Annotated in this window: 65 protein-coding genes; 44 read left to right on the top strand and 21 right to left on the bottom strand. The window is 70.7% G+C overall.

Annotation, left to right across the window (positions count from 1 at the left end; genetic code table 11):
- Positions 1-8: 8 nt before the first annotated feature.
- Positions 9-716 (bottom strand): PA14 domain-containing protein, encoded by a 708-nt coding sequence (locus G4D86_RS47470; protein ID WP_164002175.1) that lies wholly within the window; start codon positions 714-716, stop codon positions 9-11.
- 748 nt (positions 717-1,464) lie between these two features.
- Here G4D86_RS47470 and G4D86_RS47475 point away from each other — a divergent pair.
- Positions 1,465-2,085 (top strand): DedA family protein, encoded by a 621-nt coding sequence (locus G4D86_RS47475; RefSeq protein WP_164002176.1) that lies wholly within the window; start codon positions 1,465-1,467, stop codon positions 2,083-2,085.
- A 112-nt stretch (positions 2,086-2,197) separates the two neighbouring features.
- Positions 2,198-4,381 carry a hypothetical protein gene (locus G4D86_RS47480; RefSeq protein ID WP_240360886.1) on the top strand — a complete coding sequence of 728 codons (2,184 nt, stop codon included), beginning with the start codon at positions 2,198-2,200 and terminating at the stop codon, positions 4,379-4,381.
- Position 4,382: 1 nt separating this feature from the next.
- Here G4D86_RS47480 and G4D86_RS47485 read toward each other — a convergent pair whose 3' ends face one another.
- Positions 4,383-7,529, bottom strand: coding sequence for an ABC transporter substrate-binding protein (locus tag G4D86_RS47485; protein ID WP_164002178.1), 3,147 nt, complete (start codon positions 7,527-7,529; stop codon positions 4,383-4,385).
- A gap of 63 nt (positions 7,530-7,592) precedes the next feature.
- Here G4D86_RS47485 and G4D86_RS47490 point away from each other — a divergent pair, with 63 nt between their 5' ends.
- Complete coding sequence (locus G4D86_RS47490) at positions 7,593-8,615, top strand: lasso peptide biosynthesis protein (protein ID WP_164002179.1); 1,023 nt, start codon at positions 7,593-7,595, stop codon at positions 8,613-8,615.
- Between the two features lie 6 nt (positions 8,616-8,621).
- Here G4D86_RS47490 and G4D86_RS47495 read toward each other — a convergent pair whose 3' ends face one another.
- Positions 8,622-9,647: an arginine N-succinyltransferase gene (locus tag G4D86_RS47495; protein ID WP_164002180.1), complete on the bottom strand. Its 1,026-nt coding sequence runs from the start codon at positions 9,645-9,647 to the stop codon at positions 8,622-8,624.
- Positions 9,648-9,964: 317 nt separating this feature from the next.
- On the opposite strand from G4D86_RS47495, the gene G4D86_RS47500 reads away from it, so the two are divergent.
- From G4D86_RS47500 to G4D86_RS47540, 8 genes are all read left to right on the top strand, one after another.
- The gene (locus G4D86_RS47500) at positions 9,965-10,987 is read left to right on the top strand and encodes a polysaccharide lyase family 20 protein (protein WP_240360881.1); all 1,023 of its coding nucleotides are present in this window, start codon (positions 9,965-9,967) and stop codon (positions 10,985-10,987) included.
- Positions 10,988-11,141: 154 nt separating this feature from the next.
- Complete coding sequence (gene sitA5 / locus G4D86_RS47505) at positions 11,142-12,494, top strand: SitA5 family polymorphic toxin (protein WP_164002181.1); 1,353 nt, start codon at positions 11,142-11,144, stop codon at positions 12,492-12,494.
- Complete coding sequence (locus tag G4D86_RS47510) at positions 12,491-12,841, top strand: DUF2019 domain-containing protein (protein WP_164002182.1); 351 nt, start codon at positions 12,491-12,493, stop codon at positions 12,839-12,841. Before sitA5 ends, G4D86_RS47510 begins: the two co-directional genes overlap by 4 nt.
- Positions 12,842-13,266: 425 nt before the next feature.
- Positions 13,267-13,617, top strand: a complete 351-nt coding sequence (locus G4D86_RS47520; RefSeq protein WP_164002184.1) for a DUF2019 domain-containing protein — start codon at positions 13,267-13,269, stop codon at positions 13,615-13,617.
- Between the two features lie 51 nt (positions 13,618-13,668).
- The gene (locus G4D86_RS47525; RefSeq protein ID WP_164002185.1) at positions 13,669-15,192 is read left to right on the top strand and encodes a pyridoxal-dependent decarboxylase; all 1,524 of its coding nucleotides are present in this window, start codon (positions 13,669-13,671) and stop codon (positions 15,190-15,192) included.
- Between the two features lie 72 nt (positions 15,193-15,264).
- On the top strand, positions 15,265-16,563 hold the full coding sequence (locus tag G4D86_RS47530) for a TIGR04013 family B12-binding domain/radical SAM domain-containing protein (protein WP_164002186.1): 1,299 nt from the start codon (positions 15,265-15,267) through the stop codon (positions 16,561-16,563).
- Between the two features lie 53 nt (positions 16,564-16,616).
- Positions 16,617-16,955 carry a hypothetical protein gene (locus G4D86_RS47535; protein ID WP_164002187.1) on the top strand — a complete coding sequence of 113 codons (339 nt, stop codon included), beginning with the start codon at positions 16,617-16,619 and terminating at the stop codon, positions 16,953-16,955.
- Between the two features lie 105 nt (positions 16,956-17,060).
- On the top strand, positions 17,061-17,306 hold the full coding sequence (locus G4D86_RS47540) for a hypothetical protein (protein WP_164002188.1): 246 nt from the start codon (positions 17,061-17,063) through the stop codon (positions 17,304-17,306).
- A 13-nt stretch (positions 17,307-17,319) separates the two neighbouring features.
- Here G4D86_RS47540 and G4D86_RS47545 read toward each other — a convergent pair whose 3' ends face one another.
- The 4 genes from G4D86_RS47545 to aceB all read right to left on the bottom strand — a co-directional run bounded on the left by G4D86_RS47545 (position 17,320) and on the right by aceB (position 23,476).
- The gene (locus G4D86_RS47545) at positions 17,320-17,739 is read right to left on the bottom strand and encodes a hypothetical protein (RefSeq protein WP_164002189.1); all 420 of its coding nucleotides are present in this window, start codon (positions 17,737-17,739) and stop codon (positions 17,320-17,322) included.
- 163 nt (positions 17,740-17,902) lie between these two features.
- Positions 17,903-20,350 carry a hypothetical protein gene (locus G4D86_RS47550; RefSeq protein WP_164002190.1) on the bottom strand — a complete coding sequence of 816 codons (2,448 nt, stop codon included), beginning with the start codon at positions 20,348-20,350 and terminating at the stop codon, positions 17,903-17,905.
- A gap of 165 nt (positions 20,351-20,515) precedes the next feature.
- The gene (gene aceA, locus G4D86_RS47555) at positions 20,516-21,802 is read right to left on the bottom strand and encodes an isocitrate lyase (RefSeq protein WP_164002191.1); all 1,287 of its coding nucleotides are present in this window, start codon (positions 21,800-21,802) and stop codon (positions 20,516-20,518) included.
- A gap of 48 nt (positions 21,803-21,850) precedes the next feature.
- Positions 21,851-23,476 (bottom strand): malate synthase A, encoded by a 1,626-nt coding sequence (gene aceB / locus G4D86_RS47560; protein ID WP_164002192.1) that lies wholly within the window; start codon positions 23,474-23,476, stop codon positions 21,851-21,853.
- A gap of 282 nt (positions 23,477-23,758) precedes the next feature.
- Here aceB and G4D86_RS47565 point away from each other — a divergent pair, with 282 nt between their 5' ends.
- The 3 genes from G4D86_RS47565 (at position 23,759) to G4D86_RS47575 (ending at position 25,699) form a co-directional block, all read left to right on the top strand.
- Entirely contained in the window at positions 23,759-24,109 is a 351-nt protein-coding gene (locus G4D86_RS47565) for a PspC domain-containing protein (protein WP_164002193.1), read from the top strand.
- Positions 24,110-24,209: 100 nt separating this feature from the next.
- Positions 24,210-25,355 (top strand): cytochrome P450, encoded by a 1,146-nt coding sequence (locus tag G4D86_RS47570; RefSeq protein ID WP_164002194.1) that lies wholly within the window; start codon positions 24,210-24,212, stop codon positions 25,353-25,355.
- On the top strand, positions 25,352-25,699 hold the full coding sequence (locus G4D86_RS47575) for an antibiotic biosynthesis monooxygenase family protein (RefSeq protein ID WP_164002195.1): 348 nt from the start codon (positions 25,352-25,354) through the stop codon (positions 25,697-25,699). Before G4D86_RS47570 ends, G4D86_RS47575 begins: the two co-directional genes overlap by 4 nt.
- A 3-nt stretch (positions 25,700-25,702) precedes the next feature.
- On the opposite strand, the gene G4D86_RS47580 is transcribed toward G4D86_RS47575, so the two are convergent.
- Positions 25,703-26,191 carry an MOSC domain-containing protein gene (locus G4D86_RS47580; RefSeq protein WP_240360882.1) on the bottom strand — a complete coding sequence of 163 codons (489 nt, stop codon included), beginning with the start codon at positions 26,189-26,191 and terminating at the stop codon, positions 25,703-25,705.
- Positions 26,192-26,283: 92 nt separating this feature from the next.
- Here G4D86_RS47580 and fumC point away from each other — a divergent pair, with 92 nt between their 5' ends.
- From fumC to G4D86_RS47595, 3 genes are all read left to right on the top strand, one after another.
- Positions 26,284-27,684 carry a class II fumarate hydratase gene (gene fumC, locus G4D86_RS47585; protein ID WP_164002196.1) on the top strand — a complete coding sequence of 467 codons (1,401 nt, stop codon included), beginning with the start codon at positions 26,284-26,286 and terminating at the stop codon, positions 27,682-27,684.
- Between the two features lie 210 nt (positions 27,685-27,894).
- Positions 27,895-28,500, top strand: a complete 606-nt coding sequence (clpP, locus tag G4D86_RS47590) for an ATP-dependent Clp endopeptidase proteolytic subunit ClpP (protein ID WP_164002197.1) — start codon at positions 27,895-27,897, stop codon at positions 28,498-28,500.
- Between the two features lie 226 nt (positions 28,501-28,726).
- Entirely contained in the window at positions 28,727-29,155 is a 429-nt protein-coding gene (locus G4D86_RS47595) for a hypothetical protein (RefSeq protein WP_164002198.1), read from the top strand.
- Between the two features lie 2 nt (positions 29,156-29,157).
- Here the strand turns inward: G4D86_RS47595 and G4D86_RS47600 are convergent, their stop codons facing one another.
- Both G4D86_RS47600 and G4D86_RS47605 read right to left on the bottom strand, forming a co-directional pair.
- The gene (locus G4D86_RS47600; protein ID WP_164002199.1) at positions 29,158-29,718 is read right to left on the bottom strand and encodes a pyridoxamine 5'-phosphate oxidase family protein; all 561 of its coding nucleotides are present in this window, start codon (positions 29,716-29,718) and stop codon (positions 29,158-29,160) included.
- Between the two features lie 62 nt (positions 29,719-29,780).
- Positions 29,781-30,839 (bottom strand): SDR family oxidoreductase, encoded by a 1,059-nt coding sequence (locus G4D86_RS47605; protein WP_164002200.1) that lies wholly within the window; start codon positions 30,837-30,839, stop codon positions 29,781-29,783.
- A 163-nt stretch (positions 30,840-31,002) separates the two neighbouring features.
- On the opposite strand from G4D86_RS47605, the gene G4D86_RS47610 reads away from it, so the two are divergent.
- Positions 31,003-31,908, top strand: a complete 906-nt coding sequence (locus G4D86_RS47610) for a LysR family transcriptional regulator (protein ID WP_164002201.1) — start codon at positions 31,003-31,005, stop codon at positions 31,906-31,908.
- A 61-nt stretch (positions 31,909-31,969) separates the two neighbouring features.
- Here the strand turns inward: G4D86_RS47610 and G4D86_RS47615 are convergent, their stop codons facing one another.
- Positions 31,970-33,910 (bottom strand): bifunctional metallophosphatase/5'-nucleotidase, encoded by a 1,941-nt coding sequence (locus G4D86_RS47615; RefSeq protein WP_164002202.1) that lies wholly within the window; start codon positions 33,908-33,910, stop codon positions 31,970-31,972.
- Between the two features lie 905 nt (positions 33,911-34,815).
- Between G4D86_RS47615 and G4D86_RS47620 the strand changes: the two genes are divergently transcribed.
- The gene (locus G4D86_RS47620) at positions 34,816-40,605 is read left to right on the top strand and encodes an RHS repeat-associated core domain-containing protein (protein WP_164002203.1); all 5,790 of its coding nucleotides are present in this window, start codon (positions 34,816-34,818) and stop codon (positions 40,603-40,605) included.
- The gene (locus G4D86_RS47625) at positions 40,587-41,258 is read left to right on the top strand and encodes a tetratricopeptide repeat protein (protein ID WP_164002204.1); all 672 of its coding nucleotides are present in this window, start codon (positions 40,587-40,589) and stop codon (positions 41,256-41,258) included. The genes G4D86_RS47620 and G4D86_RS47625 overlap by 19 nt, the downstream gene beginning before the upstream one ends.
- Before the next feature lie 333 nt (positions 41,259-41,591).
- On the opposite strand, the gene G4D86_RS47630 is transcribed toward G4D86_RS47625, so the two are convergent.
- Positions 41,592-42,044, bottom strand: a complete 453-nt coding sequence (locus G4D86_RS47630; protein ID WP_164002205.1) for a DUF3293 domain-containing protein — start codon at positions 42,042-42,044, stop codon at positions 41,592-41,594.
- A 157-nt stretch (positions 42,045-42,201) separates the two neighbouring features.
- Between G4D86_RS47630 and G4D86_RS47635 the strand changes: the two genes are divergently transcribed.
- The gene (locus tag G4D86_RS47635) at positions 42,202-42,993 is read left to right on the top strand and encodes a hypothetical protein (RefSeq protein ID WP_240360883.1); all 792 of its coding nucleotides are present in this window, start codon (positions 42,202-42,204) and stop codon (positions 42,991-42,993) included.
- Between the two features lie 17 nt (positions 42,994-43,010).
- Here G4D86_RS47635 and G4D86_RS47640 read toward each other — a convergent pair whose 3' ends face one another.
- On the bottom strand, positions 43,011-44,441 hold the full coding sequence (locus G4D86_RS47640; RefSeq protein ID WP_164002206.1) for a M48 family metalloprotease: 1,431 nt from the start codon (positions 44,439-44,441) through the stop codon (positions 43,011-43,013).
- Positions 44,442-44,637: 196 nt separating this feature from the next.
- On the opposite strand from G4D86_RS47640, the gene G4D86_RS47645 reads away from it, so the two are divergent.
- Positions 44,638-45,261: a hypothetical protein gene (locus tag G4D86_RS47645; RefSeq protein ID WP_164002207.1), complete on the top strand. Its 624-nt coding sequence runs from the start codon at positions 44,638-44,640 to the stop codon at positions 45,259-45,261.
- 7 nt (positions 45,262-45,268) lie between these two features.
- Here G4D86_RS47645 and G4D86_RS47650 read toward each other — a convergent pair whose 3' ends face one another.
- Positions 45,269-45,781, bottom strand: a complete 513-nt coding sequence (locus G4D86_RS47650; protein ID WP_164002208.1) for an ester cyclase — start codon at positions 45,779-45,781, stop codon at positions 45,269-45,271.
- A 211-nt stretch (positions 45,782-45,992) separates the two neighbouring features.
- On the opposite strand from G4D86_RS47650, the gene G4D86_RS47655 reads away from it, so the two are divergent.
- Together G4D86_RS47655 and G4D86_RS47660 are read left to right on the top strand one after the other, a co-directional pair.
- Complete coding sequence (locus G4D86_RS47655) at positions 45,993-47,084, top strand: AAA family ATPase (RefSeq protein ID WP_164002209.1); 1,092 nt, start codon at positions 45,993-45,995, stop codon at positions 47,082-47,084.
- A complete protein-coding gene (locus G4D86_RS47660) occupies positions 47,081-47,779 on the top strand; it encodes a DUF4276 family protein (RefSeq protein ID WP_164002210.1) in 699 nt (232 codons plus the stop codon). The genes G4D86_RS47655 and G4D86_RS47660 overlap by 4 nt, the downstream gene beginning before the upstream one ends.
- Positions 47,780-47,795: 16 nt before the next feature.
- Here G4D86_RS47660 and G4D86_RS47665 read toward each other — a convergent pair whose 3' ends face one another.
- Positions 47,796-50,135: an acyl-CoA dehydrogenase family protein gene (locus G4D86_RS47665; RefSeq protein WP_164002211.1), complete on the bottom strand. Its 2,340-nt coding sequence runs from the start codon at positions 50,133-50,135 to the stop codon at positions 47,796-47,798.
- Between the two features lie 142 nt (positions 50,136-50,277).
- Between G4D86_RS47665 and G4D86_RS47670 the strand changes: the two genes are divergently transcribed.
- Complete coding sequence (locus G4D86_RS47670) at positions 50,278-51,561, top strand: phospholipase D-like domain-containing protein (protein ID WP_164002212.1); 1,284 nt, start codon at positions 50,278-50,280, stop codon at positions 51,559-51,561.
- A gap of 6 nt (positions 51,562-51,567) precedes the next feature.
- Here G4D86_RS47670 and G4D86_RS47675 read toward each other — a convergent pair whose 3' ends face one another.
- The 3 genes from G4D86_RS47675 to G4D86_RS47685 all read right to left on the bottom strand — a co-directional run bounded on the left by G4D86_RS47675 (position 51,568) and on the right by G4D86_RS47685 (position 53,185).
- Positions 51,568-52,314: an endonuclease III domain-containing protein gene (locus G4D86_RS47675; RefSeq protein WP_240360884.1), complete on the bottom strand. Its 747-nt coding sequence runs from the start codon at positions 52,312-52,314 to the stop codon at positions 51,568-51,570.
- A gap of 31 nt (positions 52,315-52,345) precedes the next feature.
- Complete coding sequence (locus tag G4D86_RS47680; protein ID WP_164002214.1) at positions 52,346-52,552, bottom strand: hypothetical protein; 207 nt, start codon at positions 52,550-52,552, stop codon at positions 52,346-52,348.
- A 120-nt stretch (positions 52,553-52,672) separates the two neighbouring features.
- Positions 52,673-53,185, bottom strand: a complete 513-nt coding sequence (locus tag G4D86_RS47685; protein WP_164002215.1) for a GNAT family N-acetyltransferase — start codon at positions 53,183-53,185, stop codon at positions 52,673-52,675.
- Between the two features lie 272 nt (positions 53,186-53,457).
- On the opposite strand from G4D86_RS47685, the gene G4D86_RS52410 reads away from it, so the two are divergent.
- The 7 genes from G4D86_RS52410 (at position 53,458) to G4D86_RS47720 (ending at position 65,136) form a co-directional block, all read left to right on the top strand.
- Positions 53,458-59,925 carry a ribonuclease E domain-containing protein gene (locus G4D86_RS52410; RefSeq protein WP_205520382.1) on the top strand — a complete coding sequence of 2,156 codons (6,468 nt, stop codon included), beginning with the start codon at positions 53,458-53,460 and terminating at the stop codon, positions 59,923-59,925.
- Between the two features lie 69 nt (positions 59,926-59,994).
- A complete protein-coding gene (locus G4D86_RS47695; RefSeq protein ID WP_164002216.1) occupies positions 59,995-60,900 on the top strand; it encodes a CHAP domain-containing protein in 906 nt (301 codons plus the stop codon).
- A 68-nt stretch (positions 60,901-60,968) separates the two neighbouring features.
- On the top strand, positions 60,969-61,409 hold the full coding sequence (locus G4D86_RS47700) for a hypothetical protein (RefSeq protein WP_240360885.1): 441 nt from the start codon (positions 60,969-60,971) through the stop codon (positions 61,407-61,409).
- A gap of 198 nt (positions 61,410-61,607) precedes the next feature.
- Positions 61,608-62,123, top strand: a complete 516-nt coding sequence (locus G4D86_RS47705) for an RNA polymerase sigma factor (RefSeq protein WP_164002217.1) — start codon at positions 61,608-61,610, stop codon at positions 62,121-62,123.
- Positions 62,113-62,826: an anti-sigma factor family protein gene (locus G4D86_RS47710; protein WP_164002218.1), complete on the top strand. Its 714-nt coding sequence runs from the start codon at positions 62,113-62,115 to the stop codon at positions 62,824-62,826. Before G4D86_RS47705 ends, G4D86_RS47710 begins: the two co-directional genes overlap by 11 nt.
- Positions 62,823-64,391 carry a caspase family protein gene (locus tag G4D86_RS47715; RefSeq protein ID WP_164002219.1) on the top strand — a complete coding sequence of 523 codons (1,569 nt, stop codon included), beginning with the start codon at positions 62,823-62,825 and terminating at the stop codon, positions 64,389-64,391. Before G4D86_RS47710 ends, G4D86_RS47715 begins: the two co-directional genes overlap by 4 nt.
- 91 nt (positions 64,392-64,482) lie before the next feature.
- Positions 64,483-65,136, top strand: coding sequence for a glycoside hydrolase family 71/99 protein (locus tag G4D86_RS47720; protein WP_164002220.1), 654 nt, complete (start codon positions 64,483-64,485; stop codon positions 65,134-65,136).
- Positions 65,137-65,182: 46 nt separating this feature from the next.
- On the opposite strand, the gene G4D86_RS47725 is transcribed toward G4D86_RS47720, so the two are convergent.
- Positions 65,183-67,666 carry a protein kinase domain-containing protein gene (locus G4D86_RS47725; RefSeq protein ID WP_164002221.1) on the bottom strand — a complete coding sequence of 828 codons (2,484 nt, stop codon included), beginning with the start codon at positions 67,664-67,666 and terminating at the stop codon, positions 65,183-65,185.
- Positions 67,667-67,821: 155 nt separating this feature from the next.
- Here G4D86_RS47725 and G4D86_RS47730 point away from each other — a divergent pair, with 155 nt between their 5' ends.
- The 9 genes from G4D86_RS47730 to G4D86_RS47770 all read left to right on the top strand — a co-directional run bounded on the left by G4D86_RS47730 (position 67,822) and on the right by G4D86_RS47770 (position 84,626).
- Positions 67,822-77,370: a tetratricopeptide repeat protein gene (locus G4D86_RS47730; RefSeq protein ID WP_164002222.1), complete on the top strand. Its 9,549-nt coding sequence runs from the start codon at positions 67,822-67,824 to the stop codon at positions 77,368-77,370.
- 20 nt (positions 77,371-77,390) lie between these two features.
- Positions 77,391-77,996, top strand: coding sequence for a hypothetical protein (locus G4D86_RS47735; RefSeq protein WP_164002223.1), 606 nt, complete (start codon positions 77,391-77,393; stop codon positions 77,994-77,996).
- Positions 77,996-78,688, top strand: coding sequence for a 7-cyano-7-deazaguanine synthase QueC (queC, locus tag G4D86_RS47740; RefSeq protein ID WP_164002224.1), 693 nt, complete (start codon positions 77,996-77,998; stop codon positions 78,686-78,688). Before G4D86_RS47735 ends, queC begins: the two co-directional genes overlap by 1 nt.
- Entirely contained in the window at positions 78,685-79,362 is a 678-nt protein-coding gene (locus G4D86_RS47745) for a M15 family metallopeptidase (protein WP_164002225.1), read from the top strand. Before queC ends, G4D86_RS47745 begins: the two co-directional genes overlap by 4 nt.
- Positions 79,363-79,369: 7 nt before the next feature.
- A complete protein-coding gene (locus G4D86_RS47750) occupies positions 79,370-80,041 on the top strand; it encodes a carboxypeptidase-like regulatory domain-containing protein (RefSeq protein WP_164002226.1) in 672 nt (223 codons plus the stop codon).
- A 17-nt stretch (positions 80,042-80,058) separates the two neighbouring features.
- The gene (locus tag G4D86_RS47755; RefSeq protein ID WP_164002227.1) at positions 80,059-80,439 is read left to right on the top strand and encodes a hypothetical protein; all 381 of its coding nucleotides are present in this window, start codon (positions 80,059-80,061) and stop codon (positions 80,437-80,439) included.
- Positions 80,440-80,582: 143 nt separating this feature from the next.
- On the top strand, positions 80,583-82,094 hold the full coding sequence (locus G4D86_RS47760) for a YfbK domain-containing protein (protein WP_164002228.1): 1,512 nt from the start codon (positions 80,583-80,585) through the stop codon (positions 82,092-82,094).
- A 10-nt stretch (positions 82,095-82,104) separates the two neighbouring features.
- Positions 82,105-83,928 carry a sensor histidine kinase gene (locus G4D86_RS47765; protein WP_164002229.1) on the top strand — a complete coding sequence of 608 codons (1,824 nt, stop codon included), beginning with the start codon at positions 82,105-82,107 and terminating at the stop codon, positions 83,926-83,928.
- Entirely contained in the window at positions 83,925-84,626 is a 702-nt protein-coding gene (locus G4D86_RS47770) for a response regulator transcription factor (RefSeq protein ID WP_164002230.1), read from the top strand. The genes G4D86_RS47765 and G4D86_RS47770 overlap by 4 nt, the downstream gene beginning before the upstream one ends.
- Before the next feature lie 4 nt (positions 84,627-84,630).
- Here G4D86_RS47770 and G4D86_RS47775 read toward each other — a convergent pair whose 3' ends face one another.
- Both G4D86_RS47775 and G4D86_RS47780 read right to left on the bottom strand, forming a co-directional pair.
- Positions 84,631-85,551, bottom strand: coding sequence for a hypothetical protein (locus tag G4D86_RS47775; protein ID WP_164002231.1), 921 nt, complete (start codon positions 85,549-85,551; stop codon positions 84,631-84,633).
- Positions 85,548-87,410, bottom strand: coding sequence for a protein-arginine deiminase family protein (locus G4D86_RS47780; protein ID WP_164002232.1), 1,863 nt, complete (start codon positions 87,408-87,410; stop codon positions 85,548-85,550). The genes G4D86_RS47775 and G4D86_RS47780 overlap by 4 nt, the downstream gene beginning before the upstream one ends.
- A gap of 203 nt (positions 87,411-87,613) precedes the next feature.
- On the opposite strand from G4D86_RS47780, the gene G4D86_RS47785 reads away from it, so the two are divergent.
- The 3 genes from G4D86_RS47785 (at position 87,614) to G4D86_RS47795 (ending at position 91,513) form a co-directional block, all read left to right on the top strand.
- The gene (locus G4D86_RS47785; protein WP_164002233.1) at positions 87,614-88,852 is read left to right on the top strand and encodes a serine/threonine-protein kinase; all 1,239 of its coding nucleotides are present in this window, start codon (positions 87,614-87,616) and stop codon (positions 88,850-88,852) included.
- A gap of 173 nt (positions 88,853-89,025) precedes the next feature.
- Positions 89,026-90,255 carry a type IV pilus twitching motility protein PilT gene (locus G4D86_RS47790; RefSeq protein WP_164002234.1) on the top strand — a complete coding sequence of 410 codons (1,230 nt, stop codon included), beginning with the start codon at positions 89,026-89,028 and terminating at the stop codon, positions 90,253-90,255.
- A 172-nt stretch (positions 90,256-90,427) separates the two neighbouring features.
- Entirely contained in the window at positions 90,428-91,513 is a 1,086-nt protein-coding gene (locus tag G4D86_RS47795; protein ID WP_164002235.1) for an alpha/beta fold hydrolase, read from the top strand.
- Positions 91,514-91,726: the final 213 nt, after the last annotated feature.

Raw genomic sequence — 91,726 nt, forward strand, 5'->3', positions numbered from 1 at the left:
CATCCGCTTCACCATCTGCGCCTTGAATGCATCCGTGTACGGCACCGCGTCCTGCCTGCTCTCGCCCCCAGGGCGTCGTCAGCTCGGCACGTCAGCCGAGGCGACAACTTCCCTGACACAGGGGGCACCCCGGGCGCGGATGGCCCGTCGTCGTGCGTGAGCGCGCTGGCGGGCACCAATTGCCGCTCCTGGCCGGGGTACTCCCAGAAGAACTGGGCGTGTGCCAGCCCTTCGCCTTCGAAGTACTCCATGACGAGGGCGTACGTCTGCCCGCCCACCAACGACACTGTCCCCTGGGAGAGCGGATCATAGTCGTCCTGGTACGTCCAATTGTCGATGATGCTCTGCCCTGCCACCCACAACCGCACACCATCATCCGTCGAGGTGGTGAAGGTGTAGGTGCCCGTCACGGGAGCCGTCAGTATTCCCGTCCAGCGCACACTGAAGTATTCGCCGTCGGAGAGGGCCGTCCCCTCGGGGCGTCCGTACTCCCACTCAAAGTTGACCCGGGAGTCGACGCGGGTGGTGACGAGCGTCCTAAGCCCGTGGTCGTCGAAGTACTCGGCCTTGAGGCCCGGCACCTGCAGCGCCTGACTGCGCGTGGCCACCGCCATCGGCGCCTCACTACCCGGTACCTCGTGCCCGCAGCGCACAGCGAGCAGCCCAACCAACACCGCGCTCGCCGCCGCCCCCAAAGCCTTCCACGTCGTTCTCATGCGTCTCCACTAATCAATCGGCCACGTTGCCAACCCGCTGCACTTGTCAGAACTGAACAAGTCTTCGAGTCGGAGAGAAATTCAACCGCAATTCAATCGCACGCGTACGGCAGACAAAAATCTTCCGGCCAGACTGGCGCCCTGCACACTAAGAGCGCCTAACAAAAGTCCCTTCCGAGAGGCGCCTCCCCTCTGGGAAGCCGCTCCAGTCCTTACTTTTGTTAGGCGCTCTAAACTGCCGGGTACGGACTGTCTCAATCACCTTGGCAGAGAGAGGGCAGCTCAGCGTGGGCGTCACGTCTGTTGATGGGATTGGCCCCGCCCGTCACTGCCTTTTGCGGAAGGGGCCGAGCGTTACCGTGGGGCTGATACGACAGCCTGTGTGCAACGGTCGCGCCATCAGCCGCAGCGCAGGTGCTGTGATGCGGAAATGGGCCTGCCTGTGTCCGAGGAGTCCGCCAATCGAGACGTGAGTCCAGCTTCAAGCACTTCTGAGATTCACCTTGTGCTCCGAATCAGACGCACACCCCGTGTGGGCACCGCGGGTCGGTGCATGCCGGGAAGTCGGCGCCGATGTCTGTACGGAGGATGCGGGGCGCAGGGATGAAGCTGCCTCGCTGGAGGTAACCCTCGGGGTGCCCAGGCTCACGGGCGTCATCTGTTCGCCAGTCGAGGGCACTCGCTTCCGCCCCCGCTCGGGGTGCCATATGAATGTCCGCTGGGCGTTGGAGGGAGGTCTCACCCGCGGATGGTGGAATTCATCGACCAGCTCATCTCCTCGCTGGGGCCCCTGGGGCTGCTGGTGCTGGGCGTGGCGGCGGCGCTGGAATACGTCATCCCCCCGTTCCCCGGGGACACCATCACCCTGCTGGGTGGCGTGTACGCGGTGCGCGGCACGCAGCCGTGGCCGCTCGTCTTCCTGGTGGTGACGGCGGGCAGCGTGCTGGGCGCCGCCATCAACTACTGGGCGGGCCACTGGCTGGCGAAGCGCTTCGACGCCCACCCCGGGAAGAGCTATTTCGGCATCACCCACGCGCGGCTGGAGCAGGTGCAGGCGCGGATGCGGCGCAACGGGCCGTGGCTGCTGCTGGCCAACCGTTTCCTGCCCGGCATTCGCGGGCTCATCTTCGTCGCGGCGGGGGCCGCGCAGATGCCCCGTTTCAACGCGATGCTGCTGGGCGCCCTGTCCGCCATGGCCCACACCGCGCTGGTGCTGGCGCTGGGCGCGGCGGTGGGCGGCAATCTGGAGCGACTGGCGGCGCTCGTCACCCGCTACCAGTACGCGGTGGTGGGGCTGGTGTTGGTGGGTGTGGTGGGCGTGCTGGTGCGCATGTTGGCCCGGAGACGTGCTCCCGCGCCGGAGCCCTGAGTCCGGGGCGCGACGGGACAGCGGGTCGGGATTGCGTGCCCCCGGCGGGCGCGCTTGAGTCGGGCCCATGGTCTTCCGCGCCCGCCCCTGGAGTCCGCTGCTCTTGGCATTCGTGGTGGTCGTCGTCGGCGGCTGCCGATGCGGCGACCCGGGTCTGGGTAACGCGCGCGAGGGCTTCCGGCCGCAAGAGGAGGCCGTGGACTTCGGCCGGGTGCTGGAGGGTGAGCAGGCGCGCCGGCAGGTGTCGCTGCAGGCCACCGGCCGCGCGAGCGTCACGGTGACGGCCTCCGCGGGCGCCCCCTTCTCCGTGGCGACGCCGGAGGTGACGGTGCCGGGCAGCGGCACGGCCACGGTGGAGGTGGTGTTCACCGCGGGCAACGGAGTTGCGGAAGGTTCACTGGTGCTGGAGGGCAGCGGCGACACGGAGACCGTCCGCCTCACCGCGACGGGGGTGCGGCCCAAGCCCTGTCCCGCCGCGCAGTGCCTCCAGTCGCGCTTCGACGTGGAGTCCGGCGAGTGCGTGGAGTCGCCCCAGCCGGACGGAGCCACCTGCATCCCGCAGAGCCGCTGCCAGGAGAACGGCCGCTGCGAGGCCGGCGCGTGCGTGGGCAGCCAGCGCTCGTGCAATGACGACAACCCGTGCACGGTGGACTCGTGCTCGCCCACGCAGGGGTGCGTGACGGAGCAGGTGGCGTGCCCCGTGCCGAGCAACCCCTGCAAGGTGGGCCTGTGCGACCGGGAGGATGGCTGCACGGAGGTGGACGCCGAGGACTTCATCCCGTGCGGCTCGGTGGACTGCAAGAACGCCCAGGTCTGCATCGGCGGCAGTTGCACGAAGGTGCCCACGCCGGACGGCACCGTCTGCGCGCCCGCCACCGCCTGCCGGGACGAGGGCACGTGCCAGGATGGCGAGTGCGAGCTTCCCGACCCGGGCGAGCTCGAGTACGTCTTCCGGCAGCAGCTTGGCGGCGAGCCGGTGGGTGAGCCCGGCGGGCCCGTGCTGCTCGTGCAGGATGGTGCGCTGTTCACCTCGGTGTGCGGTGGGGATGCGGGCTGCCGGCTCGTCTCGTACACGCCGGGAGGGCTGCTGCGCTTCGAGTCTCCCTACCCGGATGGAGGCGCCCGCACGCTGCTGGCCACCTCGGACGCGGGCGTGGTGGTGCTGGGCTCGGAGGGACTCGAAGGCTATGCGCCGCGCGACGACGGCACGCGGCTGTGGGAGGCGTCGTGGGCGTCGATGGGCCCGCCCTCCGCGCCGGATGCGGGGACGTGGCATGGCGCGACGGGCGCGGGGCGCGTGGCACTCACGGCCGAGGGAGACGTGCTCGCGTACGTGGACTGGCGGCCGGAGGCGGATGCGGGTGCGGATGGAGGCGACGGCGGGGTGGTGCCGCTGCCCCCGCCCGAGGCCGCGCGGCTGGTGTGGCTGGCCGGGCGCGAGGACGCGGGCACGCTGCTGCGCGCGTCGCCGGTGGAGGCCTGGCCCGGGGAGGCCCGGCTCGCCCTGGACGTGACGGGCGCGGCCTTCCTCTACTCGGTGGACGGGCGCCTGGCGCGCGCGGACCTCGAGCCGGATGGTGGCACGGCGCTGTGGCTGTCCCCGCTCGTGGATGGCGGTGTGCCGGATGGGGGCGCGTCGCTGGCGGTGGCGGATGGGACGTTGCTCGTAGGCGCTCGGGCCTTCGTGCACTTCGATCCCGAGGACGGAGGCGCGACGGGGATGATGGAGCCCCGCGCCTCACTCCTCGCGGACGGTGGCGCGCCGGTGCCGGTGGACTGGGACGCTGGGACTCGCACGCTGGTGCCGCTGGCGGAGCCGGCGCTGCTGTCCGTTGCGGGCACGCCCGGCTACCTCTTCGCCCGCGCATGCAACCGCACGGATGGCGTCCCCTGCACGCCCGAGGAGGAGCGCGTGGTGCTGCGCGCGGTGGACCCGGCCACGGGGAAGCTGGCGTGGGAGGTGGACGCGCTTCCGGATGAAGCCCTGCCGGGCACGCTGCACGACGCGACGCTCGTCAATGGCGGAGCGGTGGGCGTGCTCGCGGCGGCGGAGCAGGCGGACGGGCCTCGTGTCTGGTACCAGCTCTTCGCGCGCGGGGCGCGGCTGGGCATGTGCCCGCTGCCCGGAAGGCCGCACGTGGCGGGCACGGCCTTCGTCGGTGGGCTCCTCTACGTCGTGGTGGAGCGCGAGGGCGCGTGGCTCCTGGAGTCGTACGCGGTGGACGGGAGCGCGGAGACGCAGGGCTGGCCCCAGCGTCACGGCGGTGCGGACGGGGCGCGGCGCGAGTCCCGGTGACTCAGGAGGCCGCGCCCGGGTCCACCCAGAGGTCCTCGAAGCGCACCTGCGGCGGCGTCTGGTGCAGCCGCAGGCCCTGCACGGTGGGCATGGCCGCCGCGTGGACGCGCTCGTGGTACAGCGGGATGAGCGGGCAGTCCTCGTGGAAGAGCTTCTCCGCGCGCACGTAGAGCTGCTGGCGCAGCCCCGGGTCGATGGACACGCGCGCCTCCGACGTAATCCGGTCCAGCTCCGGGTTGCGGTAGCCCAGCGGGAAGATGGTCTGCGCGTTGGAGTTGAGCAGGAAGTAGAGGAACGTGTCCGGGTCCGGGAAGTCCGCGAGCCACCGGCTGCGGAAGGCGGGCAGCTTCCCCTCGCTTCCCCGGGCCGTGTACTCCTCCTGGGACATCCGCACGTGCCGCAGCTCCAGCAGGCCCGCCTGTACCAGCGGGCGGAAGAGCACCGCGTCCTCGGCGGCGGGGTCCTGGTCGGCGGGGTGGTGCAGGGTGAGCCGTAGCCGGCGCAGGCCCGCGTCGCGCAACAGCTGCTCCGCGAGCGCCACGTCCGGCGCGTGCGGCGCCCCCGCGTCCGCGTCGTCCAGCAGCTCCGGCGGCGTGAGGGTGCGCGCCACGCGGGCGCCCGGGTGGAACTGCTCCACCATGCCCTGGATGTCCATGCCCGCGCGCAGGGCTCGCCGGACGCGGACGTCGTCGAACGGCGCCTCGCGCTGGTTGAGCACCACGAAGGCCGTGGAGGGCGTGGTGCTGGTGACGATCTGGAGGGACTCCAGTCCCGGCACCTCCACGTGCTCGGCGGCCAGGAAGGAGACCAGGTCCAGCTCCCCCTGCCGCAGCCGCGCCACGGCCTCCTGCCGCGAGCCGGCGAGCAGGAACTCCAGCCGGTCCACCAGCGGCCCGCCCGGGCGCCAGTAGGAGGGATTGCGCTCCAGCACGACGCGCTCCTGCTCCAGGGCCGTGAGGCGGAAGGGGCCGGTGCCCACCAGCCGCCCGCTCGAGTCCACCCGCGCCACCGCCGTGGCGGTGAGGGCCATGATGTGCAGGAAGAAGGCCTTGGGCTCGCGCAGGCGGATTTCGAGCGTGCCGTCGTCGAGCGCTTCGATTCCAGACACCTCGCGCGCGAGGCCGGAGCTGTACTCGGGCGCGCCCTCCACGTCCTCCAGCAGGCTGCGGTCCGGCGAGCGCAAGGCCGGGTCCAGCAGCCGCTCCAGGTGGCGCTTCACGTCGCCCGCGGTGAGCAGCGTGCCGTCGTGGAAGGTGACGCCGCGGCGCAGGTAGAAGCGGTAGCGGCGCGCGGACGGGTCCGCGTCCCAGCGCTCGGCGAGGTCCGGCTCCAGCCCGCCGTCCTCCAGCCGCAGGAGGCTGGAGAAGATGCACGAGGTGAGCTCGGAGACCTGGTTCTCCACGGTGAAGAGCGGGTCCACCGCCTGCCGGTTGCGCAGCGACGCCGCCTGGTGCAGTCCCACGCGCAGCGTGCCGCCGGTGCGCGGCGTGGGAAGCTTGAAGCGGAACACCTCCGTCTCCAGGCCCACGGCTTCATGGCCCAGCTGGTCCACCGTGCGCGTCAGCCCGTCGCCAATGCGGATGACGCGGCGTGCGTCCTCGCGCACCTGCGCCACCTCCTCGCGGATGGAGATATCGCCCTTGGTGAGCACCACGTTGGCCGAGCGCAGCTCCTCAATCGCCGCGCTCAGCCGCACCACGGACTCGGACAAGTCGCGTCCGGTGCGCGCCTGGGCCTCGGCCTTCTGCGAGGCGCTCTGGCCCACGCGCGCCATCTCGTGCGTCTGGCGCACCAGCTCGCGGGCATGGCCGGACTGCTCAATCGCCATGCGCGTGACGTCCTCCACGCGCCGGGCGACGCGGCGGCTGGCCTCCACGACGGTGGTGCCCTGGGCCTCCAGCCGCTGTGTCTCGGCCACCGTGGCCTCCACGGCGGCGAAGGTGCGCTGCGTAATCGTGCGAATCTCCACCAGCGCCTCGGCGGCGCGGTCGCCCAGGGCCACGCCGGTGGTGGCCTGCTCGCGGCCCTCCTGCACCAGCGTCACGGCCGTCTGCACCGCGTCGCGCACGCCGGCCACCATCGCGGCGATTTCGCGGGTGGAGCGCGTGGTGCGCTCGGCGAGGTTGCGAATCTCGTTGGCGACGACGCCGAAGGGACGCCCGTGCTCGCCGGCCTGGGCGGCGATGATGGCGGCGTTGAGGGCGAGCAGGTTCGTCTGGTCGGCGATCTCCTGGATGACGTCGACGATGCGGCCAATCTCGGTGGAGCGGTTGCCCAGCGTCCCCATCAGCTCGGCGGCCTTGCGCACCGTCTCTTCCACCCGGTACATGCCCTTGACGCTGTCGCCCACGAGCACCTCGCCGCGCTCGGCGGTGGCCGTCACGGCGATGGCGAGCTGGTTCGTGTCATTGGCGCGGCGGCGCACGGAGTCGATGCCGCCCTCCACCGCGGCCACGAAGTCCTCGGCCTCGCTGGCGAAGCGGCCCAGCTCGTCACCGGAGGAGGCGATGTTGGCGAGCCGCTCGGCCATGGCCTGCATCAGCGCGCTGGTGTTGTGCGCGAAGCTGTTGACCTGCGTGAGCGAGTCCACCACCTGCTCCAGCCGCTCGGTCATCTCCAGGAGGGCGCCGGTGGTGTCGACGGCGAAGACCTCCAGTTGGTGGACGCGCTTGACGGCCACCTGGAGGCTGCCGCCCATGCCGCTGACGGCCTCCAGCGTGCGCTCCACCGCGCCGCCCTGACGGCGGGCGGCCTCCAGCAGCATGCGGGCCTGCTCGCTCACCTCGTTGCTGGTGCGGTGGAGGTTGGCCGTCACCCGCTGCACCTGGGACAGCGCGCGGCGCAGCGACAGGATGAGGCGGCGGGTGTCCTCGTGGCCCTCGTAGCGAGAGCTGACGGTGGTGGTGAGGTCGCCCTCCGCCAGCCGCGCCATGACCTGCCGGCGCACGCGGCGCCGGCGGGCCGCCCAGCGGAACCACGCGAAGTAGCCGCCGGTGAGATAGAGCGCCGGTGTGGCGACGAGGAGCACGGCCCACGTCAGGTTCGGCAGCGGGGTGCCGTGAACGGCCCGCAGCAGTCCCCCCAGGACGAGCGCGGAGATGAGGCCCGCGGCCAGGCCGAACGCGAACAGATACCGTTTGGCGCCCATGAACGGAGGCAACGCTACCCTGCCTTCTCGCGCCGGTCCTCAAAACGCCGCACACTTCGGCCCGTGGCCGCTCTGCTCGCCTTCCTGCTCCTCGCTCTCCCTGTGAAGCCCGCGAACCCTGGCGAGGTGGGCGGGTCTGCTCCACCCCGAGAAGAGGCGCGCTTCGTCTTCGCCTGGAGGGGCGTGCCCGTGGGCACGGTGACGCTGACGCTGGAGCAGGGGCGCTTCACGTACGCGAGCCGGCACCTGCACACGCGCGATGGCCAGCCGGGCGAGCGTCGACGCGAGGTGACGCTGGAGGTGGATGGGGCGGGGCGGGTGAGAGGTGCGGAAGTCTCTCCGCAGGCGCTGTGGCTCTGGCGCGGCCCGCCGGCCGTGGGCTGCGTGGTGGCGAGGGAGGAATTGTCCGGGCGCGAAGGCCCGCACTGCGTCACGCGCGTGGAGGGCTCGCGGGTGGAGGGCACCCTGCTGGGCACGTCCTTCCGCGCGAGCTATTCGGAGCGTGGACGGCTGGAGGTGCTGGACGTGGGCGACGCCCGCTTCACCGTGGCGGCACCCGGCACGAAGCTCCGCTCACCCCCCGAGCTCTTCGCGCAGGGGCTGCCGGTGGAGGGCACGCGCGGAGCTCTGACGCTGGAGCCTGCGCTGGACGTTCCCTCGCGACTGGAGGGCATGACGCCCTGGGATGCCGGGGCCGCAAGGGCGCTGGCCGCACGAGTCCACGCGGCCTTCATCGACAAGGCCCCCGGGGCCGCGGACTGGAACGAGAATGGAGAGGGTGAGGCGGGCGGCTGTCTCGCGCACGCGCTGCGCTTCGCCGCCGGAGCCCGGGAGCGCGGCGTGAAGGTGGCGCTCGTGCACGGGCTGCTGGTGGTGGACGGCGGGCCGGCGAGGCCGCACGCGTGGGTGCGCGTGGCGCTGGCGAAGGGCGCAACGCTGGACCTGGACCCCACCTCGCTGGATGCCGTGAGGCCGGACACGCACCTGCCGCTCGCGCTGGAGGACGCGCGAGGGCCGGCACTGGAAGCGGGGCGACGCTGGCTGGAGTTGCTGCACGGGGCGCACCGGGTGGTGCGCCGGCCGTGATGCGGGCTACTCGAAGGGGATGAGCGACAGCTTCGCCCCGGCCTCCGCGCCGAGGATTTCCTTCGCGCGGGCGGGCAGGTAGGCCACGGTGTTGTCCAGGCGGGCCTGGCAGCGAATGGAGCGGAAGCGGTTGCGGCCCGACTCGCGCTCGAAGGCGACGAGCACGTCGTCGCCCTCCATCTCGAAGTCCTCGTCAGCCAGCTTCACGGTGCGGTACTTGCGCACCAGGGAGATGTCGGCCGTGTTGGCCTCGAAGTGGGGGCCGCCGTCGAACGGGTCGATACGCTCCACGTACTTGAAGCCGATGCGCTCCAGCATGCGCTGCACGCCACGCGTCTGGGGGCCCACTTCTCCGAGCACCTTCTGCACGCGGTCCGGGAAGAGCGACGCGTAGATGTCAGACGAGGGGAACAACTCCTTGATGAACTCCTTGTTCTGCCGGCTGAGGCGGTCCGCCTCCTGGTAGGTGAGGCCGGTGAACTTCTTGCCGCACGCCTCCCACAGCAGGCTGCGCCCGTCCGGCAGCAGCGGCGGGAGCAACTCCGCCAGCACGCGCGGGCGGAAGATGCGCCGGTGCATGGCGACGAAGAGGAAGCGCACGTAGGAGAGCTGCTTGCCGGGCTTGTCCGGCGTGGCGCGGTAGGGCGGGTCCACGACGAGGCCGCCGACTTCGGTGGGGCCCTCGTAGTTGTAGGCGATGGAGAGCACCTTGTGGCGCAGGTGCCGCTCGAGGGACGCGGAGTAGTGCTCGCGCTCGCTCACCTCGTAGTAGATGTGCGGCGCCTCGTACGTCCCGTGCTGGGCGATGATCATCGACGTGCCGATGATGAGGTTGTTGCGCACGTCCTCCAGCACGAAGAGGTACTCGCGGTCGAAGGGGTTCTTCACCTTTCCCGCGAAGCTCTTCACCGACTTGTCGATGATGGCTTCGAGCGTCTCCTCGTTGTTCGGCAGGTTCACCGTGTTGAGCACGGCGGCAAGCCGTTTGAGGCCGGCCAGGTCGGTTTTCTGGACGTCACGCAGGACAAGCATGGGTGCACCGGGGACGCCCCCTTCAGAGGGGGTGCCGGAAGGGTGGGGACCATACACCACGCCTGCCGGCAGTCAGCCTCCTGGTTGCCCGCCTCGTCGCCTTGTGCACTGCGTCATGTGGACCCGCTCGCCCGGCCGGCCGGGGGACACGCGGAGTGCGGCAGGGTGAAACATGTTTCACACCCTTCGAGGGCTTGTCTGGCTGTCTGCCCTGTTGTCAGGCAGGTGGGAAGGAATTGCCGGCGGAATGAAGCGAGGAATGCCTTGCGGTACGGTGTGTCACTCGTTGGCTGTCAAACTTTCTCAAGGGCACACCATTGAAAGCTCTCTTCCCCGTCTGGCTTGCGATGTGGTTGGTCCCCGGGCTGGCGTCGGCTGGAATTGTCTGGCGCGGTGACTTCGAGACGGGAGACCGCTCGCAGTACTCAGGCACGCAGATGGTGGCCGCGGACCGGCTCCAGGTGGTGACGTCTCCGGTGGCGGAAGGGAAGTACGCGCTGAAGGTGACGGTGAAGCAGGGCGATGACCCCATCAACGCCAGTGGGAACCGGAACGAGCTGGTGTACCAGGGCAAGGAGGCGGTGGGCTCGGAGTACTACTACCGCTGGAAGGTGATGTTCGCGACGGACTTCCCGAGCGTGGACACGTGGCAGCTCTTCGCGCAGTGGCACCATGACGGGTGCTGCGGCTCGCCGCCGGTGGAGTTCTACGTGCGCGGCGAGGAGATTCGCATGGCGCTGAACGGCACGGGAGAGGTGCCGTGGAAGACGAAGCTGGTGCGCGGCGTGTGGCACGAGTTCATCCTGCACGCGAAGTGGGGCGCCACCGCGAATACGGGCTTTGTCGAGCTGTGGCACAACAAGGAGCTCGTGCTGCCCAAGCGTGGCGCGGTGACGATGTACTCGGGGCAGAAGAACTATTTGAAGCTGGGCCTGTATCGGAGCGACACGGTGCAGCCGGTGGGCGTCGTCTACCATGACGGGTTCGTGCAGGCGACGACGCTGGCGGATGTGATTGCGCTGGATGTGCCGACGACGCCGACGCCGGTGGACGCGGGCACTCCTGTCGTGGACGCGGGGACTCCGACTGTGGATGCGGGGACGCCGCCCGTCGACGCGGGCACTCCGGAGGATGTGGACGCGGGGACGCCGCCGGTGGAGGAGGCTCCGGAGACGGAGACGCCGCCGGGTTCGAGCGTGCCGCCTCCGTCACAGGGCATCCCGTCGGGTGAGGAGCTGACGAGCGACGTGGGGTGCAGCAGTGCGGGTGGTGCGCCGTTCGCGGCCTTCGCGCTGCTGGGAGTGCTGGGGCTGACGCGGGCCCGGCGCCGTCGGAGCTGAGGTGTCGTGGGGCGCGCGGGTGATGGACTCGCGCGCCCTGGAGTCGAGGCGCATGGATTGTGGCGCTGGAAGGCCTGCTGTTGCCTTGACTTGAGGGACTCCTCCTTCTGGAGTGACGCGGCCCGAGTCCGGGCGCCCGGTTGGAGGGGTTCGCATGATGCCGCGTCGGTGGTGGCCGCTGCTGTGCGTGGTGCTGGCCGCGTGCGGCGGTGCGCGGCAAGTGGTGCGGTTGGAGACCGGGGAAGGTGCTGCCCGTGTCCACGTTCCGCGCGACGCGGAGGCTGCGCCTCTTGCGGTGGACGAGGACGACTTCCAGGAGGCCGTGGCGGAGCTGGCGCTCGAGGTGCGTCCTCCGGCGCGGCCGCAGGAGGTCGCGCGGCGGTTGTTCGAGATGGACGCGCGCGCGGGCACGTATGCCTACGAGCCGCGCAGCCGCCGCATTACTCCAGTGGACCGGAGCGAGGGCCTGGAGGTGGAGCTGCCGGAAGGGGAGGTGGCGCTGACGCGTGCCTACCTGGCGTGGTGCGAGCGGACGGGCAGGAAGGGCGACTGCCTGCGCCTGCTGGTGGAGAGTCCCACCGTCACCGGGGATGGACGCTTCGCGCTGGCGATGGCCCTGGCGAGGGGCGCGGTGCTGGAGGAGATGTTGGAAGCGTTCAAGGACATGACGGACCCGGAGGCGATGGTGTCCGCGGTCCTGTGGACGATGGCGACGTACGCGATTCTGTGGACGGTGCCGGAGCCGCTGACGAAAGGCGTGGCGGCGGTGATGACGGCGTCGCTCATCGTCTACGTGGGGCTGGATACGTTCAGGGGACTCATCCTGGGTTTCCGGCGGCTCTGGGAGGAGTCGGAGCGGGCGGGCAGCTTCGACGAGCTTCGCGACGCGGGGGAGCGCTACGGGAAGGTGATGGGGAGGAACGCGGCGCGGGCATTCGCGATGCTGGCGATGGCGGCGATGGGCAGCACGCCGACGGCCTTCGCTGCGAAGTTGCCGAAGCTGCCCGGGGCGGCGCAGGCGGTGGTGCGAGCCGAGGCACAGGCCGGACTCGTGTACGGGGCCGTGAGGCAGGTGGAGATGGTGGCGGTGACGGCCGAGGGCGTCACCGTGGCGCTGGCACCCGGAGCCGTGGCGATGGCGGCTCATGGTGCGAGTACTTCTTCTGTCGCCCTGCCGGTCGGAGGCAGGGCCTGGAAGTCGTTCAGCGGCTTCAAGAAGGCGATGGGAAAGGCGGGCCCCGGCAAGCAGTGGCACCACATCGTCGAGCAGACGCCGGGGAACGTGCAGCGGTTCGGACCCGAGTCACTGCATAACGCGCGGAACGTCGTGCCGTTGGACGAGGCTCTGCATACTCGGGTGAGCGCGTTCTACTCGTCGATCAGCGAAGGTATTACGCGTTCGTCTCGCTTGACGGTGAGACAGTGGCTCAGCACGCAGTCCTACGAAGCACAGCGCGATTTCGGGCTGCTTGCGATCGAGAACATTCGGAAGGGACTTTGGAGATGAAGTTGCAGGAACTCGCGGAGGAGTTCGCTCTCAATGTCGCCGCACAGACAGATGCCATCTGGAAGGGCGATGCCAGGACGGGGAACAAGCACGCGAAGCGGTACATCGCTGCGTTCAAGAGGCTGAGCGAACACCGTGACGCTGGGATGGATGCGCTCGCCGAGCTATTCACCCATCCGCGCATGGATGTCAGGGTCAAGGCAGCGATCTACCTGCTCAGTGCGAGACCTGAACAGGCCAGGCCAGTGCTGGAAGAGGCGGCGAAGAGCGAGGGGATGATTCCGTTCGAGGCTTCTCAGGCTTTGAAGTACTGGAACGAAGGCACGTGGCGCCTTGATCTCGACTAACCCTCACGACCCTGCGCTGGAGGGACGATTGGAAAGAACTCTCTGCGAACTCGTAGAGGAGTTCGGCCGTCATGCTGCCGCGCAGACTGATGCCATCTGTCAGGGGGATTCCAGGTCGGGGAACAAGCACGCCAGGCAGGTCAACGCGGCGTTCGACAAGCTCTGCGCACAAGGGGATGCGGGAAGGGACGCGCTCGCGGCATTGCTCACCCATTCACGAATGGACGTACGGGTCAAAGCTGCGGCTTTTCTGCTCCGCCATCGAACTGAGGAAGCCAAAGCGGTGCTCCGTGAAGCGGCAGGAGGCGAAGGAATGGTCTCCTTCTCGGCTTCCGAAGCTCTGAAGCGCTGGGAGGAGGGCACATGGGCTTTGGACCCAGGCTAGTGGCGCGGAAGTTTGTGACTTTCAAGACGGCAATCTTGTGATGCCCCTCGAGGAGTTGGTGGAACAATTCGCGCACCACGTCGCTGCCCAGACCGAGGCCATCTGGCGAGGGGACGCGAAGACCGGCAACAAACACGCCCGCCAGCGTGCTGCCGCGTTCAAGCAACTACGTGCTCACGGAGACGCTGGGCGCGATGCGCTCGCCGCGCTTCTTGCCCACCCCAGGGTGGATGTCCGGACGATGGCTGCCGTGTATCTCCTTCGTCACCGCACCGACGAGGCAGTGGCGGTTTTGGAGCAGGTGGCAAGGGGGCAGGGACTCATCGCCTTCGAAGCAGGTCAGGCGCTGGAGCGTTGGAAGGAGGGAACCTGGGCCCTCGACCCAGGGTAGTCCACACCCGGCGCTTGAAGCTCCGCTCCACCCATGGGAGGAACCGCGCGCATGAGCCACGACGCGCGTGACGGTGACGAAGCGGTTCCCCATCTGAGCCCGGAGGAGTTCCGGAAGCTCGGGCACAAGATGGTCGACTGGATTGCCGACTACTGGTCCCGCCTGGAGTCCTTCCCCGTCCGCTCGCAGGTGTCCCCCGGCGCAATAGCCTCGAAGCTTCCCGCCCATCCTCCCGAAGAGGGCCTCGACGGTGAGCAGGGCTGGGACGCCATCTTCCGCGACCTCGAGGACGTCGTACTCCCGGGGCTGACGCACTGGCAGTCCCCCTCCTTCTTCGCCTACTTCCCCGCCAACGCCTCCGGCCCAGCCGTCCTTGGCGAGTTGCTCTCCGCCGGCCTCGGCGTGCAGGGCATGCTCTGGTCCACCAGCCCCGCCGCCACGGAGATGGAGACCCGGGTGCTGGACTGGCTCGCGGAACTTACGGCCCTGCCCGCGTCCTTCCGCTCCACCTCAGCCTTCGGCGGCGGCGTCATCCAGGGCACCGCCAGCGAGGCCACCCTCGTCGCCATGGTCGCCGCTCGCGAGCGTGTCCGCCGCCACGGCGCTCCCGCGGACTCCCGGTGGGTGGCCTACTCCTCCACGCAGGCCCACTCGTCCGTGCTCAAGGCCGCCATGCTCTGCGGCGTCGCCCGGGGCGCGGATGACACGGTGCACGTGCGCCAGATTGAAACCGACGCCCACCAGGCGCTCCGCCCCGAGGTGCTGGAGCGTGCCATCCGCGAGGACCTGGCTGCCGGCCGCCGCCCCTTCTTCGTCTGCGCGAGCCTGGGCACCACGTCCTCCGGTGCCTTCGACCCCGTTCGCGCCGTGAGCGCCGTCATGGAGCGCACGGGCGTCACCGCGGCGGGCGGCTGGCTCCACGTCGACGCCGCCTGGGCCGGCGCCGCGCTTATCTGCCCCGAGCACCGCGCGCTGCTGGATGGCGTGGAGGTGACGGACTCATTCGCCTTCAATCCCCACAAGTGGCTGCTCACCAACTTCGACTGCAATGCCTTCTACACGCGAGACAAGCGCGCCCTGCTGGACGCGCTGAGCGTGACGCCCGAGTACCTCCGCAACGCCGCCAGCGCGAGCGGGGCCGTCATCGACTACCGCGACTGGCAGGTCCCCCTCGGCCGCCGCTTCCGCGCACTCAAGCTCTGGTTCGTGCTGCGCCACTACGGCGCGCGCGGCCTGCGCGCCCACGTCCGCGGCCACATCCGCATGGCCGAGCACTTCGAGTCCTGGGTCTCCGCAGACGGCCGCTTCGAGCTCGCCGCGCCGCGCTCCCTCTCCCTCGTGTGCTTCCGCCTGAAGCCCTTGTCCGGCGAAACCCCCGAGGCCACCGACACGCGCAACCGCGCCCTGCTGGAGCGGGTGAACGCGACGGGGAAGCTGTTCCTCACGCACACGGTGCTGCCGGCCGTGGAGGGCCGGCCCCCGCGCTATGTGCTGCGCATGTCCATCGGCGGCACGTACACGAAGGAGCGTCACGTGCGCGCCGCCTGGGACGCGCTGTCCGCCACCGCGGGCTGAGACCCGGACGCCCGCCCGCCTGCTCACAGAAAGGCTTGCGACACGGGGCCTGTGGCATCATGCCCTCCCTGCATGGAGTCCCACCGCCGCGTCGCGCTCGTCCTGAGCTACCAGTACCCCGGCAAGTACGCCTTCACCGTGCTGGCCGGCGCCGTGGAGTCGGACCCGGCGCTCGCGGACGTGTCTATCCACTTCCCACGAGACCGCGAGACGCTGCTGGCCACCGTGCGCGAGCGCGCCGACGCGGGTGACACCGTGGTGGCCGCATGGTCGTTCTACTCGGCCAGCTTCGGCCCCTCGGTGGAGGAGCTCGCGTGGGTGCGTGAGCGGCTCGACGGGCGCGACGTGCTCTGCATCGCCGGCGGTGTCCATGCCACCGCCGAGCCACTTCAAACCCTCCAGGCCGGCTTCGACCTCATCGCCGTGGGTGAGGGCGAGCACTCCCTGCGCGAGCTGCTCGGCCGCGTGCAGCGGGGCGAGGACCCTCGCGCCACGCACGGCGTCGCGTACCTCGAGGACGGCAGGCTCAAGCAGAACGGTCGGGGCGAGGGCGTGTTGCTCGACGACTTCCCGCCCTTCGCCGCGCGCCATGCAATGTACGGCGCCATCGAGATTACGCGCGGCTGCATCTACGCCTGCCGCTTCTGCCAGACGCCCTTCATGAGCAAGGCGCGCTTCCGCCATCGCTCCGTGGCCAACGTGGCGCACTGGGCGCGCGAGCTGCGGCGCTCGGGCCGGCGCGACATCCGCTTCATCACCCCTACGTCCATGTCCTACGGCACCGCGGACGAGTCCGTGAATCTGGCCGCCGTGGAAGAGCTGCTCTCCGCCGTGCGCGAGGCCATGGCTCCGGACGGGCGCATCTACTACGGCACCTTCCCCTCCGAGGTCCGCCCCGAGCACGTCACCCCCGAGGCGCTCGCGCTCCTCAAGCGCTACGTGCACAACGACAACCTCATCATCGGCGGGCAGTCCGGCTCGGAGCGCATCCTCCAGAGCACCCGCCGCGGCCACGACGTGGAGACGGTGGTGCGCGCCACCCGGCTCGCGGTGGAGGGCGGCTTCGTCCCCAACGTGGACTTCATCCTCGGACTGCCCGGCGAGGAGCGCTCGGACGTGGACGCCACCGTGGCCCTCATGGAGCAGCTCGCCGCGCTGGGCGCCCGCGTCCATGGGCACACCTTCATGCCGCTGCCCGGCACGCCCTTGCGTGATGCCCCCGCCGGCCGCGTGGACGAGGAGACGCAGCGCAAGCTGGACCGGCTGGCCTCGCAGGGGCGGCTGTACGGCCACTGGAAGCAGCAGGCCGTGCTCGCGGAGGGCATCGTCTCGCGCCGCAAGCCCCGCTCCCGTGTGGCCCCCTCGTCCTGACGCCGCCACTTCCACGGGCTTGCGCCACCCGGGGCGTTTAGGATGGAGGCGCGATGTCTTCCGACCAGGCTCCTCCCTATTGGGTCCTCATCTCCGTCCTGTTCAGCTCCCAGCCGCTGAGCCCCGCGCTGGCGATGACGCTGCACCAGGCCGCCTACGAGCTGCACCAGCGCGGTGACGGGATGAAGGAGGTGGCCGGCGACATGCTCAGCGGCCGGGTCGTCAACCTGCGCAAGGACGTGGCCCTGGGCGGCATCTCCGGCCCGGCCTTCGAGGCGGAAATCGACACCGAGCGCGGCTCCGGCGTCGTGCGCTTCGTCCTCACGCGCCAGGGGCTGGAGCTGATGAAGCAGCAGCCCGCCGAGCCGCCCCGGCCCAAGTACCTCAACTAGGCCACCGGGGGCCCGTCAGGCCGGCCGCTCCCTGCGCGGGGCGGGCGGCCGTCCCCACCTTCGAGGCAAGGCGTCATCGCACCGCAAGACTCGAAGGAGCCACGCATGGACTCGAAGGACGACTACCTCAAGCGCAGCGCGGGCATCCCCCTGGACCCGGCGAAGCAGAAGGACCCCGAAGAGGCCGGTGACAGGGTGCCCGCGGAAGGCCGCGCCGAGTACCTCAACGACATCTCCGAGCAGCAGGGCGGTCAGCGCACCGAGGTCGAGCGGCCCTGGAAGGGCGCGCCCGAGCTCCAGGAGGAATACCGCAAGGAGTACGACGAGAAGAGCAACAAGAAGAAGGGCTGACGCCCCAGCAGCCTCAGGTGTCGAGGCTGATCTTGTTCTTGTTGCCCATGTGGATGATGGAGTTGCCCAGCGTCGCGGCGGAGAGCGCGGCCAGGTCCATCAGCGCCTGCTCCTGCTTCGCCTGCTCCGAGCCCGGCTGAGCGGCGGTGCCACCCTGCGCCTGCCCCGGCGTGCCCTCCTGGGCAACGGGTCCACGGCCCACGGCCGAGAGGTAGGAGTTCATCAGCCCGCTGTGCGGCGAGCTGCCCACCGACGCCAGCGCCGAGGCCACCACCGCGCCACCGGACGTCATCATCGGGTCGCCCGGACGGTTGGCCGGTGCCGCCGCGGCGCCCTGCAGGAGCGAGCCGAAGCCCGCGCGGGAAGCGCCGCTGGTGGCCTGGGTGGTGGGCTGCTGCACCCGGGGACCCGTGAAGGAGTTGATGCGGTTCATGGCGGCTCCGTCGCGGCCCGGATGACGCGCACCTCGCGCGCTTCAGGCCTCTGATCCGCATTATCGCCGGAACCCGCCGGAAGTTGCGTCCCCCGAAAAAAGGCCGAAGGCCGCGGACTTACGGGCGCACGGCCCGTCCATCCACGGCGGCCTCGGGGGCGAGTCAGCGCGGCAGCTCGCGGGTCCGCTCGGCCGCCACGCTCTCGGCCGTGAGCAGGCCGGTGCGCTCCACCTCATCCCAGAGCCGTCCACGCAGCGTCTCCACCGTCGCGGCCAGGGCCTGGATGTCGGCATGGGTGCGCTCGTTGCGCGGTACCAGCTCCGCGTTCGTCACGTGCGCTCGCAGCGCCTCCAGCACCCGTTGCTGTGTTTCCAGCGCCGCGAAGTAGGGCTCCACCACCCCGTGCAGCAGCTCCCGCCGCCGCTGCCGTGCCGCCGCATCCGGCTCCTCCCCGGGCGCGCGGAGCAGCCGGAGTGCCTTGGTCCCGTCGTACACCCGCAGTGCCAGCGCCACGCGCACGTCCGCGCACTGCGCCAGGAGCGGATTGAGGCCCGGCGGATACGCGTCCAGCCGGTCCTGGAAGGACTTCACGCCGCGCACGTACGTCTCCGCGTCCCCCGCGTAGATTCCGAAGCGCAGGAAGAAGCCCCGGTACATGTCGCGCGCCGCGTGGCGCCACGCTTCGCGGATGTCCTTGAAGTGGTAGTCGCGGAAGCCGCGCATGTACTCGCAGAGCTCCCGCACCTCCGCGCGGCTCTTGTAGGCCTCCGTACGCTCGAGCTCGGCGGGGAGCTCCGCGCGCACCGTCAGCGCGTCGAAGAGGGCGCGGCTCGTGGCGCGCTCAGTGATTCCCATGTCGCGCAGCGCCTGGTGGAAGGTGAGTGAGCCCACGTGCCGGGCGAGCGAGGGAACTTCCTCGTACAGCGTCCAGAAGCTGAAGAACGTCGCCTCATCCTCGGCGGCCTTCAGGGCCCCGGCGTATTTCTCGAAGACGGGGCCCTCGGGAGGCGGAGCGGTGGGGACGGGCTCACCCTCCACGTACCAGCGCTCGAAGTCGGGCGGGGCGGGCAGCGTGGGGTTGCCCAGCGCGAAGTGGAACGCGTCATGGGACCAGTGCAGCCCCTGGCTCGCCCGGTTCTCGCCGCGGTCCGCCGCCATGAAGACGCGGAAGGCGGCCTTGAAGAAGGAGCGGTCCGCCTCATTCCGGGGATAGGCCATCCGCACGCCGTACTCGTGCTGCAGCAGCGTCATCAGCCGGGCGTAGGTCGGGGCCTGGAGCTGCTCCTGCTCGATGGAGGAATAGGTCTTCAGGTGCCGCTGCACCGTCGACCCCTGCGTCATCGTGTCGAGGAACACCCGTCGCGTCTCCACGGGTGCTGTCCGGGCCTCACGGAGCGGGTCCACCGACAGCTCCGCCCCTAGCGCGAGCAGCCCGGAGACGATGACCGGGTCTCTCACGCGGCCCTCGGCCACGGTGCGTGACAGCTCCGGCGCGCGGATGAGGAACACCTCCTCCGGGAGCGCGTGGACGCCCGAGACATCCAGCTCACAGGCGACGCGGTGGCGGACCTCGGAGCTCACCGCCGGCGCAGGCTCCGCCCCGGCGCCCAGCCGTCGCAGAGCTCGCACCTCCACGGGCTGGCCGAGCGCCGCGCCCAGTCTCCGGGCCACCAGCTCCCGGAGCGCCGTGGCCGACGCCAGCGCCGGGGCTTCGTCCTTCGTGAGGAAGAAGCCCGTCGCGTTCACGTAGCGCGGGTGTACGGGCAAATCGTAGAGGGGCTGGAGCACGCGGCGCTCCAGGGCGGCGACGCGCGTCTCCGACCACAGCAGGAAGTACGTCTCACCCCCATGGCGGATGAAGGGGAGGACAGTGAGGGACTGGCCCGTGCCCGGCGTCACCACTTCCCACCACCGCCCGTCCAGGTGGACGCGGTGCGCATGCAGGAAGCGCAGCTCCTCCCCGGTGGGAGGCGTCCGCCGCCGCGGCCCCGCGGTGGTTCGCGCGTCCAGGGGGCGCTCGACGAAGGCCGCCAGTTGCTCCGCGTCCCAGTGCCGCGCCGGCTCACGTTCGAGCAGGGCCCTGGCTCCAGGGGAGTCCTCGAAGGGCGCGCGCACCGCGGCACCGCCGGGGCCCAGCAACCCCCGCAGCAGCAGGGGAAGCTCCTCGCTGTGAAGATGGGCCCCCGCCTCCAGCTCGCCCAGGAGCACGTCCGCGGAGCGGAAGAGGAGGTGATGGCGCGCGCCGTCCCATTCCACGTCGAGCTCCCCCGCGTCGGGAGGGCGGACGGGGAGCAGGAGCGGGAGCGTGAGCTCCGTGAGGTAACCGATGGAGCGCGCGTAGCTGGGCAGCGGAATCTTCAGGCGCCGCTCGTCGATGGGGACGTGGGTGCGCGCGTTGAAGATGGAGCGGCCGTACTCGAGGATGTCTCCGGTCTCATCCACGCCGCCGAAGTCGAAGCCCACGGGCTCCAGGCCGAGCAGGGACGCGCCGCGCAGGGCCCGCGCCGCGCGCCGCCGCTGGAGGACGCCCACGTGCAGCCGGCCCTGGTGCTCGAAGTAGGGGATGACCTGGCGGGTGTCGAGCCTGCGGCGGCTGGCGACCTCGAACATGACGCCTTCCGCCTCCCACGCGCCAAACGTGAGGAAGGAGGGGACGCCAGTGAGGGCTTCGCGAGCGACTTCCGGAGTGGAGGAGGACACGGTGAGAGGGCAGGGCGGGGGTGAGTCCCCAGCCTAGCCCTCCCAGGCCTCCGACGTCTCAGGCGCCCGCGTCGACTAGAACTGGTGCGCCTCGGTCGACTCGTGCAGGGCGAGCGTGCTGGCGTTGCCGCCGGAGATGACCTCGGCCACCTGGTCGAAGTAGCCGGTGCCCACCTCGCGCTGGTGGCGCGTGGCGGTGTAGCCGTCCTTCTCGGCGGAGAACTCGGCCTGCTGCAGCTCGCTGTAGGCCGCCATGCCGCGGTCCTTGTACTTCCGGGCCAGCTCGTACATCGCGAAGTTCAGCGCGTGGAAGCCGGCCAGGGTGACGAACTGGAACTTGTAGCCCATGGCGCCCAGCTCACGCTGGAACCTGGCAATCGTCGCGTCGTCCAGGTTCTTCTTCCAGTTGAAGGACGGCGAGCAGTTGTAGGCCAGCAGCTTGTTCGGGTACTTCGCGCGGATGCTCTCGGCGAACTTCTTCGCCTGGGCCAGGTCCGGCGTGCTCGTCTCGCACCACACCAGGTCCGCGTACGGGGCGTACGCCAGGCCGCGCGCAATGGCGCAGTCCAGGCCGCCGTTGAGGCGGTAGAAGCCCTCGGCGGTGCGGCCGCCCTTCTTGTCGATGAAGGCGTGGTCGTACTCGTCCGCGTCGCTCATCAGGAGCTTGGCGCTGTCTGCGTCCGTGCGAGCGACGACGAGCGTGGGCACGCCCATGACGTCCGCCGCCAGGCGCGCCGCCGTCAGGGTGCGGATGAAGTGGCTGGTGGGCACCAGCACCTTGCCGCCCATGTGGCCGCACTTCTTCTCGCTGGCCAGCTGGTCCTCGAAGTGGACGCCCGCGGCGCCCGCCTCAATCATGCTCTTCATCAGCTCGAAGGCGTTGAGCGGGCCGCCGAAGCCGGCCTCCGCGTCCGCGATGATGGGCGCGAACCAGTAGCGGTCATTGCGCCCTTCCGCGTGGTCAATCTGGTCCGCGCGGCGCAGGGAGTTGTTGATCTTCTTCACCACGGCCGGGACGCTGTCCACCGGGTAGAGGCTCTGGTCCGGGTACATCTGCCCGGCCGAGTTGGCGTCCGCCGCCACCTGCCAGCCGGAGAGATAGATGGCCTTCAGGCCGGCGCGGACCATCTGCACCGCCTGGTTGCCCGTGAGCGAGCCCAGCGCGTTGATGTAGTCCTCGGTGTGGAGCAGCTCCCAGAGCTTCTTCGCACCCATCTCCGCCAGCGTGTAGCTGACGGTGATGGAGCCGCGCAGCTTCTCGACGTCCTTCTGGGTGTAGTTGCGGGTAATTCCCTCGAAGCGCTGAGCGTGGAGCTTGGCGTGAGGGGAGGCTTCGGTCGTCGTCGTCGTGGCGTCGTACATCGCAGGCTCCTCGCTACAGTTGAAGTGGTTGAAGGTGGTGCTGCGGAATCAGACCTGCGCGTCCAGGGCCTCGTAGGCCGGCAGGGTCAGGAAGTCTTCGAAGGCGGGCGCGGTGGACAGCTGCTCGAAGAGGGCGCGGGCGCGCTCCAGGTGGGCGGCGCCGTAGCGCTCCTTCGCGCCCTCCTGGTCGATGCGGGCCATCTCCTCGGCGAGCAGGGTGCGGAACAGCTCCGCCGTCACCTTGCGACCGTCGTCCAGCGAGGCGCCGTGGTGTATCCACTGCCACACCTGGGCGCGGGAGATTTCCGCGGTCGCCGCGTCCTCCATGAGGTTGTAGAGCGGCACGCAGCCCAGGCCGCCCAGCCACGCGGCGGTGTACTGGATGCCGACGCGGATGTTGTGGCGCAGGCCGTCCTCGGTGCGCGTGCCGGACGGCACCTTGAGCAGCTCCGCCTCGCTGATGCGCACGTCCTCGCGCTTGTTGGCGATTTGATTCGCGCCCTTCATGTTCGCGTCGAAGATGTCCTTGGCCAGCGGGACGAGGCCGGGGTGGGCCACCCACGTGCCGTCGTGGCCGTTCTTCGCCTCGCGCAGCTTGTCGGTGCGGACCTTCTCCAGCACCGCCTCGTTGGCGGCCGCGTCCCCCTTGATGGGGATGAAGGCCGCCATGCCGCCCATGGCGTGCACGTTGCGGCGGTGGCAGGTCTGGATGAGCAGCTGCGAGTAGGCGTTGAGGAACGCCTTGTCCATGGTGACCTGGCCGCGGTCGGGCAGGACGACGCTGGTGTCGGACTGGAGCGTCTTGATGAAGCTGAAGATGTAGTCCCAGCGGCCGCAGTTGAGGCCGGCGGAGTGCTCGCGCAGCTCGTAGAGGATTTCGTCCATCTCGAACGCGGCGGGCAGCGTCTCGATGAGGACGGTGGCCTTGATGGTGCCGCGCGGGATGTTCAGCTCCGACTGGGCCAGGTGGAACACGTCGTTCCACAGCCGGGCCTCCAGGTGGCTCTGCATCTTCGGCAGGTAGAAGTACGGGCCGGTGCCGCGCGCGAGCTGCTCGCGGGCGTTGTGGAAGAAGAAGAGGGCGAAGTCGAAGAGCGAGCCGGAGATGGGCTTGCCGTCGATTTCCACGTGGCGCTCGGGCAGGTGCCAGCCGCGGGGGCGCACGAAGAGGACGGCCGTCTTCGGGTGGAGGGCGTAGTGCTTGCCGCCCTCGGCATCGAAGCTGATGGTGCGGCGGATGGCGTCGCGCAGGTTGAGCTGCCCGCGCACCACGTTGTCCCAGGTGGGGCTGTTGGCGTCCTCGAAGTCCGCCATGAAGACGTTCGCGCCCGAGTTGAGCGCGTTGATGATCATCTTCCGGTCCACCGGCCCGGTGATTTCCACGCGGCGGTCCTGGAGGTCCGCGGGCAGGGGCGCCACCGTCCAGTTGCCCTCACGGATGGCCTTCGTCTCCGCCAGGAAGTGGGGCCGCTCACCCTTGCGCCACGCCTGCTGCACCACCTTGCGGCGCTCCAGCAGGGCCTCGCGGCGCTCTGCGAAGGTGCGCACCAGCTTCGCGACGAACTCCATCGCCTCGGGGGTGAGCACCTCGGCGTAGTCGGGGTGCCACGGACCCTTCACCACCACCCCCGCGCCGAAGGTCGGGGTCTTGCTCGAAGGGGCTGACGCGCTCATCCGGACTCCTTGGCCTGATGCGTTGTAAATCGCTCCGACGGTACCGAAAATGGTTCTTCCGAGGGAGGAATGGAAGTGTCGGTGAAGTTGTGCCTGCTTGCCTGTAATCCTGTCAACAGGTAGCGGATTAAATCTGTAAATCAACAAACTGGCGCCGCCGGGGTGCCGATGACCCACCTGCGGCGAGAGGATGCCGGGCGGGCGCAATCGGAAGCGCCGACTTCCGTAGGTAGGGACGAGGGCCGTTGACGCCAAGGGCGGCCCGTCAGGGAGTGACACACCATGGACGCCATGAAGCGCTGCACGGCCTGTGTGGAGGAGATGAAGGTGGAGGCCACGAAGTGCCCGCACTGCGGGACGCGGACGGAGCCGATGCACCGCGGGGTGGAGGGGCGGATGCTGTCCGGCGTGTGCGGGGCGCTGGCGCGTCAGTTCAACCTGGACCCGGCGGTGGTGCGCGTGGCCTTCCTCGTCTCGCTCCTGCTGTCCTTCGGGACGACGATGATCGTGTACCTGGCGCTCTGGGCCTTCACGCCGTCGTCCGCGCTGGGCAAGGCCCCCTTGCAGAGCACCGTGGACTGGCTCGGCAACCTGGGGAACTCCGACGAGCCGCACGTCGAGACGCGCGTCTAGCGCCTGCTCCATGCTTCGGCCGGGGCCGAAACGTCGGCCCGGGCCGCGCCCGTAGAACCTCCTCGCCGCCGGATGCTCCCGGCGGCGGGAGGAGCCCTGGATGTCGCAGCCGAAAGACGCGCTCGCCGCGCCGACGCACCCGGACCCGTATTCCTTCTACGCGGAGCTCGTCGCTCGCCGGCCCCTCTTCTGGGATGAGTCGTCGCGGATGTGGATTGCGTCGAGCGCTCGCGCGGTGGGCGCCGTCCTCACGCACCCCGCCTGCCGTGTCCGCCCCGTGACAGAGCCGGTGCCGCGAGCGCTCGGCCCCGGGGCCGCGGCGGTGTTCCGGCATCTCGTGAGGATGAACGACGGCCCTGTTCATTGTCCGATGAAGCAGGCCGTGTCCTCCTTCCTCGGTGGTTTCGGGGAGCGGCAGGTGCGGGAGGAGGCGCGGCGCCGGACGCGCCTGCTGGGTGGGCCCGAGCGGCTTCACTCGCTTCCATTCCAGTTGCCGTTGTCCGTGGTGGGGCGCCTGCTCGGGCTCTCCGAGGACGGGCTCCCCCAGGTCGCCGTGTGGACGGGGGACTTCGTGCGGGGCCTTGCGCCGGGGGCGGACATGGACCGGCTCGAAGCGGGCGAGCGGGCCGCACACGGGTTGCTGGAGGTATTCCGCGCCGCGCTCGCTGCCGACGTCGCGGGGCCGCTGGCCCTCTTCGCCCGAGGGGCCGAGCGCTTCGGCGCGCAGGGTCGGGAAGCGCTGCTGGCCAACGCCATCGGGTTGCTGTCACAGACGCATGACGCGACGGCGGGGCTGCTGGGCAACACCGTCCTGGCGCTGCTCGGGCAGCCGGCCCTGCGCGAGCGCCCCGGGCTCCTGCCTCACATCCTGGACGAGGTGCTCCGGCATGACGCGCCCGTGCAGAACACGCGGCGCTTCCTCGCGGAGGACGCCGTCATCGAAGGCCAGCGCCTGGCCGCGGGCGACACCGTCCTCGTCATCCTGGCCGCCGCCAATCGAGACCCGGCCCTCAACGAGGACCCGCACCGGTTCGACGTCGACCGGAAGGCGCGGCGCTCCTTCACCTTCGGCGCGGGCGTGCACGCCTGCCCCGGTGAGGCGCTGGTGAAGTGGATGGCCTGGGGCGCGCTCGAGGAGTTGCTCACGGCCGACCCCGGCCTCCTTCGCGCCGCCGCGCGCGGCGTGTCCTACGTGCCCTCGGTGAACGGGCGCATCCCCCTCTTCCAACGCGAGGTCCGCTCATGATTGCCGTCATCTTCGAGGTGCGTCCCCACGCCGATGGCCGGCAGGAGTACCTGGACCTCGCGGCGGGGCTGCGGCCGCTGCTCGAAGGGGTGGACGGGTTCATCTCCATCGAGCGCTTCCAGAGCCTGACGGACCCGGGGAAGCTCCTCTCGCTGTCGTTCTGGCGCGACGAGCAGGCCGTGGAGGCGTGGCGCCGGCTGGAGCCGCACCGCGCCGCGCAGGCGAAGGGCCGGGCCTCCGTCTTCGAGGACTACCGCCTCCGCGTGGCCGGTGTGCTCCGGGACTACGGCCTGTCCGAGCGCGCGCAGGCGCCCGCCGACAGTCGCGGCTTCCACCACCGCTGAGGCTCAGGGCAGCTTCGGGCGGATGATGCGCGGCGCATCCGGGTTGACGTCCAGGAGCCGCACGCCGTCGCCCTCGCGCACCGTGCCGCCCCGCAGCACCTTCGCGAGCTGACCGCGCCGACCCCAGCTCTCCTTCAAGAGGCCGGGGCGCAGGGCGTCCAGCTTCCAGCACGGCACACACGGCTCCGTCAGCTCCACCAGCACCTCGTCCCCCATGGCCAGCCGCTGGCCCGGGGGCAGGGTGTCCAGCGGCAGCCCCTCCACCAGCACGTTCTCCTTCAGCGCGCCCACCGGGACGTCCAGCGCCGCGCGCGAGGCCTCGTCCAGCAGCAGCACCTGGCGCTTGTGCCCGAGCGCGCGCTGGGAGTGGCGGTCTCCCTCCAGGCCCCGCCCCTCGACGGCCCGGGCCTCGGGGACGCGGAGCATGGGCGTGCCCCGCGCCTGGGCGAGCAGGAGGGCTCGGATGGTGCCGCTCGAGGTGGGAGTGCTCACGGTACAACGGTAATCACGCCGGGGCGGCGGCCGCGAGGCCCGGCCTGTTATGCCCTGGCGCCCCGCCTCCACCCTTTCGAGGAGCCCTGCGCGTGAGCACGAAGAACGTTCGCATCGAGAAGGACACCTTCGGCCCCATCGAGGTGCCCGCCGAGCACCTCTGGGGCGCCCAGACGCAGCGCAGCCTGCAGAACTTCGCCATCTCCACCGAGCGCATGCCCCCCGCGCTCATCCGCGCGCTCGTCCTGGTGAAGAAGGCCGCCGCGCTGGTCAACATGGAGAACGGCAGCCTGCCGCGCGACAAGGGCGAGGCCATCGTCAAGGCCGCCGACGAAGTCCTCGCCGGCAAGCACGACGGAGAGTTCCCCCTGAGCATCTGGCAGACGGGCAGCGGCACCCAGACGAACATGAACTGCAACGAGGTGCTGGCCAACCGCGCCTCGGAGCTGCTCGGCGGCGAGCGCGGCGAGGCGCGCAAGGTCCACCCCAACGACGACGTCAACAAGGGGCAGAGCTCCAACGACGTCTTCCCCACTGGGATGAGCGTGGCCGCCGCCACCTCCATCGTCGAGCAGGTCCTCTCCGAGCTGCACGCCCTCCGGGACGTGCTCGCGGAGAAGTCCCGCGCCTTCAAGGACATCGTCAAGATTGGCCGCACCCACCTCCAGGACGCGACGCCCCTCACGCTGGGCCAGGAGCTGAGCGGCTACGTGGCGCAGCTGGAGCACGCGCGCGGGCACCTCGAGATGGCCCTGCCGCACCTGTACGAGCTGGCCCTGGGCGGCACCGCCGTGGGCACCGGCCTCAACGCGCCCAAGGGCTACGCCGAGCGCGTCGCGAAGGAGATTGCCCGCCTCACCGGCCACCCCTTCGTCACCGCGCCCAACAAGTTCGAGGCGCTCGCCGGCAATGACGCCCTCGTCCACGCCCACGGCGCCCTCAAGGGGCTGGCCGCCTCGCTCTTCAAGGTGGCCAATGACGTGCGCTGGCTGTCCTCCGGGCCGCGCTCCGGCCTGGGTGAAATCACCATTCCGGAGAACGAGCCGGGCAGCTCCATCATGCCGGGCAAGGTGAACCCCACGCAGAGCGAGGCGCTCACCATGCTGTGCGCCCAGGTGATGGGCAACGACGTCGCCGTCTCCGTCGGTGGCGCCTCCGGCAACTTCGAGCTGAATGTCTTCAAGCCCCTCATCATCCACAACGTCCTGCAGAGCTGCCGGCTGCTGGCGGACGGCATGCGCAGCTTCCGCCTCCACTGCGCCGTGGGAATCGAGCCCAACATGCCGCGCATCCGGGAGAACCTGGAGCGCAGCCTGATGCTCGTCACCGCCCTCAACCCGCACATCGGCTACGACAACGCCGCGAAGATTGCGAAGAAGGCCCACAAGGAGGGCAAGACGCTCAAGGAGGTCGCCGTCGAATTGGGCCTCCTCACCTCCGAGCAGTTCGACCAGTGGGTCCGCCCGGAGGCGATGACCGGCCAGAAGGACTGACGACCGGCCAGAAGGACTGACGTCCCGGGCCGTGTGCGAGAAGGTGAGCCGGGCGCTCCGTGTCGCCCGGCCTCCGGACTCCAAGGCAGGGGAGCGGCCAGGAGGGCGTTCCGTGCCGCCCACCCCGGCGGGCCCGAAGCGTGGGACAGCGTACGCTCCGGGAAGAAGGGACGGGCGCGCCGGGACGAGGACGATTAGGGTACTGGGGCCATGAACGTCCCCTTCGTCATTGAGACCACGCACCGCGGCGAGCGGGCGTACGACCTCTACAGCCGGCTCCTCAAGGACCGCATCATCATGCTGGGCACGCCCGTCAACGACGACGTGGCCAACATCATCGTGGCCCAGCTCCTGTTCCTGGAGTCCGAGGACCCCGACAAGGGCATCAACCTCTACATCAACTCGCCGGGTGGCTCGGTGACGGCCGGCCTCGCCATCTACGACACCATGCAGTACGTGAAGTGTCCGGTGTCCACCATCTGCGTCGGGCAGGCGGCCTCCATGGGCGCGCTGCTGCTGCTGGCCGGCGCCAAGGGCAAGCGCTACGCGCTCCCCAACAGCCGCATCATGATTCACCAGCCGCTGGGCGGCGCGCAGGGCCAGGCCACGGACATCGACATCCAGGCCAAGGAAATCCTCCGCCTGCGCAGCTACATCAACGGCCTCATCGTGAAGCACACGGGCCACACCATCGAGCGCATCGAGAAGGACACCGAGCGCGACTACTTCATGAGCGCCGAGGATGCCCGGCAGTACGGCCTCATCGACGAGGTGGTGGAGAAGCAGCGCATCATCTCCCCCACCGCCGGGAAGTAATCCCAGGCTGGCGCCGCCCCCCGTCCGCTCCAGCGGGCGGGCGGCCGGCTGCCCCGGGACGTCTTCGTGAAGCGCATCAGGACGCGGGCAGGGGATGAGCGGGGCGATTCCCGAGAGGCACCGGCGCAGTCCCTGCGCTGGTAGCCCGGGCAGGCGCAGGTTCTTCGCGCCGGCAACGCGTGCTCCCTTGCCTGCGCGTGGCACGGTCCATGCTCAATCTCCAGGTATGCCTCCGCCCCGCCCGCGCTTCGTCCCGCGCATGCTCCTGCCTGGCGTCATCCTGGTCAGCGCCGCGTGTGCCACCCCTCCCACCGGCAGGTCGCCCGAGCCTCCCTCGGCGTATTCCATCCAGCAGGAGCTCGGGCAGCGGGACGTCATCCAGGCGGGGGAGGAATACGCCCGGAACAACAGCTTCCTGTTGGCCGAGGCCGACAGCGAAGCGGTGGAGCTGCGCCCCAATTACTGGCGCATCCGCTTCGGGCTGGCGGACAAGCCCGGACGCGGGCTGGAGCTGGAGTTCGACGAGCTGGCCCGCCAGGTGACGAGCGTGCGGGAAATCGAAATCATTCCGGGCGAGCTTCCCAGGCCGGCCGAGGGCGGGAGCGGGCTCGGCGTGCCCGGCGCGGGCCAGGGCCGGGGGGTGCCGGCTCCCTGACGTCAGGCAGTCTCGTCGAGGAGGCCGGTTGGCAGCCCGTCGAGGCTGCGCACGTTCTTCTGGCGCCGGTAGGTGTCGAGGCCCTCGGGGCCCTTGGCCTCGGCCCACTTCGTGAGCGTGGGGCGCTCACCTTCGTACGCGTAGAGCGGCACGCCGTAGCCGCATGAGGTCTGCACCAGCTCGATGTCGAGCAGGATGATCTGCCGCGCGCCGAGCGGCTCCTCGCCGCCGAAATGGGAGGTGAGCACGCGCGTGTACTCGGGGCCGCCGCGACGGAGCGCCCGGCCGCGCCCGTAGAGGCGCAGAATCTGGGGTGGCCCCTCGAAGGCGCAGAACATGAGGGTGAGCCGCCCGTCCGCGAGCAGGTGCGCGGCCGTCTCGTTGCCGCTGCCGGTGAGGTCGAGCCAGGCGACGCTCTTGTCGTCGAGCACGCGGAGCGCGTCGAGGCCCTTGGGCGAGAGATTCACGTGTCCGGTGGACGCGGCGGACGCGGTGAAGAACACCCGCTGGCGCTGGATGAACTCACGGTGGGCGGGCTCGAGCTGGGGGAACTGCTTGGCCATGCGGTGGACCTCTTCCCGCATGGTAGTCGCTTTGCCCGTGCGTGGCCGCGTGGACGCGCGGCTCAGGGGATGACGCGGCGGCGCCGGAAGTCGTCGAAGATGCCCAGGAACATCGCCTCCGTGTCCACGTACTCGTGGAAGCCGAAGCGGCGCGCCTTGGTGCCGTCGGCGAACATGTCGTAGTTCCAGGAGAAGACGAAGTCGCCGAAGCGCCAGGAGGACACGTCTTTATAGGCGTGCCGCTCCAGTCCGTGCTTCTCCTGCATGCGCTTCCACAGCGGCTCCTTGTCGGCCATGACGACATCCAGCGACATGGGCAGCGGCGGGGCTACCTCCAGGCCGAAGTGGCGGGCGATTTTCGGCCACAGCTCGCTCCACCGGAACAGGTCGCCATTGTTGATGTTGAAGGCCTGGTTGGCGCAGCGCTCGTCGGTGGCCGCCCACACCGTGGCCTTCGCCAGCAGCCCCGCGTCCGTCATCTCCAGCAGCGAGTCGTAGGCGCCCGGCTTGCCGGGGAAGCGCAGCGGCAACCCCAGCTCCTTCGAGATGGCGGCATACACGGCGATGACCATTGCCAGGTTCATCGGGTTGCCCAGCGCGAAGCCGCACACCACGGACGGGCGGATGGCGGACCAGCTCCACGCCTTGCCCTGCTGCCGCGCCTCCAGGAACGCCTGCTGGTCCACGTTGAACTCGGGCGGCATGTGGTTCGCGTCCGTCTCGCGGGCCGGCGTCTTGAACGGGCCCAGGTGCGCGCCGTAGACCTTGTAGCCCTGCATCAGGCTGATGTGCCGCAGGCCGGGGGCGATGGGCTCCACGGCGTCGACGACGTTGACCAGCATGGCGAGGTTGGGCGGCACCAGCTCCGCCCAGGTCGGCCGGTCCTGGTACGCGGCGTAGAAGATGTGCGTGACGTGGGTGAGGCCACCCAGCTTCGCGCGGCAGTCGGCCGCGTCGAGCAGGTCCACCTCCACGTGCCGGACGCGGCCCTCCGAGGGGCCGCCCCGCCGAGACAGGCCGATGACATCCCAGTCGCCGAGCGACGCGAGGTGGGTGACGAGGTTGCGGCCGATGACTCCCTGGGCTCCGACGACCAGGGCGACCTTGTGCTTCGGGCTCATGCGCATGACTCCCATGAAAGTGGCGCAGGCGCGCGGGCGCCGCGGAGTGGTCCCCGACGGGGCCTTCCTCGCGGCGACAAGCGCGAACGCTCCTGATAATGGGCTCCGCACCGCTCGTGGGCCACGCGGGCACACAGCACAGGACCTGTGAGGTGAACTCACGATGGCGCGTCTGGACGTCAACCGCTCGGGAGAGATGGAGGTGTTCGCGAAGGTCGTCGACCTCGGCGGCTTCTCCGCCGCGGCGCGCGCGTTCCGGATGACGCCTTCCGCGGTGAGCAAGCTCGTGTCCCGCCTCGAGGAGCGGCTGGGCGCCCGGCTGGTGAACCGCTCCACGCGGAAGCTCCAGCTCACCCCGGAGGGCGTCACCTTCTACGAGCGGAGCGTCCGCATCCTCGCGGACCTGGAGGAGGCCGAGCGAGGGGCCGCCGCGAGCACCACGCCCCGGGGCCTGCTGCGCGTCAACGCGAGCGTGCCCTTCGGGAGGCACTTCCTGCTGCCCCTCGTGCCAGAGTTCCTCGCCCGCCACCCGGCCGTCTGCCTGGACCTCGTCCTCACCGACGCGGTGGTCGACCTCCTGGAGGAGCGCACGGACGTGGCGATTCGCAGCGGGCCGCTCAAGAGCTCCGACCTCGTCGCGCGCAAGCTGGGCGAGACACGCATGGTCATCGTCGGGGCGCCGGCCTACCTGAAGCGCGCCGGCACTCCGGCAGCGCCGAGAGAGCTGGAGCGGCACAACCTGCTCCGCTTCGGCTATGCGCGCGCGGTGGAGGGGTGGCCGCTCGTGGAGCGGGGCACGCCCGTCACGGTGATGCCGCGCGGCAATGCCCACGCGAGCGACGGCGAGGCGCTGCGCCAGCTCGCGCTCGGAGGGCTGGGACTGGCCCGGCTCGCCGCGTTCCAGGTGAAGGAGGACCTCTCCGCGGGCCGGCTCGTGGCCGTGCTGGAGGACTTCAACCCCGGAGACACCGAGCCCATCCACGCCGTGTTCCTCGGCGCGGGTGGACCGCTCCCCTCCCGCGTGCGCGCCTTCCTGGACCACCTGGCGGCGAAGGTGCGGCTGGTCTGAAGCGCCGTTCCACCCGCCTCCTCCAGTGAGGGAAGGAGGCGGGTGACGGGAAGCCCGGCGATTACGGCGCGGGCGGCGGCAGGATGCCGGTGATGCGGTCCAGCGCGGGGGCGGGCAGCGGGCTCGCCTGGCTGCTGTTCGTCTTGAGGTAGTTCTCCAGGGCGTCCGTGTCCACGGCGCCGCCCAGGCGGTTGCGGCCCTCGTTGAGGACCACGAAGCCGTCACCACCGGTGGACAGGAAGTTGTTCACCGTGACGCGGTAGTCCGTGGCCGGGTCGATGACCTGACCGTTCAGCCGGATGCTCGCGGGGTCGATGCGGCTGCCGATGGGCTGGGTGGCGTCGTAGGTGTACGAGAAGCCCACCGACGGCTGGAGGATGCGGATGGTGACGCCCGTCGGCGTCTGCTGCCACTGGCGCTCCAGCACTGCCTCAATCTGCGCGCCGGTCAGCGTCAGGGTGACCAGGCTGTTGCCGAACGGCTGCGTGGTGAAGGCCTCGCTGTAGGTGACCTCACCCTCGGCGATGTCCGCGCGCACGCCACCCGGATTCATGAAGGCAATCTGGGCGCCGCCCAGGTTGGCCGGCTTCGTGGCCGCGAGCTGCGCGTCCGCGATGACGAAGCCCATGGTGGACTGGCCCACCGGGTCCTTCTGGTTTCCCGGCGTCTGGAGCGTCGCCGCGATATAGCCGATGACGCGGTTGGCGAGCGGCGCGGAGCGCTCCTGGTACTTCGCCACCAGCGTCTTGATGTTCGTGTCCTCAGTCACCGTGCGGGTGACGATGACGTTGTTGGCCCGGGCCTCCACCACCTCGCCCGTCGCCCTATCGAGCTTCAGGTCGATGTCGGTGACGAGCCGGCCGTACGAGGCGGCGCTGGTGACGACCTTGCCGCCGATGACGCAGTTGTAGGCGTTGTGGGTGTGGCCGCTGACGATGAGGTCCACCTCGTTGTCGATACCCTTGGCGATGTCCACGATGGCGCCGGAGATGAGGCCGTCCGTGGTGCCCGTGCCCTTGCACTCGTTGACCAGCGCGCCCGTGGCGGCGACGCCGCCCTCGTGGACGACGACGACGATGGCCTCCACGCCCTGCTGCTTCAGTTCCGGGACGAGCTTGTTGACCGTCTCCACCTCGTCCTTGAAGGACAGGCCGGAGACGAACGTGGGCGTGACGATTTCGGGCGTGCCCTCCAGCGTCATTCCGATGAAGGCGACCTTCACGCCCTCGAAGGTGCGGATGTCATAGCGGGGGAAGAGGGTGCGGTCCGCGGCGGTGGCCACGTTGGCGGCGAGGTACTTGAACCGCGCGCCCTCGAAGCCGTCTCCGTCCTGGCAGCCGTCCACCGGGTGGCAGCCGCCCGTCTGCATGCGGAGCAATTCCGGGCTGCCCTCGTCGAACTCGTGGTTGCCCACGGCGACGAGGTCGATGCCAATCTGGTTCATCGCCTCGATGGTGGGCTCGTCGTGGAAGAGCGCCGACAGGAGCGGCGTGGCGCCGATGAGGTCACCCGCGGACACCACCACCGTGTTGGGATTGGTTTCGCGCAGGTCCTGGATGTGCTTCGCGAAGTACGTCACGCCGCCCGCGTTCACCCGGTCCGGGCCGCCGTCGGGCAGGACGCCCGTCTGAATCTGCCCATTGCCTCCCGTGGGCGCCTCGAGCTGCCCGTGAAAGTCATTGAACGCGAGAATCTGCACGCTCACCGTGGTGGGGCCGGCATCCGTGGTGCCCGCGTCCGTTCCCGCATCCGTACCGGCATCGGTGCCCGCATCCGGCTCGGGATTCCCGGTGGGCCGCGTCTCGCACGTCTTGTTGATGCAGACCCACTCCTGTCCCTGGGAGGGCGCGCCGTTGTTGTCGGTGCAGTCGGCGGCGCTCTCGCAATCAGTGCTGCCGCAGCCGCCGTGGACGAAGAGAAGCAGGCCGGTGACGAAGGCTCCGGCGAGCAGGAAGGTGCCAGGCCGCGCGCCGAGGCGCGGTGGGGACGAAGTCGATTGCATCTCAGCGGCTCCTGGAGCGGGAGGATGGGGGACCCGCTCGGGTCGGCGGACCTTGTCGTGGCCATATGGCAGGCAGGTGAAGCCCCTGCGGCAAGCGGGTGCCGTTACCGTGGTTGAAAGGCCACGGAACAACTCTCGTCAGGGATACTGGTGGCACGGCCGTCGCTCACTGCCGGTGCGCGAGAGCGCGCTTGCTGTTGAAAATTCCAGATGGACCCAAGCTGGCTCCGTGCGTCCTGTTGGTAGGGAAGGAGTGGCTTTGTGGTGCAAGAGCTTGGTGGTATTTGAAAACTCAACATTCCGTCGTGTCCCTTCGGGGCCGGGATGCCGACCACTGGAGAAGTCAAATGCGGCGACGAAGTGAGCCCTCATTCCTGGACCCGTGTTCGAGTGGGGTGCCGGGACTGTGGCGCGCGATGGGGTCCTCCCGGGCCATGGGACTCTGGAGTGTTGTCGCGGCAGGGCTTCTCTCCGCAGCCTGTCAGGGGGACGCTGAAGTGGAGGCACCCGTCAAAGTCATCACGGAACACCGTGAGCTCCGCGCAGGGGCAGGGGCAGGGAAGTCGGGCGAGGACTGCGCGGCGGGAGGTGCTTCTGATTGTGCGTCGCGCTTGTGCCTGCAATCGGCGCATGTGAAGGCGACATCGGCGGGCCGTGCAGGCGCCTATGTGTGCAGCACGCCCTGCGAGACGCTCGCCCAGTGCCCCGACGAGTGGAGCTGCGTCCAGTTCTACCCCGGTGAAGGGGGACGTGCCTGTGTCCCGCCCCAGGGGTGGGTACCGCACGCCGCCCGGCTTCGCGCGTCTCCGCGTTGAGGCGGACGCGACGCGCCTTCGGCACAAATCCAATCAGGTTTACCGGGCCGCGCCCGTACGCGCCCCTCTTCTTTCGTGGAGCATCCTTTCGTGAGCCCTTCTCCCGCTCAGTGGCGTGGCCTCTTCATTTCTCTATGCGTCGTTGGTTCGGTACTGGGCGCGCTGCCCGCCGCGGCCCAGCTCACCTACTGCCTGCCCACGGGCTCCACTTGTGGTGACGGCGTGGCCGTCATGCACGCGTGGAGCTGCCCGTGTGACGGCGGGAGCTGCATCAAGGTCTGCAACGAGGGCCAGACAGCTCCCGACGGCGGTTGCCTGAGCGGCGTCACCTGCACACCGGTGGGCACCTGCCAGCCGGTGACGAACCAGTACAAGGGTGGGACCTGTCAGGGCGACTGGCCGTGCACGCCGGGCGAGAGCTGTGTCGCCGAGGGGTGCACGGGAAAGTGTGTCCTTGACCCGGAGTACTCCGTCCTGGCTGGAGGCGTCCAGGTGAAGGCACCGCAGGTGCGCTGCGATGTTTCCGCCTGCAATCAACCGGACTGCAAGGACGAAAAATGCGAGTGCTCCTCTGCTGGACGTCCAAACCTCGTCGTGGGGGAGCCCGTGGACCTGGCGGCCGGCACCAGCGTGCTGTGGGCGAGCGACTTCGGTGCTTCCCAGGACAATGTCTCCGTGGGGTTTGCTCGCAGCTTCGTGTCCGGTTCCGGGGTGCAGAGTGTGCCGCCTGGTGTCGTCCTTCATGGCGGAGGGATTTCGCAAACTCCCGTGGCGTATACGCTCGCGCCGAAGCCCTTCGGCTCCGCGCCGGCCAACCCGCGCGTAGCGCTCTGGTCGCATGGCCTCTGGAGCTATGTGAAGCAGGAGTCGGGCCTCTACGCCGTGAAGCGCGGCAATGGCGCCGAGCTCCGCTTCACACCTTGCGCAACTGCGCCGTGCTGGGCGGGGAAGGCGGTGGGTGACTCCGCCCCGGACAAGCTTCAGCGCACGTCCTCGGGCTTCGTGCTGGTGACCCCGACCGGAGAGCGCCACCTCTACACCTCCCCGTGGAATGAGAGCGGGGCGACGGTGGTGCCCAGCCACTACTTCCTGACTCAAATCGAATCCAACCGCGGGAAGGTGCTCGCAGCCCTCTCCTATTCATTGCCCCAGGGCCTGACCTGTGTGGCGGGGACCGTGGCCGGTAGCGAGGGGGTGCCCTATCTCTCGCAGGTGACGTTGCCCAACGGAGAGAGTCTGCGCTTCGAGTACGTGCAACTGGGGCCCACAGGAGGGACTCAGTGCGTGGTCCGCCGCCTGTATCGCCGTGTCACCCTTGCCTCGAGTCAGACCGATGAGCGACTGCATGCAACGTACTCCTACGTGCAGCAGGCAGGGGTGGAGCAACCGGGCCTTCTCTCCAGGGTGGACTACGCCACGGGGGAAATGGAGACGTACGACTACCCGGTGGGGAGCCTCGTGATGTCGCGCTCGGATGTGCTCGTCGCGCGCCATACGTACAGCGCTGCTGGCCAGGTGACGGTTGACGAGGACGTGAATGCCAATCTCCAGGTCGGCAAGCCGTTCACGGGTTACTGCGCCAGTGGCCAGAACTGCTGCGGCCCCACCTACACCATCCGGCAGGTGACGGACCAAGCCGCACTGACGGGGAAGATGAGCGCCGCCCAGGCATACCTGATCCGTGCATATGACTCTGTCACGAGCGTGGGGGCCGGAGGTGCGCCGACGCTGTTGCACGTGACGGACTCCTGCTCCGGCGGTGGCTGCAGTCCGGGGACCACGCGCTACGACTGGACCTGCGGCACGACGAGTGAGCCGCCTGTTCTCAAGGGCGTCCAGGACAAGCGCGGCAACTGGACGGTTTATGACCATGCTTTCGTCACGGATTCCTCCGGGACGGTGCAGCCCGAGAAGCGGAAGGAGCTCAAGGGGGCCCTCTACCAGGACGGAGGCGTGGCGTTGGAGGAGACGCGCTTCACCTATGCCTATGACAATGGGAATCAGCAGCTTCCCACCGTCACCGAGCGCGACAGCGTGCTGATGCCCGCGGGGGGCAAGGCGCGCAAGGTGAGCCGCTATGCGCCGGGCACGTCACGGGTGGTGGCCACCCTGGAGTCCGGGTGGACGCGCAGCTTCACTGCCACGACGGGGGCATGGAGCGATGAGTCGCGCGTGCGTGGCACCTTCTATTTCACGGCGCGCACGGCGGGAGACACGACGCCCGACCCCGAAGGCCGGACGCTGGAGGAGCACGGGCCCTGCTGGGTGGCGAGCGAAGCTGCCACGGACTGCCCCTCGGGGACGTCCTACCGGGTGGTGCGCTATCACTACTGGCCTGACAGTGCGGGGTGGCCCCGCGCGGGGAAGTTGAGCGAGCGCAGTGAGGAGGGGACAGGCGTGACGGCCCTGGTCACCACCTTCGACTACGCCTTCGATACCGCGACGGGCGAAGAGGTGGCCACCCAGACGGACGCCAATGGCGTCTTGACGGAGTCGCGCACTGCCAATGGCCGCGTGGTGAGTAGCCGAGTGCTGCCGCCAGGCGGCGCCCCAGCGGTACCTACCTCGTACGGCTACGACTCGGCCGGACATGTCACATGGACGCGCCTGCCCGAAGGCAACTACGAGGTGTCCTGCTACCGGACGGGCACTCCGACTGCAGCCTGTGCGGGCGGCACCATGACTTCGAAGCTACAGTGGCGTGCCAGGTCGGCCGTGACGGATGGAGCCACCTGGAGCGAGAAGGTGACGTACTCCTATTGGGTGGACGGCACCGTGCAGAACGAGCGCTACCTGGATGCCGCGGGCAACGTCCGGCGCGTCCGCGGCTTCTCCGTCGATGCCCACCGGCGACTCAAGACGGAGGTGTGGGGGGACAACTCAGGACTCTACCGACTCGCTCGCGGGTATGACGGCAGCAACAATCTGTCTGGCATCGGGCTGCCCTATCCGCAGAACTCTCCGGACTGCGACTACGGTACCCCCACGTGCACCAGCATGCTGTATGACCGCGCTGACCGGCTCAGTCTGGTGGATGAGTTCCCCGCGAACAATACTGCCACGAGGTACCGCACGTGCTTCAAGCACGACACGCATGGCAACGTCACCAGTGTGGAGACAGGGCTCACGGCCTCCACCGACTGTGACACCTACAGCCCGGGGGCCGGTGCGACGCTCTACACGTACGACGACTTCGGGCAGCTGGTGCAGGTGGACAGCCCCGCGATGGGAACGGGAAGCTCGCGAGGGGCGACGCGATACGCGTACGACGTCAACGGCCAGCAGACCGTCAAGCAGACGCCGTCCCAGGCCGCGCTGTCGGCGCAGGACTATGTGGAGTCGACCCATGACGTGCTCGGGCGGTTGACGCGGGTGGCGCACCTCAGCCCCACGGCTGGCACCGAGGTGCTCTACGCTCAGGGGTACGACACCAGCCAGACGGCCCCTGCCTCATGCGGTGCGCTCGATTTTACAGTGGGCCGCATGCGCTGGCGGGACGACTCCTTCGGACGTACCTGGTACGGGTACGACTGGGCGGGGCGTGTCGTGCGCGAGGTTCGCATCCGCAATGGCAGTACGGGATGCAGCGCTTCCACCCCCAATGCCAATCCGCATACAGCCTACACCTACAGTCCCAATGGGAATCTCACCTCCATCACCTACCCGTACGGCCGCACCGTCCAGTACGTGCATGGGACAGGCGCATGGGCGGATCGTGTCCAGGAGGTCCACGCAACGGTATTTGGCGCAGGGGGCATCTCGTCGGAAGTGACGCTGCTGTCGCAGGTGGCGTGGGAGCCGTACGCAGGACTGCGCGGCTACCGCCAGCATCTGCAGGGCAGTGCCTCCACCGTCAGCGTGGAGTACCGGCTGGGCAAGGCAAGCCAGGCGGTTGACCGCTGCTCGTCGGAAGCCAATGGTGATGTTGGGGCCAATGACAAGACAGGGCGCACTCGCGCATTGTGGGTGTCGACGCTCGCCTCGGGCGCTTCGTGGGTGCCCGGTGCGGGCAATGGCGCGGTGCTGCGTCAGACGTATGTCTGGGCTGCGGACCAGCTGAATTACAGTCTCAGTTGCCTCTTGGGGGGAGAAATCTTCACGTCGCCCTCGCACCAGTACACGTACGACATGATGCAGCGCTTGACGTCTGCGGCGGCTATGTATCAGTCGCCCGGGGTGCCCTTCAGCTCTCGTTCCTTCGGGTATGACGGCCGTGGCAACCGCACTTCCGAGGCAGGGGAGGCGAATGCGTGGACGCTCACGTACGGCGCCGCGCCTGCGCACCCTGACTGGCTGACCCAGCGCACGAGTCAACAGACGGGCAGCTGGCTGTCCTATGCGTACACCTACGACGCGGACGGCCGCGTGACACAGAAGCGCTGGCCGAATGCGGTGTCAGGCACTCCTGTGCATACGCTGGAGTTCACCCCGGGCGCCTGGGCGCAGGGCGGCAATGACACGGTGTTCCGCACCGCCAATGTGCAGGGGGCCAGCTACAGCTACTACTACGACACGGCCAACCGGCGCCGGGTGAAGGTGTACCCGACGGGCGCGATGGACGAGTACTTCTACGACATGGGGCACAGCCTCCTGGTGGACGTGGGGAATGACTCGCTGCTGTCGCCCGCAGCGCACCCGACGGACGAGTACGTGTGGCTGGATGGCAGGCCCGTGGCGCTCATCCGTGGACGGTTGGATGTTGCGCGGGCACGCGAGTCGGATGGTACGGCCGACTGCCAGCGCGCAGGCGAAGCCGCGGCGTGTGGCGTGTACCCGCTGATGACGGACTACCTGGGCAAACCCACGCTGCTGCTTGATGGGCAGGGTCGGGTGGCGGGCTCGGGCGAGTACGACGCCTTCGGCCACGTCAACCGCGTCAGCGTGGACGTGGAGACGCCTCACCCCTACAGCACGCTGACTGGGACGTTCGGGCCGACGTTGAAGCAGCCCACGACTGTGGGCACGAGCACGCAGATGCGGTTACTGGTGGACGCGCTGGACTTGTATGCACCGCAAGGGGCTGACTGTGCCAGCAGCCCGACGGATGCGCTGCAGGTGCGTGACGCGACCAGTGGCGCTGCACTTGAGACGCTTGCCGCCGACCAGCGGCATAAGTGGACGGGGTGGCTGACGCCAGGAAGTACGGGCGTCAAGCTGGCGATAACCAGCGCAGGTGATTGCGACACCGCGTCCGCTGGCTGCGCCTGCGCGGGCAGCGCTCCGACGGTGGGGCGCACCCAGATGGGGGCTGCGGCGTCCGCCTTCGAGTACCGTCGTTTCCAAACGGGCGCCCAGCCGCTTTGGACGCCGGTGCGCTTCCCAGGCCACTACCACGACGCCGAGACCGACCTCTTCGAGAACTGGAACCGCTACTATGACCCTTCGATAGGGCGGTACCTGCAGCCGGAGCCTCTCCTTCAGTCGCCGTTACGAATCACTCTCGCCCTCAAACTGGGCGAGGTCGGGTTTCCGAGCGCCTATGCGTACGCGGGTAACAATCCGGTTGGCAATTTTGACGCAGATGGACGGACTACTAGACAGTATCGCAGGGATGGGACGGGAAGCACAGCCGCCGAGGTATTGCACAACGCAGGCAGGGTGGCCGAAGCTCAACGTTGTGCGAAGAAAGCGAACGAAATTCTCAACGAATGCCTCAATAAGGAGGAATGCGAAGAGCCGCCTCCTCTGCCAGAGAATCCCTCTTCAAAAGACTATAATCAGCGCTTCGGATTCCTGTTGAACCAGTTGCTGAAGCGTAACGCGAAATGCGAAAAGATAGCGCGATGCCTCGATCTGTCGTGTATGGCGTGGTTCGACGACCTCAATGCGGTCATGCCCACAGAAGTGGTTGCGTTCGACAAATGCATGCAAGCGCCTTAGTTGCGCTCCTTCTGGTGCTGCTTGCGACGAGGGCCTCTGGACAATCACTTTGGCTTTCGGAGCACTTTGCCAACGAGTGCGAGTATGAGTTGGCATTGGTAAACTGGGACAAGGCGCCCGCAGCGGAGAGGCAGTCGTTCGACGGCCGATTTCTCAAGGCAAGAATACTGATTCAGTTGGGTCGAGGCGTGGAGGCTGTGAACGAAATTTCAACTCTCCTGACCGAAGCTGACGAAAAACGCATGGCTGAGGTGCTACTGGCCATGGGGTTGGCACAGAGCGCGGCCCGACTGTTCGAGCAAGCAGAAAAATCATTGCGTGCTGCCAAAGCAAAAGGCGCCGACATCGATTTGGTAGACGCAGCAGTCGCGGAGGTGCGGCTGTCAAATGGGCGAGTGGTGGAGGCGGAAGCGCTGTTGCGCCAAGTTCTGCGGCGCGCTCCAGATTTGCAGGGTCCCATAATGAACTTGGCAACTATCCGAGCAACGGAGGGAAATCTGACGGAGGCCGCCGCTCTAATTCGTCTCGCCTGGCATCTCGGCTATCAGAATCCGAAGGAGCTTAGGAAGGCACCTGAATTCGAAAAAGTTCGTGCCAGCGGCCTCATCAATGACTTGATTGCCGCGACTACAAGGCGCTGCGGCATCCACTGAATACAAATAACGGGAGGGCCAGAGCAGCTCGCGTCAGGCGTTATAGGGCTTGGAAGCTGATTCAGTTACTGTGCCCCGGGCATTAGGCGATATCTGCAGTTAGAACCGTTGGCTTTCAGCCGTCGGTCGCGAAGGATGCCCGCTGATGGGTGTGTATTCGCCGCTCGTTCCGGCCTTCAGGGATCTGCGCGGAATCAGACCCCTCACCGGGACGGACCGGTATCGTGGGTGGCGAGGCTTCCAGAGCGCTCGAAATGGCGCGCTCGATGCGCCGTAAGAGAGGATTCTGACGATTTGAGTTCAGCATCCCAGGTACCCGGTCCGACTGCTTTTTCATCGCCCCGTGTGCGAGTCCCCGCAGAACAGCAATTCCGCTGGCGTGCCGACACGGCCCACCAGCACCGCCACCTGTCCATGGATGCGGCCCAGGCGCTCGGCCTCCGCGCGAGGCAGTCCTGGGACGAAGAAGCTGTCCTCAGACCAGCCCTCGTCCTCCGCCACGCCGATGGCATCCACCACCTCCCAGCCTCCCGCCGCCAGCTCTGACTTCAATTGCTGCTGGGCCCGCTCGTTCTCGTCCATGTCTCGTGGGCGCGACCCCGGATTCCAGGCCGTCAGGAAGGCCCACTCGCGGTGGCATCGTGCGGTCAGCGCGGTGTCCAGCTCGGGGTGGAGCACGCCCACTCGCAACACCCACTCCCTTCCTCTCGTGAAGGCGTGGGGCCGGATGACGTAGCGCGTTGCCCGGTAGGCCTCTTCGAGTCGCTTCCGCTCTGCGTCGTTCATGCGCGGTCTGCCTTTTGCCTCGCCGTGCGGGTCTCTCGCGACTTCTGAGTGGCGAATCCAGTTTCTGTTAATTCCTGTGAATATCGGGCCCCCCGCGACGTCCGAGAGGCCTGCCAGGTTCCATTGCGGAACGTTCTGGTGTGCGAGGGGAAAGCAAATGATGCGTCGAGTCGTCGCGGGTGCCGCGTTGTTCATGGCGTTTGGAACCGGCTGTGTCTCTGTCAGCCAGGTGCAGACGGCGGACACCCTGGGTTCGGGCAAGTTCCAGTTTGGCATCGAGCCCGGCGTGGGCGGCGCGGCCGTCATCAGTGACGACGTCGGCGGCGGCAGCATCTACTACCCGCACGTCGACCTGTCCGCGCGCTATGGCGTGTCCGACAGCGTGGACCTCGGCGTCCGCTTCGGCTCGTCCCTGGTGGAGCTGCAGAGCAAGTTCCTGCTGACCGACCCGCGAGACCCGGGCAAGGCCATCTCCCTGGCGCCCTCCGTGTCGGGCGTGTTCCTGGGCTCCGGAGACAGCGACAGCAGCATCAGCTACGTCAACGTGGCCCTGCCCCTGCTGGTGGGCTTCAAGACGAGCGGCGGCTCGGAGTTCGTGCTCGGGCCCCGCGTCACCGGCACCCGCCTGTCCGGCAGCGCGCTGGAGGAGGGCGCCGCCGTCAACATCCTCAGCGTGGGCGCCTCCGTGGGCTACGCGCTGCGCGTCACCGAGGGCTTCCGCCTGATGCCCGAAGTGGGCGTGTCCGTGCCCGTGCTGGGCGAGGTGAACACCTCCCAGTCGGACTCCGAGGTGGCCTCCGGCTTCGGCGGTGGCTTCGTGCAGTTCAAGCTCGGCTTCCTGTTCGGCGGCGGCCGTCCCATCAACAGCAGCGCCAGCATCGACTCCGAGGACATCGACCACGGCACCGACGACAGCGGTGATGCGGACAAGGACGGCTACGAGAACTGAGGTCGCCGTCCCGCGCGTCACCGCGGGGGCTTCACGCCTCCCGTGACGCGCTTCACCGTGTGGCCCGCGGGCAGCGTGTCCCCGGGCTGCACGCCGTTGATGAGCGCCACCTCCTCTACCGGAATGGTGGAGGGGTATTTCTGATGGAACTCGCGCACCGTCATGGGCGCCTCGAGCTTCACCAGCTCGACCCGGGCCGGCTGCACCGCCAGCGCCGCCGCGTCCGTCAGCTCGCCGAAGCTGTTGAAGGTGTCGCGGAAGGCGCTGTCGTACGCCGGCAACTGCGCCGCCGTCGTGTAGCCGAGCAGCTGAAACGTCGCGCCCGCGTGCGTGAAGAAGGTGGTGACACCCCGGATGGTGCCCTGCTCCGTCTGCGCCTGGAAGTACACCGAGCCCGCCGGGTAGCCCGTGGTCGGCGTGTCCATCACCTGGATGCCCTGCTGCGTGACGAAGGCCTTCATCGCCTCCTGGGGTGACACGTTGCCCGCCGGCGCCAGCCCGAGGAGGGCTTCCTCCTTGGGGCTGACGGCGAGCACCGCCTGCGTCTGGTTCGCCGTCTTCCAGCCCTGCGGGAAGGTGAGCTGGAAGCGCAGGCCCGGGTGGAGGAAGCGGCTGCCCTGGAAGAAGCCCTGTCGCGGGTCCTCTCCGTAGGCCATGCCCTGGAGCATGGCGAGGTACTCCTCGCGCCGCTGCTTCAGGCGGGTGACGTCCACGTGGGCCTGCTCGGCGCGCGCTCGAGCCGTCTTGACGCGCTCGCCCGGGTCGGGGTGCGTGGACAGCCAGGAGGGCAGGCTGCCTCCGGCGGACTCACCGACGCGGCCGAGGGTGACGAAGACGTTGGCCGCCTCGCGCACGTCGTAGCCGGCCTCCAGCATGTAGCGGAAGCCCAGCTCGTCGGCCTGGCGCTCGTCGTCGCGGCCGTACTTGAGGAAGAGGAGCTGGAGGCCCGCCGCGGCCAGCCCGCCATACTTCGCGAAGTCCTCGCTGAGGACGCTGCCCACCACGAGGCCGACCTGCGCGAGCTGCGCCTGGGAGAGCTGCTCCACGGAGTGCCGCGCGGTGATGTGGCCGATTTCGTGCCCCAGCACCGACGCCAGCTCCGCCTCCGAGTTGAGGTGGGTGAGCAGCCCCCGGGTGACGAAGACGGGGCCACCCGGCAGCGCGAAGGCGTTCACCACCGGGTCGTCCACCGCCTGCACCGTCCACGGCAACTCCGGCCGCTCCGAGCTGCGCGCCATGGGCAGGCCCACCGCCGCCACGTACTCCTGCACCTTCGGCGCGTCGAGCAGGCCGATGGACTGCTTCACCTCCAGCGCGCCCTGCTTGCCGAGGGAAATCTCCTCGTCCTGGGACACGAGGGACAGCATCCGCTTGCCGGTGGCGGGGTTGCGCACACAGGCGGTGAGCGCGAGCAGCAGCAGGGACAGCACCCGGAGTCGTGCGGGCATGAGACCTCCTGAAAGGGTGGGGCTTCGGGAAGGCTGGGGCCGGAGCCGGGGTTCGACTTAGGGCAGGAGGCCCGCGAGGACCACGGGCGGTGTGGATGCGGTGTCACTGCCGGACAGATGGGCGCGCGGGCGGGTCGTTCTTCCGTTACGTTCAGCTCTTCCCGGCGCGCGGGTTGCACGGGCAGGAGGCTCTCGGATGGACACGCTCGAGGCACGGATGGAGCGGCTGGAGCGCCGCTGCCGGCGGTGGCAGGGGCTGACCTTCGTCGCGCTCGCACTGGCCGGACTGGGACTGGGCGCCGCGGCGCTGCGGGATTCGGCGGTGCCGACCGGGGAGCTGGTGGCGTCCCGGCTGGTGCTCACCGATACCCGCGGGCGCACGCGCGCCACCCTGGGCACCGACGAGGGAGGCAACGCGGCCCTGGTGCTGCGCGACGGCGAGGGCAGGCCGCGCGCACTGCTGGGCGTGGGCGTGGACGGCTCGCCCCGGCTGCGCTTCTCCACCGCGGCCGGTGAGTCGCTGGCGGAGCTCACCGTGTACTCGGACGAGGCGCCGCGCCTGACGCTGTCCAAGCCCGGCGGCGCGGACCTGTTCTCCGTGGGGCTCCAGGTGGATGGCTCGTCGCGGCTGGAGTTGGCGGATGCCAATGGGCGGCCGCGCGCGATTCTGGGCGCGGACGAGCACGGCGCGCCCAACCTGCTGCTGGTGGACCGGCGCGGTCAGGCTCGCGTGGCGCTGCGGGTGAATGCGTCCGACGCGGCCAGCCTGGTGGTGGAAGGGCGCGACGGCGAGGTGTTCCGCGCGCCCGGCGTGCAGTGACGGCGCGTCACGGCTTCGGGGGCACTACCTTGTAGCCGCGCTGGAGGAGGGGGGAGAGCCTGTCGGAGATGTCCCAGGCCTCCACCACCTTGCCGTCGCGCATGCGGTACAGCGAGTGCCCGTTGAGCAGGAGCGGCTTCGGCTTGCCCGTCTCGTCCAGGTTCTTCGGGTCCGAGCCCAGGGCCTTCCAGTGCACCACCACCAGGTCGCCGTCCGCGACGAGGTGGAGGATGTCGAACTTGAGGTCGGGGAACTGCTGGAAGCTGGCCTCGGCCTGCTGGCGCACCAGGGCCGGGCCCACGGCGTCCGGCGGCGTGCCCGGTGAGTGGTCCACGAAGTCCTGGGCGATGTACTCGGGGATGCGGTCCAGCTTGCGCAGGTTGTAGAGCTCCTCGGTGAGCAGCCGCGCGCGCTCCTTGTTCTGCGCTTCCAGCGCGGCGGTGCGCTCCACGGGAGACAGGGTGGCGCAGCCGGACAGCCACCCCAGGGCACAGAGCCACAGCGTCACATGTCGGGTCATGGGGACGGGGAGTCTGCCCGGGCCATCGCAAGCCCGTCAGCGCCCCGGCCCCGCAACCGTTCACCTCAGGGCGCCCCATGGGGGCGAGAGGCGGGAGTCCTGTTGGATCCTCTGCACACCCCGGTGCGTGAGCCAGTCCTTCCCCGACTGGGGGCCGGTGCGATAAGCGGGACTATCGCCGTACCGCATCGACTCTGGGAGCGAGTCCGTCATGGCCCAACTCGAGAAGCTGACCATCAAGGGCTTCAAGTCGATCCGGTCGCTAGAAGGGCTGGAGCTTCGTCAGCTCAACGTGCTCATCGGTGCGAACAGCGCGGGCAAGAGCAACTTCATCGCCTTCTTCCGGCTCTTGAATGAGCTGATCGAAGGTCGGCTCCAGCTCCATGTGGCTCAGCGCGGGGGGCCGGACGCGCTGCTGCACTATGGGCGGCGAACGACTCCTGAACTCAAGGCCGAGCTCTACTTTGGACAGAACGGGTACGTCTTCAGCCTCGTGCCCACGGTGGATAACCGGCTGATCTTCCTAGAGGAGTCAGCCTCGTTCATCACTCGCGAGGGAATACCCTTTAAGTGGGCTCTGGTGCCTGGCCATACAGAGAGCCAGGTGCCCAGCGCTCAGCACGAGGTGGTTCCAATATACACCACGATCCTTCCCGCTCTCCGGGCCTGGCGCGTCTACCACTTCCACGACACGAGCGACGCGGCGAACGTCAAGCGGGTAGGCGCTCTCAACGACAACCTCTTCTTGCGCGCGGACGCGGGCAATCTGGCAGCCTTCCTCTATCGATTGCAGGTGCAGCACCGGGCTGAGTACGAGCGCATCCGCGACGCGGTCCGGCAGGTGATGCCTTCCTTTGACGACTTCCTGCTGCGCCCCTCGCCGCTCGCCCCCAACTCCATCGAGCTGGAGTGGCGGGAGCAGGGCTCCGACTTTCCATTCCTGGCGCACCAGCTCTCTGACGGGACGTTGAGGTTCATCTGCCTCGCGACGTTGCTGCTTCAGCCCGAGCTGCCGTCCACCATCCTCATCGACGAGCCGGAGCTGGGCCTTCATCCCTACGCCATCAACGTCCTGGCCTCCCTGCTGCGAAGCGCTTCGACCCGGACCCAGCTCATCCTCGCCACCCAATCCGTCACCCTCATCGACCTGCTGGAATTGGAGGACCTCATCGTCGTGGAGCGGCGCGGCGGGCAGTCGACGTTCAAGCGGCTCTCCTCCTTGGAGTTCGCGCAGTGGATGGAGGAGTACAGCCTGGGCGAGCTGTGGATGAAGAACGTCCTGGGGGGGAGGCCCTCCCGGTGATTCGGCTGAACATCATCGTCGAGGGACAGACCGAGGAGACCTTCGTGCGGGATCTACTCGCTCCCCACCTGGGAGAGCATCAGGTCTTCACGGTGGCCCGTTGTGTCGAGACGGGGCGCCGCAAGCAGCGCATCTACCGGGGCGGGCTGCTCAGCTATGCCAAGGCACGGCAGGACATCCAGCGCTGGCTGTCACAGGACCCTCAGGCGCTCGTCTCCACCATGTTCGACTACTACGCCCTGCCCGATGATTTCCCGCAGCCAGCTGTGCCTCGGGGCGGCACCCCCATCCTGGAATGGGTAGCGAGGCTGGAGGCGGCCCTGGCCGCCGATATAGGAGGGGGCTCCCGCTTCGTTCCGTACATCCAGGCCCACGAGTTCGAGGCGCTCCTCTTCAGTGACGTGGAGGCGACGAGCCAGGTCCTCGGCGCCAACCCCGCCCAGCTTCAGCAGCTCCAGAAGATTCGCGGCGCCTTCGAGACGCCCGAGCACATCAACGACTCACCGGAGACCGCTCCATCCAAGCGGCTCATCCAGCTCTTTCCCGCGTACGACAAGACCTTCTTCGGCCCGGCGGCGGTAAGCCGGATTGGCCTGACCGCGGTCCGGCGGGAATGCCCTCACTTCGCGAGCTGGATGACGCGCCTGGAGCGGCTGTCCGCCCAGCCTGCGGACGGCGAAGCCACCGGAGGGTGAACCCCGGCGGCTGGAGTCATGGCGCCAGCCGGCCCAGGCCGATGGGCGCGGCGAGGCTGGTGTCCGGAATCCCAAACGCGTCCACCAGCGCCACCGCGTCCGGCCGCACCTCCGCGCACAGTCGCTCCACCTCCTTGCGGATGGCCTTCGCCTTGGACCCCTCCAGGAGCCCGTGCTCCAGGAACCAGCCGCTGGCCGACTCCAGGCACGACAGGCCATAGAGGTCGCACAGCCGTCCCAGCACCGTCTTCAGCCCCGGCTCCTGCACCGCCGCCACGCCCTTGAGGAACTGCTCCAGCACCAGCCGCTCCACGTGCGCGTGCGCCAGCGCCAGCAGGTGCTCCTGGCATTGGTTGAAGGCCTCGAAGGCCTCCACTCCCGCGCCCAGCCGCTTGCGCAGCCGCCGCGACACCGAGGCCAGCAGGTCCTCTTCGCGGTAGCGCAGCACGCGGAGCTGGAAGTCGCCGTCGCGCAGGTGCTCGCTCTCCGTGCGGCGCGTGCTGAAGGGGTTGCGCTCCACCACCCCCACGGCCCGGTCCGCCAGGAGCTTCAGCACCGCGAAGACGCGGTCGTCCTCGAAGCGCTGCCGGTAGCCCGTGAGCAGGCCCTTGGCGACGAGCTGCATCAGCACCGTGTTGTCGCCCTCGAAGGTGGTGAACACGTCCGTGTCCGCCTTCAGCGCCGGCACCCGGTTGGCCGTCAGGTAGCCCTGGCCGCCGCATGCCTCGCGCGCCTCCTGGAGCACCGCCGTGGTGTGCCACGAGGCGTACGCCTTGAGGCCCGCCGCCAGGGACTCCACTTCGCGCGCGTCCTCCTCCGTGCGCTTCACGTACCGCTCCACCAGGTACTCCAGCGCGAAGTCCAGCGCGTACGTCTTCGCCAGCGGCTTCAAGAGCCGCAGCTGGTGCGTCTGGTGGTCCAGCAGCCGCACCTCCTGCGCGCCCACCGGGCCGAACTGGCGCCGCATGTCGCCGTAGCGCACGGCAATGGTGAGGCCGCTCTTGGCCGCGCTCAGCGCCGCGCACGCCACGCTCACCCGGCCCGCCACCAGCGTGCCCAGCATGGTGAAGAAGCGCTTCGAGTCCCCGGGGATGGTGCTGTGGTACTCGCCCTTCGCGTCCACCTGGCCGAAGCGGTCCAGCAGGTTCTCTCGCGGGACGCGCACGTGGTCGAACCAGATGCGGCCGTTGTCCACGCCGTTGAGGCCCATCTTCTCGCCGCAGTCTTCGATGCGGACTCCCGGCAGCACCTTGCCGTGCGTGTCGCGCAGCGGCACCAGCAGCGCGTGGACACCGAGCGCCTTGCCGCCCACCTCCAGCTGGGCGAAGACCGTGGCGAGGCGCCCGTGGCGCGCGGCGTTGCCAATCCACTCCTTGCGCGCGCCGTCCGAGGGCGTGTGCACGATGAACTCGCCGGCCTCCGCGTCGTAGCGGGCCGTCGTCTCCACGTCGCGCACGTTGGAGCCGTGGCGCAGCTCGCTCATGGCGAAGCAGCCGGGCAGCTCCAGCGAGGCCACCTTCGGCAGGTACTCGCGGTGGTGCCGCTCCGTGCCGAGGAAGAGGATGCTCGCGCCGAAGAGGCCGAAGTGCACGCCCGCCTTCACCACGAGGCTCAAGTCGAAGAAGGCCAGCGTCTCGAACGCGGCGATGAAGGCGCCCAGGTCCGCGCGCGTCTCGTCCCCTTCCGGGTAGGCGATGCGGCCCAGCCCCTGGTCCGCCAGCGACTTCAGCCAGGAGAACACCTTGTCGCGGTACGCGTCCGTGTCGTGCGTGTCCGCGTACCGGAAGGCCGGCGCCTCCAGCCACGCTCGCACCTTCTGGCGGGCCTCGGGGTACTTGCGGTCCAGCACCGCGCGCAGCGCCTCCGGGTCGAAGGAGGTCGTCTCCGTGGGGCCGTGGCGCACCGGCGCGGGGGCGGCGGCGGGCACCAGGGAGCGCACCGCCTCCCTGCCGGAGATGCCCAGCGAGTCCTCCATCTGCTTCAGCGCGCGCGCCAGCTCCGGCATGGGCGCAGGCAGCCCGTCCTTCCCCGACACCACTTCCGCCAGCTGCGCGCCCAGCTCCGCGAGACTCTGCTGCCCACTATGGGACAGTTGCTCGGCGGTGCGTTGGATGTGCTCCCGCACCGCCGCGAGCTCGGCCGCGCTCGGAGGGAAGACGGGGTCCAGCCAGCGGGCCAGCACCATGTTGGAGCGCAAGTCCAACCAGGGCTGCTGGCGGGCCGCGTCGCCGAGCGCGCGCAGCTCCTCGTGGCTCAGCTCGCCGTCCGTCCAGGCGACGTACAGCATGGGCACCAGCGGCGCGAGGCGGGGAAGTGAGAGCAGCTCGTGCGCCGTCGGACGGGTGTCTTCCACCATGGTTGGCTCTCCAGGAGGCGAGGGGACGGGCGCAGTGTGGCCAGCCCGCTCCCTCGCGGCAATGGGAGAGCGTGCCCTTTCGGCGGGCAGGCGGGCGAGCGTTCGGTGGCAGGGGCAGGGAAGCGTCCCCACGTTGCGGCGCATGGACGAAATGCAGGAACTGGAGGAGATGGTGCCCCAGGCGGGCTCGCACTTCCTCGACAGCGACAAGGAGCGGGCCCGGCACGAGATGCGGGGGCCTTTCGAGTTGCCCCCCGGGCCCGAGGGGTTTTCCTTCTCGCTCTACCAGTCCGTGGGCGTGGGGATGATTCCCGGCCACAAGCTGGAGCTGCTGGAGAACGGCACTGTCTTCGAGCGCATGCTGCAGGACATCCGCGGCGCGAAGCAGAGCATCCACATCCTCGTCTACATCTGGCGGCCCTGCGAGCTGTCGGACCGCATCGTCGAGGCGCTGGTGGAGCGCTCGCGCGCGGGCGTGCAGTGCCGCGTGGTGGTGGACCCGGTGGGCAGCGAAGAGGTCAGCGGGGACAAGGACTTCGACCTGCAGGTGGAGAAGCGGCTCACCGAGGCCGGCGTGGAGGTGCACTACTACCGGCTGCTCGCGGGCAAGGTGGTGGGCCGGCTCCTGGGGCGCACCCACAACAAGATTGTCGTCGTCGATGGGCGCATCGGCTACACGGGCGGCTTCGGCATCTGGAAGGTGTGGGAGGGCGACGGCCTCAAGCCCGAGGAGTGGCGCGACACCAACGTGCGCGTCGAGGGCTCCGAGGTGCGCCGCATGCAGCTGTCCTTCTCACGCCACTGGCAGGAGTCCGGTGGCGGGCTGCTGCCGCCGAGCGCCTTCCCGGAGGTGGAGGACCAGGAGTCGGAGGGGCCTGCGAGCGCGGGCTTCGTCGACAGCGCGGGCAAGCTGGGCGTCACGGATGCCGAGCGCATGGTCCGCCTCGTCATCGCCGCCGCGCGCGAGCGGCTGTGGATTGCCAACGCGTACTTCACCCCGCCCAACGCGATTCTGGAGCAGCTCGAGGAGAAGTGCCGGCAGGGCGTGGAGATTCGCGTGCTCGGGCCCGGGCCCATCCACGACGTGCCCATCATCCGCGCGTCGCAGCGCTCCACGTACGAGCGACTGCTGGATGCGGGCGTGCGCATCTGGGAGTACCAGCCGTCGATGCTCCACTCGAAGACCATCATCGTCGACGACTGGCTCGCGGTGGTGGGCTCCACCAACCTGGACGTGCTGTCGCTCAACAAGCTGGGTGAGGGCTCGCTGGTGATGAGCGACCCGGAGTTCGTCCGGAAGCTGGAGCGGTGCTGGGCGAAGGACCTGCGCCACTCGAAGGAAATCACCCTGGAGAACGGGGGCCGTACCAACCCGTGGCGACGCCTGGCCCGGCGGACCACGCAGCTGGTGGGGCGGGACCGGTAGCCCGCTTCAGCGCGGGTCCGTCACGCCCACCTGACGGCAGTACTTCAGCACCGGGCACGTGGAGCACCTGGGCCGCGTGCCCGTGCACACGTGCTTGCCGAAGGGCACCAGCAGCCGGTTGATTTCCACCCAGTACGCGCGGGGCAGCTGCGTCTCCAGCGCGGCCAGCGTCTGCTCCGGCGAGCGGGCGCGCACGTAGCCCCACCGGTTCGTCACGCGGTGCACGTGGATGTCCACGCTGATGGCCTCGTGCCCGCAGGCGATGCCGAGCGCCAGGTGCGCGCACTTGGGGCCCACGCCCTTGAAGGACTGGAGCACCTGCGCGTCACACGGCAGCGTGCCGCCGAACTCGTCGCGCGTGCGCACGGCGATGGCGTGGAGTTGACGCGCCTTCGGCTCGTGGAAGGTGACGGGCTGGATGATGTCGTCAATCTCATCGGGAGTGAGCCGGGCCAGGGCGTCGGGCGTGGACGCGCGGCCCAGCAACGCGAGCGATACCGGCAGGCTCACCTCGTCCCGCGTGCGGATGGAGAGGATGCAGGCCACGAGTTGCTCGAAGAGCGAGTCATGCCCGTTGGCGGCCAGCGCGAACATCGCGGCGTCCGCGAAGTGGCGGACCTCCTCGCGGATGCGACCAAGCACCTCGTCGATGTCGAAGGGGGCCTTGTCCTCGCGGGGCGGCGGCTCGGCCACCACCCCCGGGGACGGAAGCTGCTCCAGCTCCGGGGGCTGGCGGACCGTGCGCGCACTCACCCTCGTGGGGGCGCGCCGGCTGGACGTCCTGCTATTTCGCGTCGACGTCATCCGAGCGCGCTTCGCTGCTCTTGTTGGGGCCACCGTGGGTGCCGAAGTCCCCCGCGTTGCGATTGGCGGGGTAGACGTCCGTGTCTTCCCGGCGCTCACGCCCCTGGCCCGACACGTCTCCGGAGTCCGCCCTTCGGGGTTGGGTCTCCGGTGCGTTCGCTCGTCCCTTGTCCTGCTTCTTCGCCATGGTCTGCCTCCTGGGTCCCCCAAAGGTGGGGACGACGGAGGACATGGCCCCGGTTCGCTCCGGGGCCCGCTGGTAGGGCAGGGGAGCGAGGGTCTGTTGACGGAGAGGTGACCTGGAAGTTCAGGCGGGCGGCTTCGTCAGGTCCAGCGCGTACCAGTTGTCGCAGCCGAAGTGGCCCGTCTTGCCCATGGGCGCGCACAGTGACTCGAAGCCCAGGCGCCGGTAGAGCTTCTGCGCTTGCTTCATTCCCGCGAGCGTCTCCAGGTAGCAGCGCTGGAAGCCCGCCTCGCGCGCGAAGGCCAGGCAGTGGCGGAGCATGCGCTCGCCCGCTCCCAGGCCACGGGCCTCGGGGAGGAAGTACATCTTGCGCAGCTCGCAGACGCCGGGGTCTCCACCTTCCAGTGGAGCGATTCCGGCGCCGCCGATGACGTGGCCGTTCCGCTCCACCACGAAGTAGGCATGACGGGGACGCGAGTAGGCCGCGCTCATCGTCGCCACCTCCGGGTCGTGGATGGCGAAGCCGGGGCCGTCCGCGCCGAACTCCGGCATCACCGTGCGGATGATGGAGGCCACCGCCGCGTCGTCCCGGGGCTCGATGGGACGGAGGACCAGGGTTTCCGTGCTCGTGCTCATGGGGACCGCAACGTTCCACAGCCCGCGCCGGAGGGCCAGCGGCCGCGTGAGGTGCGTTCCGGAGCGCGCACCCGGTGTGCACCCCGGTGCACAGGTGACACCGGGACGATGCACCGGTGCATGGCGTCCCAGAGGGGGCTGATTTCCATGGGCCTGGATTCCGGGGCATCCTCCGTGGCACGTCCGTTGTATCGAGGGGGGATATGTACTGCCCTGACTGCCGGCAGGAACGGCTTGGCAACGCCCAACATTGCGCGCTGTGTGGCACCACGATGGCGATGCGTCCGCGCAACGCCGTGGAGGCCGAGCTCGCGCATGTGCACTTCCTGCTCGATGAGCTGAAGCGCTGGGACTCTTCCGACGTTCCGCGCAACGTGTCGCGGTTCCTCTCCGAGCGGTACGAGCGACAGGCCCGCATCCTCCTCTCCGTGCTCACGGAGATGCCCCTGGATGCGATGGGCCGCGCTCCCGTGACGAGCGAGGCCGTGGTGGCCCCACCCGAGCCCGTGGCCGCGCCGGTCCCGGTGGACGCGGTGGCGCGGGTGGAGGCGGCTGCTTCGGCTGAAGCCGTGGCGCCTGTCGCGCAGTCGGTGGAGCCTGCTTCGACGGAACCCGTCGCGGAGCCGGTGGAGCCTGTTTCGACGGAACCCGTCGCGGAGTCGGTGGAAGGGCGCACGGCTGAGCCTGCTGCTTCGACGGAAGCTGTTGGACCCGTCGCGGAGCCCGCCGCTTCGGCGGAGCCCGTGGCTTCGTCGCCAGAGCCAACGCAAGACAACACGCGGGAAGAGCCGGCCCGCGAGCCCAAGGCGCGCGCACCGGGGCTGCCCCGTCCCCGCCGCCTGCCGCTGCCTCCGAATCCGGCCGAGGCGTACGCGGAGCCTCCGCAGCCGCGCACCGCCACCGCGCGCCTCGTCGAGGAGACCTCCACCTGGAACCGGGTGTGGAGGCCGTTCCTCTACGAGAGCATCATGTGGTTCGTCGGTGCCTTCCTCATCCTCTCGGGCACCCTCTACTTCGTCTTCGAGAGCTGGGCGGGGATGTCCTCCAGCCTCCGCTCGCTCACCGTCTTCGGCATGACGGCCGGGTACTCCGCCGGCTTCTCCATCTGGGGCGCGTACCTCGCCCGGCGCGAGGCGCTGCGCAACCCCGGCCACATCCTGGGCCTCATCGGCTCGGCCGCCGCGCCGCTCGCGGGCATTGCGCTCGGACCCCTGGACATGGGCGAGGCGCTCCACTTCGGCGGCGTGGGCCCCCTGCTGCTCATCCCCATGTTGCTGGCGTGGTCTGGCATCGCCGCCGTCCTCGTGCGCAAGCCGGCCGAGTCCCTCGACGCCCCATCCCGGTCGCTCGTGCAGGCCGTCCTCGCCGCGAGCACGTTGATGATGGGGCTGGCCCCGCTCGCCGCGAAGCTCGGCGGCGCCGCGCCGTGGCTCAACCTCCTGCCCTGCGCGCTCTTCTTCGTCCTCTCCTCGCGCCCGACTCCGGAGCCGCGCAAGAGCGCCGCGCTCGTCTTCGCCGTGGCGGCGCCGCTCTACCTCCTCGCCCTCTACTCGGTGCGACTGCACGTGGCCCTGGTGGGCGTGGACCTGGAGCCCGTGCCGGGCTCGTATGCGCCCTTCGTCGCCATCCTGCTCGCCACGGCCCTGCGCTTCCGCACGCTGGAGCCCGAGCGCACCGCCGACACGCTCGCGCTCGGCGTGGTCTCCCTCCAGGTGGCCTCGCTGGTCGCCGCCGCGACGGCCCCCGCGCCCGCGTTCTTCGTCACCGCCGCCGTGCTCACGTGGACTCTGGTGACGCTGGCGCGCGGTGGCCTCGCCCGGCTGCCGTGGGTGTACGGCGCCTACGCCAGCACCTACTTCGCCTACGCCTCCAGCGCGCAGCTCATCCCGGGTCCGGTGAAGCGCTTCATCGACGCGCTCAAGGGGCGGCTCGGCTACCCCGTCACCGACGCGCTGCCCCTCCAGTACGGCGCGCTGTCCGCGCTGCCCTTCGTCACCGCGGGCGTCGTGCTCGCGGTGATGCGGTTGTGGCGCGGTGAGCGCACGGGCAACGCGCGCGACCTCGCCTTCGCGGAGGTGCTGCTGCGCGCCACCGCCGTGGCCAGCCCGCTGTTCGCCTTCTATGGCATGGCGGGTCCCGACTCGCGCCCGGCCTTCTGGAGCGCGCTCGGCATGTGCCTGGTGTGCCTGACGGCGGGCCTGCTGGTGGAGCGCTTCTACCTGACCGCCGTGGGCGCCGGCCTGGCGCTGCTGCTGCCACTCCACGCCGCCATCGTGCTGGGCGCTCCGGGCGCGTCCGTCGTGTCCGGTGCGCTGGCGCTGGTGCTCGCCGGCGTGAGCCTGCTGTGCACCTCGCGCACGCGGTGGCTGCTCGCCTCCGTCGTGGGGGTGACGGCGTCTGTCGGCTTCCTGATGGGCATCTCCGGCGGCGGCGCGGTGTCCGTGACGGGCGTGGTGCTGTGCGGCGCCGCGGCCATCGTCGCCGCCTGGGCGGTGCAGAGCGCGCCGGCCATGGCGTTCGCCGCGCTCCTCGCCGCGGCGGCCCTGCCGAAGCTGGCCGGCCAGGTATCTCCGGACGCGGTGGCGCCCGCGCTCGCCTTCGTCGCGCTCGGCCTCGCGCTGCTGGGAGAGCGGGGCGGGCTGGCGCGGCTGCTGGGGCTGCCCGCCGTCCTCTATGCCGTGCTCGCGCTGACCTGGGGCGTGGCGTCCGAGGTGCAGGGACTGGGACTGGTGGTGCTCACCGCCGCGGCCGCCGTCGCCGTGACGTCGCGCACGTTCCCCGTCGTGCGGCCGCTCGCGGTCATCATCGCCGCGCTCGCGCTGCTGCCCGACCTGCGCGGCGTCTACGAGCCCTGGAGCGGGTGGATGTCTCCGGGCCTGTCCGCGTCGCTGTTCGTGCTATGGTCGCTGGGCACCTCGCTCTCCGCCGTGCGCTGGGGCAAGAGCGCCAGCACCACCACGGCGGCGCTGGTGGCGCTCCTCTTCTCGCTGGTCCCCGTGGCCGCCGGCTCGGGGCAGCACGTGCCCCTGATGCTCGCGGCGGCGCTCGCGGCCCTGCTCACCGCGCGTGCGCTGCCCGCGAGCCTCAGCGTCGGCGTGGCCTCGCTGTACGCCGCCGTCGCCCTCGCCGACGTGGGCCCAGTGGCGATGCTTGCGCTGGCCGCCGTGCTGAGCATCCTCGCCGTGCTGGAGGAGGTGCCCGCCGTGCTGCGCATCGGCGCGGGTGGCCGGCGCTTCGCCCTGGTGGCCACGCTGGCCGCCGTCATCGTGCTGGGCTTCAGCGTGGTGCAGTGGGACGAGGCGGGACTGCCGCTGCTGGTGGCGGGCACGCTGGTGATGCCGCTGCTGTGGACGCGCGCCAACCGGATGCCCTTCTTCGCCGCCCTCATGGTGCCCTACACCCTGGTGGGCATCGCCGTGGTGGGCGGGACGCCGCCCGCGTGGGTGCAGGTGCTGCCGCTGGTGGCCCTGGCCGTGGTGCGCGCCGCGGAGCACTTCCCGGCCGTGGCCTCGCTGCTTTTGCGCTCGCGGGAGGAGAAGCCCCGGCGCGAGCTGTCCGTGTGGATGCAGGGTGCGCTCGCGGTGGTGACGCCGCTGCTGCTCCTGACTCCGTGGGCGGGCTCCGGCCCCGTGTACTTCCTCACCGCCGCGCTGGCGCTGATGCCGGGGCCGCGACCCTTCCTGCGCGTCTGTGGCGCCGCGCTGTTCCTCCTCTTCGTGCCGGAGGCGCGGCCCGTCGTCACTGGACTGCTGCTGGCGCTCGCCCTGGCATCGCATCACCGGCCCGCCGCGCTGTGGTCCTTCTTCCGGTGTGAGCCGGACGCGGTGTTGCGGCCCGCGGCCGTCTTCACGGCGCTCGCCTTCGCGGTGCTGCCCGTGCTGGGACAGCCCACGCCCCTGCACCTGGTCGGACTGGCCGCCGTGCTCGCCGCCGCCGCGTTCCTGCTGTCTCGCCGGTGGCTGCTCACCCCCGCCGTGTGGGCCCTGGCGCTGGCGCCCGTGGGCCAGGTCAGCACGCATGCCCTCCTGGAGTGGCGGCCCGAGGCGGGGTTGCCCATCGTCGCCGTGGCGCTGGGTGCGGCGCTGCTGTCCGCCGCGTGCCAGTCCGGCCGCGTGCAGCGCGCGCTCGCCGCCGCCTTCGCCCGTGTGCTGCCGGAGTTGGAGGGCACGTGGAGCGAGCCGGTGTGGGTGGGCGGCGCGGGCTCGCTGGGGTTGCTGCTGGTGGGGCGGTTGCTGGACACGGGCCCGGGCGCACTGGCGCTGCCCGTGGCGCTGGGCGCGGGGCTGACGTCGTGCGTCCTCATGGTGGCGCGCACCCGGTGGATGGCCAACGTGGCCACCGGGTTGCTGGGCCTGTCGCTCATCGCCGCCGTGCCGCCGCTGTGGGCGCCCGCGGTGGTCAGCGGCGCGGGGCTGGCACTGTGCCTGCTGGGCATGTGGCTGGACGGGCGCGGCCTGCGCGTGGGCGCGGCGCTGCACCACGGCGGCTGGGTGCTGTCGCTGCTGTCGCTGGCGGGCCTGCGGGATTTGGAGCACGTGGGCACGCCGCTGTGCATCTTCTTCGGGCTGGGCGCCGCGTGGGCCGTGGTGCTGCGGCGCCGCGAGCGCGAGGTGGTGGGCTGGCTGGCCTCGCTCGCCGCCGTGCACGGGTGGTTGATGCACCTGGGTGCGGTGTACTCGCCCGGGCGGGGCTCGGAGTTCATCCTCCCGTGCCTCCCGTACTTTGGCGCCGCCAGCGCGCTGCTCGCCACGCTGGCGATGCGCGTGGCGGGGAAGCCGTGGCGCCGGGGCGTGGGGCACGGCTTCACCGTCGTCGCGCTCATCGAGGTGCTGCTGGGGCTGGGACAGCCCACGCCCCTGCACCTGGCCGTGCTGGCCGCCGTGCTCGCCGCCGCTGCGTTCCTGCTGTCTCGCCGGTGGCTGCTCACCCCCGCCGTGTGGGCCCTGGCGCTGGCGCCCGTGGGTCAGGTCAGCACGCATGCCTTCCTGGAATGGCGGCCCGAGGCGGGGCTGCCCATCGTCGCCGTGGCGCTGGGCGCGGCGCTGCTGTCCGCCGTGTGCCAGTCCGGTCGCGTGCAGCGCGCGCTCGCCGCTGCCTTCGCCCGTGTGCTGCCGGAGCTGGAGGGCACGTGGAGCGAGCCGCTGTGGGTGGGTGGCGCGGGCTCGCTGGGGCTGCTGCTGGTGGGGCGGCTGCTGGTCACGGGCCCGGGTGCACTGGCGCTGCCCGTGGCGCTGGGCGCGGGGCTGACGTCGTGCGTCCTCATGGTGGCGCGCACGCGGTGGATGGCCAACGTGGCCACCGGGCTGCTGGGCCTGTCGCTCATCGCCGCCGTGCCGCCGCTGTGGGCGCCCGCGGTGGTCAGCGGGGCGGGGCTGGCGCTGTGCCTGCTGGGCACGTGGCTGGACGGGCGCGGCCTGCGCGTGGGCGCGGCGCTGCACCACGGCGGCTGGGTGCTGTCGCTGCTGTCGCTGGCGGGACTGCGGGACTTGGAGCACATGGGCACGCCGCTGTGCATCCTCTTCGGACTGGGTGCCGCGTGGGCCGTGGTGCTGCGGCGCCGCGAGCGCGAGGTGGTGGGCTGGCTGGCCTCGCTCGCGGCCGTGCACGGGTGGCTGATGCACCTGGGCGCGGTGCACTCGTCCGGGCGGGGCTCGGACTTCATCCTCCCGTACTTCGGTGCCGCCAGCGCGCTGCTCGCCACGCTGGCGCTGTTCGTGGCGGGGAAGCCGTGGCGCCGCGGCGTGGGACACGGCTTCACCGTCGTCGCGCTCACCGAGGTGCTGCTGGGTCTGTCGTTGCTGGGAGCCACCGGGGACGGCCTGCGCGAGGCGCTCGTCGCCTCCGTCTCGCTGGCCGTGCTCCTCTTCGCGCTGGTGCGCCGCGCGGCCGTGGAGGAGGACGAGACGTCCGCCTACCTCGCGCAGGGCGTGCTCGCGCTGGGCTATCTCTCCGTGCGCCTGCTGGGCATGGGCGTGAAGCCCGGCCCCGCGGACAGCCTCGCCGCGCTGGTAGGCGGAGCGCTCTTCACCGGCCTCTACTACTTCGTCCAGCGCGAGGGCTCGGGACTGAAGGCCTTCCGCCGGCCCGCGCTGGTGGGCGCATTCCTCTTCCCGCTGGCCGGTCTGCTCTCGGCGCCCTGGGGCGAGCCGCTCCAGGTGGCCGCGCTGCTGGTGGGCCACGCCGCGCACTTCGCCGCGCTGGGCACGCACCCGTCGCGCCGGGGTCCGGCGTCGCTGGCGTCGGTGATGGCCTTCAACGCGGCGCTGCTCCTGGTGTGGCAGGGCACTGGCACCGGAGAGCCTCAGTACTACGTCATCCCCGCGGGGCTCTCGCTGCTCGCGCTGCTGCGCGTGTTCCGCGCCTCCATCGAGGAGGACACCTACGCACGGCTGCGTGCCGTCGCCGTCACCGGCATCTACGTGGCCGGCGCGTGGAAGCCGCTCATGTTCAGCGACGGCGGCTCCATGCTCCTGTGCGTGGTGCTCTGCGTGGCGGGCGTGGGCTTCGGCATCGCCCTGCGCATCCGCTCCTACGTGTACCTGGGCACCGCGTTCCTGGTGACGTGCATCGCCGCGAATCTGGTGCGCTTCGGCATGAGGGACCACCGCATCGCCGCGGCGTCGCTGTTCATGCTGGGCCTGCTCGTCATCGGCTCCATGGTGATGCTCAGCGCCCACCGCGCCACCCTGCTCCAGAGGTATGCACGGGTGCGAGACATGCTCTCCACCTGGGAGGGATGACACGGAGAGTTCTTGGCGACACGCCCGGGAGGTGGGATTGAATGCAGCCCCAACAACCCCCCGGGAGGAATGCTGTTGCTTCGCCTTCGTCTGCTCGCCGCCATCCCCCTGTGCGCTCTCGTCGGCTGTGCCACCGTGAAGTCCCGCCCGGCGGAGCCTCCGGTGGCGAGGGCGCCCGAGGTGGCGGTGATGGACGCGGCCTCGATGCCCGCCAACCCGCACGCAGAGGCAGGGCAGGCAGGCCTCGTGACGGTGGAGACGGTGGAGCTGCCCGGGTCGACTCCGGCGATGGTTCGCGAGGCCCCGGTGGAGCCGGCCGCCGCGCAGCAGGAGAAGGTGCGGCTGGTGACGTCCGGGGTGATTGCCGCCGCGCTGCAGGCCGCGAGCCTGGTGACGGGCCCCGCCAGCGCCACGGGTCGCTTCTGGGACGAGCTGCTGTCGCCGACGGAGCAGGCGCGCTCCATCGTCCAGCGCTCCATCCAGCTCGTCGGTGAGCGCAACCTCGGCCGCGTCAGCCGGAGCGTGCCCAATGACTGCTCCGGCTTCGTGCGGCTCGCATACCTCGCGGCGGGCATCGACCTGGTGGCCCACGGCTTCCTCGCCGGGGAGAACGCCGTGTCCGCCATCTTCCGCCGCGCCCTGGACGTAGGCACCGTGCACCACCAGGCACCGCGCCCGGGCGACCTCGTCTTCTTCCGCGAGACGTATGACCGCAACCGCGACGGCCGCCGCAACGACGGGATGACCCACATCGGCGTCGTGGAGGCCGTGGACGCGGACGGCACCGTCACCTTCATCCACCGCGGGGGCAAGGGCGTGGCGCGCGGGCGGCTCAACCTGTCCGCGCCCGCGAAGCACCAGCTCGGCCAGGGCGGACCGGTGTTGAATGACTACATCCGCCCCGCCGCCAAGGGCACCCGCGCCTACCTCGCAGGAGAGCTGTTCGCCGCGTTCGCTTCCCCTGAAGGCCTGTAACCTTCCAGTGGCGCGCCCACACCCGGCGTGGCTTTGAAGAGACGCCGCGCTGGGGCGTCATACGCGGCATGCGAATCGCCCTGCTGCTCGTAGGTGGTCTGCTCCTCACCCCGGGCTGTGTCCTCCATACGCGGCCGCTGCCTCGTCCCGCGCCGCGCCCGCAGCCTCCTCCTCCGCCCCCGCCGCCGCGTCCCTCGTCCATGTCCTACAACGAGGCCGTGGACCTGGGCTTCGGCCAGTGCCGCTCGCGCGGCTACGAGTGCCGGCTGAAGGAAGCCCACCGCACCGGCAATGACGTGTGGAAGGTGAAGTTCGACGCCTTCGCCTCCGGCGCGAAGGGCCACCTCCACCTCGACTACGACGCGTATTCGCGCAACCTCCTCAAGGTGGACGAGAAGGTGAAGGGTCGTCGCGACGACCGGGACGATGACGGCGACTGGGATGACGACGACCACGGCCATGGCCACGGCAAGGGGAAGAAGAAGGGCCACGCCCACCGCGACGACTGAGCCCCGCTTCCCGCCCGGGCGTCCATTGGTAGGGCCGGCGCTCCCACGCCGGTCGTCAGCAGGGCCGGCGCTCCCACGCCGGTCGTCAGCAGGGCCGGCGCTCCCACGCCGGCCCACATGGCTCGGAGGCCGGGCGGCGCTGTTTTCATTCACGGGTGTCCGCGGATTCGCGCCCGGGTGTCTCCAGGGTGCGGCGCCATGACTCCCACGTCCCAGGTCGACATCTCCTCGCTCTACCGGCGCCATGTGGCGCTGGTGCGCGGCTGTGCGCTGCGCATCCTCGGCGAGCCGGCCGCCGCAGAGGACGTGGCACAGGAGGCCTTCATCCGCTTCCTGCAGCACCGCGAGCGCAGCGGCAACGAGCAGGACACGGCCGCCTTCCTCTACCGCACGAGCACCAACCTCGCCCTCAACCGGCTGCGCGACGCGCGCCGGCGCAAGGGACTGCACGACGCACACCTGCCGGACGCGGAGCCTCACAGTCCGCACTCGCCCGAGGACGGGCTGGCGCTGCGCAAGGTGTTGGCCGAGGCGGACCCCGAGCAGGCGCAGATTGCCGCCTGCTACTTCATCCACGGCATGGAGCACGAGGAAATCGCCGGGCTGCTCGGCGTCCCGCGCCGCACCGTGGGCCGCCGGCTGGAGAAGTTCCGCGCCCACGCCGAGCACATGCTGCAAGGCGAGCGCAGAAAGGAAGCAGGCCATGGTGGCTGAGCCGTTCCTCAGGTCCAAGGTGTCCGCGGACTGTCTGTCCGGGTGGCGCGTCTCGCAGGTGGTCCTCGGGCTGCTGCCCGCCGAGGAGCGCGTCCCCGCAGAGGCGCACCTCGCCACCTGCGCGTCGTGCAAGGGGCGCGTGGACGCGGAGCATGCGCAGGCGCGGGCGGCGGCGTTCGAGAAGGTGCCGGAGGCGCTGCTTGCCGCCGTGCCTTCCCGGCCCGCGCGCCCGCAGTGGTCGCCGTGGAGGTGGGTACCTGCCTTCGCCGTTGTGCCCGCGCTGGCGGTGGGGGTGTTCCTGGCGGTGCGGGCTCCGCCTCCGGTGACGCGCTCCGGAGAGACGCTGAAGGGCGGCGCGTCGCTGGACGTGGCGGTTGCGCGCGAGGGGGCGCTCGTGGTCAACGGCATCCCCGCGGAAGAGGTTGCGGGGCTGAGGGCGGGAGACCGGCTGCGCCTGCGCGTGCAGGGCGCGCCGCCGTCCGCGTGGCTCATCCTCCAGGGAGACGAGGAAGGACAATGGACCCCGTACTTCGAGGGGCTCGCGCCCCAGGGCGGCTGGCTGCCCATGGGCATCACCGTCACGCCGGAGGGGCGCACGCGGATGCGCCTGCTGACCTGCGCGGAGAAGCCTCCGCGCGGCGTGCCGCCCGAGGAAGTCTGCCGGGTGCGCGTCTACGACTGGGGCATGGCCGGCACGCCGTGAGCCGCGCTCTGGCGCTGGGGCTGGGTTTGCTGCTGGCCGTGGTGCCCGTGGCTGCTCACGCGAGCGAGGCCCGCTACGCGTTGCTGGTGGGCGCACACAAGGGCAACGCGGACGAGCCCCGGCTCTACTTCGCCGGACGCGATGCGGAGCGGCTGCGCGAGGTGCTCGTCACCCTGGGGGACTTCCCGCAGGAGAACGTCACCGTCCTCTCGGACCCCAATGCGGACCGCGTGCGCACGGCGCTGGCTCGGATGAACGCGCGCATCCGCGAGGAGGTGGCGCATGACCGCTCCAGCGTGCTGCTCGTCTTCTACTCGGGCCACGCGGACGCGGAGTCGCTGCACCTGGGCGGCACGCTGCTGCCGTGGGAGGAGCTGCGCAACCTCACGTCGGGCTCGGCCGCCGCGGCGCGGTTGCTGGTGGTGGATGCATGCCGCTCAGGGCAGGCCACGCGCGTGAAGGGCACGAAGCTGGCGGCGCCCTTCGCGCTCCCCCCGGACGTGGAGTCACACGGCCTGCCCGAGGGCTTCGCGATTCTCTCCTCGTCGGCAGCGGGGGAGAGCGCGCAGGAGTCGGACTCGCTGGAGGGCTCCTTCTTCACGCACCACCTGGTGGCCGCACTGCGCGGCGTGGCGGACACCAGCGCGGATGGGCTCGTCAGCCTCGCGGAGGCGTACCAGTACGCCGCGGACCGCACGGTGGCGAGCACCGTGGCCACGGTGGGCGGCGTGCAGCACCCCACGTATCTGTATGAGCTGAAGGGGCGCTCGGAGCTGGTGCTCACGCGGCCGGGGCGCAACCAGGGGCTGGCGGCGGTGCGGCTGGAGGGCGCGGGGCAGTACTTCTTCCGACAGGGCGGGCGCGATGGCCCGGTGGTGCTGGAGGCCGGCATCTCCCACGAGGCGCGCACGGCGCGGTTGGTGCCCGGGACGTACTTCGTGCAGCACCGCCTTCCGGACCGGCTGCGCGAGGCGCGTGTCGTCGCGGATGAGGGCCCGCCGCTGGAGCTGGTGAAGGCGTCGTGGAGCGTGGTGGAGCTGGACCAGCTCGTGCGCAAGGGCGGGGGCGGCGGGAGCACGTGGACGGTGAGCCTGTGGAGCCGGGGAACGGCGAGCCTGCTGGAGGACTTCCCCATCTTTCCGTCCGGCACGGTCCAGGTGTCGCTCGACACGTCGGCGCTGACGCTGGACGCGGAGGTGGAAGGCGCGCACTCGGGCTACACCGACGACGCGAGCCTCAAGCGGCGACTCACGTTCGGGGCGCTTCGGGCGGGGGCCCGGAAGGTGTTCGACGTGGGGCCCTTCTCCCTGTCTGGCGGCGCGAGGCTGGGCGCCGCGTACGTGGACCAGCGGTTCTTCGGCCGGCTGGCGCCGAGGCGCTGGCAGGTGGTGCCGCAGCTGGACACGCTGCTGCGCGCGGACCTGCACCTGCCCCGGGGCTTCTTCATGGGCGCGGAGGCGGGCGTGCGGGCGTCGTGGCTGCGCGTACTTCCGGGGGTGGGACCGGAGGAGGTGCGCACGCCGGTGAAGCCGATGTTCGCGGCGGGCCTGGGGCTGCGGTGGTGAGGCTGACCGCCGTGCGCGGGCCGGGGGTCTCTCATGCGTCCACCGCGCACGTGGGCCGGGCCGCGCGCGCTTCGTGGAAGGGAGTCCTGTCATGACATGGAAGCGGTTCGTGAAGTCGCCGGGCCTGATGCTCGCGCTCGTGAGCACTGTCGGGTGTGGAGAGGCCTTGAGGGATGGCACCTACGTGGGCGAGGCCCGCTACGTGGTGCAGGGTGAGGTGAAGTCGCTGGCGCCCGCCAGGAAGCAGGGGACGACGCGCGTCACCCTGGCCTGGGACAACTGGGCTCGCGAGGGAGACGTCATCTCGTACCAGAGCGTGGAGCTGACGAGCCAGAATCCTCCGTTCGACTACCAATTGAGCGTCGTCGACACCCCGGAGGAGATGGAGCTCAATGACTTCCAGGGGGGCCTCATCGGCTTCGCCTACCTCCTCGTCTACGAGGACGGGAATGGGGATGGCATGCCCGACGGGGACGAGGCCCGCCACTGGAACACCCTGCGCGGAATGGCACGCAACCACGTGGTCATCTACGTGCCCCGGCTCTCCCCGGGCTTCGTGGAGGGGCTGCGGGAGTGGGGCGGCTTCATCAACGTGGATGACCTGAAGCCGGGCTTCAACCTGGCGCGCGGCGTCTGCACGGGGTCGGACTCTTCGCTCGACACGCTGGAAATCGTCCCCAATGAGCCCGTGCTCGTGGCGGACCCGGGCGACAAGAGCGTCACGTCCTGCATCAACTACCACTGAGCAGCCGAGGTTGGCCCAGACGTGTCGTTGACGGTGAGGCCCTGCTTCAGTCGCGCTTCTTCGACAGCTTCTTGATGGCATCCGCGGCCTCGTCGTGGCCGCAGTTGCCGTTGGAGAGGAACTTCTTCTCGCGAGGCTGCTCGGTGACGCGAGTCAGGGCGGGGATGGCGTCCGAATCACCGAGCCCGCCCAGCCGCCCCGCTGCCCGTGCGCGGGTGCCGCAGTCCTTCGACTCCAGCGCGGTGGTGTACGCATCCACCAGGTCCACGCCGTCCGTGGCCTTGGCGAACTCCAGGTAGCGCAGCGCGCCCCACTGCTTCGGCGAGGACGTCGCCTCCGCCAGGTCCTCGAAGTGGCCGAGGACCCGATTCCTCGGAAGGCTGCCCAGCACCTTCCGCAGGCTCGCGTCGGTCTCGTCGTTCCCGAAGTCCTCGGCCAGCCCGTCGAGGACCGTGTCCTCCACGTCCGCGCGCCCGTCGTCGTCCAGCGCGTTGAGCTGCGTGTATTCCTTGTCGTGCTCCCCGTACGCATGGAGCACCGCCGCGCGGGCCCGGCGGATGGAGGGTTCCTTCACCTCGTCCTCGGGGACCTTCTTCAGCCGTGCCAGCGCGTCGTCCTTCTTGCCCTCGTCCAGCAGCGCCAGGATGCGCACGGCCGGGGCGTTCTGGTGCACCACCCACGCCACGCTCGCGCCCACCAGCACCAGCGCGCCCACGAGCATCGCCAGCAGGCGCGGGTTCTTTCGCAGCGCCACGACTCCAGCGGACAGCCGCTCCTTCACGGGCAGGGCCGTCACGCGCGAGCCGAGCGAGGAGAGTGCCCCCTTCATCCGGACCATGCCGCTCGCCGCGGTGAAGCGGTCCCCGAAGGGCGGGCCCTCCTCGGCGCGCTGGCAGCGGTAGAGCTGGAGCTGTTCCTCACGGCCGGGGAGGGTGACGGTGCCGCACGGCTCGGCGGTGGCCTCGGCGCGGTTGCGCGCCAGATTCACGGCCTCGGTGAAGGTGACCTCGTCCGCGGCGGCGACGTGCTCCACCGACTCCACCACCTCCATGGGCTCGCCGAGCACCGTGTCGGCCGTGACGAGCACCTCGCCCGCGTGCAGGCACACCCGCACGTGGAGCTGCTCCTCCGGCGGCACCGTCTGGTTGTGCCGCCACAGCCGGTCCTGCATGGCCATGCCGCACAGCACGCCCGCCGTGGGAGAGCGGAACACCACCAGCAGCGCGTCCCCGCGCTTCTGAATCATCCGGCCCTCGTGCTCCTTCACCAGGGGCATCAGCAGCCGGTCATGCGTCTCCAGCATCCGCGCGTTCTCTTCGTGCGTCTGCCGGCTGGTGCGCTCGGCGAAGCCCTGGATGTCGGTGAGCATCACCGTCAGGTTCTGCGGCTTCACCACCGACGCACTGCCCGACACCGAGGGCACGCTGCCGGACGGCCGTGTCCCGAAGGCCGCCGTCCCCGTGCGCATCGCCATGGAGGCCACGGGCGCGGACGGGCCCGTGCCGAAGGCCGAGGTGCCACTGCCCTGGGGGGCCGCGGGCGCACCTCCCGCGAAGACGGCCGTGCCGCTCGGGCCCGAGGAGGCCGCCGCTTCTCCTCCGCCAAACACGGCGGTGCCGGAGGACGGCGTGGCGCCCTGGGGCATGTAGACGGGGGTGCCCAGGCCGGGCGTGAAGGCGGAGAGGGCGGAGTACGCCGCGGCCAGCGCGTCCGCCAATTCGTGCGCGCTCTGCGGCCGCTTCGACGGGTCCTTCTCCAGCAGGCGCATCACCAGCGACAGCAGGCCGATGTAGCGCGACAGCGAAGGCGCGGCCCTGTCGAGCGGCAGCGGCGCGTGCGAGGCGTGCTGCGCGAGGAAGTGGCGCGGCGACGGCCCGTCGAAGGGCAGCCGGCCGGCCAGCACGCGGTACATCAGCACGCCGAAGGAGTAGAGGTCGCTGCGCGTGTCCACCTTCGCGCCCACGGCCTGCTCGGGGGAGAGGTACTCCGGCGTGCCCAGCACCACGCCCACCTGACTGACGGCGCTGCCGGCCTCCGGCTCCACCAGCCGGGCGATGCCGAAGTCCAACAGCCGCGCCTGCTCCCCGCGCGCACCTGGGGAGATGAAGACGTTCTCCGGCTTCAAGTCCCGGTGGATGATGCTCTTGTCGTGGATGGCGGCCAGCCCCTCCGCGAGCTGCTGGAGCAGCGGCAGCGCGCGGCCCGGGGGCATGGGGCCGGGGAGGAGGACGTCGTAGAGGCTCTGGCCCTCGACGAACTCCATGACGAGGCAGGCGTGGTCGCCGGACTCGCCGAAGTCGACGATGTGCACCACCGCCGGGTGCTCCACGGCGGAGAGGAGGCGGGCCTCGCGCTTGAAGCGCTCGGCCATGCCGGCCTGGGCGTGCAGGTCCTGGTGGAGGACCTTGATGGCCACCTTGCGTCCCAGGGACACCTGCTCACCCAGGTACACCTCGCCCATCCCACCCGAGCCCAGGGGTCGGAGGACCCGGAAGCGACCTTCGAGGACGAGGGAGTCAGGGGCCAACACGTGGGACGCATATAGTCCGACTTCCGGCCGGGGTGCATGTCGTTCCTGCACAGTGCGCCGAGGTGTCCATCACGCCTCGTTGCCTGCTCCACAAGCGGGGGGATTGTCAGAAATTTCGAGGGCTTGGAGAGCGTGGTAGCGTTCCAGTCCCCGCGATGGCCAACGATAGCGACTCCATCAAGCCCGCCGCGGCGCAGGAAGCGCGCGCCGCCGCCCCCGAGCTGCGCCTGCTGGACCGCAGGGCGTTCGTGGGCTTCCCGGCGTTGGAAGTACTGCCGGGCCTGCGCATCTCCGACTTCGCGCTGCAGATTCCAGACGTCAGCTTCCCGTTCAACGTCAGCGCCGGCGCCACGCGCTACCAGCGCAAGAAGCTGCTCTTCGGCTTCCTGGAGCTGTCCGTCGACGCGGACCTGGTGACGCGCCGGGTGGCGGAGCTGGCCGGACGGCTCGCCGGAATCGAGGACCTGCGGCTGCACTTCCGCCCCGGCTACCTCGAAGGCCAGGGCCGGCTGCCCGCCCCGGAGCGCACGCCCTTCACGTTCAAGGTGGCGTTCGACGCGGACGGAGAGAAGCTCGCCGTCTACCTCTACGACGTGCGGCTGTATGGCTTCTCGTCCACGCCGTCCGTGCAGGTGCCCGGGATTCTGGCCACCGCCGTGGGCGCGCTCGCGCTGGTGCCGGATGTGGAAGTGCGCGGCGCCACCGGCTTCTCCACACGTGTGCTGCCCGCGCTGTGCCAGCTCGCGGCGGTGAGCCGTGGGTACAAGATGCCCGCGCTGGACACCGCGCGCCTGTCCGCCGCGGAAGTGTCGAGCACCGGACTGCGCCTGCGCTTCGCCGCCGGAGGCCTGCCTCCGCCCGCCGCGCCGGACGAGGAGTTGATGCTCTCGCTGGAGGGCGCTCGCGCCTTCGCGGACGCGGAAGGACTCATCGCGCAGGGACGACTGGCCGAGGCGCGCCAGGCGTACCTCCAGGCCGGAGACGCGCAGGACGCGCACCCCTTCGCCGCCGAGCGGCTCTTGTCGCTCATGGTGGCGGACCCGCAGGCGCATGACCTGGCGCTGGATGTCGCGGCCACGCTGCAGCGCCGGAGGGACCGCAGCCCCGCCGCCCTCTGGGGCGAGGCCGTGGTGCGCGAGCGTCGTGGCGAAGGTGCCCGCGCGGCCGAGCGCTACCTGGCTCTGTGCGCGCTGGCCCGCCGCACGTCGGAGGAGGCCGCGGCCTTCTTCGCCGCCGAGGCCGCTGCCCGCTGCTCGCGTGACACCGCGCCGCAGGTGGCGGTGAAGGCGCTGCACGAGCTGCTGGGCCTCAAGCCGGACCACCTGCCTTCGCTCAAGGCGCTGGCGCGTGCTTCCGACCAGGCCCGTGACAGGGCAGGGGCGGTGCGGGCGTACCGCCGGCTCGCGGCGCTCGCGAGAGACCCGGCCGAGGCCGCCGACGCGCACGTCCACCTCGCGCGGCTGTGCGCGCAGACGGAGGACGACGTCGCCGGTGCCCGGCTGCACTGCGAGGCCGCGCTGCGGCTGGCTCCGGACCATCCGGATGCGCTGCTGCTCCTCGGTGAGCTGTGCCACCGTGGCGGCGAGCACCTGCGCGCGCTGAAGGCGCTGGACCGGCTGCGCGAAGTGGCCATGGCCCGGCACGAGCTGGACCGCGTGGGCCATGCGGACCTGCTCGCCGGCCGTGTGTGGGACGAGGGACTGAAGCAGCCGGACAACGCGCTGCTGCGCTTCCGCGAGGCGGTGTCGCTGCTGCCCGGCGAGCCGGAGCCGCTGTTCGCCGCCGCGCGTGTGGCGGAGGGGCTGGGGCGCTTGCAGGAGGCGCTCTCCGGTTACCAGCAGGCGCTGGAGCTGGCGGGGCCCGCGCCGCGCTCGGAAGGGGTGCGCCATGCCGCGCACGCCAGCCACCATGCGCTGGCGCGGCTGTACCGCACGCGGCTGGGAGACCCGGCGCGTGCCCGTGAGCACCTGGAGTCCGCGCTGTCGCTGGACCCTCGCGACGCGGTGGCGCTCGAGGAGCTGATTCCGTACTTCCGCGCCACCGGCCGCTCGCAGGAGCTGGCCGAGGCGGTGGAGAAGGCCGCCGCGCTCCAGGAGGAGTCCGGCAAGCGCGCCACGCTGTGGGCCGAGGCGGGTGAGCTGTATCGCGGCAAGCTCCAGCAGCCGGAGAAGGCCGAGCGCCTCCTCCTGCTGGCGCTCGAAGCGGACGGCGACCACCGGGCCGCGCTGGAGTCGCTGCTGGCGCTGGCCGAGGCGCGGCGTGACGGCGCGCTGCTGACGCGGTGTCTGTCCTCGCTGGCGCGGCTGTCCACGGACCTGAAGGACCGCGCGCAGAAGTACCGCCGCCTCGCGGTGGCAGCTCGCGACCTGGCTTTTGATCTGGACCTCGCGGTGCACGCCCTCCAGGAGGTGCTGCGCGCGGAGCCGGATGACCTGCCCGCGCTGGGCGAGCTGTGCGCCCTGCAGCGCAAGCGCGCGGACATGGCGGGGCTGGCCTCGGCGCTGGAGGTGCGTGCGCGCGTGGCGGAGACGCAGGGCGACAAGCGGCTCGCGGCCGCGGCGCTGCGCGAATTGGCCGGAGTGCTGGAGGCCCGCCTGGGCCGCGTGGGCGACGCGCTGGTGGCGCTGGAGAAGGCCGCGCGCCTGGCGCCTGATGCCGCCGTGCTGCTGGACCTCGCGGACCTGTCGCTGCGCTGCGAGCGGCCCGAGCACGCCCGCCGCGCGCTGGAGACGCTGCTGTCCACGCTGCCTCGCACGGCGGCGCCGGAGAAGCTGGCCGACGTGCGCTCCCGCCTGGGCCGCGCGTGCGAGATGTTGGGGGACCGCGACGGCGCCATCGCCGCCTACGCCCAGGCCTTCCCGCTGCGCCGCCTGGACGACGCGCTGGCCGCGCGCCTGGAGTCCCTCTACACGGAGGCCGGTGAGACGCAGGCCCTGGCCGAGCTGTGGGCCAGCCGCGCCCAGGCGCTGATGGGCGCCGACCGCGCGGAAGAAGCCGCGCCCCTCTTCCTGCAGAGCGCCCGTGCGCTGCTGGAGCGCGGAGAGAAGGCCGCCGCGCTGCTGCGCCTGACGGCTGCGCTGGAGGCGAGCCCGCAGGGCCCGCTGGCCGCTGAAGTCCTGGAGTCGCTGGCCGAGCTGGAGCTGGAGCGCGGCGAGAAGCTGGAGGCCGCCCGCCTGTACGCGCGCCGCGCGGCGCTGGTGCCGGACGCGCGCGCCGGAGCGAAGCTGCTCTTCCGCGCCTCGCTGCTCGCCGCGGGCACCAGCCGCGAGGAGGCCTTCCTCGCCGAGGCGCTGGAGCGTGATGCTTCCTTCGCTCCCGCCCGTCAGCGTCGGGGCGAGCTGCGTCTGCCCACGGATGCTCGCGCCGCGCTGGAGGACTTCGAGGCCGTGCTGGCGCTGCCGCCGGTGGACGCGGACGCTCCGCGCGAGGCGGAGCGGGTTGCCCTCACGCGCAAGGCCGCCACCGCCGCGGTGCGCGCGGGCCGCACGGATGCCGCGCGCCGGCTGCTGGCCGAGTACTGCACCCGCGCGCCGGAAGATCTGGATTCGCGCACGGAGCTGGCCGCGCTGCACCGCAAGGCCGGTGCCCGCGAGGCGCTGGCGGACCTGCTGGTGGAGCTGTGGCCGCGCCTGTCCGGTGACCCCCGTCGCGCCGCCCGCCGTGAGCTGGCGGAGCTGTCGCTGGTCCTGGGCCGCGCCAATGCCGCGGTGGATTCGCTGCGCAGCCTGCGGCTGGAGGAGCCGCACGACACGTGGGCGGCGCAGGCCCTGCTCGACTTGCTGCCCCCGCCGGGCACGGGCACGACGGAGGAGGAGGCCGAGCGGCTGGAGTTGCTGGGCACCCTCGTGGCCGCCGCGTCGGGCGAGGCCCGGGCGGAGCTGCTCGCCCGTCGCGCCGTGCTCCACCGCGCCGCTGGCCGTATGGCCTCCGCGCGCGACGACTTCTCCGAGGCCGCGAAGCTCTCCCGTCGTCCCGCGCCGCTGCTGCTGGCGCTGGCCGAGCTGGCGCGCGAGTCGGGTGACGAGTCCGCCGAGCTGGAGGTGTGGCGCAGCGCCGTCACCGCCGACGCGAGCCTCGCTACGCGCGCCCGGGAGCGCCTGCTGGCGCTGGCCGCCGTGCTGGTGGAGAAGGACGCGCGCGTGCCCGCTCGCGAGGCCCTGCGCGCCGCGATTGCGCTGGAGCCCCCCGCCGCCGAGCGCTGTGACGCCTTCTTCTCCCTTGCCGAGCTGGCCCACCGCGACGGGCAGCCGGACGATGAGGCCGCCGCGCTCGCCGAGGCCGCCCGTCAGGGACCGACGCCCCGCCGTGTGGAGGCGCTGCTCGCGCGCGCCGCGCTGCTCGAGGCTCGCGGACACATCAAGGACGCGGGGCAGAGCCTGGAGGCCGCGCTCGCCCTGGCGCCGCGCCATACGCAGGCCACCGCCGCCCTCCAGCGCGTGCTGCGGGCCCAGGAGGACTGGGCCGCCCTCGCCGAGCTGCTCGCCGCCGAGGCGCCGCACACGCCGCCCACCGAGGCCACCGCGATGTACGCGGAGCTGGCGGACCTCTACCTCGACCGCTTGGACCAGGCCGTTCCCGCCGAGGCGGCGCTGCGCCAGGCCCTGCGCCTGTCTCCCACCGACGCGGCCGTGCGCCGCCGGCTGGTGTCGCTGGTGGCGGGCCGGGGCGAGCTGCGCGAAGCCGCCGCGCTGCTGGAGACGGCCGCCGAGAGCGCCTCCGCTTCCGAGGCCGCCGTGCTGCTGCGCGAGGGCGCCGGGTATGCCCAGCGCGCTCAAGATCTGGACCGCGCGCTGAAGCTGGCGCGCAAGGCTCACTCGCTGGTGCCCGCGCAAGGCACGGAGCTGGCCTCGCTGGCGGAGCTGCTCTACCTGCGCGGCGCGGTGCTGGAAGCGCTGCCCTTGCAGGACATGCTCGCCACGGGCGCGGACTTCCGCGCCGCGCCCGAGGCCGCCGAGTCCACGTGGCTGCGGCTGGGTGAGCTGGCCGAGCAGGCCGGAGAGACGAAGCGCGCGGTGGCCGCGTACCGGAAGCTGCTCGCCGAGCGGCCCCTGTGCGAGCCCGCGGTGCAGCGGCTCGCCGCGCTGCTGGAGAAGGATGACCCGCGCGGCGCCTTCGACGTGCTCGTTGCGCATGCTCGCGCCCTGGCGCCCTCCGAGGACACGGTGCGGCGGCTCGTCGCGCTGTCCGAGCGGGCCCGCGCGGCGCTGGCGGACGCCGGTGTCGCCGCGTCGCTGCTGTCGCGCGCGGCGGAGCTGTCGAAGGAGCCGCTGCCGCTGCGGCGCCAGCTCGCCAACCTCTATCGCGAGACGGGACGCTCGCTGGAGCTGCTCACCGAGCTGCGCCAGGTGGCCACGCTCAGCCTCCAGGCCGGAGACGTGGCCGCGGCGCTGTCCGCGTACACCGAGGAGGCCCGGCTCGCCGAGGACACCGGCCGCGCGGACGACGCGCTGCGGGCGCTGGCGGATGCCCGGGACGTGCTGGAGTCGAAGGGGCAGGCCGCCGAGGCCGCCGCCTGCGAGCGCCGCCGCGCGGAGCTGCTGCGCGACGTGAAGCTGGACCCCGCCGCCGCCGAGGCCGCGCTGGAGCGGGCCTTCGCGCTGGCGGAGGACCTGGGCACGGCGCGGCTGGGTGCGGCACTGGCCGAACGGCGTGACGACTCGGAGGCCGAGGCGCGCTGGCTGGAGCGCGCGCTGCCGCTGCTGAAGGACGCGCGGGAGGCGGCGACGCTCCGGCTGCGGCTGGCGCGGCTGCACCTGGGCGTGCTGTCCGACGTGGAGAAGGCGGAAGCCTTCCTGCGCGAGGCGCTGCGCGCGGACCGCTCGCTGGCCGAGGCCGAGGCCCTGCTGGCGAAGCTGCTGGAGAGCGACGGGCGTCTGGCGGAGCTGGCCGCCTGGTACGAGGAGTGCGCCGAGAGCGAGTCGGACGCGGAGCGCCGCGCGGAATTGCTCCAGCGCGCCGCCGTGCTGTACCGCGACAGGGCAGGGCGCCCGGATGCCGCCGCCGCCGCGTTCATCGCCGCGCGCGCCGCGCGTCCGGACGACCTGGAGCTGACGGCCCAGGCCGCCGAGCTGCTGCACGAGGTGAAGCGCCACGCGGACGCCGCCGAGTTCGACGCGGTGCTGTTGGAGGCGGACCCGTTCCGCGAGCCCATCTTCACGCGTCACCTCGCCTTCCTGGAGGAGGCGGAGGACCACCAGGCGCTCGCCGAGTTGATGCTGCGCCGGGCCCAGCGCCAGGAGGCCGCCGACGCCGCGGAGAGCTACCTCGCCGCCGCCCGCGCCTTCCGCGCGGAAGGTGCCCGGGAGCGGGCGCTCCTGTGCGAGGACCAGGCCTTCGAGCTGAGCCCCGCGAGTGATGAGGCCTTCGAGCACGTGCGCGAGCGCGCGGCCGGAGACGTGCGCCGGCTGGCGGAGCTGCTGGCCCAGCGCGCCGCGGCCCTCCCCGCGCCCCAGGCCCTGCCGCTGCTGCGCGAGCGCGCCAACGGCCTGCTGGAGGCGGGCGAGGCGCTGCTGGCCGCCGAGGCCTTCGACGAGTATCTCTCCCGCGCGGGAGACGACGTGGAGGCGCTGTCCGCGCGCGCCGAATTGGCCGCGAAGGGTGGCGGTCCCATCGCCGCGCGGCCGTATGACCGCCGGCTGCTGTCCGCCGGCGGTGACTCGCTGCCGGTGCCGGTGCGTGCTCGCACGTGGCTGCGACTGGGGCACGCGTCGCTGGGCGCGGGCGCGTACCACGACGCGGCGGATGCCTTCGAGTCCGTGGTGACGCTGGAGCCCGAGAGCGAGCGCGGCCGCGAGGCGCTGTCGCTGCTGGCCGAGGTCCACTCGCGCACGGGCAACGGGCCGGGCCTGTACCGGGCCTCGCTCCAGCTCGCGCGTCGCGCGGACGACACCGCCACGGCCGAGGTGCTCTACCGCCGCGCGGCGGACCTCTTCAACGACCCGAAGGACGCCATCGACGCGCTGCTGCCCCTGGCGCGGCTGCGCCCCGCGGACGCGGCCGTCATCGACCGGGCGGTGGCGGGCCTGCGCGCCCTCGGCCGTCACGGTGATTTGCTGGAGGTGTACGCGTCCGGCGCCGAGGCCGCGGGCGGCAAGCGCGCCGCGGAGTTGCTGCTGGCCGCCGCCTCCGTCGCCACCGAGTCGCTCGCGGACGAGGACGCTGCCTGGTCCCTCACCCAGCGCGCCGCCGAGGCCGCTCCCGAGGACCTGACGGCGCTGCGCGCGCTGGTGGAAGGACTGCGCAAGCGCGGTGAGTCCACGCGCCTGCTGGACGCGCTGGAGCGGCTGGTGCCTCGCGTGGAGGACGCGGACGAGGCGTCCGTGCTCCGCCTGGAGTTGGCCTCGCTCGCCCGTGGCGCTGCCCGTGAGGACGCGGCCCGCGAGGCGCTGGAGGCGGTCGTGTCTCGCGGTGCCTCGGGCGCCGGCTACTCGGACGCGCTGGAGTCGCTGGAGAAGCTGCTGGGCGATGTGCCCGCGCGCCGGGCCGAGGTGCAGGTGGCTCGCGCGGAGCTGGTGTCCGGTCGTGAGCGCCAGGTGCTGCTGATGGCGGCGGCGCGGGCCTTCGAGTCCGCCAGTCGACTGCCGGACGCGCTGAAGGCGGCGAAGGCCGCGTCGGCGGTGGAGCCGGACGTGGACGCGGCCCTGCGCGTGGCCCACCTGTACCGCGCTTCCGGAGACGCCCCCAGTGCGGCGCGCGCGCTGATGCAGGCCGCCCGGCTCGCGGCACCGGAAGAGCGCCCGCCGCTGCTGCTGGAGGCGGTGGGGCTGTGGGAGAAGGCCGACGAGCACGCCGAGGCGCTGGAGGTCATCGAGCGCATCGCCACGGAAGCGCCGGACATGCTGCCTCCGTCGGAGCTGGCGGAGCGCTTCGGCCGCCTGGGCGCCTTCTCGCGCGCCCTGGACGTGGGCTTCGCGCCCGCCATGGCCTCGGGCGACTACACCGACGCGCTGGCCATGGCCGCGCAGGCCGACGACGCGGCACGCACGCGCGATGCGCTGTGGGCCCTGGCTGGACTGCCTGACGCGGACCCCACGCATTCCTCCGCGCTGGCGGAAGCGCTGCGCGCCGAGGGCGAGACGGAAGGGCTGCTGGAGCTGGCGGGCGTGTCCGCCGCTCGTGACGCCGCCTTCTCGGTGGCGCTGCGCGAAGAGGTGCTCCGCTCGGCGGAGGCGCCCGTGCGCGCCCGCCTGCGCGCGCTGGAGGAGCTGTCCTCCGACGCGAGCTTCGCGGCCCGCCTCACGCTGCTGTTGCCAACGCTGGAGAAGCTCCCGGAGGCGCTGGCCGAAGCGGTGCTCACCCGGGTGCGCGCCCAGCCCGAGCACGCCCGCGTGGAAGCGCTGGCCATGGCCGCCGACGGCTGGCCCACCCGGCGCAAGGCGCTGCTGCGCGAGCGCCATGGCCTGGAGTTCGAGCTGGGCCGCTTCGAGGCCGCGGCGCAGACGCTGGCGCGGCTCATCGACGCCGAGGAGGACGCGCACGCCCGCGCCGCCCTGCACCAGGAGCGCGGCGAGCTGCTGCTGAGCCCGCTGGACAGGCCCGATGAGGCGCGCGAGGCCTTCGAGAAGGCGCTGGCCGATGACGGCTCGCACCGGCCCGCGCTGAGGAACCTGCTGGCACTGGTGGACGTGGCCGCCGAGCCCTCCGTCTTCGTGTCGCTGGCGGAGCGCCTCTCCGTGGAGGAGGGCCCCGACGCGAGCGCGCCGTACCGCGAGCGACTGGCCGACGCCTACGAGGCGCTGGGCATGGTGGCGGACGCCGCCGCGCAGCTCGAGGCCCTGCCGGAGACGGAAGAGCGGCTGGCCCGCCGTGCACGGCTGGCGGAGGAGCGCGGCCTCACCGGCGAGGCGCTGCGCCTGCGCGAGCGGCTCACCGACGAGCCCGCGGTGCTGGAGTCCATCCTCCGCGGCTACCTGGACGCGCAGCTCGTGTCTCCCGCGGCCCGGCTCGCCGAGCGGCTCTTCGAGTCGGGCGTGCTGTCCCCGGAAGTCACCCGCATGTCGGCCGAGCGGCTCTCCCCGGCGCCCGAAGGTGCGACGCTCGCGGCCCGCATCTGGCCGGAGCTGCTGCGTGCACAGCCGCTGGACGTGGACGGGTGGACGCTCTACGCAGAGGCCCTGCGCGGGCTGGGCCGTGTGGAGGCCGCGGAGCGCGCGGACGGCATCGGCGCGGCGCTGGACTCCAGCAGCGCGGCGGCGCGCATGGCGCCCATCACCGTGTTGCCGCTGCCCTCCGGCTTCCAGCACCCGGTGCCGCCCAACGCGGTGCCGGTGACGTCCGAGCGCTTCCCCCGCCTGGCCGCCGCACTGCGCCCGCTGCTGTCCTCGCTGGGCGCGGGCGGGCTGCGCGTGGTGGTGGACCCGGTGGGCGGTGCGGAGGCGTACCTCGCCAGCGCCGAGGAGCTGGTGCTGGGCGCGGGCGCGCTGTCCTGCTTCGGCGCCACGGAGCTGGGCTACCTGTGCGCGCTGGCCCTGGCGCTGGGCGAGTCCGGCGTGAAGCTGGCGCGGCCCGGCGAGGTGCCCGGCCTGACGCAGGCGGCGGTGGCTGCCTTCCGCGCGATGCCGGCCTCGCTGGCGGCGGGACGGGTGCTGGCGCTGCTCGATTCCGAGGTGCGTGGAACGGACCCGACCAAGGTGGACGTAGGTGGGGTGCTCGCTCGGGGCTCGCTCTTCCGGGCGGTGGCCCTTTCCGTGCTCGAAGGCACTTAGCCGTGTAGCCTTCCCGGCGCATGCACCTGAAGCGCCTTGCTCTTGCCGTCCTCCCGGTCGCGGTCGTCGCCGCGGCCATGGCCTGTTATTCGGACCCGGTGTACCCGGGCAACCAGGTGCTCGGCACCTTCCGCTTCGAGGCGAGGTTGGACCCCGCGCGGACCACGTGCGACGCGTCCGTGCGCGACTTCGCGCAACTCGACGACGCGGGCGTGTTCCGCTTCGAGGGCACCTTCTCGCGCGACACCGACGCTGGCACCGGCTACTTCACCGTGCAGGGCTTCTCGCGCGATGCCGGCTACGTCGACCAGCTGGCCACGTCCACGCTGAGGGCCAACGCGCCGCGGGCCACGTGTGGCACGGGCTGCGAGGACTCGGCGATTGAAGAGACGCTGAAGGTGACGCTCTTCAGCGACAGCCAGGCGCGCACGCTCAACCGCGACTGCAAGCAGCACGACGGCGGCATTCCCGAGGGCACCGTGCCGGGCCCCACGGAGAACGGCTACGACGTGTCGCTGGCGTGCGGCTCGCTGACGGACCTCTTCCTGCCGGGCACGCGCAACTGCAACTGCCAGCCGGCCACCTGCACCACGGCGTACATCATCCAGGGCGAGCGGAGGGACTGATGGCACCGCGCGCGGTGGTGTTGATTTCGGGCGGCCTGGACTCGACGACGTGTCTGGCCATGGCGAAGGCGAAGGGCTTCGAGCCGGTGTGCCTTGCGGTGGCCTACGGCCAGCGGCACGCGGTGGAATTGGAGCAGGCGCGCAAGGTGTCCTCGGCCATGGGCGTGAAGGACTTCCGCATCGTGAGCATCGACCTGCGGCAGGTCGGCGGCTCGGCGCTCACCGCGGACATCGAGGTGCCCAAGGACCGGCCCGCGGACGAGATGAGCCACGGCATCCCGGTGACGTACGTGCCGGCGCGCAATGCGCTGTTCCTCTCGCTGGCGCTGGGGCTGGCGGAGGTGGTCGGCTCCACGGACATCTACATCGGCGTCAACGCGGTGGACTACAGCGGCTATCCGGACTGCCGGCCGGAGTTCATCCGCTCGTTCGAGACGATGGCGAACCTGGCCACCAAGGCCGGCGTCGAGGGCGCGCGCTTCACGGTGCACGCGCCGCTGTCCGGCCTCACGAAGGCGGACATCATCCGCGAGGGCGTGAAGCTGGGCGTGGACTACGGGCTGACGCACTCCTGCTACGACCCGGACCCGCAGGGCCGCGCGTGTGGCCGGTGCGACAGTTGCGTGCTGCGCAGGAAGGGCTTCGAGGAAGCCGGCGTGCCGGACCCGACGCGCTACGTGGAGGGCGCATGACGATGCGGACCTGGATGGTGGTGGCGGTGGGGGTGGGGCTCTCGGTGAGCGGCCTGGGGCTCGCGCAGGACGCGGGGACGCCGAAGCCTGCTGCCAAGGCGAAGGCGTCGAAGGACGCGGGCAAGCTGGTGACTGCCACCACGGTGGTGACGGACCTGGTGGAGGACCTGCGCTACGCGACGGCGGACAACTTCCTGAAGAAGAAGGTGTACCCGGACACGGCGCGGTGCCTGCTGCTGCCGGAGTCTGCGGAGCGGCTGAAGAAGGCGGCGGACGTGCTGCGGCCGAAGGGCTACCGGCTGAAGGTGTACGACTGCTACCGGCCGCGCGCGGTGCAGTATGAGATGTGGAAGATCATGCCGGTGCCCGGCTACGTGGCGGACCCGGTGAAGGGCTCCAACCACAACCGGGGCGGGGCGGTGGACCTGACGCTGGTGACGCTGGACGGGAAGGACGTGGAGATGCCCACGCCCTTCGACACGTTCAGTCCCGCCGCGCACCACGGCTACGAGGGTGGCACCGAGGCGTCGCGCCAGCACCGCGAAATCCTGCGCGAGGCGATGGAGGGCGCGGGCTTCACGCCCAATCGCATGGAGTGGTGGCACTACGACCTGCCGGACGCGAAGACGCGGCCCGTGCTGGATGTGCCGTTCGACGCGCCCAAGGCTCCATGACGGAACCATGATGGAGAACGGAGGCTCGCGTGCGACGAGGCGCGGGCCGGCCGGGGAACATGGCGTCACCATGAACCCGCTCCTTCGAAGTGCCCTGCTCTGTACGCTTCTGGTTTCCACCGCATCCGCCGCGTCGACGCTCATCGGCACGGTCGTCGATTTGCGAAGCCAACAGCCTGTTCCCGATGTCGTGGTGACCGTCACCTCGCCTGAAATCGAAGGCGAAAAGATTGTGGTGGCCGACGCGCAGGGGAACTACCGCGTACCGGAGCTGGAGCCAGGCATCTACACGCTGCGGTTCGAGAAGGAGGGCTTCAAGCCGTATGGCGGGAAAGACATCCACCTGCGCCTGAATCGCACCGTCCGTTTCAACCCGCAGTTGGTTCCCGAGACGATGGATGAAGCGGAGGCGCTTGCCGCTACTCCGCCGCTCATCGACATCGGTCAAGTCACGTCGTGCTGGCCCGTGGCGCCAGATTTCATCAAGCGCATCGCCGTGCCTCGGTACAACTCCCCGCCACGAGCTCGCCCGGCGCATGACAGCGCCGCCATGAGCGCTCCTGCCAGGACGCCATCGTGGATGCTCTCCCGGATGCCCGTGCTCGTTCCGGACGGCACGCCCCAGCTCGTCTACAGGGCCCCTTCGGCGGAACGTGGCAGCCCAGACTTTGGCCGGTGAAGAAGGGACCTGCTGCCATGCGACTCCCCCTTCTTCCTCTCATCTGTACCGCCATCCTGTTGCCGGGCGCCGCGCTGGCGGGAGCCATCGATGTCGGCGTCCCTGCTGGCGACAGGGCCGCGCGCCCGTTCGCGGAACTGGCCCCGCTGACGCGCCTCCTCGCGAGCGAGACGACGGGTGTCGCTGTCACGCGCGAGGTCCCCGCCGTCGACGATTACATCATCGACGGCTGTTGCTTCCGCCCACCGCCGATGTTCAGCGCGCCCTTCCAGTCTCCCTGCTCCCATGGAAGTGACGCCCGTCTCTGGCGCCTCTCCGGGGCACCGTTCCATGAGCTGTCCCTCGTCATGGACGGTGTTCCCGCCCCCGGCTGGCGGGTGCTCCTGCCCTATGAGTGAAGCCCATACGCTCTGGCGTGCCCGGCAGGAGAGCAGGCGTCCCCCGAAACCCCGTGCCATGATGAAACCGTGATGATTGGCCACCCCACCTGCGGCACGCTGTGGGGCCCTCACAAGGACCGCCACACCGCGTTGGCCACCCGATGAAGCCCGCCCTCTTCAAAGCCCTGTGCGGCGTCCTCCTGCTCCTCTCCGCGCCCGCGCTGGCGCAGCAGAGCGGTACCTTCCAAGGCACCGTGGTGGCCCGCGTGGACCTACGGCCCCTCGCGGACGTGCGCGTCACCGCTTCCTCGCCCGCGCTGAAGACGGAGCAGGTCGCGGTGACGGACGCCCAGGGCAACTACCGGCTCCCCCAGCTCCCGCCCGGCGTCTACACGCTCCGCTTCGAGAAGGAGGCCTTCCTCTCCGTCACCCGCAAGGACCTCCCGCTGAAGCCCGGTGGCACCGTACGGGTGAACATGGAGCTGACCTCCGCCGCGCACCCCGACGAGCCCCGGGCCCTGAACCCCTTCCCGAGCATCGCCAGGGCCGATCCGCCCATCCTCCAGGCGCCGGACCGGAGCATCTCCGTCGAGCGCCCCGTCAACTCGCAGGACCCGGCCCGCGCCTTCCAGTCCGTGGCCCCACTGGCCCCACCGCTGCGCACGGAAGCAGAGGGTGTGGCCCGCTACCTGCCTCCCGCCATTCCCTACGTCGGCGCGGGCGCCCGCGAGGAAACCCCGGCCTGGGCGATGCAACACCTGACGCCGCTGCCGGACGGTGCCACCCAGTACCTCTACCGTGACTCGGACGACTCCGCGCGCAGCCGCTCCAGCCCGGGGAGCAACGGCGTGAATCCCACCATCGACACGGAGGAGGACCGCTTCTCCGTCTTCTTCGTCGGCGTGGACACGAGCCCCTACGCCGTGTCGCGCGACTACCTGCAGCGCGACGTCCTCCCCGACGAGCGCACCGTCTGGGCCGAGGCCTTCATCAACGCCTTCGACTACGGCAACGCGGGCGACGTCAACGGCCCCTTCGTCATCGACACCGAGGGTTTCCCGTCGCCCGGCCGCAAGGGCTACCACGTGGTGCGCATCACCCTGAAGGCGCTGGAGACGCTTCCCGACGTGGACGTGCAGGTGGAGTTCGACCGGCAGGCGGTGGCCCGCTACCGCCTGGTCGGCTACGAGCGCGCCGTCCCCGCGCCCGAGTCACTCGATGAGGACGACGAGCCGAAGACGCCGCTCGCCGCGGGCCAGGCCGTCACCGCCATCTACGAGGTGAAGCTGCGTGGCCCCGCCATCGCCTTCGGCACGCTGCGCGTCCACTACGACGTCACGGGTGGCGGCTGGCGCCGCGTGCAGAAGCTGCTGCCCTCCAGCCTCCTGCGTGCGTCCTACGCCCGCGCCGCGCCCGCCACGCGCCTCGCCTATGTGGCCTCCGCCTTCGCGGAGAAGCTGCGCGGCTCCTACTGGACGCGCACGCTCGACTGGGCGCGCCTGTCCGCCCTCTGTGACGACGTGGGTGAGCCGCTGCACGGCCGGCCGGACGTGGTGGAACTGGGCGCGCTCATCCGCAAGGCGCAGGCGCTCGACAAGCGCAAGGACCGCTTCGAGCGCGTCGCGCCGCTGAACACCATGGACTTCGACCGCGCTCCGGACACGGGAGACTGAGTCCGCGAAGATGCTCCGCCGCCTGCTGCCCACCGTCGTCGCTCTCGTGCTCGGCCTTGTCGGCCTCGGCTGGGGTCTGGGCTACCTCCAGCGCATCTTCGCCACCGAGCGCGATGACGCCCAGGCCTCGCTCGACTCGCGGCGCAAGGCGCTGGAGCAGTACGCCCGTGCCTCGCTGGCGCAGTCGCTGCAAGACAGGCTGGAAGCCGCGCGCCCCGCGCTGGAGGCCGCGGCGGTGGACCCGCTGGTGCCCGCCACCGGCCTCTACCTGCGCGAGCGCGGAGACCAGCTCCTGCCGCGCATGGCCCTCCATGACACCGGCGACGACGCCCCCGCGAAGGAGCGCTACGCCCGGCTGCGCGCGGGCACCGAGCGCGCCGATGACGAAGAGGACCCGTGGGCGGAGCGGCTCGCGCTGGTGCGCGCGGTAGAGGGCGCCCTGGTTCGGGGAGACCGGCGCGCCTCCACGGTGGCGCTGATGGCGCTGCTCCAGCACCGCGCCCAGTACGTGCTCGCCTCCACGCGCGACGTGCCGGGTCTGCTGGTGGTGCTCGAATCGCTGGCCGAGCGCGGAGACCCGGTGCCGCAGCTCATGCACGCGCTGGTGCGCGACGGGCTGGCGGACGGCAGGGGCGGGCGGCTCGAAGGACTCCAGCGACTGCTGCTCCTGCGCCGCTCGCGCTTCACCCCGTCGGACTTCGCCTTCCTGCGCGAGCACGTGGCCGCCCTCTCCGCGAAGGTGGGCGCCCCGGTCGCGGACTTCGAGTCGCGCGCGGGCGAGCTGGCCACCGAGCCGCTCCCGCTGCCGCGCACACTCCCCGGCCCTGCGCTGGTGCGCGCCGGCTGGTACCTGGAGCCGCGCGGTGGCAGCCAGGTGCGCGGCGTGGCGGTGGACCCGGCCGCGTTGCTGGAGTCGCTCACCCGGGAGATGCGCGAGCGCGGGCTGCTCGAAGCCGACGGGCAGGTGCGGCTGCTGGGAGACTCGGAGGTGCTGTCGCTGGACGCGCTGCCCCTCTCGGTGGACACGCCCGAGTGGGCGCGCGCGCAGGGGGCGCTGGAGCGGCGCTACCGGCTGAAGACGGGCATGGTGGCGCTGTGCGGCGTGCTGGCGCTGGCCATCTTCGCGCTGGCCTTCGTGGCGCAGCAGCGCAAGTTCCGCTTCCTGGAGCTGAAGAGCGACTTCGTGGCCACCGTGTCGCACGAGCTGCGCACGCCGCTGGCGTCCATCCGCCTGCTGGCGGAGACGCTGGAGTGGCGGCTCGCGGAAGGCACGGACGCGCGTGACTACCCCGCGCGCATCGTCCGCGAGGCGGACGGGCTGGGCTTCCTCGTGGAGAACCTCCTGTCCTTCAACCGCATCGACAAGGGCCGCTGGGTGCCGAGGCTGGAGCCCGTGCGCCTCGACGAGCTCATCTCCCTGCTGCGCAGGGACTTGGAGGCCTGGTCGAAGGTGCCGGTGGAGCTGGAGGCGCAGGTCGGCGAGATGGCCTTCCGCGCGGACGCGCAGCTGCTGCGCCTGCTCCTGTCCAACCTCGCGCGCAACGCCTGTGCCTACAACACACGCAGCCCCGTACGCCTGCGCGTGGAGGCGCTCCCGGGCGGACGGGTGCGCTTCTCGGACAACGGCATTGGCATTCCCCAGGCGCAGTGGGAGACCGTCTTCGAGGAGTTCGTCCGCCTGCCGGGCCAGGGGCGGGACGTTCCCGGCAGCGGCCTGGGTCTGGCACTCTGCCGCCGCATCATGCGCCTGCATGGGGGGAGCCTGCGCGTCGCGGCCTCCAGCCCCGAGGGCACCACCTTCGAGCTCACGTTTCCCCCCACGGTGACGACATGACCTCTTCCCAGCCTGGCATCCTCGTCGTGGAGGACGACACCAACCTGCGGCTCGCGCTGCGCGACAACCTGGAGAACCAGGGTGGCTACGCGGTGGAGGAGGCCACCAACGTGCGCGAGGCACGCGAGCACCTCGCGAAGCGCTCCTTCCAGCTCGTCCTGCTGGACGTGATGCTGCCGGACGGCGACGGCTACACGCTGTGCCGCTCGCTGCGGGACGAGGGCGTGACGACACCGGTGCTGATGCTCACCGCGCGCACGCTGGAGGACGACGTGGTGCGCGGCTTCGAGGCGGGCGCGCAGGACTACCTGGGCAAGCCCTACCGGCTGCGCGAGTTGCTGGCCCGCGTGGGCGCGCTGGTGAAGCGCTCCGGCGGCGCGCCGACGAAGCAGGTGCGCTTCGCCGGCTACAAGATGGACCTGGACCGCCGCAAGCTGGAGTCGCCCGACGGCGCGGCGGTGGAGCTGACGCGCACCGAGTTCGACCTGCTGGCCTTCCTCGTGCGCGAGAAGGAGCGGGTGCTGCGCCGCGACGACATCCTGGACGCGGTGTGGGGCCGCGACGTCGTCGTGGATCCGCACACCGTGGACAACTTCGTCTCCAGCCTGAAGAAGAAGCTCGGCTGGAACAGCGCCTCGCGCTTCGCCATCCAGACGGTGCGCGGCGTGGGCTACCGCATGGAAATCGAGGCGCCCTGAGCCTTCAGCGCAGCGGGTTGTGCCGCAGCCGCTCGGCCAGGGCGTCCAGCGCGGCCAGCCCGGACGCGTCCGCGTGGAGCCGGGCCTCGTCGATGAGCGAGGCCGTCTCCGGCGCGTCCACCCGCAGCACGGCGTTGGACAGGGCCTGACGTACGTCACCCGTGTAGTGCGAGTACGCGCGCACCAGCGCCTCCGCCGCCACGCGACGCACGGCGCCTTCCTCGGAGCGGGCGCTCGCTCCGGACGTCTTCCACGCCCAGGCGGAGCCGGCGTCTCCGAGCGAGCGCGCCAGCCTCCGCGCCTCCTCGGGCCCGGGCCGGGCCGCCAGCGCGTCGGCGAGCGCACGCGCCGCCACCAGCAGGCGGCACTCGCCCAGCTTCTCCTGCGCGGCCTCGCCCCGGGGGCCACCCTGGCGCGAGACGGCGATGAGCATCTGTGCCGCCTCCAGCGTCTCCATCCGCGCCAGCGCGCCCGCCGCCGCGCGCAGCACGGGCGCTCGCGTGTCCGCTCCCGTCTCCAGGAGGTCCTTCCACAGCGGCACCAGGCGCGCGTCGCGCAGCTCGCCCAGCGCCTCCATCAGCCCCACCGCCAGCGCGAGCCGCGCCGAGTTCTGCTCCATTCCCTTCGCCTGCTCGGATGGGAAGGCGAGCCGCTCCACCATGGGCCACAGCGCGTCCGGGCCCAGCTCCCTGAAGAGGGGCGAGACGGAGGCCAGCGTGCCCCGCTTCCTCGCGTCCAGCAGTCCCACCCGCGACACGGCCGAGTCCACCCGCGCGAAGGCTTCGGGGCGCTCCTTCCGGGCGCGAGCAATCTGCTCCTGCAGCACCGCCTGCCAGCTGCCCGCGAGCGGCGCGTCCGCCGCCCCCGCCGTCAGCGCGGTGAGCAGCAGGGCGGCCCCGAGGCACCGGTACACGTCACGCCTCATCGTCCGCCCTCCCACCACTTCGTCGCGGGGACCTCGCGCGCGCTGTTGGTGGCGCAGTGCACCTGGCCACCGCCGATGTGGTACGGGCTCCAGACGTCACTCCAGTGCACGCGGATGCCGTACGCGGCGAGCGCCTCCTCGAAGTGCGTCTTGAAGGGGTCCTTCCCGTCGACCAGCGGTCCGTGGGGCTCCGGGGCAATCACCTGCGTAGCGGACACGGCCAGCAGGTTGAGCATCGCGGGCTGCAGCGCGGACAGGCCCCCCGTCACCTCCTGGAAGAGGAAGGGCACGCGGATGATTTCCGCGTCGGTGAGGCCCGTCTCCTCCTGGAGGATGGCGCGCTGCGTGTCGATTTCCAGCGCGGCCAGCGCGCTCGCGTCCATGACGCCGGCGTTGTCGAGCACCTCGGAGACAGTCAATTCCGCGGGCCGCTCGAAGCCCCAGGTCAACCCGGTGAAGAGCTTCGCGTCCCCGTGCCCTTGGGCCTGCAGGTCCATCAGCATCCGCCGCGCGAGGGCCGGGTCGGCCATCAGCACCACCCAGCCGCGCGGGGTGTTCGCGGGCAGGAAGCTGAAGGTCTCGTCCACGTGGCTGACGTTGAGCCACGAGGTGTCCACGTACACGGGCGGCTGCACCCCCTGCGCTTCGAGGAGGCGCGTGAAGCTGGGGTCCGGCTGGAAGTCCGGCCGCGTGTCCGGGCCCCGGCCTCGGAAGAGCCGGCCCAGCGGATACGTCACGCCGTCCTTCTCGTACGGGGGGATGACCTCGGTGTTGCCGAACGAGTTGAGCGTCTGCGACTCCTCCGACATGCCCGGCTCGTACTGCTGCACGGCGGCCTGGTTGCGGCCCCGCAGCCGGAAGGCCATGCGGCCCGCGACGCGCAACGCGGCGTCCTTCTCCGGGGCGATGACGAAGGGTGCGCGGTAGTTCACCTGGATGACGTGCTGCGCGCCGCCAGGGGCGGGCATCGACATGTACGCCGGCTCGAGGAAGTCCTGCGTCCAGAGGTCTTCCACCTCGAGCTCGAACAGCGACACCGGCCGCTCGGCGCCCGTCAGCGTGGCGCGCAGGTCCTTCCGGAACCGCGCCGCGTCCAGGTCGTCCGCGACCTTGGAGACGAAGACGCTCTCGGCGGGGGACAGGTGGTGGAACATCACCACCGGCGCCACGCGCAGGCGGACGATGTCCTGGAACTCGGTGTCCGAGAGGCGGTTGCGGCTGCGGTTGATGGTGAGCCGCACGTCCGCGAAGCCGTCCCACATGCTCGGGTCCCTCACGATGTCGTTGGCCTCGATGGCCAGCTCCATGCCCCGGCGCAGCTGCGCCGCGGTGAGGAATAGCTGCGAGGGATTGCGCTGCGAGGAGTAGGTGTCTCCGAACTTCTTGAACAGGCGCACCTTCTGCGCCGCCGGCCCGAGGACGGTGACGGAGCCGACGGCATAGTCGGGCGCCTCCGGCCACGGCGCGATGCGCAGGCGCGCGAGGTCTTCCAGGTCCTCCTCGCCATTCACCTCCGCGTCCCGGGCGTCATTGCACACGGACAGCTGGTCGTCGCCCAGCGTGCGGGGGGACAGCGAGAACGGACAGATGCCCTCGTCGTCGTCGATGTTGGCGAGGAAGATGGCGCCACGCTCGGCGCGCCAGCTGTCCTCGCCCTCGTCGTCCGCCAGGTCCACCACCCCGTCGCGATTCACGTCCGCGCGCAGGTCCACGACGGGGGTGAAGGGGCCCGTGAGGCGCACGGCGCTGGGGAGCGGAAATCCCTCGGGCTGCTGGACGGGCTCACAGCCGCCGGCCAGCAGCAGGGGAAGGAGCAGGAAGGTGAGGTGGCGTGCGCGTACACGCGGGGTTGCCCACATGAGGAAGGCGCTCTCGGTATACGGACGACCGGCCCGGCGCCGAAGGGCGCCCGTCCATCTGCTTGGGGCGCATACGAATGACAACCCGGCGCCGAGGTCAAGTGACGATGCGTGGGGGCCCCGTTCACCTCCAGGCGGAAACCACTTTTTGACAAGGCAGGTAGGGTTGAGTGTGTGGTGGGGGGCTCGTTATGCAGGCGGCCATGACGGACACGGTTCGCTACGCCCTGGATGCCACGGTGCTCTCCCAGAAGTCTCCGGGCGAGGCCCCGCCAGCGCCCGCCGCCACGACACGCCGCAACACGGTGCTGCCGCGGGTGGAATGGAAGGGAGACCGGGCGGACCTCGTCCCACCCCAGCGCGAGCGCTTCGAGGAGATGCGCCCGCTGGGGCAGGGCGGCATGGGCGAGGTGGTGCTGCTGAAGGACCACGACATCGAGCGGCTGGTGGCGCTCAAGCGGCTGCCGGAGGGCGCGGACCTGGACCGGGTGCTGCGCTTCGTGGAGGAGATTCGCACCGTCGGCCAGCTGGACCACCCGAACATCGTCCCGGTGCACGACGTGGGCATCGACGAGCGCGGCCGGTACTTCTTCGTGATGAAGCACCTGCACGGCGACACGCTGGAGTCCATCATCGCGAAGCTGCGGCGCGGGGATAAGGCCACGCACGAGCGCTTCGGCTTCCGGGCGCGGGTGCAAATCTGCCTCGGGGTGCTCAACGCCGTCGCGTACGCGCACCGCAAGGGCATCATCCACCGCGACTTGAAGCCCGCGAACATCATGGTGGGCCCCTTCGGCGAGGTGACGGTGATGGACTGGGGCCTGGCCCGGCCGGTGCGGACGGCGGCGCAGGCCCAGGCGCCGGACAGCCAGGGCGTGGCGATGCGCATCCACCCGGTGCCCGCGGTGAGCCCGCGGGAGGCCGTCTCGCTGCGCACGCAGGTGGGCTCCGTCATCGGCACGCCGCTCTACATGTCCCCGGAGCAGGCGCGCGGCGAGGACACGCTGGACGCGCGCAGTGACGTCTACAGCCTCGCCGTGCTGTTCCACGAGCTGCTCTTCCTGCGGCACTACCTGGAGGGGCGCGAGTCGCTCGCGGAAATCCTGGACGGGGTGCAGCAGGTGAAGCCCGCGGTGGACGCGCTCCAGTCGAACCCGCACCAGTCGCACGTGCCCGCGGAGCTGTCGTGGTTCGTGTCGAGGGGCTTCCAGAAGGACGCGGAGAAGCGCTACCAGTCGGTGGAGGAGATGATTGAAGCGCTCCAGTCCATGATGGACGGCCACATCGTGGTGCAGTGCCAGCGCACCATGCTCAAGCGCGGCCTCCACGAGTTGCTGCGCTTCGTGGACCGCAACCCGGTGGCGGTCATCGTCGGGAGCACCTTCGGCTCGCTGGCCGTGCTGGGCTCCATCGCCTACACGCTGATGTCCCTGCTGGGCTGAGCGCGCGCACGGCGGCCAGGCAGGCGACCCCGGCGGGCGACAAAGTGTCCCGGCCCGTCCGAAGTCACTCCGACAATCCGGCAGGGCGGCCGTCCCGTGCCCTCACGGACCACGCTCGCGGGGCTGTCGGCACGTGCATTGCTCTTACGTGGCGGGTCAGGAGGATGACCCGCATGCAGCTCGCAGCCATCATTCGTCGTGCCCGGGAGCAGGGGGCCAGCGACGTCCACCTCGAGGGCGGCATGCCCATGGCGCTGCGCGTGCGAGGCGCGCTGCGACTGGTGGGCGAGCCACTGTCCGCTTCCACGCTCACCGTTCTGGCCCGTGAGGTGGTGGGCGAGGAAGGCTGGCCCGAGTTCCTGGAGCGCTGCTCGTACGACGTGTCGCGCACGCTGGAAGGACAGCGCATCCGCATCAACGTGCTGCGCAGCGCGCGGGGCGTGGGCTTCGCCATCCGGCTCCTGTCCACGTCCCAGGCGACGCTGAAGCGGCTGAACCTGCACCCGGACCTGCGCAGGCTCGTGGAGCCCACGCATGGGCTGGTGCTGGTGTGCGGGCCCACGGGCTCGGGCAAGACGTCCACGCTGGCGGCGCTGCTCCAGGAGCTGAACCTGGGGGAGTCGCGCCACATCATCACCGTGGAGAGCCCCATCGAGTACGCGCTGGTGCCCCGGCTGTCCTTCATCCGCCAGCGCGAGGTGGGGCGCGACACGCCGTCCTTCGAGCAGGCGCTCATCGACGCGATGCGGGAGGACCCGGACGTGCTGATGGTGGGAGAGATGCGCGAGCCGGAGGTGATGCGCCTGACGCTGAACGCGGCGGAGACGGGACACCTGGTGCTGGCCACGGTGCACTCGGCCAGCGCGAGCGAGGCGCTCTCGCGGGTGGTGTCGGCGTTTCCCTCGGAGATGCAGGCGGCGGTGTGCGCGCAGCTCGCGGACTGCCTCGTGGGCGTGGTGTGCCAGCGGCTGCGCTACCGGCCGGAGGTGGGCCTGCGCGTGCCCGAGTGCGAGGTGCTCATGGGCAGCACGCCGGTAAAGAGCATCGTGAGACAGGGGCACTTCTACAAGATTCCCTCGGCCATCGAGACCGGCGCCGCTGACGGCTGCTGGTCCTTCCCGCGCTACGCGGAGTGGTTGGCGCGGAAGACGGACTGGAGCCAGCCCTCCACCTCGTCCGAGGAGGCTCCCCCGGCCGCACCCGAGCCCGCGCCCGAGCCGCTCCTTCCCGCAGCCCGGCCCCGGCCCGTTGCCGTCACGCGGCTGCCCGCGAGGACGCGGCGGAGTGCGTCTCCCGCGAAGCCCACGGAGTCCCGTGCCGCCGAGGAGGGCGTCTTCGTCATCCCCGGGGAGCAGGACGACCTGGTGTCCATCATCCGTGAGCTGGAAGGGGATGGTGGTTGAGGGAGGCGGCTCCTCCATCTCGGGAGCCCGGGCCGACGTGGTGTCCATCATCCGCGAGCTGGATGGGGATGGTGGTTGAGGGAGGCGGCTCCTCCATCTCGGGAGCCCAGGACGACGTGGCGTCCATCATCCGCGAGCTGGAAGGGGACGGGAGCTGAGTATCCTGGAGGGGATGACGACCCCGAACGTCCTGCCTCGCATCGAGTCCCTGAAGGTCCCCACGTCCCGTCTCCGGGAGCAGCACCTGCTGGTGCGCGGCTCACCGGGCGGGGTGCCGGTGGTCTTCATCCACGGCAACGTGTCCTCCTGCCGTTTCTATGAGGAGACGCTCGCGGCGATGCCTTCGTCCTTCCGGTGCCTCGCGCCAGACCTGCGGGGCTTCGGTGAGACGGAGCGCGCGCCCATCGACGCCACGCGCGGCGCGGGCGACTTCGCCGATGACCTGTTTGCACTGCTTTCACTGCCGGACTTGGTGCCGGCGGGGAAGAAGGTGCACCTGGTGGGTTGGTCCGCGGGCGCGGGGGTGGTGATGCGCTTCGCCCTGGCCCACCCGGAGCGGGTGGCCTCGCTGGTGCTGCTCGCTCCCATCTCCCCGGCGGGCTACGGCGGCACGAAGGGCGACGCGGCGGCGGCGCCGTGCTGGCCGGACTTCGCGGGCTCGGGAGGCGGCACGGTGAACCCGGAGTTCGTCCGGCGCCTCATCGCGAAGGACGCGACGGACGAGAACGACGCCTCGCCGCGCACGGTGATGAACCGGTACTACTTCAAGCCGCCCTTCCGGCTGGAGCGCTCGCGCGAGGACGCCCTCGTGGCGGAGATGCTGAAGATGGCCGTGGGCGACGACTTCTACCCGGGTAACAGCGCGCCCTCCTCGAACTGGCCGGGCGTGGCCCCGGGGACGCGGGGCATGAACAACTCCATCTCCGGCAAGCACTTCGACGTGCGTGGCTTCTCGTCCATCCCGACGCGGCCTCCGGTGCTCTGGGTGCGCGGCGCGGACGACCAGATTGTCTCGGACACGTCGCTGTTCGACTTCGGCTTCCTGGGGCAGCTCGGCGTGGTGCCGGGCTGGCCGGGCGCCACCGTGTACCCGCCCCAGCCGATGGTGAAGCAGATGCGGGCCATGCTCGACGAGTACCGGAGCCGCGGTGGCCACGCGCGCGAGGAGGTGCTGCCGGGCGTCGGGCACTCACCGCACCTGGAGGCGCCGGAAGTCTTCCACAAGTTGCTCCTCGGCTTCCTCGCGGAAGGGCGCTGATTCAAGACGCTCGGGAGAAAGCAGGCCCGAGCATCGGCAACCGGGGTTCCAGGCGAATCGGCGAGGTAGGGCCTGGCCACGAGGGACTACCTCCAGGGAGGAGCGTCCCCTGCCTACCCGCCATGTCAGCCCCCTCCGGTAGAAGGGAATGGTGGAAGTAATATTCCTTCCACGGGACGGCCGCCCCGGAAGGGGGGCAGGAGGGGGTAGGGG

This window comes from Pyxidicoccus caerfyrddinensis (assembly GCF_010894405.1).
Taxonomy (GTDB): domain Bacteria; phylum Myxococcota; class Myxococcia; order Myxococcales; family Myxococcaceae; genus Myxococcus; species Myxococcus caerfyrddinensis.

Excerpts from the sequence above, each read along its gene's own strand:
- G4D86_RS47510 (WP_164002182.1), top strand. The coding sequence starts at position 12,491 with ATGAAGTTGCAGGAACTCGCGGAGGAGTTCGCTCTCAATGTCGCCGCA.
- sitA5 (WP_164002181.1), top strand. The coding sequence starts at position 11,142 with ATGATGCCGCGTCGGTGGTGGCCGCTGCTGTGCGTGGTGCTGGCCGCG.
- G4D86_RS47630 (WP_164002205.1), bottom strand. The coding sequence starts at position 42,044 with ATGAACGACGCAGAGCGGAAGCGACTCGAAGAGGCCTACCGGGCAACG.
- G4D86_RS47770 (WP_164002230.1), top strand. The coding sequence starts at position 83,925 with ATGACCTCTTCCCAGCCTGGCATCCTCGTCGTGGAGGACGACACCAAC.
- G4D86_RS47645 (WP_164002207.1), top strand. The coding sequence starts at position 44,638 with ATGGACACGCTCGAGGCACGGATGGAGCGGCTGGAGCGCCGCTGCCGG.
- G4D86_RS47605 (WP_164002200.1), bottom strand. The coding sequence starts at position 30,839 with ATGAGCCCGAAGCACAAGGTCGCCCTGGTCGTCGGAGCCCAGGGAGTC.
- G4D86_RS47595 (WP_164002198.1), top strand. The coding sequence starts at position 28,727 with ATGCCTCCGCCCCGCCCGCGCTTCGTCCCGCGCATGCTCCTGCCTGGC.
- G4D86_RS47520 (WP_164002184.1), top strand. The coding sequence starts at position 13,267 with ATGCCCCTCGAGGAGTTGGTGGAACAATTCGCGCACCACGTCGCTGCC.
- G4D86_RS47790 (WP_164002234.1), top strand. The coding sequence starts at position 89,026 with ATGCAGCTCGCAGCCATCATTCGTCGTGCCCGGGAGCAGGGGGCCAGC.
- G4D86_RS47530 (WP_164002186.1), top strand. The coding sequence starts at position 15,265 with ATGGAGTCCCACCGCCGCGTCGCGCTCGTCCTGAGCTACCAGTACCCC.
- G4D86_RS47680 (WP_164002214.1), bottom strand. The coding sequence starts at position 52,552 with ATGGCGAAGAAGCAGGACAAGGGACGAGCGAACGCACCGGAGACCCAA.
- G4D86_RS47600 (WP_164002199.1), bottom strand. The coding sequence starts at position 29,718 with ATGGCCAAGCAGTTCCCCCAGCTCGAGCCCGCCCACCGTGAGTTCATC.
- G4D86_RS47720 (WP_164002220.1), top strand. The coding sequence starts at position 64,483 with ATGACATGGAAGCGGTTCGTGAAGTCGCCGGGCCTGATGCTCGCGCTC.
- G4D86_RS47710 (WP_164002218.1), top strand. The coding sequence starts at position 62,113 with ATGGTGGCTGAGCCGTTCCTCAGGTCCAAGGTGTCCGCGGACTGTCTG.
- G4D86_RS47700 (WP_240360885.1), top strand. The coding sequence starts at position 60,969 with ATGCGAATCGCCCTGCTGCTCGTAGGTGGTCTGCTCCTCACCCCGGGC.
- G4D86_RS47495 (WP_164002180.1), bottom strand. The coding sequence starts at position 9,647 with ATGCTTGTCCTGCGTGACGTCCAGAAAACCGACCTGGCCGGCCTCAAA.
- clpP (WP_164002197.1), top strand. The coding sequence starts at position 27,895 with ATGAACGTCCCCTTCGTCATTGAGACCACGCACCGCGGCGAGCGGGCG.
- G4D86_RS47755 (WP_164002227.1), top strand. The coding sequence starts at position 80,059 with ATGCGACTCCCCCTTCTTCCTCTCATCTGTACCGCCATCCTGTTGCCG.
- G4D86_RS47525 (WP_164002185.1), top strand. The coding sequence starts at position 13,669 with ATGAGCCACGACGCGCGTGACGGTGACGAAGCGGTTCCCCATCTGAGC.
- G4D86_RS47610 (WP_164002201.1), top strand. The coding sequence starts at position 31,003 with ATGGCGCGTCTGGACGTCAACCGCTCGGGAGAGATGGAGGTGTTCGCG.
- G4D86_RS47705 (WP_164002217.1), top strand. The coding sequence starts at position 61,608 with ATGACTCCCACGTCCCAGGTCGACATCTCCTCGCTCTACCGGCGCCAT.
- G4D86_RS47730 (WP_164002222.1), top strand. The coding sequence starts at position 67,822 with ATGGCCAACGATAGCGACTCCATCAAGCCCGCCGCGGCGCAGGAAGCG.
- G4D86_RS47640 (WP_164002206.1), bottom strand. The coding sequence starts at position 44,441 with ATGCCCGCACGACTCCGGGTGCTGTCCCTGCTGCTGCTCGCGCTCACC.
- G4D86_RS47745 (WP_164002225.1), top strand. The coding sequence starts at position 78,685 with ATGACGATGCGGACCTGGATGGTGGTGGCGGTGGGGGTGGGGCTCTCG.
- G4D86_RS47475 (WP_164002176.1), top strand. The coding sequence starts at position 1,465 with ATGGTGGAATTCATCGACCAGCTCATCTCCTCGCTGGGGCCCCTGGGG.
- G4D86_RS47540 (WP_164002188.1), top strand. The coding sequence starts at position 17,061 with ATGGACTCGAAGGACGACTACCTCAAGCGCAGCGCGGGCATCCCCCTG.
- G4D86_RS47535 (WP_164002187.1), top strand. The coding sequence starts at position 16,617 with ATGTCTTCCGACCAGGCTCCTCCCTATTGGGTCCTCATCTCCGTCCTG.
- G4D86_RS52410 (WP_205520382.1), top strand. The coding sequence starts at position 53,458 with ATGGCGATGCGTCCGCGCAACGCCGTGGAGGCCGAGCTCGCGCATGTG.
- G4D86_RS47750 (WP_164002226.1), top strand. The coding sequence starts at position 79,370 with ATGATGGAGAACGGAGGCTCGCGTGCGACGAGGCGCGGGCCGGCCGGG.
- G4D86_RS47760 (WP_164002228.1), top strand. The coding sequence starts at position 80,583 with ATGAAGCCCGCCCTCTTCAAAGCCCTGTGCGGCGTCCTCCTGCTCCTC.
- G4D86_RS47565 (WP_164002193.1), top strand. The coding sequence starts at position 23,759 with ATGGACGCCATGAAGCGCTGCACGGCCTGTGTGGAGGAGATGAAGGTG.
- G4D86_RS47570 (WP_164002194.1), top strand. The coding sequence starts at position 24,210 with ATGTCGCAGCCGAAAGACGCGCTCGCCGCGCCGACGCACCCGGACCCG.
- G4D86_RS47485 (WP_164002178.1), bottom strand. The coding sequence starts at position 7,529 with ATGGGCGCCAAACGGTATCTGTTCGCGTTCGGCCTGGCCGCGGGCCTC.
- G4D86_RS47785 (WP_164002233.1), top strand. The coding sequence starts at position 87,614 with ATGACGGACACGGTTCGCTACGCCCTGGATGCCACGGTGCTCTCCCAG.
- G4D86_RS47685 (WP_164002215.1), bottom strand. The coding sequence starts at position 53,185 with ATGAGCACGAGCACGGAAACCCTGGTCCTCCGTCCCATCGAGCCCCGG.
- G4D86_RS47650 (WP_164002208.1), bottom strand. The coding sequence starts at position 45,781 with ATGACCCGACATGTGACGCTGTGGCTCTGTGCCCTGGGGTGGCTGTCC.
- G4D86_RS47635 (WP_240360883.1), top strand. The coding sequence starts at position 42,202 with ATGATGCGTCGAGTCGTCGCGGGTGCCGCGTTGTTCATGGCGTTTGGA.
- G4D86_RS47625 (WP_164002204.1), top strand. The coding sequence starts at position 40,587 with ATGCATGCAAGCGCCTTAGTTGCGCTCCTTCTGGTGCTGCTTGCGACG.
- G4D86_RS47670 (WP_164002212.1), top strand. The coding sequence starts at position 50,278 with ATGGACGAAATGCAGGAACTGGAGGAGATGGTGCCCCAGGCGGGCTCG.
- G4D86_RS47470 (WP_164002175.1), bottom strand. The coding sequence starts at position 716 with ATGAGAACGACGTGGAAGGCTTTGGGGGCGGCGGCGAGCGCGGTGTTG.
- G4D86_RS47795 (WP_164002235.1), top strand. The coding sequence starts at position 90,428 with ATGACGACCCCGAACGTCCTGCCTCGCATCGAGTCCCTGAAGGTCCCC.
- aceA (WP_164002191.1), bottom strand. The coding sequence starts at position 21,802 with ATGTACGACGCCACGACGACGACGACCGAAGCCTCCCCTCACGCCAAG.
- G4D86_RS47695 (WP_164002216.1), top strand. The coding sequence starts at position 59,995 with ATGCTGTTGCTTCGCCTTCGTCTGCTCGCCGCCATCCCCCTGTGCGCT.
- G4D86_RS47735 (WP_164002223.1), top strand. The coding sequence starts at position 77,391 with ATGCACCTGAAGCGCCTTGCTCTTGCCGTCCTCCCGGTCGCGGTCGTC.
- G4D86_RS47780 (WP_164002232.1), bottom strand. The coding sequence starts at position 87,410 with ATGTGGGCAACCCCGCGTGTACGCGCACGCCACCTCACCTTCCTGCTC.
- G4D86_RS47575 (WP_164002195.1), top strand. The coding sequence starts at position 25,352 with ATGATTGCCGTCATCTTCGAGGTGCGTCCCCACGCCGATGGCCGGCAG.
- queC (WP_164002224.1), top strand. The coding sequence starts at position 77,996 with ATGGCACCGCGCGCGGTGGTGTTGATTTCGGGCGGCCTGGACTCGACG.
- G4D86_RS47775 (WP_164002231.1), bottom strand. The coding sequence starts at position 85,551 with ATGAGGCGTGACGTGTACCGGTGCCTCGGGGCCGCCCTGCTGCTCACC.
- aceB (WP_164002192.1), bottom strand. The coding sequence starts at position 23,476 with ATGAGCGCGTCAGCCCCTTCGAGCAAGACCCCGACCTTCGGCGCGGGG.
- G4D86_RS47550 (WP_164002190.1), bottom strand. The coding sequence starts at position 20,350 with ATGTTCGAGGTCGCCAGCCGCCGCAGGCTCGACACCCGCCAGGTCATC.
- G4D86_RS47665 (WP_164002211.1), bottom strand. The coding sequence starts at position 50,135 with ATGGTGGAAGACACCCGTCCGACGGCGCACGAGCTGCTCTCACTTCCC.
- G4D86_RS47545 (WP_164002189.1), bottom strand. The coding sequence starts at position 17,739 with ATGAACCGCATCAACTCCTTCACGGGTCCCCGGGTGCAGCAGCCCACC.
- G4D86_RS47765 (WP_164002229.1), top strand. The coding sequence starts at position 82,105 with ATGCTCCGCCGCCTGCTGCCCACCGTCGTCGCTCTCGTGCTCGGCCTT.
- G4D86_RS47615 (WP_164002202.1), bottom strand. The coding sequence starts at position 33,910 with ATGCAATCGACTTCGTCCCCACCGCGCCTCGGCGCGCGGCCTGGCACC.
- G4D86_RS47655 (WP_164002209.1), top strand. The coding sequence starts at position 45,993 with ATGGCCCAACTCGAGAAGCTGACCATCAAGGGCTTCAAGTCGATCCGG.